Annotated in this window: 112 protein-coding genes, 3 tRNA genes and 4 pseudogenes (2 of these 119 running past the window's edge); 54 read left to right on the top strand and 65 right to left on the bottom strand. The window is 57.3% G+C overall.

Going from position 1 to position 113,397, the window contains the following annotated elements; all coding sequences use genetic code 11:
- From RZS32_RS02000 to RZS32_RS02010, 3 genes are all read right to left on the bottom strand, one after another.
- A protein-coding gene (locus tag RZS32_RS02000) for a pyridoxamine 5'-phosphate oxidase family protein (protein ID WP_317055367.1) crosses the window boundary here: on the bottom strand, window positions 1-1,105 show its 5' portion. 533 nt of this gene lie to the left of the window's left edge; the window shows 1,105 of its 1,638 coding nt (coding positions 1-1,105); its start codon is at window positions 1,103-1,105; its stop codon lies beyond the left edge, outside the window.
- Window positions 1,106-1,228: 123 nt separating this feature from the next.
- Window positions 1,229-1,789 carry a glutathione S-transferase family protein gene (locus RZS32_RS02005; protein ID WP_317055368.1) on the bottom strand — a complete coding sequence of 187 codons (561 nt, stop codon included), beginning with the start codon at window positions 1,787-1,789 and terminating at the stop codon, window positions 1,229-1,231.
- Window positions 1,790-1,818: 29 nt separating this feature from the next.
- A complete protein-coding gene (locus RZS32_RS02010) occupies window positions 1,819-2,295 on the bottom strand; it encodes a nuclear transport factor 2 family protein (RefSeq protein ID WP_317055369.1) in 477 nt (158 codons plus the stop codon).
- Window positions 2,296-2,429: 134 nt separating this feature from the next.
- Between RZS32_RS02010 and RZS32_RS02015 the strand changes: the two genes are divergently transcribed.
- Window positions 2,430-3,326: a LysR family transcriptional regulator gene (locus RZS32_RS02015; protein ID WP_317055370.1), complete on the top strand. Its 897-nt coding sequence runs from the start codon at window positions 2,430-2,432 to the stop codon at window positions 3,324-3,326.
- 69 nt (window positions 3,327-3,395) lie between these two features.
- On the opposite strand, the gene RZS32_RS02020 is transcribed toward RZS32_RS02015, so the two are convergent.
- Window positions 3,396-3,485: transfer RNA gene (locus tag RZS32_RS02020), tRNA-Ser, on the bottom strand.
- 162 nt (window positions 3,486-3,647) lie between these two features.
- On the opposite strand from RZS32_RS02020, the gene RZS32_RS02025 reads away from it, so the two are divergent.
- The 4 genes from RZS32_RS02025 to RZS32_RS02040 are packed head-to-tail and all read left to right on the top strand — an operon-like array spanning window position 3,648 to window position 6,808.
- A complete protein-coding gene (locus tag RZS32_RS02025) occupies window positions 3,648-4,355 on the top strand; it encodes an ABC transporter permease (RefSeq protein WP_317055371.1) in 708 nt (235 codons plus the stop codon).
- Window positions 4,348-5,076, top strand: a complete 729-nt coding sequence (locus tag RZS32_RS02030) for an ATP-binding cassette domain-containing protein (RefSeq protein ID WP_317055372.1) — start codon at window positions 4,348-4,350, stop codon at window positions 5,074-5,076. Before RZS32_RS02025 ends, RZS32_RS02030 begins: the two co-directional genes overlap by 8 nt.
- 22 nt (window positions 5,077-5,098) lie before the next feature.
- Window positions 5,099-5,911: a substrate-binding domain-containing protein gene (locus RZS32_RS02035; RefSeq protein WP_317055373.1), complete on the top strand. Its 813-nt coding sequence runs from the start codon at window positions 5,099-5,101 to the stop codon at window positions 5,909-5,911.
- Between the two features lie 3 nt (window positions 5,912-5,914).
- Window positions 5,915-6,808, top strand: a complete 894-nt coding sequence (locus RZS32_RS02040) for a helix-turn-helix transcriptional regulator (RefSeq protein ID WP_317055374.1) — start codon at window positions 5,915-5,917, stop codon at window positions 6,806-6,808.
- Here RZS32_RS02040 and betC read toward each other — a convergent pair.
- From betC to ychF, 5 genes are all read right to left on the bottom strand, one after another.
- Window positions 6,805-8,322 (bottom strand): choline-sulfatase, encoded by a 1,518-nt coding sequence (gene betC / locus RZS32_RS02045; protein ID WP_317055375.1) that lies wholly within the window; start codon window positions 8,320-8,322, stop codon window positions 6,805-6,807. The genes RZS32_RS02040 and betC overlap by 4 nt on opposite strands.
- Before the next feature lie 81 nt (window positions 8,323-8,403).
- Complete coding sequence (locus RZS32_RS02050; protein ID WP_317055376.1) at window positions 8,404-9,600, bottom strand: HlyD family secretion protein; 1,197 nt, start codon at window positions 9,598-9,600, stop codon at window positions 8,404-8,406.
- Complete coding sequence (locus RZS32_RS02055; protein ID WP_317055377.1) at window positions 9,593-9,982, bottom strand: hypothetical protein; 390 nt, start codon at window positions 9,980-9,982, stop codon at window positions 9,593-9,595. The genes RZS32_RS02050 and RZS32_RS02055 overlap by 8 nt, the downstream gene beginning before the upstream one ends.
- A gap of 111 nt (window positions 9,983-10,093) precedes the next feature.
- A complete protein-coding gene (locus tag RZS32_RS02060; RefSeq protein WP_317055378.1) occupies window positions 10,094-10,909 on the bottom strand; it encodes a zinc-dependent peptidase in 816 nt (271 codons plus the stop codon).
- A gap of 80 nt (window positions 10,910-10,989) precedes the next feature.
- A complete protein-coding gene (ychF, locus tag RZS32_RS02065) occupies window positions 10,990-12,087 on the bottom strand; it encodes a redox-regulated ATPase YchF (RefSeq protein WP_317057834.1) in 1,098 nt (365 codons plus the stop codon).
- A gap of 172 nt (window positions 12,088-12,259) precedes the next feature.
- Here ychF and RZS32_RS02070 point away from each other — a divergent pair, with 172 nt between their 5' ends.
- The 5 genes from RZS32_RS02070 to RZS32_RS02090 all read left to right on the top strand — a co-directional run bounded on the left by RZS32_RS02070 (window position 12,260) and on the right by RZS32_RS02090 (window position 17,100).
- Window positions 12,260-13,228: a flavin monoamine oxidase family protein gene (locus RZS32_RS02070; RefSeq protein ID WP_339106780.1), complete on the top strand. Its 969-nt coding sequence runs from the start codon at window positions 12,260-12,262 to the stop codon at window positions 13,226-13,228.
- Between the two features lie 194 nt (window positions 13,229-13,422).
- Window positions 13,423-14,214 (top strand): tryptophan synthase subunit alpha, encoded by a 792-nt coding sequence (trpA, locus tag RZS32_RS02075; protein ID WP_317055380.1) that lies wholly within the window; start codon window positions 13,423-13,425, stop codon window positions 14,212-14,214.
- 3 nt (window positions 14,215-14,217) lie between these two features.
- A complete protein-coding gene (locus RZS32_RS02080) occupies window positions 14,218-14,961 on the top strand; it encodes a hypothetical protein (RefSeq protein ID WP_317055381.1) in 744 nt (247 codons plus the stop codon).
- A gap of 108 nt (window positions 14,962-15,069) precedes the next feature.
- Entirely contained in the window at window positions 15,070-16,236 is a 1,167-nt protein-coding gene (locus RZS32_RS02085; protein WP_317055382.1) for an alpha-hydroxy acid oxidase, read from the top strand.
- A 201-nt stretch (window positions 16,237-16,437) separates the two neighbouring features.
- Window positions 16,438-17,100: a 50S ribosomal protein L25/general stress protein Ctc gene (locus RZS32_RS02090; protein ID WP_317055383.1), complete on the top strand. Its 663-nt coding sequence runs from the start codon at window positions 16,438-16,440 to the stop codon at window positions 17,098-17,100.
- Window positions 17,101-17,162: 62 nt separating this feature from the next.
- Here RZS32_RS02090 and RZS32_RS02095 read toward each other — a convergent pair whose 3' ends face one another.
- Window positions 17,163-17,843 carry an FkbM family methyltransferase gene (locus tag RZS32_RS02095; RefSeq protein WP_317055384.1) on the bottom strand — a complete coding sequence of 227 codons (681 nt, stop codon included), beginning with the start codon at window positions 17,841-17,843 and terminating at the stop codon, window positions 17,163-17,165.
- Window positions 17,844-17,940: 97 nt separating this feature from the next.
- On the opposite strand from RZS32_RS02095, the gene pth reads away from it, so the two are divergent.
- From pth to RZS32_RS02120, 5 genes are all read left to right on the top strand, one after another.
- Entirely contained in the window at window positions 17,941-18,633 is a 693-nt protein-coding gene (gene pth, locus RZS32_RS02100; protein ID WP_317055385.1) for an aminoacyl-tRNA hydrolase, read from the top strand.
- A gap of 94 nt (window positions 18,634-18,727) precedes the next feature.
- Window positions 18,728-19,858, top strand: coding sequence for a serine hydrolase domain-containing protein (locus RZS32_RS02105; RefSeq protein ID WP_317055386.1), 1,131 nt, complete (start codon window positions 18,728-18,730; stop codon window positions 19,856-19,858).
- Window positions 19,859-19,930: 72 nt separating this feature from the next.
- Window positions 19,931-20,251: an antibiotic biosynthesis monooxygenase family protein gene (locus RZS32_RS02110; RefSeq protein WP_317055387.1), complete on the top strand. Its 321-nt coding sequence runs from the start codon at window positions 19,931-19,933 to the stop codon at window positions 20,249-20,251.
- A gap of 54 nt (window positions 20,252-20,305) precedes the next feature.
- Window positions 20,306-20,641, top strand: coding sequence for a DUF2237 family protein (locus RZS32_RS02115; protein ID WP_422395931.1), 336 nt, complete (start codon window positions 20,306-20,308; stop codon window positions 20,639-20,641).
- 2 nt (window positions 20,642-20,643) lie between these two features.
- On the top strand, window positions 20,644-21,039 hold the full coding sequence (locus RZS32_RS02120) for a carboxymuconolactone decarboxylase family protein (protein WP_317055388.1): 396 nt from the start codon (window positions 20,644-20,646) through the stop codon (window positions 21,037-21,039).
- A 119-nt stretch (window positions 21,040-21,158) separates the two neighbouring features.
- Here the strand turns inward: RZS32_RS02120 and RZS32_RS02125 are convergent, their stop codons facing one another.
- Complete coding sequence (locus RZS32_RS02125) at window positions 21,159-21,779, bottom strand: TetR/AcrR family transcriptional regulator C-terminal domain-containing protein (RefSeq protein ID WP_317055389.1); 621 nt, start codon at window positions 21,777-21,779, stop codon at window positions 21,159-21,161.
- Between the two features lie 84 nt (window positions 21,780-21,863).
- Between RZS32_RS02125 and RZS32_RS02130 the strand changes: the two genes are divergently transcribed.
- Window positions 21,864-23,216: a flavin monoamine oxidase family protein gene (locus RZS32_RS02130; protein WP_317055390.1), complete on the top strand. Its 1,353-nt coding sequence runs from the start codon at window positions 21,864-21,866 to the stop codon at window positions 23,214-23,216.
- A gap of 69 nt (window positions 23,217-23,285) precedes the next feature.
- On the opposite strand, the gene RZS32_RS02135 is transcribed toward RZS32_RS02130, so the two are convergent.
- The 4 genes from RZS32_RS02135 to trpB form a co-directional block, all read right to left on the bottom strand.
- Complete coding sequence (locus tag RZS32_RS02135; RefSeq protein ID WP_317055391.1) at window positions 23,286-23,861, bottom strand: VPLPA-CTERM sorting domain-containing protein; 576 nt, start codon at window positions 23,859-23,861, stop codon at window positions 23,286-23,288.
- 231 nt (window positions 23,862-24,092) lie between these two features.
- Entirely contained in the window at window positions 24,093-25,241 is a 1,149-nt protein-coding gene (locus tag RZS32_RS02140) for a slipin family protein (RefSeq protein ID WP_317055392.1), read from the bottom strand.
- A gap of 417 nt (window positions 25,242-25,658) precedes the next feature.
- Window positions 25,659-25,730 (bottom strand) — tRNA-Thr (locus tag RZS32_RS02145).
- Between the two features lie 381 nt (window positions 25,731-26,111).
- Complete coding sequence (gene trpB, locus RZS32_RS02150) at window positions 26,112-27,341, bottom strand: tryptophan synthase subunit beta (RefSeq protein ID WP_317055393.1); 1,230 nt, start codon at window positions 27,339-27,341, stop codon at window positions 26,112-26,114.
- 77 nt (window positions 27,342-27,418) lie between these two features.
- Here trpB and RZS32_RS02155 point away from each other — a divergent pair, with 77 nt between their 5' ends.
- Window positions 27,419-28,030: a DUF4453 domain-containing protein gene (locus tag RZS32_RS02155; protein WP_339106781.1), complete on the top strand. Its 612-nt coding sequence runs from the start codon at window positions 27,419-27,421 to the stop codon at window positions 28,028-28,030.
- Here RZS32_RS02155 and RZS32_RS02160 read toward each other — a convergent pair.
- From RZS32_RS02160 to cmk, 8 genes are all read right to left on the bottom strand, one after another.
- Entirely contained in the window at window positions 28,027-28,476 is a 450-nt protein-coding gene (locus RZS32_RS02160; protein WP_317055395.1) for a GNAT family N-acetyltransferase, read from the bottom strand. The genes RZS32_RS02155 and RZS32_RS02160 overlap by 4 nt on opposite strands.
- On the bottom strand, window positions 28,473-29,117 hold the full coding sequence (locus tag RZS32_RS02165; RefSeq protein WP_317055396.1) for a phosphoribosylanthranilate isomerase: 645 nt from the start codon (window positions 29,115-29,117) through the stop codon (window positions 28,473-28,475). Before RZS32_RS02165 ends, RZS32_RS02160 begins: the two co-directional genes overlap by 4 nt.
- A gap of 9 nt (window positions 29,118-29,126) precedes the next feature.
- Window positions 29,127-29,477 (bottom strand): DUF1049 domain-containing protein, encoded by a 351-nt coding sequence (locus tag RZS32_RS02170; RefSeq protein WP_317055397.1) that lies wholly within the window; start codon window positions 29,475-29,477, stop codon window positions 29,127-29,129.
- A complete protein-coding gene (gene ihfB / locus RZS32_RS02175) occupies window positions 29,477-29,761 on the bottom strand; it encodes an integration host factor subunit beta (protein WP_317055398.1) in 285 nt (94 codons plus the stop codon). Before ihfB ends, RZS32_RS02170 begins: the two co-directional genes overlap by 1 nt.
- A 17-nt stretch (window positions 29,762-29,778) precedes the next feature.
- The gene (locus RZS32_RS02180; RefSeq protein WP_317055399.1) at window positions 29,779-30,054 is read right to left on the bottom strand and encodes a hypothetical protein; all 276 of its coding nucleotides are present in this window, start codon (window positions 30,052-30,054) and stop codon (window positions 29,779-29,781) included.
- 68 nt (window positions 30,055-30,122) lie between these two features.
- Entirely contained in the window at window positions 30,123-31,808 is a 1,686-nt protein-coding gene (rpsA, locus tag RZS32_RS02185) for a 30S ribosomal protein S1 (protein ID WP_317055400.1), read from the bottom strand.
- Between the two features lie 299 nt (window positions 31,809-32,107).
- On the bottom strand, window positions 32,108-32,413 hold the full coding sequence (locus RZS32_RS02190) for a hypothetical protein (RefSeq protein WP_317055401.1): 306 nt from the start codon (window positions 32,411-32,413) through the stop codon (window positions 32,108-32,110).
- On the bottom strand, window positions 32,413-33,024 hold the full coding sequence (cmk, locus tag RZS32_RS02195; protein ID WP_317055402.1) for a (d)CMP kinase: 612 nt from the start codon (window positions 33,022-33,024) through the stop codon (window positions 32,413-32,415). The genes RZS32_RS02190 and cmk overlap by 1 nt, the downstream gene beginning before the upstream one ends.
- A gap of 475 nt (window positions 33,025-33,499) precedes the next feature.
- Here cmk and RZS32_RS02200 point away from each other — a divergent pair, with 475 nt between their 5' ends.
- The 4 genes from RZS32_RS02200 (at window position 33,500) to RZS32_RS02215 (ending at window position 35,777) form a co-directional block, all read left to right on the top strand.
- Complete coding sequence (locus tag RZS32_RS02200; protein WP_339106782.1) at window positions 33,500-33,700, top strand: hypothetical protein; 201 nt, start codon at window positions 33,500-33,502, stop codon at window positions 33,698-33,700.
- A gap of 259 nt (window positions 33,701-33,959) precedes the next feature.
- Window positions 33,960-34,313, top strand: coding sequence for a hypothetical protein (locus RZS32_RS02205; RefSeq protein ID WP_317055404.1), 354 nt, complete (start codon window positions 33,960-33,962; stop codon window positions 34,311-34,313).
- A 154-nt stretch (window positions 34,314-34,467) separates the two neighbouring features.
- On the top strand, window positions 34,468-34,827 hold the full coding sequence (locus tag RZS32_RS02210; RefSeq protein WP_317055405.1) for an SLOG family protein: 360 nt from the start codon (window positions 34,468-34,470) through the stop codon (window positions 34,825-34,827).
- Window positions 34,828-35,444: 617 nt separating this feature from the next.
- A complete protein-coding gene (locus RZS32_RS02215) occupies window positions 35,445-35,777 on the top strand; it encodes a hypothetical protein (protein WP_339106783.1) in 333 nt (110 codons plus the stop codon).
- On the opposite strand, the gene RZS32_RS02220 is transcribed toward RZS32_RS02215, so the two are convergent.
- Complete coding sequence (locus RZS32_RS02220) at window positions 35,774-39,550, bottom strand: OmpA family protein (protein WP_317055407.1); 3,777 nt, start codon at window positions 39,548-39,550, stop codon at window positions 35,774-35,776. The two genes, RZS32_RS02215 and RZS32_RS02220, sit on opposite strands and share 4 nt — an antisense overlap.
- A 549-nt stretch (window positions 39,551-40,099) precedes the next feature.
- Between RZS32_RS02220 and RZS32_RS02225 the strand changes: the two genes are divergently transcribed.
- Genes RZS32_RS02225 through RZS32_RS02240 form a run of 4 tightly spaced genes read left to right on the top strand, consistent with a single transcriptional unit; the run spans window position 40,100 to window position 45,437 of the window.
- Window positions 40,100-41,746, top strand: a complete 1,647-nt coding sequence (locus RZS32_RS02225) for a gamma-glutamyltransferase family protein (protein ID WP_317055408.1) — start codon at window positions 40,100-40,102, stop codon at window positions 41,744-41,746.
- The gene (locus tag RZS32_RS02230) at window positions 41,743-42,915 is read left to right on the top strand and encodes a GNAT family N-acetyltransferase (protein WP_317055409.1); all 1,173 of its coding nucleotides are present in this window, start codon (window positions 41,743-41,745) and stop codon (window positions 42,913-42,915) included. Before RZS32_RS02225 ends, RZS32_RS02230 begins: the two co-directional genes overlap by 4 nt.
- Window positions 42,912-43,709, top strand: a complete 798-nt coding sequence (locus tag RZS32_RS02235; protein ID WP_317055410.1) for a thioesterase domain-containing protein — start codon at window positions 42,912-42,914, stop codon at window positions 43,707-43,709. Before RZS32_RS02230 ends, RZS32_RS02235 begins: the two co-directional genes overlap by 4 nt.
- A gap of 45 nt (window positions 43,710-43,754) precedes the next feature.
- Window positions 43,755-45,437 (top strand): AMP-binding protein, encoded by a 1,683-nt coding sequence (locus RZS32_RS02240; protein ID WP_317055411.1) that lies wholly within the window; start codon window positions 43,755-43,757, stop codon window positions 45,435-45,437.
- 642 nt (window positions 45,438-46,079) lie between these two features.
- Here RZS32_RS02240 and RZS32_RS02245 read toward each other — a convergent pair.
- From RZS32_RS02245 to RZS32_RS02255, 4 genes and pseudogenes are all read right to left on the bottom strand, one after another.
- Window positions 46,080-47,063 carry an aminomethyltransferase family protein gene (locus RZS32_RS02245; RefSeq protein WP_317055412.1) on the bottom strand — a complete coding sequence of 328 codons (984 nt, stop codon included), beginning with the start codon at window positions 47,061-47,063 and terminating at the stop codon, window positions 46,080-46,082.
- Between the two features lie 104 nt (window positions 47,064-47,167).
- Window positions 47,168-47,560, bottom strand: coding sequence for a phage integrase central domain-containing protein (locus RZS32_RS02250; protein ID WP_317057835.1), 393 nt, complete (start codon window positions 47,558-47,560; stop codon window positions 47,168-47,170).
- A pseudogene (locus RZS32_RS18960) lies at window positions 47,544-47,684 on the bottom strand (Arm DNA-binding domain-containing protein); the annotation flags it as partial. The gene RZS32_RS02250 and the pseudogene RZS32_RS18960, both read right to left, overlap by 17 nt.
- Window positions 47,685-47,837: 153 nt before the next feature.
- A tRNA-Gly gene (locus tag RZS32_RS02255) sits at window positions 47,838-47,911 on the bottom strand.
- Window positions 47,912-48,105: 194 nt separating this feature from the next.
- On the opposite strand from RZS32_RS02255, the gene RZS32_RS02260 reads away from it, so the two are divergent.
- Window positions 48,106-49,008 carry a LysR family transcriptional regulator gene (locus RZS32_RS02260; RefSeq protein WP_317055413.1) on the top strand — a complete coding sequence of 301 codons (903 nt, stop codon included), beginning with the start codon at window positions 48,106-48,108 and terminating at the stop codon, window positions 49,006-49,008.
- Window positions 49,005-49,748, top strand: a complete 744-nt coding sequence (locus tag RZS32_RS02265) for a sulfite exporter TauE/SafE family protein (RefSeq protein ID WP_317055414.1) — start codon at window positions 49,005-49,007, stop codon at window positions 49,746-49,748. The genes RZS32_RS02260 and RZS32_RS02265 overlap by 4 nt, the downstream gene beginning before the upstream one ends.
- Before the next feature lie 3 nt (window positions 49,749-49,751).
- Here RZS32_RS02265 and RZS32_RS02270 read toward each other — a convergent pair whose 3' ends face one another.
- The 7 genes and pseudogenes from RZS32_RS02270 to RZS32_RS02300 all read right to left on the bottom strand — a co-directional run bounded on the left by RZS32_RS02270 (window position 49,752) and on the right by RZS32_RS02300 (window position 55,701).
- The gene (locus RZS32_RS02270) at window positions 49,752-50,417 is read right to left on the bottom strand and encodes a fumarate hydratase C-terminal domain-containing protein (protein ID WP_317055415.1); all 666 of its coding nucleotides are present in this window, start codon (window positions 50,415-50,417) and stop codon (window positions 49,752-49,754) included.
- Window positions 50,414-50,938 carry an NADAR family protein gene (locus RZS32_RS02275; RefSeq protein ID WP_317055416.1) on the bottom strand — a complete coding sequence of 175 codons (525 nt, stop codon included), beginning with the start codon at window positions 50,936-50,938 and terminating at the stop codon, window positions 50,414-50,416. The genes RZS32_RS02270 and RZS32_RS02275 overlap by 4 nt, the downstream gene beginning before the upstream one ends.
- Window positions 50,939-51,482: 544 nt before the next feature.
- The gene (locus tag RZS32_RS02280; protein ID WP_317055417.1) at window positions 51,483-52,439 is read right to left on the bottom strand and encodes a fumarate hydratase; all 957 of its coding nucleotides are present in this window, start codon (window positions 52,437-52,439) and stop codon (window positions 51,483-51,485) included.
- Between the two features lie 108 nt (window positions 52,440-52,547).
- Window positions 52,548-54,304: pseudogene (locus RZS32_RS02285) on the bottom strand (L-aspartate oxidase).
- Window position 54,305: 1 nt separating this feature from the next.
- Entirely contained in the window at window positions 54,306-54,659 is a 354-nt protein-coding gene (gene sdhC / locus RZS32_RS02290) for a succinate dehydrogenase, cytochrome b556 subunit (RefSeq protein ID WP_317055418.1), read from the bottom strand.
- A complete protein-coding gene (locus tag RZS32_RS02295) occupies window positions 54,656-54,988 on the bottom strand; it encodes a succinate dehydrogenase (RefSeq protein ID WP_317055419.1) in 333 nt (110 codons plus the stop codon). The genes sdhC and RZS32_RS02295 overlap by 4 nt, the downstream gene beginning before the upstream one ends.
- Window positions 54,988-55,701, bottom strand: coding sequence for a succinate dehydrogenase/fumarate reductase iron-sulfur subunit (locus RZS32_RS02300; RefSeq protein ID WP_317055420.1), 714 nt, complete (start codon window positions 55,699-55,701; stop codon window positions 54,988-54,990). The genes RZS32_RS02295 and RZS32_RS02300 overlap by 1 nt, the downstream gene beginning before the upstream one ends.
- A gap of 133 nt (window positions 55,702-55,834) precedes the next feature.
- On the opposite strand from RZS32_RS02300, the gene RZS32_RS02305 reads away from it, so the two are divergent.
- Window positions 55,835-56,677: a nitroreductase family protein gene (locus RZS32_RS02305; RefSeq protein WP_317055421.1), complete on the top strand. Its 843-nt coding sequence runs from the start codon at window positions 55,835-55,837 to the stop codon at window positions 56,675-56,677.
- On the opposite strand, the gene RZS32_RS02310 is transcribed toward RZS32_RS02305, so the two are convergent.
- From RZS32_RS02310 to RZS32_RS02320, 3 genes and pseudogenes are all read right to left on the bottom strand, one after another.
- Complete coding sequence (locus tag RZS32_RS02310; RefSeq protein ID WP_317055422.1) at window positions 56,674-57,708, bottom strand: zinc-dependent alcohol dehydrogenase family protein; 1,035 nt, start codon at window positions 57,706-57,708, stop codon at window positions 56,674-56,676. The genes RZS32_RS02305 and RZS32_RS02310 overlap by 4 nt on opposite strands.
- Window positions 57,709-57,780: 72 nt before the next feature.
- Window positions 57,781-58,198, bottom strand: a pseudogene (fosX, locus tag RZS32_RS02315) (FosX/FosE/FosI family fosfomycin resistance hydrolase).
- A 63-nt stretch (window positions 58,199-58,261) separates the two neighbouring features.
- Entirely contained in the window at window positions 58,262-59,113 is an 852-nt protein-coding gene (locus RZS32_RS02320) for an EamA family transporter (protein ID WP_317055424.1), read from the bottom strand.
- 151 nt (window positions 59,114-59,264) lie between these two features.
- On the opposite strand from RZS32_RS02320, the gene phnF reads away from it, so the two are divergent.
- The 7 genes from phnF (at window position 59,265) to RZS32_RS02355 (ending at window position 68,156) form a co-directional block, all read left to right on the top strand.
- Window positions 59,265-59,996, top strand: a complete 732-nt coding sequence (gene phnF, locus RZS32_RS02325) for a phosphonate metabolism transcriptional regulator PhnF (RefSeq protein WP_317055425.1) — start codon at window positions 59,265-59,267, stop codon at window positions 59,994-59,996.
- A gap of 176 nt (window positions 59,997-60,172) precedes the next feature.
- Complete coding sequence (locus RZS32_RS02330; protein WP_317055426.1) at window positions 60,173-61,750, top strand: ABC transporter substrate-binding protein; 1,578 nt, start codon at window positions 60,173-60,175, stop codon at window positions 61,748-61,750.
- Between the two features lie 89 nt (window positions 61,751-61,839).
- On the top strand, window positions 61,840-62,823 hold the full coding sequence (locus tag RZS32_RS02335) for an ABC transporter permease (protein WP_317055427.1): 984 nt from the start codon (window positions 61,840-61,842) through the stop codon (window positions 62,821-62,823).
- The gene (locus RZS32_RS02340; RefSeq protein ID WP_317055428.1) at window positions 62,823-63,782 is read left to right on the top strand and encodes an ABC transporter permease; all 960 of its coding nucleotides are present in this window, start codon (window positions 62,823-62,825) and stop codon (window positions 63,780-63,782) included. Before RZS32_RS02335 ends, RZS32_RS02340 begins: the two co-directional genes overlap by 1 nt.
- Window positions 63,779-64,765, top strand: a complete 987-nt coding sequence (locus RZS32_RS02345; protein ID WP_317055429.1) for an ABC transporter ATP-binding protein — start codon at window positions 63,779-63,781, stop codon at window positions 64,763-64,765. Before RZS32_RS02340 ends, RZS32_RS02345 begins: the two co-directional genes overlap by 4 nt.
- Window positions 64,762-65,727: an ABC transporter ATP-binding protein gene (locus RZS32_RS02350; RefSeq protein WP_317055430.1), complete on the top strand. Its 966-nt coding sequence runs from the start codon at window positions 64,762-64,764 to the stop codon at window positions 65,725-65,727. Before RZS32_RS02345 ends, RZS32_RS02350 begins: the two co-directional genes overlap by 4 nt.
- 104 nt (window positions 65,728-65,831) lie before the next feature.
- A complete protein-coding gene (locus tag RZS32_RS02355; protein ID WP_317055431.1) occupies window positions 65,832-68,156 on the top strand; it encodes a DUF1989 domain-containing protein in 2,325 nt (774 codons plus the stop codon).
- Window positions 68,157-68,299: 143 nt separating this feature from the next.
- Here RZS32_RS02355 and RZS32_RS02360 read toward each other — a convergent pair whose 3' ends face one another.
- The 8 genes and pseudogenes from RZS32_RS02360 to RZS32_RS02395 all read right to left on the bottom strand — a co-directional run bounded on the left by RZS32_RS02360 (window position 68,300) and on the right by RZS32_RS02395 (window position 76,705).
- The gene (locus RZS32_RS02360) at window positions 68,300-68,686 is read right to left on the bottom strand and encodes a Na+/H+ antiporter subunit G (protein ID WP_317055432.1); all 387 of its coding nucleotides are present in this window, start codon (window positions 68,684-68,686) and stop codon (window positions 68,300-68,302) included.
- On the bottom strand, window positions 68,683-68,970 hold the full coding sequence (locus tag RZS32_RS02365; protein WP_317055433.1) for a K+/H+ antiporter subunit F: 288 nt from the start codon (window positions 68,968-68,970) through the stop codon (window positions 68,683-68,685). The genes RZS32_RS02360 and RZS32_RS02365 overlap by 4 nt, the downstream gene beginning before the upstream one ends.
- Window positions 68,967-69,467, bottom strand: coding sequence for a Na+/H+ antiporter subunit E (locus tag RZS32_RS02370; protein WP_317055434.1), 501 nt, complete (start codon window positions 69,465-69,467; stop codon window positions 68,967-68,969). Before RZS32_RS02370 ends, RZS32_RS02365 begins: the two co-directional genes overlap by 4 nt.
- Before the next feature lies 1 nt (window position 69,468).
- Window positions 69,469-71,039 (bottom strand): annotated as a pseudogene (locus RZS32_RS02375) (monovalent cation/H+ antiporter subunit D).
- On the bottom strand, window positions 71,036-71,398 hold the full coding sequence (locus tag RZS32_RS02380) for a Na+/H+ antiporter subunit C (protein WP_317055436.1): 363 nt from the start codon (window positions 71,396-71,398) through the stop codon (window positions 71,036-71,038). The pseudogene RZS32_RS02375 and the gene RZS32_RS02380 overlap by 4 nt, the downstream one beginning before the upstream one ends.
- A 1-nt stretch (window position 71,399) precedes the next feature.
- On the bottom strand, window positions 71,400-74,282 hold the full coding sequence (locus RZS32_RS02385; protein WP_339106785.1) for a monovalent cation/H+ antiporter subunit A: 2,883 nt from the start codon (window positions 74,280-74,282) through the stop codon (window positions 71,400-71,402).
- Window positions 74,283-74,449: 167 nt separating this feature from the next.
- Window positions 74,450-75,715, bottom strand: coding sequence for an NAD(P)/FAD-dependent oxidoreductase (locus RZS32_RS02390; protein ID WP_317055437.1), 1,266 nt, complete (start codon window positions 75,713-75,715; stop codon window positions 74,450-74,452).
- Between the two features lie 33 nt (window positions 75,716-75,748).
- On the bottom strand, window positions 75,749-76,705 hold the full coding sequence (locus tag RZS32_RS02395; protein WP_339106786.1) for a GlxA family transcriptional regulator: 957 nt from the start codon (window positions 76,703-76,705) through the stop codon (window positions 75,749-75,751).
- Window positions 76,706-76,770: 65 nt separating this feature from the next.
- Here RZS32_RS02395 and RZS32_RS02400 point away from each other — a divergent pair, with 65 nt between their 5' ends.
- Together RZS32_RS02400 and RZS32_RS02405 are read left to right on the top strand one after the other, a co-directional pair.
- Window positions 76,771-77,679, top strand: a complete 909-nt coding sequence (locus RZS32_RS02400) for a 3-keto-5-aminohexanoate cleavage protein (protein WP_317055439.1) — start codon at window positions 76,771-76,773, stop codon at window positions 77,677-77,679.
- Window positions 77,680-77,759: 80 nt separating this feature from the next.
- The gene (locus RZS32_RS02405; protein ID WP_317055440.1) at window positions 77,760-78,521 is read left to right on the top strand and encodes an SDR family oxidoreductase; all 762 of its coding nucleotides are present in this window, start codon (window positions 77,760-77,762) and stop codon (window positions 78,519-78,521) included.
- 9 nt (window positions 78,522-78,530) lie between these two features.
- Here the strand turns inward: RZS32_RS02405 and RZS32_RS02410 are convergent, their stop codons facing one another.
- On the bottom strand, window positions 78,531-78,998 hold the full coding sequence (locus RZS32_RS02410) for a DUF1203 domain-containing protein (RefSeq protein ID WP_317055441.1): 468 nt from the start codon (window positions 78,996-78,998) through the stop codon (window positions 78,531-78,533).
- Window positions 78,999-79,077: 79 nt separating this feature from the next.
- On the opposite strand from RZS32_RS02410, the gene RZS32_RS02415 reads away from it, so the two are divergent.
- The 8 genes from RZS32_RS02415 (at window position 79,078) to pcaG (ending at window position 86,913) form a co-directional block, all read left to right on the top strand.
- A complete protein-coding gene (locus RZS32_RS02415; RefSeq protein WP_317055442.1) occupies window positions 79,078-79,611 on the top strand; it encodes a lipocalin family protein in 534 nt (177 codons plus the stop codon).
- A gap of 14 nt (window positions 79,612-79,625) precedes the next feature.
- Entirely contained in the window at window positions 79,626-81,035 is a 1,410-nt protein-coding gene (locus RZS32_RS02420; RefSeq protein ID WP_317055443.1) for a carnitine 3-dehydrogenase, read from the top strand.
- Between the two features lie 4 nt (window positions 81,036-81,039).
- Window positions 81,040-82,200, top strand: coding sequence for an acyl-CoA dehydrogenase family protein (locus RZS32_RS02425; protein WP_317055444.1), 1,161 nt, complete (start codon window positions 81,040-81,042; stop codon window positions 82,198-82,200).
- 222 nt (window positions 82,201-82,422) lie between these two features.
- A complete protein-coding gene (locus tag RZS32_RS02430) occupies window positions 82,423-84,456 on the top strand; it encodes an acetate--CoA ligase family protein (protein WP_317055445.1) in 2,034 nt (677 codons plus the stop codon).
- Window positions 84,453-85,238, top strand: coding sequence for a carnitinyl-CoA dehydratase (locus RZS32_RS02435; protein ID WP_317055446.1), 786 nt, complete (start codon window positions 84,453-84,455; stop codon window positions 85,236-85,238). The genes RZS32_RS02430 and RZS32_RS02435 overlap by 4 nt, the downstream gene beginning before the upstream one ends.
- The gene (gene pcaC, locus RZS32_RS02440; RefSeq protein WP_317055447.1) at window positions 85,239-85,619 is read left to right on the top strand and encodes a 4-carboxymuconolactone decarboxylase; all 381 of its coding nucleotides are present in this window, start codon (window positions 85,239-85,241) and stop codon (window positions 85,617-85,619) included.
- A complete protein-coding gene (gene pcaH, locus RZS32_RS02445; protein ID WP_317055448.1) occupies window positions 85,616-86,332 on the top strand; it encodes a protocatechuate 3,4-dioxygenase subunit beta in 717 nt (238 codons plus the stop codon). The genes pcaC and pcaH overlap by 4 nt, the downstream gene beginning before the upstream one ends.
- Before the next feature lie 2 nt (window positions 86,333-86,334).
- A complete protein-coding gene (gene pcaG / locus RZS32_RS02450) occupies window positions 86,335-86,913 on the top strand; it encodes a protocatechuate 3,4-dioxygenase subunit alpha (RefSeq protein WP_317055449.1) in 579 nt (192 codons plus the stop codon).
- Window positions 86,914-87,291: 378 nt separating this feature from the next.
- Here the strand turns inward: pcaG and RZS32_RS02455 are convergent, their stop codons facing one another.
- Together RZS32_RS02455 and RZS32_RS02460 are read right to left on the bottom strand one after the other, a co-directional pair.
- Window positions 87,292-89,337 carry an ASKHA domain-containing protein gene (locus tag RZS32_RS02455; RefSeq protein ID WP_317055450.1) on the bottom strand — a complete coding sequence of 682 codons (2,046 nt, stop codon included), beginning with the start codon at window positions 89,335-89,337 and terminating at the stop codon, window positions 87,292-87,294.
- A 139-nt stretch (window positions 89,338-89,476) separates the two neighbouring features.
- Entirely contained in the window at window positions 89,477-90,685 is a 1,209-nt protein-coding gene (locus RZS32_RS02460; protein WP_317055451.1) for a TolB family protein, read from the bottom strand.
- Window positions 90,686-90,861: 176 nt separating this feature from the next.
- Here RZS32_RS02460 and RZS32_RS02465 point away from each other — a divergent pair, with 176 nt between their 5' ends.
- On the top strand, window positions 90,862-91,491 hold the full coding sequence (locus tag RZS32_RS02465; RefSeq protein ID WP_317055452.1) for a cysteine hydrolase family protein: 630 nt from the start codon (window positions 90,862-90,864) through the stop codon (window positions 91,489-91,491).
- Here the strand turns inward: RZS32_RS02465 and aroA are convergent.
- The 10 genes from aroA to RZS32_RS02515 form a co-directional block, all read right to left on the bottom strand.
- Entirely contained in the window at window positions 91,488-92,834 is a 1,347-nt protein-coding gene (gene aroA / locus RZS32_RS02470; RefSeq protein ID WP_317057836.1) for a 3-phosphoshikimate 1-carboxyvinyltransferase, read from the bottom strand. The genes RZS32_RS02465 and aroA overlap by 4 nt on opposite strands.
- A 109-nt stretch (window positions 92,835-92,943) precedes the next feature.
- On the bottom strand, window positions 92,944-93,294 hold the full coding sequence (locus RZS32_RS02475; protein ID WP_317055453.1) for a RidA family protein: 351 nt from the start codon (window positions 93,292-93,294) through the stop codon (window positions 92,944-92,946).
- A gap of 25 nt (window positions 93,295-93,319) precedes the next feature.
- A complete protein-coding gene (locus RZS32_RS02480) occupies window positions 93,320-93,778 on the bottom strand; it encodes a hypothetical protein (RefSeq protein ID WP_317055454.1) in 459 nt (152 codons plus the stop codon).
- A gap of 77 nt (window positions 93,779-93,855) precedes the next feature.
- Window positions 93,856-94,977 carry a beta-ketoacyl-ACP synthase III gene (locus RZS32_RS02485; RefSeq protein WP_317055455.1) on the bottom strand — a complete coding sequence of 374 codons (1,122 nt, stop codon included), beginning with the start codon at window positions 94,975-94,977 and terminating at the stop codon, window positions 93,856-93,858.
- A gap of 242 nt (window positions 94,978-95,219) precedes the next feature.
- Window positions 95,220-96,176, bottom strand: a complete 957-nt coding sequence (locus RZS32_RS02490) for a 2-hydroxyacid dehydrogenase (protein ID WP_317055456.1) — start codon at window positions 96,174-96,176, stop codon at window positions 95,220-95,222.
- Complete coding sequence (locus RZS32_RS02495; protein WP_317055457.1) at window positions 96,173-96,514, bottom strand: tRNA-binding protein; 342 nt, start codon at window positions 96,512-96,514, stop codon at window positions 96,173-96,175. Before RZS32_RS02495 ends, RZS32_RS02490 begins: the two co-directional genes overlap by 4 nt.
- Entirely contained in the window at window positions 96,504-97,322 is an 819-nt protein-coding gene (gene proC, locus RZS32_RS02500; RefSeq protein ID WP_317055458.1) for a pyrroline-5-carboxylate reductase, read from the bottom strand. The genes RZS32_RS02495 and proC overlap by 11 nt, the downstream gene beginning before the upstream one ends.
- 240 nt (window positions 97,323-97,562) lie before the next feature.
- Complete coding sequence (locus RZS32_RS02505) at window positions 97,563-97,895, bottom strand: GFA family protein (protein WP_317055459.1); 333 nt, start codon at window positions 97,893-97,895, stop codon at window positions 97,563-97,565.
- 43 nt (window positions 97,896-97,938) lie between these two features.
- Complete coding sequence (locus RZS32_RS02510; RefSeq protein WP_317055460.1) at window positions 97,939-98,517, bottom strand: GNAT family N-acetyltransferase; 579 nt, start codon at window positions 98,515-98,517, stop codon at window positions 97,939-97,941.
- A complete protein-coding gene (locus tag RZS32_RS02515; RefSeq protein ID WP_317055461.1) occupies window positions 98,507-99,058 on the bottom strand; it encodes a pyridoxamine 5'-phosphate oxidase family protein in 552 nt (183 codons plus the stop codon). The genes RZS32_RS02510 and RZS32_RS02515 overlap by 11 nt, the downstream gene beginning before the upstream one ends.
- Window positions 99,059-99,169: 111 nt before the next feature.
- Here RZS32_RS02515 and RZS32_RS02520 point away from each other — a divergent pair, with 111 nt between their 5' ends.
- Window positions 99,170-99,829 (top strand): helix-turn-helix transcriptional regulator, encoded by a 660-nt coding sequence (locus RZS32_RS02520; RefSeq protein ID WP_317055462.1) that lies wholly within the window; start codon window positions 99,170-99,172, stop codon window positions 99,827-99,829.
- Window positions 99,830-100,009: 180 nt separating this feature from the next.
- On the opposite strand, the gene RZS32_RS02525 is transcribed toward RZS32_RS02520, so the two are convergent.
- The 3 genes from RZS32_RS02525 to RZS32_RS02535 all read right to left on the bottom strand — a co-directional run bounded on the left by RZS32_RS02525 (window position 100,010) and on the right by RZS32_RS02535 (window position 102,973).
- Complete coding sequence (locus RZS32_RS02525; protein WP_317055463.1) at window positions 100,010-100,510, bottom strand: YbjN domain-containing protein; 501 nt, start codon at window positions 100,508-100,510, stop codon at window positions 100,010-100,012.
- Between the two features lie 218 nt (window positions 100,511-100,728).
- Complete coding sequence (locus RZS32_RS02530) at window positions 100,729-102,612, bottom strand: SLC13 family permease (protein ID WP_339106789.1); 1,884 nt, start codon at window positions 102,610-102,612, stop codon at window positions 100,729-100,731.
- 118 nt (window positions 102,613-102,730) lie between these two features.
- A complete protein-coding gene (locus RZS32_RS02535; RefSeq protein WP_317055464.1) occupies window positions 102,731-102,973 on the bottom strand; it encodes an accessory factor UbiK family protein in 243 nt (80 codons plus the stop codon).
- 98 nt (window positions 102,974-103,071) lie between these two features.
- Between RZS32_RS02535 and lgt the strand changes: the two genes are divergently transcribed.
- The 4 genes from lgt to RZS32_RS02555 all read left to right on the top strand — a co-directional run bounded on the left by lgt (window position 103,072) and on the right by RZS32_RS02555 (window position 107,314).
- Window positions 103,072-103,977: a prolipoprotein diacylglyceryl transferase gene (gene lgt, locus RZS32_RS02540; RefSeq protein ID WP_317055465.1), complete on the top strand. Its 906-nt coding sequence runs from the start codon at window positions 103,072-103,074 to the stop codon at window positions 103,975-103,977.
- Window positions 103,974-105,044: a class I SAM-dependent methyltransferase gene (locus RZS32_RS02545; RefSeq protein WP_317055466.1), complete on the top strand. Its 1,071-nt coding sequence runs from the start codon at window positions 103,974-103,976 to the stop codon at window positions 105,042-105,044. The genes lgt and RZS32_RS02545 overlap by 4 nt, the downstream gene beginning before the upstream one ends.
- Window positions 105,041-105,796, top strand: coding sequence for a peptidoglycan editing factor PgeF (gene pgeF / locus RZS32_RS02550; protein ID WP_317055467.1), 756 nt, complete (start codon window positions 105,041-105,043; stop codon window positions 105,794-105,796). The genes RZS32_RS02545 and pgeF overlap by 4 nt, the downstream gene beginning before the upstream one ends.
- Before the next feature lie 741 nt (window positions 105,797-106,537).
- Window positions 106,538-107,314, top strand: a complete 777-nt coding sequence (locus RZS32_RS02555) for a Hint domain-containing protein (protein ID WP_317055468.1) — start codon at window positions 106,538-106,540, stop codon at window positions 107,312-107,314.
- A 38-nt stretch (window positions 107,315-107,352) separates the two neighbouring features.
- On the opposite strand, the gene RZS32_RS02560 is transcribed toward RZS32_RS02555, so the two are convergent.
- Window positions 107,353-107,853 (bottom strand): Lrp/AsnC family transcriptional regulator, encoded by a 501-nt coding sequence (locus tag RZS32_RS02560; RefSeq protein ID WP_317055469.1) that lies wholly within the window; start codon window positions 107,851-107,853, stop codon window positions 107,353-107,355.
- Between the two features lie 214 nt (window positions 107,854-108,067).
- Between RZS32_RS02560 and trxB the strand changes: the two genes are divergently transcribed.
- The 3 genes from trxB to RZS32_RS02575 all read left to right on the top strand — a co-directional run bounded on the left by trxB (window position 108,068) and on the right by RZS32_RS02575 (window position 111,341).
- The gene (gene trxB / locus RZS32_RS02565; protein WP_317055470.1) at window positions 108,068-109,012 is read left to right on the top strand and encodes a thioredoxin-disulfide reductase; all 945 of its coding nucleotides are present in this window, start codon (window positions 108,068-108,070) and stop codon (window positions 109,010-109,012) included.
- Window positions 109,013-109,944: 932 nt separating this feature from the next.
- Complete coding sequence (locus RZS32_RS02570; protein ID WP_317055471.1) at window positions 109,945-110,562, top strand: RNA polymerase sigma factor; 618 nt, start codon at window positions 109,945-109,947, stop codon at window positions 110,560-110,562.
- Window positions 110,559-111,341 (top strand): anti-sigma factor family protein, encoded by a 783-nt coding sequence (locus RZS32_RS02575; protein WP_317055472.1) that lies wholly within the window; start codon window positions 110,559-110,561, stop codon window positions 111,339-111,341. Before RZS32_RS02570 ends, RZS32_RS02575 begins: the two co-directional genes overlap by 4 nt.
- A 35-nt stretch (window positions 111,342-111,376) precedes the next feature.
- Here RZS32_RS02575 and RZS32_RS02580 read toward each other — a convergent pair whose 3' ends face one another.
- Together RZS32_RS02580 and RZS32_RS02585 are read right to left on the bottom strand one after the other, a co-directional pair.
- Window positions 111,377-112,522 carry an iron-containing alcohol dehydrogenase gene (locus RZS32_RS02580; RefSeq protein ID WP_317055473.1) on the bottom strand — a complete coding sequence of 382 codons (1,146 nt, stop codon included), beginning with the start codon at window positions 112,520-112,522 and terminating at the stop codon, window positions 111,377-111,379.
- Window positions 112,523-112,584: 62 nt separating this feature from the next.
- Window positions 112,585-113,397, bottom strand: the 3' portion of a protein-coding gene (locus tag RZS32_RS02585) for a TRAP transporter substrate-binding protein (RefSeq protein WP_317055474.1). Its footprint extends 219 nt past the window's final position; only the last 813 of its 1,032 coding nucleotides appear in the window; the start codon falls outside the window, past its right edge — the gene reads right to left on this strand; its stop codon occupies window positions 112,585-112,587.

Genomic DNA, 113,397 nt, shown 5'->3' on the forward strand with positions numbered 1-113,397 from the left:
ATTTTGCACCATCAAACACACTGCCCGAAAGAGAATAGCTGCGCTCGGTCAGGCTTTTCTGCCCTGGAATCTGGACTGAAATGGGCAGGTGCTGCCCTGGGACAAATGGTTCAAGGGGGCGATCATCAACCGGCGCCAGATAGAATGACGTGATGCTTTCTGTCTCTGCCGCCTTGCGTTCCACACGCAGCTTTCGCACCTGGTCATCGAGCGTCTCCCACCGCAAAGAAATGGCCTCGACGCGGGCAACTACTTTGTCAATCTCAACGGTGATAACACGCCACGCGTCAGGGTCTTGTGCATCACGTGGCGCCCAATCGATTTCCGCGCGTCCGGTGATGTGAAGCAAACCGCCTGTTTCAAAATCAACAAAAAGCAGTCCCACGCGCGGGTCTGATAGAAGGTTGCCAATCGTGTTGAAAAAGTTGTTCCCCGCGTAGTCCGGGATGTGCAGGCGCGTTGGGCTTTCAACATGCACGAAGCCACGCGGCCCACCGCGGTGAGATGCATCAAATCCGTTTGATGCCGCGCCATCCCGACCATGGTGGCCAGATCCAATGAACATCGTATCCGCTTGTGCGATTTGATCAATTTGAGCTGTGTTCAGATGATCCGTCGTTGTTGCAACAGGTTCAGACACGCGCGGTACACGCGTCCATGTCCGGGCGTGAATGTACTGGGGACAGTTGCCAAAGGTCTGTCGCATATCAATCGCGAGACCGTCCGAACCTGGCATGATCTGACCACTAAAACGGTTGCGTCGCCGCGTCGCAAGTTCAATGCCCAAGCCCCCGATATCACCGCCCTCCGCAAAACGTCCAGCCAATGGATCGGTTGGGTCGACCGCAGCGTCCAGAGTTAAACGTTTTGGATCTGGTGACTGGATAAAACCCGCCTCACCATCGACAAGTGTGGTCCAGACCTGACCCTCTGTATCCGCTCCTGACAGCACCACAAACGGCAGCGATGTGTGAAATGCTCGATGCTGCTCAGGCAGGTGGTCTCGTATGAAACCACCCGCCCATTGCGAGACATCGCCCACGCCAGCGCGTTGCTGTGCGGCTTGTTCGCCTGCGTGGAATGGATTTAATGCGGCATGTTTCATGGAAGGCACTTTTTTCTGAGCGCGTCAGAGTCATAGGGGCTCGACCGCAGGAGTATCCTCAAACCAAATCCGGAATTGGAGAACTGGCCATAGGCACAAAGCCAGGTTGGTCTTCAATACGGTTCAGCCATGCGCGAATATTGTCATATGGGGCAAGGTCCACACCCCCTCTGGCGCATGCGCGATGTAGCTATAGCCTGCCACATCCGCGATGGTGATCTGATCCGTGGCAAGCCATGTGCGGCCTTCAAGATGGGCGTTCATGATCTTGAACAGCTCATGCGCCTTCTGCACCGATGCAGTATGGTCAAGCGGTACTCCGAAGAGTTTCACCAGCCGCGCGGCACAGGGTCCGGAGTAGATGTTATCAGCGGCAATCGTCAGCCATCTTTGCACTTCTGCGGCATTCTTTGGATCAGTTGGCAGCCAGTGCGTGTCTTTCGCATAGGTCTGCACCAGATAGATAAGGATCGCGTTGCTGTCGGCCAGGGTATAACCGTTGTCGTCGATGGCAGGCACCAAGCCAAAGGGACTGATTCTGAGATAGTCAGGGGCCTTGTGCGCACCATTTGCCATATCAAGGTCAATGGTCTCATATGCCAGACCAAGCAAAGCCAGCATGAGTTCGACCCGGTGGCAATGGCCGGATTTGGGATTGCGGTACAGCTTGATTGGGGTCGTCATAGAACGTTCCTGTTTGACAAAGAGAAAGGCTAAAGGTCCAGATCCGAGAGACCTGGGTGATCATCCGGGCGACGCCCTAGAGGCCAGCGAAACTTGCGGTCTTCTTCGCGGATGGGCAGTTCGTTGATGCTTGCATAGCGATGAGCCATGTAGCCATTTCCATCGAATTCCCAATTCTCATTGCCATAAGCACGGAACCAGTTGCCGCTGTCGTCATGATATTCGTAGGCGTAGCGCACAGCGATGCGATTGCCTTTGAAGGCCCATAACTCCTTGACCAGACGATAGTCCAACTCCTTGTTCCACTTGCGTGTCAGGAACTCGGCGATCTCTTTGCGGCCTTGCGGAAATTCAGCGCGATTGCGCCACTTGCTGTTGGGCGTGTAGGCCAGCGCCACCTTATCGGGGTCACGACCGTTCCAGCCATCTTCGGCCAGTCTTACTTTTTCGCGTGCGGTCTCTTCCGTAAATGGGGGAAGCGGGGGGCGCGGGGCATCATTTTGCATTGCTGTAGTCCTTCCGACAAACGAACCATCTAGGTTGGTGTGTTTCCCGAAACCTTAATTTGCTTTAAAATTCGAATTAATATACTGAAATCAAAATATACTATTTTGTATTTTGATAATAATAGGGTCCCCTTGTGGATAGACTGCAAAGTCTTGAGGTATTCATTGCTGTTGCCGAAGCAGAGAGCTTTGCCGAGGGCGCGCGCCGCATGGGTCTTAGCGCCCCGTCGGCCACGCGTGGCGTGAACGCGCTTGAAGACCGTCTCGGCGCCAGGTTATTCACCCGGACAACGCGTCGCGTGCGGCTCACAGATGTGGGCCAGACATATCTTGAAGATGCACGTCACATCGTGGCGCAGATTCAGGCCGCCGATGACGCTGCTAAAGGGGCCGCCGTCAACCCGGTTGGTCAATTGCGGATCACCTGCTCCAACGAATTTGGGCGCATCTACGTCACGCCGATCCTGACCGAATATCTGGACACATACCCGGACGTTTCTGTGGACGTCGTCATGGTCGACCGTGTGGTGAACATGGTCGAGGAAGGGTTCGACATAGCTGTGCGGATCGGGTCCCTGCCGTCATCCGGCCTGACGGCTGTCCGGGTCGGCACTGTGCGGCGAATTGTATGTGGAGCGCCGGCCTATTTTGAACGCTACGGCCGGCCAGAATTACCTGCGGACCTGGCGGATCATAGAATCGTTGCCGCCACTCCTGTAAGTCCGGCATTGGAATGGCGCTTTGGGCACGATCTCTCTGACGTCGTCCGCCTCAAACCCCGGATGCGACTCAGTAGCATCGCTGCCGTAAGGAGCGTTGCAAAGGACGGTTGGGGCTTAGCGCGGGTGCTGTCATACCAAGTTGGGCCCGAGCTACAGGAGGGAAGTTTGCAATGTGTTCTGGAAGCCTTTGAACCAGCGCCATTGCCGATACATTTGGTTCATATCGAAGGTCGCCGCGCACCGGCCAAGATCCGTTCCTTCATTAACTTTGCAAGCAGCCGCTTACGCGCACAGCGTGTTTTAATGTAGCGGAACGGTTCGGACAAAGTTCGAACCCAGAGCGCGCTCAAGTAGCCGGAAGATGTCGCGCACTTGAAGTGGCGGAGACGAAGGGATTCGAACCCTCGAGACGGTTTCCCGCCTACTCCCTTAGCAGGGGAGCGCCTTCGACCACTCGGCCACGTCTCCGTTGGCGTGTCTATGGTCCAGATCGCTAGAAAACAAGTGGAAATTTCAGGGCACCACCCTGTGGCGCCAGGACGCCGTCAGGTCCGGAGAGGTTTCGGTTGATTAACTGCAGAATTTCCGGTTAAATCCAACATGATGAAAATTTTGCAGTAATTGGAGTCAATGCAGGATTTCGGAGCAGCTTTTAGCCTGGCCTTTGAGCTTGTAATGCGTGCGGACCGCGATCTGGTTGAGATCGTCTTGCTGTCTTTGCGTGTCAGTCTCAGCGCGGCTTTGCTGGCTTGTCTGATCGGATTGCCGTTGGGGGCGTTCCTTGCCGCGGCGCGGTTTCGCGGACGTGGGGCCGTGATTGTGACGCTCAACGCCTTGATGGGCTTGCCGCCGGTTGTGGTTGGTTTGCTGGTGTATCTTCACCTGTCACGCGCCGGACCTCTGGGCTTTCTTGGATTGCTCTACACGCCCACGGCCATGATCATTGCGCAGACCATCCTGATCACGCCCATCGTTGCCGCATTGTCGCGGCAGGTTCTGGAAGATCTGAACGCCGAATATGCCGAACAGTTTCGGGCCTTTGGCCTGAGCCGTTGGCAGTCGATGCAGGCACTGTTGTGGGATGCGCGCTATGCGCTTGTGACTGTGTCGCTGGCGGGTTTTGGACGGGCCATCGCCGAGGTGGGCGCGGTTATGATTGTAGGTGGCAATATCGATCACGTGACGCGTGTAATGACCACGGCTATCGCGCTTGAGACGTCACGGGGAGAGTTGGCGCTGGCTTTGGCGCTTGGCCTTGTTCTCATGGTGCTGGCGCTTAGCATCAATGCGGCGGTTCAGGGCGTGCGCATGAGCGCGGAGAGACGAGCCTATGCGTGACACTGTCGTACAAAGCTCGGTGCCTGCGCTTCACACCGAAGGCCTTCGCCTTGAGGACGGCAATCATTGCCTTCTCGATGACATAACCCTGCGTTTGTGCGAAGACGGTATCACCGTCATCATGGGCCATAACGGAGCAGGCAAAAGCGTCTTGCTACGTGTTCTTCACGGGTTGATCCCGCCCAGCGCAGGACGCATCACCTGGCGAGGAGATGCTCTGACGCCAGAGATCACGCGGCGGCAGTCGCTTGTGTTCCAAAAGCCGGTTTTGCTTCGGCGGTCTGTTGCGGCCAATATCGACTTTATCTTGCGGGCGCGCGGTCTGCGTGATGAGGCTCTGCGCTGGGATGCGTTGCGGCGTGTGGGTCTTCTGGACATGCGTGATCACCCGGCGCGCCGTCTTTCCGGCGGCGAACAACAACGGCTCGCCCTTGCCCGCGCGCTGGTCACATCCCCAGAGCTTTTGATGCTGGACGAACCGACGGCCAATCTCGACCCCGGCGCGACACAGATGATTGAGCGTATTGTTGCGGAGACGGCCGTCCAGAACACCAAGGTGATCTTTGTCACCCACGACATCGGTCAGGCACGCAGATTGGCAGATGACGTGGTCTTTCTGAACAAAGGTCGGTTGGCCGAACACAGTCCGGCTGCGGCTTTCTTTGATGCTCCAAGGAGCGCGGCAGCGCAGGCCTATCTGTCGGGCGACATTCTCACATGACATCCCGAAAGGAGACTTCTTCATGACCTTACTGCGCCTGACGGCCACAGCGTTTGCATTGTGTCTGGCCAATAGTGCAGCCGCGCAAGACACGATCATTGTTCAGTCGACCACATCGACCGCCAATTCCGGGCTCTATGACCACCTTCTGCCGATTTTCGAAGGTGAAACCAGCATTTCCGTAAATGTGGTCGCTGTGGGCACCGGGCAGGCCATCAAAAATGCCGCAAACTGTGATGGCGATGTCCTTTTGGTGCATGCCAAAGCTGCAGAAGAGGCGTTTGTGGCCGCAGGGCATGGGCTGGCGCGGTTTGATCTGATGTATAATGATTTCGTTCTGGTCGGGCCTGCGACAGACCCCGCTGCGGTGCGTGGTATGGCGGACGTGCAAGAGGCGCTGAAGACAATTGCCAAGACCGATGCGCCTTTTGCGTCGCGCGGGGATGACAGCGGAACCCATAAAAAGGAAATGCAGCTTTGGGCAGAGAGCGGCGTGGATCCCCGTGCGTCATCGGGCACGTGGTATCGTGAAACGGGGTCCGGTATGGGCGCCACGCTTAACGTTGGCGTGGGCATGGCGGCCTATGTGATGACGGACCGCGCCACCTGGCTCAGCTTTGGCAACAAGGGCGATTTTGAGGTTCTTGTTGAGGGCGATCCGGATTTGTTCAACCAATATGGTGTGATTGTCGTGAACCCGGAACACTGCCCGAATGTCCAATTGGAGTCTGCGCAGACCTTCGTCGACTGGCTTTTGTCCGATGAGGGGCAAGATGCGATTGGGGCGTATGAACAGAACGGTGCGCAGCTTTTCTTTCCGAATGCAAGCGAATGAACCATGGCTGAAACGGCACAGACAGGCGATCCCGAGTACCTGACCGTCAAGGAGTTGGCCGAGCTTTTGCGCCTCAAGGAGCGCAAGGTCTATGATCTGGCCGCGTCTGGCGAGGTGCCGTGTTCACGTGTCACCGGCAAGTTGTTGTTTCCTCGCAAGGATATTCATGCGTGGATTGATGGTGGGCAGTCGGGCGGCACGCCGCCTCTTGGACGTCGACCAAATGTCTTTCTGGGAAGCCATGATCCGCTTTTGGAATGGGCGTTGCAGCATTCACGATGTGGATTGGCGACGTTTTTCGACGGGAGCCTCGATGGGGTAGCACGTCTGCGCGCCGGAGAGGGTGTGGCGGCCGGGTTGCATGTTTATGACAGCGTGGTGGACGAGTGGAACATTCCCGCCGTCGAGGCCGCGTTTTCTGGGCAAAACATGGTGCTTCTGAGCTTTGCCGCCCGTCGTCGCGGGTTGGTCATGCAGCATGATCTTATGCGGCGCGTGCAGGGTGTGGCTGACCTTAGCGGGCGCCGCATCGTTGAAAGACAACCGGAGTCAGGCACTGCAAGGTTGTTTCAGGATTTACTGTCTCAAGCCGGGGTGAGCACAACGGAGTTCCAAACCGTCGATGTGGCGCGCAACGAGCTGGAGGCAGTCCTGACGGTGTCGCAGGGCGGTGCGGATGTTGCCTTTGGCCTTCAACCTCTGGCGCGTCAGTTCGGATTGGGCTTTGTTCCGGTCATTGAGGAACGGTTTGACCTTTTGGTGGATCGCAAGGCGTGGTTCGACCCCGCCATGCAGAGTTTTGCAGAGTTCTGTGCGAGCAAAGACTTTCAAAGCCGCGCCAAAGATATGGCAGGCTATGACGTGAGCGCATTTGGTAAGGTCCGGTGGAATGGTTAGGTCCGTTTGCTCTCTGAAACAGGCAGGTATTTGAACGCCCAGTCGTTGTAGCTGCCTTCGCCGCGATACCAGGTCACGTCTGATCCGGGCGCTTCCCCATGGTTCCAGCGCGGGCGCGTGGTTTGCAGATCGCCTTTCAGCACAAGCCGCCGTCTTTGCTGACTGCGCATGATGTCCTGACGCAGCGCCTCACTATCCCAGCGTTGCAGGACATAGGCCTGCAACTGCGCCCCTGTCTCGGCGTGGGCGGCCTCCCCGGCCAGATTGGTGCGCTCGTGTGGATCGGCCTCGATGTCAAACAGCAAGGGCGGATCGTCAGCTGAATAAACGTATTTATACGCGCCGCGCCGCACCATGAAGATCGGCGCAGTCGTGGCCTCGGCCAGGTATTCGGCCAGGATGGGGCGATCCGGGTTTGGGTTCTGCAGAAGTGTCGACAGATCCTGACCGTCCAATGGCTCAATGGGGCTGGTCCACCCCTGCCCTTCGGCGATCCCCATGAAGGTGGGCAGCAGGTCCACAAGAGAGGCCGGTGTCGCAACGCGGGATGGTCCGAACGCACCGCCGCTGATGATCAGAGGGATGCGCAAGGCGTGTTCAAAGAAGTGTTTCTTGAACCACATGCCGCGCTCTCCCAGCATCTCGCCGTGGTCAGAGGTAAAGAGGATCACGGTATTCTCGCGCTGACCCGTGGCGTCGAGCGTGGCCAGAACACGGCCAATCATCTCATCGAGGTAACTGATCGAGCCGTAATAGGCGCGGCGGGCGCGGCGGATGTCTTCATCAGAAAAGCGCAGATCGAGCATGCCAAAATCATTCAGAAGCCGCGCGGAATGTGCATCATGATCGTCGGCTTGCATGGCGGGAACCGCAGGAAGAGCGATATCGGCGTCTTCATAGAGGTCCCAGTGTTTCTTTTGGCAAAGATACGGCTCATGCGGATGGGTGTAGGAGACCTGAAGGAAAAACGGACGTGTGTCGTCAGAGCGTGCGAGATCATAAAGGTGCTGGATGGCGTGGAAGGTCACCAGATCATCGAAGTCCATCTGCACAGAACGCTCACAGATGCCCGCGACAGTCACCGCGCGCGCATCGTTTGTGTCGCGGTCGCCTTCATCCCCCCAGTTAGGCACCCATGAGAAATCTGCTGGATAGAGATCCGGGGTCAGGCGGGTCTCAAAGCCGTGGTGCTGATCGGGCCCGATAAAGTGCATCTTGCCCGACAGCGCCGTGTGATAGCCGCTGGCGCGCAGGTAGTGCGCGTAGGTGGGCATGGAGGCGGGCAGCTCTGCGGCATTGTCATAAGCCCCGATTTCGGAACAGAGCCTGCCGGTCGCCATCGACGCACGCGACGGCGCGCAAAGCGGGAAGTTGCAATAGGTGGTCTCAAAAACCGTGCCCTCGCTCGCCAGTTTGTCGAGATTGGGCGCGTGACAAACCGGGTCGCCATAGCTGCGCAGAAACTGCGCGGCCAGTTGATCCACCTGGATGAAAAGGATGTTTGGTCGTGACATTTTTCGCCCCCGTCGCATGACAGGGAAACCGTATGGGACAATGTCCGAAGGGTCCAGTTTGCCAACCGGGCTAAGGTTGCTTTAGTGCCCACCGCCTCCGGCAAGCCCGATGCCTGAGAGGATCGCGCCCCAGACCTTGAGCCGCAGTCCCACGGCTTTGACCACGCCAGTGGCCGCAATGATATGCCCGGTCACGCCCCTCAGGTTGTTGGTGTAGGTCTGAACGATGCATCCGCTGCCATCGAGCATCATCGCCTCGTGCTCAGAATGAAGGAGCTCAAAATAAACCAGCATGGAGCCGCGCGCATTCAGATTTCCGGGTTCCAGAAGGCGCCCGCCGGGCACGACCTGGCCAGTGGCCACGGCAGGTTGGATCGCGACGATCTGGGCGGGCATCACGGCGTTCCGGAAGGACAGGCTTGCGTTGCTGTCACAGGCCACTTCCGCCGGCATGCCCTCATAGAGCGTGGCGCGCGCCACCTGCGAAAAGCCCGCCGTGATGCGCAATGGTGCGTCGGCGTCCCGGTCCGGGATGATGACCATTGCAGGGCTGATAATCAGCGTGGAGGCAGGGCTTCCGACGCTCAGCGCAAGTTGCGTGACCACCCCATCATTGAATGCATGCACTTCGGTTTGGTCCACCGACACCTGTGCCCGCTCTACGGCGGTTTCCGCCGCCGCGCGTTGGGCCGGAATGGCTTGGGAAATGTCGTTTTGCGCCAAATCCACCTGCGCGTCTGCCGCGGCCAGTTCCGCCTCGGCAACAGCGACAGACGCCTCAAGTTCGCGCACGGCGTCGCCACTGCCGACATTGCGTTCGAAAAGCGATTGTGCGTTTGAAAGATCGACCTTGAGCTTGTCCAGATTGGCCTGTGCCTGTGCCACACCAGCTTGCGCGACGATCAGGGAATCCTGCGCTTTGACCTCTGCGGCGGCCAGAGTGTCCAGCTCTGCCTTGGCCTGAGACAAAGCCGCCTTTTGCGCACTGTCTTCAATACGGAAAAGCACATCGCCCGCCGCGACCCTCTGACCGTTGTGCACGGCGACTTCTGTTACCGGGCCGCTGGTCTGCGCGACCACCGACACCGTGCGGAAGGGCAACAGGCCGGTGTAGGATTTCGGGTGGAAGTAGAAGATCACCATGAAGAGGAAAAACGCCATTATAGCCCAAAGGAACACGGCGGTGCGCATGTTCCAGACGGTGATGGCCTCTCCTCGGCGCTTGAGCTGAAAATACCTGATGATGGCCGGGAAGGATGTCAGAAGAAGTTCAAACACGTTCGGCCTCTTCTGCTTGGGGTTCCGGCACCGGCTCAGGTTCGACCATCGGCTCCGGCACATCGCGCCGGCCCAGGTTGAATCGTGACCAGTCCGCCATGAGGGCAATCAGAATTGCGCTCAACGGCAGCAGGATGTTAAAATGAGACAGCGGGAAAAGCTCGTAGAGCAACGCGATCGTCAGCATCGTCGGAATGGTCTTGGCCAGTGGCGTGCCTTTGGACTGATGCTCAGCCCAGCGATCAAAGGCCGCATAGAGCGTCACGATCCCGTAGATTGCCAGCAAGATGAGCGCGATGGAAAACCACGCAAATGTATCGGATTCTCCGGGGGCTACAAACCATGATGGATGTGCATGCCCGTGACTTGACTCAGCTGCCATATGTCCCTCTTTCGGCGCGACTCTTTGGCTGAGCTTGACCCAGATAGCGCCACAAGGAAAGGACGTAAATCGGAACCGCTCTTCTTCCAGAGCTAGAAAGCAGACAAGGCGTCACTGCCACGTCGCCGGGTCGAGTTGCAAAAGCTCTGACAGCTGCGCATAGACCTCAGGCTCTTCGCTTTGCAATTGGGTCGCCTTTTCAAAAAAGACTTCCACGGCAACGGCAAAGAACTCTTCATGGTTGGTGGCGGCATATGGGCTTAGGACCGTGTTTCGGCCTGCCTCTGTCTTTTTGACATGACGCGCATAGGCTGTGGTGAAAACCTGTTCCCAGTCAGCAAAGCTTTGACCATTGGCCAAGAGCGGCGCGCCATCGGTATGACCGGACAGGCCGTCAAGCTGATGGGCAAATTCATGCAGCACAACATTGTGGCCATCCTCGGTATTGAGCGCGCCTTGTTTGGAGTGGGCCCAGGACAGGATCACCGGCCCATATTGCCAGCTTTCCCCGGACCGCACGACCTCAGATTCGCGCACGACATAACCGTCATGTTCTTTGGTTTTGGATTTGAACGCGCCGGGATAAATCAGAATGGTGCGCAGATGGTCGTACCAGGCGTCTGTGTTGAGCACCAAGAGACAGGCTTGCGCGGCAATGGACAATTCCATCTCTTCGGTGACATCAAGCCCGTTGCAGCCGATGAACTCAACCTGATCCAGGAACAGGTTCATCTTGCCTTCCAGGCGGGTTTGCATGTCAGGCGGCAGGTTGCGCAGCAGCGGCACGCTATCCGCCACAATCTCGCGTTCTGTATCTGACAGCCCAGCCTGCAAAAGCTGTTCACGATACTCGGCCCTTTTGCGCCTGCGATAGAGCAACACGCCCAGAGCGATGCAGATCAGACCGAAGATAAAAAGGAGGGACATAAAAGACCTGTACCTGTGTGCCGAAATCTTGAAAAGAAACCGGTTCGGAAACTTTTCAAGTTTTCGGTACGCGGGATCGCTCAGGTATTAAACAGGAAATGCAGCACGTCGCCGTCCTTGACGATATACCCCTTACCTTCGGCGCGCATTTTGCCAGCTTCCTTGGCCGGTTGTTCACCGCCCAGTTCGACATAGTCGTCATAGGCAATGGTTTCGGCCCGGATGAAGCCCTTTTCGAAATCACCGTGAATGACACCTGCAGCCTGCGGGGCTGCTGTGCCGCGCCGGATCGTCCAGGCGCGGGCCTCTTTGGGGCCGGCGGTAAAGTAGGTCTCTAGCTGCAAGAGGTCGTAACCTGCGCGAATGAGCCGGTCGAGACCGGCCTCCGTCAGCCCCATTTCCTCCAGGAACATGACAGCTTCGTCTTCGTCCAGCTGACTGATCTCTTCTTCGATCTGAGCCGAGATCACCACATGCGCCGCCCCCTGATCCTCGGCCATCTTGGCCACAGCGGCCGAGTGGTCATTGCCCGAGGCGGCACTCCCCTCATCCACATTGCAGACGTAGAGAATAGGTTTAGTTGTCAAAAGCTGCAGGTTTTTCCACGCCTTGGCATCTTCGGCATCCACCTCCACCCTGCGGGCCGGTTTGCCGTCTTCGATCATCGCCTGCGCGGCGGCCAAAAGCCGGTCCTGCTGCACCGCTTCCTTATCATTGCCTTTGAGCTTGCGCACCAGACCCGCGCGACGTTTCTCAATGCTTTCCAGATCGGCGAGCATCAGTTCGGTCTCGATGACGTCTGCGTCCTCAACCGGGTTCACACGCCCCTCAACATGGGTCACGTCGCCATCCTCAAAACAGCGCAGCACATGAGCGATGGCATCGACTTCGCGGATATTGGCCAGGAACTGATTGCCCAAACCTTCACCTTTGCTCGCCCCTTTCACAAGACCGGCGATGTCCACAAAGGTCATACGCGTCGGGATCACTTGTTTAGACTGGGCAATCTCGGCCAGCTTATCGAGCCGCGCATCGGGTACAGCGACCTCACCCACATTGGGCTCGATCGTGCAAAACGGAAAATTCGCCGCCTGCGCCGCAGCCGTTTTGGTCAGCGCGTTAAAAAGCGTCGACTTGCCCACATTGGGCAGCCCCACGATTCCCATTTTGAAGCCCATGATCCGATCCTTGATGCCTGCCAAAACTTGCCGCCTTCTAGGGTGTCCGACGGGGTGTCGCAAGCCCGCTGTCAAAGCGGCATGCTTGACCTGCACGCAAAAGATGTCATGTGTTTGTCTGCCGCCCTTTTCTATCTATCAGTAGATACATTCAAAGAGGATCCCCACCGCTATGTCTCACTTTGACGCCATTGTCATAGGAGGGGGTCTGTCAGGGCTCGCGGCCTGCGTCTTGCTAGAGGAGCGTAATCTCTCGGCCTGTCTCATCGAAGCCCGGGGTGATCTGGGTGGGCGCGTCCGGTCTTTTACCGACCCAGACGGCGGCTTTGCCGGAGATGCCGGACCAAGCTGGGTCTGGCCAGGGTATCAACCCACCGTGGCACGCTGGCTCAAGCGGCTCGATTTGCCCATTTTTGAGCAATACGCCCAAGGGGCGGGCCTTCTGGATTACGGACCCCAACGCGAAGTCGAGGCCCGGATGCTGCCACATCAGGCAGGGTCCTATCGGCTGGAGGGCGGCACGGCGCGGCTGGTCTCGGCAATGGCCGACCAACTGTCGCGCACGCAGCTGAACTTGAACACGCCCGTGACGTCGATCGCAGTGGACGGCAACGGCGTCACCGTCACCACATCCGACGGCACGCATGACGCACCCCGGGTGCTGTTGGCCCTGCCGCCCAGGCTTGCCGCCAGGCTTCGCTGGACCCCCGCACTGCCTGCCGCGCTCAAGCAGGATCTGACATCTGTACCGACCTGGATGGCCTCGCAGGCCAAGGTCGTCCTGCGCTATGACAGACCGTTCTGGCGCGACAAGGGCCTCTCGGGGCGCGTGCTTAGTCAGGCTGGCCCCTGTGGCGAAATCCATGACCTGTGTGATCCCGGAAGCACGCAGGGGATTTTGTTTGGGTTCTTGAACTGGCCAGTGGAGATGCGACAGCTCAGGGCAGACGCGCTCAAACATGCCGTTCTGGATCAGCTTACGCGATGTTTTGGACCCGAGGCGGAGGCAGTTCGCGGGCTTGAGATCTTTGACTGGGCGCAAGAGCCCTTTACCACAGATGCACTCGACCTTGAGGGCCCGTTTCGGCACCCTGATCCCCCCCGCGCCGGCTTCAGAATGTGCAATGCGACGGGCGCGTGATGTTTGCTTGCGCTGAATGCTCAAGTCAGTCACCGGGATTGATCGATGGGGCACTGGATGCGGCCGAGCAGGCCGTGACGCATCTTATGGCACGCCAACTCTGAGCCGATAGGTCCCAAGCCCGTCTGCATTATGGGCATTGATTTTATGGCCTCTATTTGGCAAGGGCGGTGGGATTAGCAAGGAAACGCCATATGACCCGCATCGACGCCAAATTCGCAGAGCTCACCGCCGCCGGAAAGAAAGCCTTTGTGGCCTATGTCATGGCGGGTGATCCGGATTATGAGACATCGCTGGAGGTGGTCAAAGGTCTGCCGGAGGCTGGCGTAGACATTATTGAGCTGGGCCTGCCCTTTACCGACCCGATGGCCGATGGGCCCACCATCCAACTTGCCGGGCAGCGCGCGCTTGAGGCGGGCATGACGCTGGAGCGGACGCTGCAGATGGCGCGTGAGTTTCGCAAAACGGATGACAGCACGCCAATTGTAATGATGGGGTATTACAACCCGATCTTTAACCGGGGCGTTGAGCAGTTCCTGAGTGATGCCAAAGCGGCAGGCATTGACGGGCTGATTGTGGTGGATTTGCCGCCTGAGGAAGACGACGAGCTGTGTATTCCCGCGCAGAAGGCGGGGCTGAATTTCATTCGCCTGGCCACACCCACAACAGATGACAAGCGCCTGCCGAAGGTGCTTCAGAACACGTCCGGCTTTGTCTATTACGTGTCGATCACCGGCATCACAGGCGCTGCGGCAGCGGAGGCTGCGGATGTGGCCCCAGAGGTGGCGCGCATCAAGGCGGCGACAGACCTGCCTATCGTTGTGGGCTTTGGGATCCGCACGCCAGAGACCAGCCGAGAGATCGCAAGCGTGGCGGATGGGTGCGTTGTGGGATCGGCCATTGTGGCCAAGCTGGGCGATGGAAATAGCCCCGCAGATGTCCTGAACTTTGTGCGTGGCCTCGCGGATGGCGCGCATACTGCTTGATTGATGCGTGCGGAACCAACACCCATTTGGGCCGGTGCCTGGGAGCTGTTTCGTAGAAATATCTCGCTTTTGCTTGCAATTTCCGTAATCGAGCTTTTGATCGAGATCGCCTTTGGATGGTCCTATGACGGCTTTCTGACTCTCATCAGTATCGTTGCCTTCGTTACTACGACGATGATCTCCGCCTACGTTGTTCATATCTCGGCGCTGACAGGCCAAAGGTTTTCAGCGCGTGACCTGATGCGCGGCACTGTGGTTCCAAACACAGCTTTCACAGTCGTTTTTGTTGCCGTGGGCGTGGCTCTTGCTCTGTCTTTGATTGGGGTTGAGCGTTTGTTCTCTCAACACGGCGACCTGATTGCGCCCCTCATCGCCCTGGTCGCGGTTTTCGCAATTTATTTTGCTTTTCTCTGTCGCTTTGGCACGATTTTCCCAGCGGCTGCATATGACGGAGACTGGAGCTTTACTCAGGCTTTCGCGCGGGGGCGCGGCACCGCCTGGACACTATGCAAGGCTTTGTTAGCAGGCGCTGTTGTTGGCAATCTGGCCATGGTCTTCCTCGCCGCCAAGCTGGAGTCTTTTGACGTTTCTATCTATGTTTGGCTCGAAAACGACACCTTTAGCCTTGTAGGCATGTTCACCGCATTTCTGATCTATCTCGGCTATAAATTTGTGACCGTTCTCGGGGTGATCGCCTTTTGCAATGCCTATCGAAGCTCAGGGATGAATTCGACTGAAGCCCGATAAAGCTGCTACGTTCATGCCCGCCCACAAGCCCGAGGCAGGACGCCGCATAGACAAAAAACATTTATTTCGATATTGGTAAAAAAACTTTACCAATACTGGAACATGGCCATGCCCGTCATCACCTCAATCGCCGACCTCAAACGCATCTATGAACGCCGGGTCCCACGGATGTTCTACGACTATGCCGAAAGCGGCAGCTGGACCGAGCAGACATTCCGCGAGAACACATCGGATTTTCAGGACATCTACCTGCGGCAGCGGATTGCGGTCGACATGTCTAACCGTTCAACCGCCACGCAGATGATTGGACAGGATGTGTCCATGCCCGTGGCGCTGGCACCTGTCGGGCTGACAGGGATGCAAAATGCGGATGGCGAAATCAAAGCGGCACGGGCGGCTGAAAACTTTGGTGTGCCGTTTACACTGTCCACCATGTCGATCTGTTCGATCGAGGATGTGGCCGAGAACACCACAAAGCCGTTCTGGATGCAGGTCTACACGCTCAAGGATGATGATTTCATGCAGCGGCTGTTTGACCGCGCCAAGGATGCTCAATGTTCCGCAGCTGTCATCACAGTCGACCTTCAGGTGCTGGGCCAGCGCCACAAGGACCTCAAGAACGGGCTGAGCGCGCCGCCCAAGCTTACGATGAAGTCCATCGCCAACATGATGACAAAGGTGCAATGGGGCCTGGGCATGCTAGGCACGAAACGGCGGTTCTTTGGCAATATCGTGGGGCATGCCAGCGGTGTGACCGACCCGTCCTCGCTCAGTTCGTGGACAGCGGAAGCATTTGACGAAGCACTCAATTGGGACCGCATCCGACAGTTTCGCAAGATGTGGGACGGACCGCTCATTATCAAAGGCATTATTGATGCGCGCGATGCCAAAGAGGCGCTCAATGTCGGGGCCGATGCGATCATCGTTTCCAACCATGGCGGACGGCAGTTGGACGGCGCGCTTTCGGCCATTCGCGCCCTGCCCGAGATCATGGATGCGGTGGGCGACAAGATCGAAGTGCATCTCGACAGTGGGATCCGCACTGGCCAGGACGTATTGAAGGCCATCGCCCTGGGCGCCAAGGGCACCTATATCGGGCGCGCCTATGTTTACGGTCTGGGGGCTATGGGTGAGGCGGGCGTGACCAAGGCGCTTGAGGTCATTCACAAAGAGCTTGATATCTCCATGGCGTTTTGTGGGCATACCGACATCACCAAGGTTGATCGGGATATCTTGATGATTCCAAAGGGTTTCACAGGTGACTGGATGGCGTGATTTGAGTATTTTTGGAACAGTGAAGGCCAAAGCATCTGCAGCTTCATCATTCCTCAAATACTCGTAGTCCAGCGCTGAACAGGGGCGCTGTGCCATATTGTGTAGATTCCGCTTCCCAACCTGCCCAATCCGGTCTATATGCGCGACTTCACGCGGGGCTACAGCCTTGGAGGAGCCCCGCCCTAGATATGGAGAATACATATGGCTGGAGAAATTCCTGATCTTCACGCCCAGGAACGCACGGGGACGGGCAAGGGCGCCGCTCGTGCAGCACGCCGCGAGGGCATGGTTCCGGGGATCGTTTTTGGGGGCGACACTGACCCGCTTCCGATCAACATTCCGTTCAATGAGCTTCTGAAAAAGCTCAAGGCCGGACGGTTTAAGTCGACATTGTTCAACCTCAAAGTGGATGGCCATGACGATGTGCGCGTGATCTGCCGCGATGTGCAGCGCGATGTGGTCAAGGACCTGCCGACGCATCTTGATCTGATGCGGTTGCGCCGGACCACCAAGATCAACCTCTTCATCACAGTTGATTTTGTCGGCGAAGACGATTGTCCCGGCATCCGCAAAGGCGGTGTTCTGACCGTTGTTCGTAACGAGATCGAGCTGATGGTGACGGCCGGTGATATCCCGGAAAGCGTGACCGTGAGCCTTGAAGGTCTGAATGTTGGTGACAACGTGACCATCAGCCAGATTGAGTTGCCAGAAGGCGCCAAGCCGACGATTGATCGGGACTTCGTGATCTGCAACATCTCTGCCCCATCGGCGCTGAAATCTGATGAAAACGCAGAGGATGAAGACGGCGAAGCGACTGAGGCCACCGAAGCGCCGGCCGAAGAAGAGGCCGCCGCGGAAGAGTAAACGTCTGTTCGTATCCTTGTATGTTTTTCAGAAACGCGGAGCGCTTAGGCCTCCGCGTTTTTTTATGTGCCGCGCACTCGGCGGAAGCAGAGGATACGCCCGCGCGACGGGCCGGTGTCATACGTGAGGCCAGAGGCTGACATGCAATCCACGATCTGTTTGATCACTGCGTCAGGATATTGCTTGGGGTGCAGCTCCATGATCACGGTGAGCACGTGATCAGGCCAGGGATCATCAAACAGAAACCTTTCGGCCCCTTCGACATCCATGATGATAACCTGCGATTTGAACTCCGCCAAAAGCGCTGGCAACGGCAGAGCAGGCACTGAAACCACGTCGGCAGCATCACTTGTTTCATCAGCAATGCGTCCGGCCCAGAAAGCTTTCTTGGGATCAAAGCCCAGATCGCCCGTCTCATCAGTTCCCCCAATGATGGCTCCGTGCATGAGTCGCAGCTTGTGAAACCCGTTGGTTTTCAGATTGCGCTTGATCACTGGCAAAAGCGCCGGGTTGGCTTCGACTGAAACAACCTGTTCCGGTCCCGCCGCACGTGCCGCGACAGAGCTGACATAGCCAAGGCCAGCCCCCAGTTCGAGCACGCGCTGCCCTGGTTTCACACGCATTTGCACAGCGCGGGCCTCATGTGCCTCATACCCGCCTGAGGCAAGTTTGCCTGCAATGCGGTCGTTGAGAATCTGACCCGGCACATGCAGGGTTATCCCGTCAATTTCATATTCCGCCATGTGCTGCCCCTGCCCTGTTTTGGCCGCGCCGACCTGGTTTGTTGATTCACACGCGCTCGCGGCGTAGACCATCCATACCAAATTCAGGACAACGGCAATGCTGCTTTTTGTAGGTCTGGGCAATCCGGGCGACAAGTATTCCAAGAACAGGCACAATATCGGGTACATGGCCGTGGACCGGATTGCCGAGGATCATGGGTTTGGTCCATGGAAATCCAAGTTTCAGGGCATGCTGTCGGAAGGGCGTCTTGGCTCTGAAAAGGTTCTGCTTTTAAAGCCGGAAACATTCATGAACCTGTCTGGCCAATCCGTGGGTGAAGCCATGCGGTTCTACAAACTGGATGCAGAGGACGTGACCGTTTTTCATGACGAACTGGACCTGGCGCCCGGAAAGTGCCGGGTCAAACGGGCCGGCGGGCACGCAGGGCATAACGGATTGCGGTCGATCCATCAGCATATCGGGGAACACTATCAGCGCGTGCGGCTGGGCATCGGGCATCCGGGGCAAAAGGATCTCGTGGCCCGTTATGTTCTGCAGGATTTTGCCAAGGCCGATCAGGAATGGCTAGATCCGCTTTTGTCCGGCCTTTCAAACGGGGCGGCCGAGTTGGCCAAAGGACATAATGACAGGTTCCTGAATGCGGTTGCGCAACAGGTTGCACCGCCTCGGTCTTCGACGTCCAAAGCACCGCGCTCTGCCAAACCGCGACACGAAGAACACACACCCATATCAAATCCTGGAGAGGACACACGTTCGTCCTTGCAGAAATTACTAGACAAGTTCAGATAGATACGCGTGTATCAGATGCTCGTTTTGGGCGAGTAAGTTTGTTTGGTAAGGGAGCCCAGTTGTGCGAAACACTGTGAAATGGGCAAGAAGAACAATGGTCTTCGCCGTGCTGGCAGCCTTGTTCGTCGGCGTGCTCATGCGAGAAGAGATCTACCGCCTTGTCGCCGTGAACACGCTCTTCGAAAAAGACAAAATCGTTGAAAACTTTTCCTCTCTGGACAAGGCGTTTCGCTCACAGCCGATCTCACGCGGCGATTTGCCAGTTTCCGAGCTGCCACAGGGCACCAAAATTGCACTGACCGACGACATCATTGCGTGGATCAATGAGCGCACTGTCACATCGTTTCTTGTTCTACACAAAGGTCAGATTGTTCATGAAAGCTATCATCTGGATACGAAAGCCGACGACCTTCGGATCGGGTGGGCGCTGTCCAAACCTTATATATCGGCCCTTATTGGCATCCTTCTGAGTGAAGGCACGATCAAGGCGCTGGAAGATGAGGTTGTTGAGTATGTCCCGACGCTCAAGGGCACGGCCTATGACGGCGCTAGGGTTGTCGACCTTTTGCAGATGACAAGCGGCGTTGCGTTCAACGAAGATTATCTTGATTACGACGCTGACATCAATCGCATGGGACGTGAGCTTGCTCTAGGCGGCACGATGGATGAGTTCGCGACCAGCCTTTTGGAGAAACGCGGAGAGCCGGGTGAAGACTGGCTTTACGTGTCCATAGATGCGCATGTTCTCGCCATGGTGCTGCGCTCCGCGACAGGCAAACCCATGACCGAACTGCTGGCAGAAAAGCTCATAAAACCCATGGGGTTGGAGGTTGGACCCTATATTCTGGCCGATAGCAATGAGGTCGCCTTTGCCCCCGGTGGGATCAACAAGACAACCCGCGACTTCGCCCGCTTTGGACTGATGTATGAACAGAATGGCAAGCTTTCAGGTAGACAGATCGTACCCAAGAATTGGGTCGAGGTGTCGACCATGCCTACGGCGCCAACCGCACCGGGCGAGTTGGGATACGGGTATCATTGGTGGGTGCCCGCGGATGCCGAACCGGGGCAGTTCATGGCGCATGGGATCTACGGGCAATACATCTATGTTGATCAGACACGTGATCTGGTGATCGTAACCACTGCGGCAGACCACAGGTTCAACGAGCCGGGAACTCACGAAAGCAATCTCAAGCTGTTTCGACAGATCGCAGACACGCTTTAACGCCTCACGACTTGCCGCGCTGTCGCGCATTGTGCAGGATGCCTGTACAGATGCATGATGCGGGATTTTGACATGAGCTACATCGCAATGAACCGGTTTCAGGTGAAAACCGGCGCTGAGGCGCAATTCGAAGAGATGTGGCGCTCGCGCGAAAGCCGGCTCAAAGAAACGCCGGGATTTCAAGAGTTTCGTCTTCTCAAAGGGCCTGAGGGAGATGGCTTTTGCCTGTATTCCAGCCACGTGGTGTGGGCCAGCCGCGCTGATTTCGAGGCCTGGACCAAGTCGCAGAATTTCCGCGATGCGCATAAAGATGCGGGGCGGTCCAAAACGCAGGATGCATTGATGGGACCGCCGCAATTTGAGGGCTTTGAAACAGTGCTGCACGAGGTCTGAAACCATGGCGATGAAAATGGACACATCCGTCAACGTGCTGGGGGGCGGCTGGAGTTGTGCAGCAATGACCCAAAGACCGGCTTTTTCCGCGACGGGCATTGCAACACCTGTGCGGAGGATCACGGCAGTCACACGGTCTGCGCCTTGATGACGGCCGAGTTCCTGGCGTTCTCCAAATATGTCGGCAACGACCTCAGCACGCCACGGCCAGAGTTTGGATTTGCCGGTTTGAACCCCGGAGATCAGTGGTGCCTGTGTGCCTCACGCTTTCTGCAAGCCCACGACGAAGGATGCGCCCCGAAGGTACGGCTTGAAGCGACGCATGCGCGGGCGTTGGACATTATTCCCTTAGAAGTTCTCAAACAACATGCGGCGGAGGCTCAGGGATAAGAATGGCCACGGTCACACTGATTTCCGATGAAGAGGCCACTCCAGAAGTGCGCGCTGTATATGACGATATTCGCACCACACGCGGCGGTGATTTCATCAACAATTTCTGGCGCGCTTTGGCGCATGATCCGGCTTTGCTCAAGGCGACGTGGGAGAGGCTCAAGGCCGTGATGGGGCCGGGCGAGATTGATCCGCTGACCAAGGAGATGATCTATATCGCGGTGTCTGTTGCGAACTCATGTGAATATTGCGCGCATTCCCATACCGCTGCGGCCAAGGCCAAAGGCATGACAGAGGCGCAGCATGGCGAGCTGCTTTCTGTGATCGGGATGGCCAGTCAGACAAACGCGTTGGCCACCGCACTTCAAGTGCCGGTGGATGACGCCTTCAAGGTCTGACGTCATTAAAGCGTTTCGCGATTAACCTGACCAACAGATGGTCGCGAAACGCAGCGCGACACTCAATCGTTGCACGCGCCTCACCTTTTGCTGACGTCTCAGGTTAAAGACGAAACGCTTTAGTCCAACTGCGCCTGCAAACCATTCAGTAAAACGTTTAGTCCGAATATGAAATCCGCGTCTGTGTCGGGCGCGGTTATCTCATCGACCAGGCTGTTGACCATGTCGTAATCACCGCCTTCCAGGCTTTTGATCAACGCATTGCGATCTTCCGGCTCCAGCCAGCCGCTGATCTCGTCCACGGCAAAGGCCTCGGTATACATCAAAAGCAGGTTGGCAGATTGTACGGTGGCTTTGCGCCCGAACCCCGCCTCTGACAAAGTTCTGTAGAACGCCTCGTGCAGGTTATGTTCGGCGGGCACCCATTTTTCGTAGGTTTCGTAAATCCGAAAGGCCCCGGGATGCCTGTTGGCCAAGGCCCGCAAGCTTGAACACAGGTTACGCAGATCCTGTTGCCAGTTCCCTGTCGCCTGAGGGATGTCGCACTCTTCCATGAGCGCCTGCATCACCGCGTGGATCAAGGCGTCTTTATTGGCATGGTGGTGGTAAATGGCCATCGGGTCCACGCCCAGTTCAGCGGCCAACTTGCGCATGCTGAATCCTTTTTCACCATGTTTATCAATCATCTGCATGGCTGCAGCGGCGATACTGGGACCAGACAGTTTTTCGCGCTTGTTCATACCGGACCCTCGGTTCGTTTGACTTACTCTACGGTGTAGAGTAATTTTCCTCTACACCGTAGAAAATGATAGAGGAAACTTGCCATGCCGTCACGCCATCACTCTACTGCTCGGTCCGATTTCGACCGACGTCGCTTTCTGAAACTCAGCTCGGCAAGCGTGCTTCTTCCCGGTTTTGCCTATGGCCAGTCCTCTTTTCCCAGCAACCCGGATGTCGTGACCGTCGGCGCAGGGGCGGCAGGCATCGCTGCGGCGCACAAGCTGCGTGAACGCGGTGTGAGCTATGTGCATGTCGAAGCCGCCGCTCAAGTGGGCGGGCGCGTGATCACCGAAACGGGTACGTTCGGTATGCCCTATGACGTTGGGGCGCATTGGGTGCAGAATGAAACGCGTAACCCGTATTTCGAGCGGGCCAAATCCTCGGGCGGGCGGTTCTATCGCGCCCCGGAAGAATACGGAATTTACAACGAAAGCGGCCCTGCCTCTGAGGATGAAATCGCAAGCATGTGGGAGGCATGGGAAGCGGTCGAGGGGGCCATTTCCAAAGCCGGGAAATCCCGTCAGGATGTCGCGCCTGCATCCGTTGCACCAACCGACAACCCCTGGTCTCAAACAGGGTGGTTTGGGATCGGCTCCTGGGAGATGGGCAAGGATATGGACGCGTTTTCCTGCCTCGATTGGTGGGAATCTGCGGGCAGCAACGACTGGTATTACGCCGATGGGTACGGAACGCTGGTGGCAAATCATGCCAAGGGGCTTGATGTGGCGCTCAACACCGCCGTGACGAAAATCACCTGGGGCGGCGATGGGGTTGAAGTGGAAACCACAGGCGGCACCATCCGGGCCAAGGCGGTGATCCTGACCGTTTCAACGGGGGTTCTGGCGGGAGAAGGCATCGCGTTTGATCCGCCTCTTCCGGTTGAGAAACAAGAGTCGTTCAACGCGATTTCGATGGGGTTCTACAACCACATCGCCTTGCATTTCAGCGAGGACATCTTTGGCCTGGGTGAAGATGGCTACGTCCTGCACAAGGTCGATGACAGTTTTGAGGCGTTCGGCGTATTGGTCAATGCAAGCGGAACCGGGCTGGCCTATTGCGATGTTGGCGGGGATTTCGCGCGGGAGCTTGAGCTTGCGGGTGCCGATACGGCCATGGACTTTGTGGTTGGAAAACTACGCAACCTCATTGGCGCTGACGTGGACAAGTACCTCACCAAAGGCACTGTATCCGAGTGGGGCAAAGACCCGTTTGTGCGCGGCTGCTATGCCTCGGCCGCTCCCGGTGGATTTCCCATGCGCGAGGTTCTGCGCCAACCGGTTGGGGACCGCATTTTCTTTGCAGGAGAAGCCTGTCACGAAGACATCTGGGCCACGGTGGGCGGGGCGGATGTCACGGGGACACGAGTGGCAGAAGATTTAGCGGATCTTTTGGTTTAGTCAGGAAACCATTGCCAATAAGAAAAGCCGCCGGAAGTGGCGGCTTTTCCTGTCTTATTAATTAGATGTTCAGGCGCTCTTTTTGCGAAACACCACAAGACTTCCAAGTGCTGCGAGCAACATCCAAGCTGCTGCTGGAAGTGGTACGTTCGATGGTGGCGGAGGAGGCGGCGGTGTGCCGTCGCCCTTGTACCAAGCGTTGATGTGCGAGAAGCCATTTACCTGCTGGCCTTGGCCATTTGAGCCCAAGGTGCCCCACGTTCCAGAGAGATCTTTGGACAGATCAAGCACATAGAACGCAAAGGACCGCGCTTGTTTAAGGGCCAGCGCTAGATGTGTGTAACCGCCCGTATTGGTGATCGACCAACTCTGACCACTCAGCATCAAGTCGATATTTCCAGTGCCATCGCCGGTGTCGTCATCTCCGAGCGTCCAGCCGTTTAATGTTCCATACCCCATTGCGCCTTCGTCATTTCCGACACCGCACCCTTCAGGCGTCAAGAACATGCCATCCTGCGTCGCTGCATAAGTTACAGATCCACAGACCGCTGCCGATGCCGATGCCGGTGATGCAAAGAAACCAAACGCAGAAATAATCGCCGTTACAGCGAAAAGCTCTGCGAATCTGCGAAAAGTCCCTACCATTACGCCCCCTAGTTTACGAAGTAAATCGTTGAATTTGTTTTGTTTAAGGCGTCGTTCCACGACCTCACGACGACGTTACCACAATTTCGCCACATTTCACAATGTCGTGACCTTTCCAAACTGGAACAAATTGTTTCATTTGATGAAACAATTCAGAAGTCCGATTACTTTGACCCGAACGCAAAACCAAAAGAAGCCAGGCCCGGGGTTTCCCCCGGGCCGGGCCTTGGCTTAGTCGCGCAGACGCACGAGATCGGTCATCAGACCTTCGGTTCCGTTGTGGACCGTCAGCCGTTCAACCTTGCCCGCGATGGTTTCCAGCGCCTCAAGTTCTTTGAGCCGCAGCATCACAGGGTTTTCGGCCATCACTTTGGCGGTGTTCAAAAGCGAGCGCGTTGCGTTCGTTTCTTCCCGACGCCGGATGACGTTGGCCTCTGCTTCCTTCTCAGCCGCAACCACGGCTGTCAGGATCTCGCGCATCTCACCGGGCAGGATCACGTCTTTCAGCGCGATCTCACCCACCTCGATCCCGATACGGGCCATTTCGGCACGCACCGTTTTCGCGGCCTCGGCGTCGACCGTCACTTTTTCGGCCAGAAGCCGGTCAAGTGTCAGCGCACCAAGGGTTTTCCGAAACGCCAGTTGCAGCGCACGGTGCAGGGCTTCCTCAAAATCCTTGACCGCACCAACCGCACGTTCAGGGTCCGTCACGCGGTAATCCGCAGTCAGGTTCACCCGGATCGTAACCCGGTCCTTGGTCAGGATCTCCTGACCAGTGACCTCATGGGTCCGTGTCCGCAGATCGACCTGCTTGACCGCCACGTGCCGGCCCACTTTCCAGAAGGCGTGCGTGCCGGGCGCGAGCCGGCCCATCAGCACACCATCTACGGTGAGCATGCCCACATGCCCCTCGGCCACCTCGGTGGCGTTGAAGGCCGTGGTCAGACCCGTGCGCGTCAGACGTCGCGCAAGTGCCGTGGGCAGGTCCAGCGTGTCGGTCAGCGCGTGGCGCTCAACCGTCCAGGGGCCAGCCACCGTCCACAGAACCAGCCGCGTGTCCGGCAGGAGCACCTCGTAAGGCACGCCTTCGCGCAGGATCACGGCCACTTCGCCTTCACCGGCACGCACCTCAGTCAGATGTGCTTCGGCCAGATCGGCACGTTCCCGAAACAGCACACGCGTGTAGGGCGAGGTGAAACGGAGACGCTCGATATTGTGGACCTCGCGCACGGTATCGCGCGCCTTCAGGCGATGCTCGCCCGGTCCAAGAATGGCAGTGATCCGGCCTTTGGTCAGCACGAGCATCCGCTCGGTTTCCATTAGCGTGACACGTTCGTGACCGGTCAGCCGGTCCAGTGTTCGGGTCAGTACATGAGTCATCTTTCGTCTCCTTTTCGTCTCGTCCTATCGTCGTCGCAAAGCGATAACTCCTTTTGATTTTCAATATGTTGGACCGGAATGGTCACAGGTGTTTATGCCTGCATCTCAGCAAGCGGAATGAGAGGCCCGAGGCCGCCCCGCGCCATGATCCCGCGCGGGAGTTGGGCGAGCGGGCGCATGGTGCGACCAGCGCGTAGGCCGGGGTTAGCCCCGACTTACGGGAAGGTGCACGATGCCACCATCATCCCCGCTCCGGCACAAAACCAGAGCAGCGGCGATCCTTCAGTATCCCCTCGTCCGAAGACAAAGAGATCCCTCCGGGCCACCTCTGCTGAGGCAACCCCGGACCAAATTTGGAGCCGTTGTTCTACGGCGTGAGGGGAGTCGAACCCCAAGATCTCTCGATCTTTTCCCAGGTGCAAATGGCAGGATTCGAACCTGCTACCCATCGATTACAATTCGATTGCTCTACCCAAAGAGCTACATTCGAAATTGGCGTGAAAGGCCAACCCCTGATCGTGCGTCGCGGCCCTGGCATACGGGGTTCGGCAAAGCCGCCCGCACCGGGTGAGGATCAAAACCTCAGCCCGCTAGGGTCCGATCCGTGTGATCGGGAGGCAGGTGATAGCGCCAACACAGTGAGTCGCCATATGGGTTCATTTACCCGCCCAAAACAGTCGTGATCTTTGCGCAACAATATTGCGAGGTTGGGTAATATTTGGAAAGACTGAATGAATGAAGCTTGTTTGGGAGCTGCATTCTCCGCGCCTTCACGCAACAAATTTTGGCCGCAGTCCCGGCCTTTGCGCCGGGACCTCTTGGCGCGTATGAACGAAGAGGTCCCGGATCACGTCCGGGACTGCGCCTCCCCTACTCCCGTTCGTCCATCTCAAAGCCCAGATGCCGCGCGACGGTGAAGATGTCTTTGTCGCCGCGCCCGCACATGTTCATGCAGATGATGTGATCGGCGGGCAGATCGGGCGCGATCTTCATCACATGGGCCAGCGCATGGCAGGGTTCCAATGCGGGGATGATGCCTTCGGTCTCGCAGGAGAACTTGAACGCCTCCAGCGCCTCTTTGTCGGTGATCGAGACATATTCGGCACGGCCAATGTCGTGCAGCCAGCTGTGCTCGGGGCCGATACCGGGGTAATCGAGTCCGGCCGAAATCGAGTAGCCTTCCAAAATCTGGCCATCGTCATCCTGCAAGAGATAAGTGCGGTTACCATGCAGCACACCGGGGCGACCACCGGTCAGAGAGGCGCAATGTTCCATCTTCTGGTTCACGCCTTTGCCACCAGCCTCGACGCCGATGATCTGCACGTCTTTGTCGTCGAGAAACGGGTAGAAAAGCCCCATGGCGTTCGACCCACCGCCGATGGCCGCAATGATCGTGTCCGGCAGACGGCCCTCGGCCTCCTGCATCTGGGCCTTGGCCTCTTTGCCGATGATCTGCTGAAAATCACGCACCATCGCGGGGTATGGGTGCGGCCCTGCGACCGTGCCAATGCAGTAAAACGTGTCGCGCACATTGGTGACCCAGTCACGCAGCGCGTCGTTCATGGCGTCCTTCAAAGTGCCACGACCAGAGGTCACAGGGATCACCTCGGCCCCCAAAAGGCGCATGCGGAAGACGTTGGGCTTTTGGCGCTCCACATCATGCGCGCCCATATAGACGATGCATTTCAGCCCAAACTTGGCGCAGACCGTAGCGGTGGCCACGCCATGCTGCCCGGCGCCGGTTTCGGCAATGATCCGGGTTTTGCCCATACGGCGCGCCAGCAAAATCTGACCCAGAACATTGTTGATCTTATGCGCACCAGTGTGGTTGAGTTCATCGCGCTTGAGATAAATCTTGGCCCCACCCAGCCGCTCGGTCATGCCTTCGGCAAAGTAAAGCGGGCTGGGACGGCCCACGTAGTGTTTCCACAGATGATCCATCTCGTCCCAGAAGGACTGATCCGTCTTGGCAAACTCATACTGTTTTTCCAGCTCAAGGATGAGTGGCATCAGTGTTTCTGAAACAAACCGCCCGCCAAACTGGCCAAAGCGACCTTTCTCGTCCGGTCCGGTCATGAAAGAATTGAACAGATCATTCATCGCGCGTGTCCCTTGTCTCACCCGCAACTGAATATGGGACGGTTTGGGGATTTTCCAGCGAAAAGGCACCCGTGACTTTGCAGTTATCCCTTGGCGCAGGGCCAAGGGCGCGGCAGAATGAGGTCATGCGCATTGTCCTGCTTCTCCTCGCTTTTGTTGCCAGCAGTGCTTCTGCCAATGAGGCCTGTGAGGATGTCTGGTTTACTCGAAATCTGATCTTTGACCGGGCAGGGTACTGTTTTGGCTCGACCCTGGGCCAGGCAGTTTTCGACAACAGCAATTGCATCGGAACGTCAGTGAGCATTCCGCCGGATCAAAAGCGCATCGTTGATGAGATCCGCGCGCTTGAGGCGCAGCATGGCTGCCAGGTCGACACCGGGAGGACAGGCCTTCGCCTGATTGACGCTGCGATCCGGCGGCAGTTGCGCGATTTGCCTATCCGGGATGAGTTTGAATCAGGGTGTCTTGGCTGGCTGGGACCGGTCGTTCCGTTACATGCGGGTCATGACAACAGCTCGGCGGTGATCGGGCGGGTCGAGCCGGGCGATTACATCCTCTATTCGCATCTCGGCCGAGGCGGATGGAGCTATGTCACCACGCACACCGCCAATTGGACCTCTCTGAAAAGTGGCGGCTGGATGCGACAGACCGGCGTGTCGGACGCGTCTTGCGCACAGTGGGCAGGTTAGCCGAGCGCCAGTTTGAAGCCGGTATGTGACGCAACAAAGCCCATACGTTCATAAAAGCGGTGGGTGTTGGTGCGGGTGGTATTCATCGTCAGTTGTACGAGGCTGCATTCGGCAGCACGCGCGCGAGCGATCATGTCCCTCACCATCTCTTCGCCAATCCCCTGCCCGCGCAAGTCGCTGGCCACACGGACGCTTTCGATCTGGGCGCGGCGTGCGGCGCGTAGAGACAAGCCACTGATGAAGGTGATCTGGTAGGTGGCGATGACGCGAGCGTTCGGGCCTTCTCCAACGATGAGGTGGTTGTTGCCTTCGTCCTGCATCCTGGCAAATGCCGCCTGGTAGTGATCCAGATCGGCGCCCTCGCGCGCTTGCCCCAGCATGTCGTCCTGCAGCAAGGCCAACACCGCGGGAACGTCAGCCTCTGTCGCTTTGCGAAAGGTGATCATGCGAGTGCGGCTTTGACGAAGGCGCGCATCTTTGCGTGATCTTTCACACCCGGCGCACTTTCCAAAGCCGAAGACAAATCAAGCTGGTTCGCGCCCGTGCGCTGGATGGCCTCGGCGACGTTGTCGACGGTCAACCCACCGGCGAGCATCCACGGCACGCTCCACCGCCGCCCGGCGATCAAGTTCCAATCAAACGCCACTGCATTGCCACCGGGCCGGGTCGCATCTTTGGGCGGTTTCGTGTCCAGGAGAATCTGATCCGCCACCTCACTATAGGTGTCAATCGCAGCCAGGTCGGTTTCATCCGCCACACCCACGGCCTTCATCACAGGCAATCCGTAGCGTTTTTTCACTTCGAGCACGCGGTCGGGGCTTTCATGGCCGTGAAGCTGCAACATGTCCAGCGGCACCTGATCGGTCAGAGAGTCGAGGGTTGCGTTGTCGGCGTTGACCACAAGGGCGACTTTGGCAAGTCCAATCGGTGCAGACAGCGCCATATCACGTGCATGGGGCAACGACACATAGCGTGGTGATTTTGGGAAAAACACAAAGCCCACATAGGCCGCACCGGCCTCAGCGGCCACGGCAACGTCTTCGGGCCGGGTCAACCCGCACAGCTTAACTTTGATGTCCTTTGGCATGGCCGGGGATTAGCTGGCCTGATCGAGCAGCGCAAGCACCTCGTCTTTGCCCTCGTGTTTTTCGCCTTTGAGACGTGCGACTTCGGCACGCAGGCTTGCCATCTCGCGGGCCTGACGCGCGGCCGCCGCCCGTTCCCCGGCTTCGCGGATCCATTCCCAGATAAAGCCAACAATAAGCCCCGCCAGAATGCCGCCGAAGATAACGACAAAGAGTGGCACCTGATAGGTCGGGTTCAACGCGGCCAGCCCGGCCAGTTCATTGGGAAGAACTTGAAGTTCAACCATCTGGCGATTGGCCAAAGCGATCAAAACCAGCGCCAGCCCAAAGGTGGCGATGGACGCATACCGAATGTAACGCATTACGCTTTCCCGTTCAGCCGTTCGCGCAGCAGCTTGCCGGCCTTAAAGAAGGGGACGTGTTTTTCCTCGACCGGGACGGATTCGCCAGTGCGGGGATTGCGGCCTGTGCGGGCATCGCGCTTTTTCACCGAGAAGGCACCGAAACCGCGAAGCTCAACCCGATTGCCATTGGCCATGGCGCTGGTGATTTCATTGAAGACGGTGTTTACGATCCGCTCGACATCGCGTTGATAAAGATGTGGGTTTTCGTCTGCGATCTTTTGAATAAGTTCGGATCGGATCATCGGGTCCCCCAATTATGTCAGTCACAGCAGCAGCGCAGAACATCGCTGGTGAAAGTATAGATTGAAAATGGCTTCGCTGGAAATGGAAAGCCGAGTGCTTTGACGCGTTTAAGCGGCAGTTTTTTCGCAATCACGCAAAAAATTGCCCCCATTTGCGCGAAAACTGAGACGTGGCGGGTTGTCGCACCCCTGTTTTGCAGCGCAGCAAAGCCATTGATTCGGATGAGAAATGCTAAGTTTTGGGGTGCGTGGGTTGATAAATTGCGTTCCGAGCCGCCTGTTTTGTGCAGCATAAACATTTGTCGAAAACAAAAAGGCCCCACCGAATGGCGGGGCCTTGCTGTGTTTTAAAACTGCCGGTTTACTTTTCTTCGTCGCCCTTCAGAGCAGCGCCGAGAATGTCGCCCAGCGACGCGCCTGAGTCCGAGCTGCCATACTGCTGTACGGCTTCTTTTTCTTCGGCGATTTCGCGCGCTTTGATCGACAGCCCCAGACGGCGGGTCTTGCTGTCAACATTTGTGACACGCACGTCGACCTTGTCGCCAACCGAGAACCGATCAGGGCGTTGTTCGGCACGGTCACGCGAAAGGTCGGAGCGGCGGATGAAGGATTTCATGCCCTCATATTCCACTTCAACGCCACCATCTTCGATGGCTGTCACCTCTACGGTCACGATCGAGCCACGTTTTACGCCACCCACGGCATCAGCGAATTTGTCACCGCCCAGCGCTTTGATCGAGAGAGAGATGCGTTCTTTCTCGACATCCACTTCCGAGACAACCGCCTGAACGATATCGCCCTTCTTGTAGCTCTGGATGGCCTCTTCGCCGCGCTCGTCCCAGCTTAGATCGCTGAGGTGAACCATGCCGTCGATGTCGCCTTCGAGGCCGATGAACAGACCGAATTCGGTGATGTTCTTGACTTCGCCTTCGACCTCTTTGCCCTCAGGATGTGTTTCTGCAAACACTTCCCATGGGTTGCGCATGGTCTGTTTGAGGCCCAGAGACACGCGGCGCTTGGTGCCGTCGATTTCCAGAACCATGACTTCGACTTCCTGAGAGGTCGACACGATCTTGCCAGGATGCACGTTCTTCTTGGTCCATGACATCTCAGAGACGTGCACAAGACCCTCGACGCCCGGCTCCAGCTCAACAAAGGCACCGTAATCGGTGATGTTGGTCACGCGACCCGTATGGGTGCTTTCCAGCGGATATTTCGCAGCGACAAGATCCCATGGATCATCTTGCAGCTGTTTCATGCCCAAGGAGATGCGGTGCGTTTCCTTGTTGATCTTGATGACCTGCACATTGACGGTCTCGCCAATGTTGAGGATCTCGCTCGGATGGTTCACCCGACGCCACGCCATGTCGGTGACGTGCAACAGACCGTCAACTCCGCCCAGATCCACGAAGGCACCGTATTCGGTGATGTTCTTGACCACACCCTCTACGGCCTGACCCTCGGTCAGGTTGCCAATGACTTCGGCGCGCTGTTCGGCACGGCTTTCTTCAAGGATTGCGCGGCGTGAGACAACAATGTTGCCACGACGGCGATCCATTTTGAGAACCTGGAATGGCTGCTTGAGGCCCATAAGCGGGCCGGCGTCGCGCACGGGGCGCACATCAACCTGAGAGCCCGGCAAGAACGCAACAGCGCCGCCAAGGTCCACGGTAAAGCCACCTTTGACACGGCCAAAGATCGCGCCTTCTACACGTTCTTCATCGGCATAGGCTTTTTCAAGACGATCCCAGGCTTCCTCGCGGCGAGCCATCTCACGGCTGATAACCGCCTCACCACGCGCATTCTCAGCCGCGCGCAGGAACACCTCTACCTCATCGCCAACCGCGATTTCAGGGGCTTCTCCGGGATTTGCGAATTCTTTGAGATCAACGCGGCCTTCCATTTTGTAGCCGACGTCGATGATGGCTTGTCCCGCTTCAACTGCGATGACCTTGCCTTTGACAACTGTGCCCTCTTCGGGCGTGTCCATTTCGAGACTTTCGTTCAGAAGGGCCTCGAACTCCTCCATAGATGCATTTTGAGCCATGTGGCGTTTCAATCCTAACGTTTTCAGTGTTTCTGGCCGTGCGGTTGTCTCCGCCGGTCTGGGTTGGCTGCCCTGCCCTTTTGATACTTGAGGGCAAAGCGGTTTCATTGGTCAGACGGGCCGCGTTTCGCAAAACAAAGAGGGCCGGAGAACCCGACCCTGCTCGATCTCATATGCTTCGCGGCGGTTTCCGCCTTGTCGACGGGGGCGCTATAGCCCGGTCGCGCAAGTTAATCAAGGGCCATCGCGCAGTTTCATCGGCGCCTCATTGCCGGGTGAACCGTGGACTGGCCCGGTGCTCAATCGCGCAGTGTGAGCCGTAAGTACTCGTTCGGCGTTTCGACAGTCACTCTGGACAGCGACCACGCGCTGTGTGGGTTTTCGACGTCGACATCTATCTGGCCACCTTTACTCAAATCAACAACCAGGACAGGGCTGGAACACCAATCGACCTGTGCCTGCAAAACATGCTCTTGGGCCGTGACATCGATGGTGACAGATTGATTGCGCTTGAGCTTTGCGACGTCAACACCATCCACCAAAATCCGGTATGCCCGCCAACGGTCGACCCAGCCACTGGCACGGTGGAAGACAATGCTGGCCACTATAATGCTTGTTTGCGGACCACTTCCGCACAGGCAGCAGCGACAGCCTCTTCAATACTCATACGCGTGGTGTCGAGCATCACCGCATCTTCCGCAGATTTGAGCGGCGCTGTGGCGCGGGCACTGTCGCGGGCGTCACGGGTTTGCAGATCGCAAAGCACGGTTTCAAAATCCGTCTCATGGCCCTTGCCCAAGAGTTCATCCAAACGGCGCTTTGCCCGAACCTCGTCACTGGCCGTGACAAAGAGCTTCACCTCAGCGTCTGGGCAGATGACGGTCCCGATGTCACGCCCATCGAGAACAGCCCCACCGTTGCGGCGGGCAAAGGCGCGTTGAAAATCGACGAGGGCGGCGCGCACCTCTGGAATGGCTGCCACACGGCTGGCGGCCTGGGCGACGTCTGGCGTGCGCAGGCCATCCGCCTGCAGGTCCTCGGGTGTCAGCAATCTTGCGGCTTCCATTGGGTCGGTACCGTCCAGTGTACGACGTCCGGTGGCGCGGTAGAGCAGACCAGTGTCGAGGTGAGCAAATCCAAACTTGTCTGCCACAGCCCGTGAAATCGTGCCCTTTCCCGCGGCGGCGGGGCCATCAATGGCAACCGTGAAAGCCATGCGTTGTGATCCTTTCGTACCGTCTTACAACCGGTCGCCATCATGCAATGGCATCGCCTGCAGATGAAACAATTTGTTTCCAACATTCAGACCCGCGATATATGGCGAATTTGCCTTAGTTGTTAAGCCCCCTATTGGATGCTTTTGCGAAACAGTTGATCCGTAATTCATGGGGTGGAGGTATTTCCAACCATTGATTGTCCCGGCTTGGAAAACGGCGTGGCAAATCTCTTCCATATGCTCTTAACAATCTGGTAACTGTTTTGCCCAGATGATGGCGGAGCGTCCGCATTTTGGCCCAAGTCCTGGTCGAAACCATGCTGGACCAATCATGTAACCGTACCTGAGTGATCCGTTAAATGAACTGTTCGACCCCGCAATCCAACCTTGATGTTCTTCTAGCCCCAGTGCCGCGCCCATCGCGCTGTCGCGCAATGACGCACATGTCACGCTGGTGGGACAAAGGCATGCTGTCGTGCTTGCCCTTTATGGAACTGACCATGTCTTTGGGCTTGATGACCGCCCTATGTGTGTGGATGGCGTTGAACTGATCCGCTGGCGTTTGGTCTGGCGTGGAGCGGGTAGCGGGATTCTAATGTCTTTATATAACAATTATTTAATTAAGTTATTAACTTTTGACCAACAAATGACCAACAACACGCAAGTTGTAAGTTAACGAGGTTAGTTACCAACTAAATCCTCGGTAGTTTGAATCTGGCTGACACCTATCGGCACACGCATTCATCTAACCTGACCGTAGCGGATCGGTATCCACTGTGCGGTTTTGCTGGCAGATTCGTGACGTCGAGCATTTCGAAACCCGACGTGAGCGAGCTGATATCCTGTTTTTTGTATACTCCTATAACGTGGTTTCCGTCAGATGGCTCTGGGATCGCAAAGGTTAACTCCGCAACGTCTTCCCGATCATCGGTCGTTTGTCCTTCGACGAATACAATGCCGTCTCGCGCACCCTCGGCTCACTGCTCTTTGACGACGAAACAGAGTCCATGCATGCAGTGGATGACGTCTCCTATCGCTTCGCCCAGTTGATGTTCCTGCCGACGGCTTCCAAGAACCAAACGCTGGAGCAGTTCCACAACAAGGGCACGATCCTCAACCCGAAGAAGCTTCTGAAACAGTGGTCCAAGAAGCATGGCCTGGATTGGCGCAACCATGCGCACCTCCCGTTCAACCCTGATCGCGGCAACAAGGCCCCCACCGCGCCGGGGACAACGGTCGAGGACCCTTTCGAGAAGGAAGGGATTATCGGAGCGTTCTGTCGTGCCTAACCGGGTGGCAGAAGGTGGGGGATCACGCAGTTCGTCGGGTTGTCGGCGGTCAGGCTATACGATCTCGGTTCTACCAACGAGACCTGAAATGCGACGACGAATGGATTCCGGTGTCCCCTGAGATAGAGGACCCGGAGATCGACGAACTTCTAGGATGAAGGTTCTCGTCACAGGCGGACGAGAGTTCGACCAGTGGGCGCTCGTCTATCCAATCCTCGACCACTTCCTTGAAGTCGCCGATCTTCTCGGTGAACCGTTGGTGATTGTCGAAGGGGGTGCGACCGGCGCTGACTTCCTGGCTCGCGTTTGGGCGATCTGGCGCGGCGTCGATTTCAAAGAGATGAAAGCAGACTGGGACGCGCACGGGAATTCCGCCGGGGCGATCCGTAATCGAAAAATGCTCCAGCGACACACGCCCGACCTCGTTGTCGCTTTTACCGGCGACCGGGGGACTCGGGATATGGTCGGCGTGGCGAGATATGCCGGATTTCACGTTGTGCGCGTTAAAGCGTGATCGGTTTTCACATTCAGTGCGAGAACCGGTTTTCACATCAGGGTAGAAAACGGCTGTCTAGCAGGGATTCACGGGAAAATTGGGATTTCAGGCTCGTGGCACAGTAAATGGCACACCTGATGTGTGCCGGATTTTATGTAACAGGGTCAATGCCTTACGAGGTTCCGGCACACTTGGCACAGAAGAAGCTCCTATAGAGGGCCTGCTAGAGGAGGTTTGTAAGATTCATATCGGGTTTTATCGTCGTCATTCCGGGTAAACCGATTTTATTTTCTTCGGGTTAGTATTTCTAGTGTGCCATGTGTGCCAAATACCTTCAAAATACTGATTAATAAAGATAAATCCTGGCACACTACCCCGCCATTTCTAGTGTGCCAGTAGTGTGCCATGCGTGTCACCCCTAATTTGAGTTGTCAAATAATAGGCAACAATAGCTGACCTATACTGGTTTTCCAGAATCGGCGAAGATCGGGCTCCGCGCCCCCGCGACAACCCGGAATCCGCAGGAAGGACCCCAAGCCAGATGTGAAAACCCTCTGTTGGAGAATTTAGTTTCTAGTTCAATATGGGCGGATTCCGGACCTTCTCTGCGGTCGCGAACTAATCGGGCTGCTGGAGTGGAAGCTGACATTAAGTTCGCGTGGATTTCGAGATCAGCTCTGCATCGCCGCATGACGGCTTTGAGCCCAATCTTTCCAGATGTTGCACCAACCTTAAATTGCTGCGAAGAGTTCAAAGTTGACATTGCTGGCGGACAGGACAGCACTAAAAAGATCTTAAAGAGCCATTCTTCGTTGCGCGGCAGCTTCCGCAAAGCAGGCGCTTCGGCAATTCCAGGATTGCTGGTTAGTCTGCTGCGTGCCACCCCGTGTTATCCTAAAAGCAATTTGCAAATAGAGCACTCTTGGAAAAGCTGGCCTTTTCTTCGACCGGTGATCCTGCCACCTTAGAAGTCAAGGTTGTACCCGAACCTGGCTGCAATGCTTCCACTTGTGCCAAGCCCTGCATTTCCACTCAGCACGCCTCTGCCGACTGCCCGCTCTACGCCCATGGTCAGCGATCCTGTCGCAAAATCATCGCCAATTTCAGCGTCAAGTTCGACTGAATAGCTCAAACGATTGTTTTCGTTGACGCTTTCGGCTCCGATAGACCCGCCGAAACCGCACGCACCGTCCAGGCCGCCAAGCGACTCGTAACAGGAAATGCGAGGGGTCAGCCAAACGTTGACAGTGCCATCCTCGATCAAACGTTCTGTTCTAAGTTCAGCAAATGCGCGGCCCCCGGAAATGGCAGCCAGATCCAAGTCACCTGCTTCTGACAAGGCTCCGGATTGAGCGAGAACATCGACGTCAGAGCTTGGTGCGAAGACATAGTCGAAACCGGCACGTGGCGTGACCGTGGTCCGGCCGAGATCCCATTCGCCGGACAGGGCCGCACCAGCAAACCCTGCAACATATCTGTAGTCGCCAGATGCGGAAATGACGCCAATCGGGCGCTGGAAATCAAGGTCAAACTCATGACGGCCGGTTGCCGCACCAAGGTAGTAATCCACAAACAGGTTATTTTGGATCCGGTTGGCTCCGTAAATCCCGGCATTCACACCGAGGCCATCAATGTCGCCTGTGGCCCGGCTCGAGACATCGGTTTGCGATGCGTAAAGGCCAATAAAATACCCGAACACGCTTTGCGTGCCACGGTATTGCTCACGGCGATAAGAGAGGTTGACCGAGTACTGGGTCTGCCCTTCGTCCGTGTCGGTATAATTGAGCGACCCCTCAAAGATTTCGCGACGATCCGCAAGACAGTTGTGTTGGTCGTTCACGAACTGTCCATCTGCTGTAAAGAACCCGTCACTGCCATCCGCGTTAAAGCTGCGAACCAAGTTTGTGTCGTCGTTACAGGGGGCGATGTAGGCCTCTGCGTCCTCAAGCGCTCTGAACTCAACCCGGCGATTTTGTTCTCTGCCCACAGCCGTTGCGTTGGTCGCAATGGGCTGCGCTTCGCCATAGCCGCGCGCTACAAAACCTGCCGTGTCTATGCCGCGCTCTGTCAGGGCACGCAGCACAGCGGTCACGCGACGCTGGCTCAGATCCTGATTATACTCTGCCGAGGCATTGCTGTCGGTATGCCCTGCCAGTTCAAAGGCGCTTCCCGAACAGCTGCGCAGGATCGTTGCGATCTCATCCAGCAACTGACTGCTTTGTGGTTTGATGATCGCTTTGTCGGTATCAAATAGGATTTTTTCCTGGGCCAGGCGCGAATTCACACCCGCCAGACAAGCATCCCGCGCGCGGCGCTGCAAGCGGTCCACGGCGTCGCCGGAAAACCGGCTCATTTGACGGGATTGCGTCGCCAGCGTATTGGCCAGGTCTTCTTCCAGGATATCTTTGAGATCTTCTTCGATTTCGTCGATAAGGCCACCCGTTCCAACCAGAACAGTTACAACTGCGGTGTCACAGTTGGTCGGGTTGCCGACCTCGCAAATCTCATATGTCAGGGCATAAATCCCGGCTGTCGTTCCAGCCAGAACCGTCACAACACCCGTGCCGGGATCAAGTGTGATCCCACCGGCAGGTGGCGTGACATTCAGGCCCAGCGCCGTGGTGCCATCCTGCGCTGTGCCAGTGGTATTGATTGTCACGTCAGTGCCAATGGCAGGGTTCGCAACGCCGCCCAGCGTGTCATTGGTGACAACGTTGGGAATTGTGCCGCCCGTTGTCTCGTCAATGGTTGGCGGTGTGTCATCGTTGGCGATGATTTCCGTCTGGTCGACCACAATCGTTACTTCTGCGGTGTCACAGTTGATCGGGTTGCCGACCTCACAGATCTCGTAGGTATAGACAAATGTCCCGGGTGTCGTGCCGGGAGCTACGGTCACTTCACCATTAGCCGGGTTCAGAGTGATGCCGCCCGTGGCAGGGGTGACATCCAGACCAAGTGCGGTTGTGCCGTCCTGCGCGGTGCCCGCTTCATTCACGGTCACATCCGTGCCGATTGTCGGGTTGGCCACACCGCCGAGCGTGTCATTGGCCACGACATTCGGAATGGTGGCCCCAACGCCGCCCTGCGCAGCAGGTGGCGTATCATCATTGGCCACGATGGATGTCGGATCGACCAGAATTGTCACTTCGGCTGTGTCACAGTTGGTCGGATTGCCAACCTCGCAAATCTCGTAAGTGTAGACATAGTTGCCGGGTGTGGTGCCCGGAGCAACGGTTACAACACCATTGGCCGGGTTCAGAGTGATGCCGCCCGCGGCAGGGGTGACATCCAGACCAAGTGCGGTTGTGCCGTCCTGCGCGGTGCCGGTTTCATTCACGGTCACATCCGTGCCGATTGTCGGGTTGGCCACACCGCCGAGCGTGTCATTGGCCACGACATTCGGGATGCTGGCCCCTGTGGTGCCATCGACATCGACAGGACCATCGTCATTGGCCACAATCGAGGTTGCATCAACCACAATGGTCACTTCCGCCGTGTCACAGTTAGTTGGGTTGCCAACTTCGCAAATCTCGTAGGTGTAGACATAGGTGCCGGGCGTCGTGCCGGGGTCTACTGTCACTTCACCATTGGCTGGATTGAGCGTGATGCCCCCCGCAGCAGGGATGACATCAAGACCAAGCGCTGTCGTGCCATCTTGGGCCGTGCCGGCCTCATTGACGGTGACGTCTGTGCCGATGGCCGGGTTCAGCACGCCACCAAGCGTGTCATTGGTGACGACGTTGGGAATAGTGGCGCCTGCCGATCCGTCTACCGACGCCGGAGTGTCATCATTGGCGACAATCGCTGTGGCGAGAACTTCAATGGTGACTGTCGCCGTGTCACAGTTGGTTGGGTTCCCGACCTCACAGATCTCGTAAGTGTATACGTATGTTCCGGGCGTTGTGCCGGGGTCCACGGTGATTTCACCATTGGCAGGATTCAGGGTGATGCCACCCGCAGCAGGGGTAACATCAAGACCAAGTACAGTCGTGCCATCCTGTGCCGTGCCTGTCTCATTGACAGTGACATCCGTGCCGATGGTCGGGTTCAGCACGCCACCAAGCGTGTCATTGGCGACCACGTTCGGTATGGTCGCACCTGTCGTGCTGTCTACATCAGCAGGGGTATCATCAATGGCGTCGATAGCCCGTGAAAGTTCTGAAAAATCGTCAATTCCGTGAAAGTCGGTGGCTGTTGCGGTGCTGCCAGCAGCTTGGTTGTAATCATAGGCTATTCCAAGCGATGAAACTGTGCCCGCATTGTTGACAACACCGATGAAAGTGGAAGTTGCCTGACCTTGTGTGATAGTTGTTATCAACGTTCCATCTATCGCCCGGATATCAACAGAACCCGTCGCACTTGCGGCGATGGCGTTGCCGTCGCTCATTGTGAAAAGGGGTGTGCCGTTGGCCGAGATTGTAATCACATCCTCAAAATCGCCCACACCACCATGGTCAAACACATCGATGATGTTGAACGACAAGCCAAATGATGGCGACGCATCCGTGATTGAAACCGTTCCGTCAGTTATTCCTGAGGGAGGGTCGACGCGTGTCCCGCTTCCGCTGACAACGAATGCGGCTCCTGCCGTTAGGCTCAGAGGGTAACTGGACGAAACCGAAACTCCATTTGCATAAGTTGTCCCTGCCCCATTTGTCGGATCCGGGGCAGCGGTCACATCGCCAAGTGCGTTAAAGCCGGCTTGATCATTGATGTAGACGTCCAAACTTCCGACTGACACTGTCTGAGCCTTGACTGTGGACGGCAGCACGACAGAGATGAGAATTAAAAAAACGAGGGTAGTAACCCACCTTGTTAACCAGAAGTACGATTTCATGACGTTACACACACGACCGTAATGACAACCTAACACAATACTGCTTCCCCGTTTTTAGTCTTACTCGCTAGTCAACTGCCGCTTTTCTTTGCACGGCTTTTGTCGCAAACGACTATTTCCCAAAATCAAAACTCAAAAAGGGGAAAAATTTCTGAACGTGCCTTTTTTTCGACATAATGTTTCGAAGTTACAAAAAAGACACAGGTTAATTGCCGTTTTAGTATAGTCCGACAAAACACAACTCTTTTTGCGGGTTTTCAGCGCGAAACCGCGCGTCGGTTTTTGGGAATTTTTTGTGCGCGCTGCCGCAAAAAGGCTGCCCTTTATGCCGAATTTGTGATGTCCCATGCGGTGCTTGAGATATGCCTTTTGAACTCTATCGTTGAAACGGATTCACCAAAAGAATAGAGCTTTTGGGCAAAACGTTTTCACGAGAAAGAGGCCGAGTAATCTTTGCCAGTTGAGCACCACAGCATCGGCGCAGGCTCTTGTCCGGCAGCTGTATCCGCCGGGCACCCAATCGCAGCGGACATCGCTTGGAAAGTTCTGTGTCAGGGCGGAAATATGGTGGATGCCGGAGTTGCCGCTGTTTTGGCTTTGACGGTTGTTCATTCTGAACAAGTGCAATTGGGTGGCATTCTGCCTGCTTTGGTGAAGCCTGCCGATTCCGGGTATGTTTTTGCGATCGAAGGCGTTGGTCGCTGGCCCAAGGCAACGGCCCCCGAAGTGTTGCACCGCGATCATCGTGGCCGCATCCCGCGTGGCATCCTGAGGACTGTGACACCAGCATTGCCAGACGCGTGTTTTACAGCACTGGACCGGTTTGGCACGATGCCATTTGGGGATCTTGCCAAACCAGCTCAAGCGCTTGCATCGGATGGATTTGAGGCGCATGAGGATCTGGTCGCGGCCACCGCGACATATGAACGGCATTACCGAACCTACCCGGAAAACACCTCGATCTGGTTGCCAAATGACCGACCGGTGCAACCAGCCGAGAGATTTCGACAACCCAAACTTGGCGCAACATTGCAGCGTTTGATCGACGCCGAAGAACGAGGCGGTGCGCAAGCCGCACGGACTTTGTTCTACGAAGGTAGCTTGGCGCAAGAAATGTTGGCACATGTGCATATAGAAGGTGGTTGGCTGTCTGCGGATGATATGGCAGGCCACACAACGCCCATTGTCTCGGCGGTGTCGGGTAAGGCTTTTGGGGCTACGATTTATACACCTGACACATGGTGCCAGGGTCCAACCTTGATCCAATGTCTGCAAATTGCAGAGGCTTTGGGCATTCAGGATCAAGCGCCCGAAGACTGGTGGCACTTGATCCTTGAAACGATCAAGCTTGGGTTTGCGGATCGGGACAAATATTTTGGCGATCCCTATTTTGTTGACGTCCCACTGGAGCGACTTTTGTCCGAGACCCACGCGAAAGAGCTTGCAAACACCGTCGGCCCTACGGCGCGGTCGCGTGGAGACGATATTCGTACTGGTGCGCCACCACTGGATACGTCCGTTGTCAGCATTGTTGACTTTGACGGCGGGGTGTTTGTGGCAACCCCAAGCGATATGTCTCACGACTCGCCGGCCGTGCCGGGGCTAGGGTTCGTGATGTCCACGCGGGGAGGGCAAAGCCAGGTGTCGTCCGAGCACCCCGCGTGTCTTGCCCCCGGCAAACGTCCCCGCGCCAGTGCTAGCCCATTCCTTTTGATAGATGATGATGGCCGGACGGTTGCGGGCGGTGGTCCCGGCGCCGATCTGGCCATTCAGGCCAGTGTCGCAATACTGACGCAGCATCTGGGCCAGAACATACCCTTAGACCAAGCTCTTTCAGCGCCACGTGCCTATACGCTTGAACCACCTGGCTCTTCGGCTCCGCATTTGACATTTCCCGGCAAGGTCCGCGCCGAACCTGACCTGCCAAACGACATCTGCGACGGCCTTTCGAAGCGTGGGCACCTTGTGTCAAAGAGTGACTCCGGTCGTGCAGTGACCCCGTCCATTTGCGCGATTGAGCTCGACGCGCAAAATGGAGTTGTCCGAGCACATGGCGATCCACGCCGCTTGAGCGGTCAGAAAACTGGACCAAAACCATGATCGAGCTGGGCAATATCGGCCCCTACATTGCGTCGGCCGTGCCAAGCATAGATGCCCTGGACAAAATCCGGTGGCAGGCGTTCATTGGACCCGATCAACCTTATCTCGATCCGCGCCATCTTGGTATCTTGGAAAAAACCGGTCTGATCGGTGAAGCAGTCGGGATTATACCCTATTACGTGACCCTGACGGATCAAGCGGGCGTTTTGAAAGGGGCGGCCCCTGCATTTCTCAAAGACAATTCCAACGGTGAGCTTGGTATAGATTGGGGCCTGCCGTTGGCGCATGAACGCGCAGTGGGGCCGTATTACCCCAAGTTGGTTGTTGAAGTGCCATTGACACCGTGGCCAGGCCAACGGCTTTTGGTCGATCATGCGGAGGACTGCATTGCGATCAGGGAGTCGCTCTTGATCGCACTCAATCAACTGGCCCAAAAAACCGGCGTGCGCTCTGTTCAAATCGCCTATGGCACGCGTGAGGATCAAGTTGCGGCTCAAGCACAGGGATACGTCCCTGCTGATACGCTGACATTCACATGGCGAAGCCGCGCGGAGACAGACTTTGACGCGTTTCGGTCTTCTCTGACAAAAGGCGGTCGGTGGAGGCTGAAAACGGAATACGAAAAGCGCGTGGCCGAAGGGGTTGTGATACGGCGTGTCCAGGGATCCGAAATAACGCCTGATTTAATGTCAAAAATCCACGAACTGTACTGCGATGTCTTTGAGCAGCACGCGCATGCCGAATGGCTAAACCGCGCGTATTTCGATGCGTTGCTACAGACGATGCCCGATGCCATAGAATTCCTGGCCGCGTGGGAAGATGACGTCCCAATTGCCGGACTTCTTTGTTTTTGCGGGGAAAAAACAATTTCTGCACAGCATTGGGTCACAAAATCGGCCCGGATAGGCCTTTTATTCTCTCTGATGTATCATTCCTACAAAGAGGCAATAGAGAGAGGATATTCGGCCGTGGACTATGGAACGATTGGCGCGCACAAGGCGCTCCGGGCCGCGGCGCCCGAGCCTTTGTTTCATGCCTTCAAATTCGTGGATGACGCTTTTCAGAATTTGGCGACAACCGTTCTTGCCAAACGCCAAAAAGTGCACGAGGCCGCCTATCTCGATTTTGCGCGTCAGGTTCCCTACAAGGATAAAAGGCTACCGGAATGAATGCGCAAACAGGTCTTGAAGGTATGAAACTTTTGACGCTGCAGCCCAAGGCGACGGGTGTTCCATTTGTCTTCACGCCTGATCTTGGAGGCAATCTATTGTATTCCCGCGATCTGGTGCCGCGTCTGCCCTCCGGGTTGGCCCCCTATGGGCTAAGCCTGACTGAAAATGCGCTTGGCGCGCTGGACAGCCTTAAAATTGAATCCTTGGCCGCAGACTTCGCAGAGTATTTGCGCAACCGATGGCCAGATGGGGCGTTACACTTGGCGGGATTTTCCTTTGCGGGTGTTCTTGCTTTTGAAACAGCCCGAATGCTGACAAACAGAAACCGACCTGTGTCGCATATCTGGCTTTTTGACACACGTGTGCATCGCTTGCACATGCCAAGCGCGATCTTCAGATCCCCGGTGCTTGAGATGAAATGTCTTCTGGTTCATGCCGCAAAGAGCATATTTAAGCGCCCAAGCGATCCTGACACAATGCTGCGCAGTTACAGACTGCTTGAGATAGACCTCAAGCAACGCCCCAAAGCGTATTGGCCAACTATCCGCGCCCTTCACAAAGCGCTGGAAAACTATCGTCCTGATCCCTTCGACAAAACACCCGTCACTCTGTTTCGAACGAAAGAACCAAATCCGCTACTCGCCAGACCTCGTCACCTTGGGTGGGACAGACTCACGCCTGATAAATTGCGTGTTGTCGATGTCGATGCTGAGCATCTGACGATCATGCATACTGCAGCGAGCCTGGAGACAATCACCGACTGCTTGTCGCAGGCCGTCAACTCCGGGTAAGAGGCGGCTTATGAACAACACCTCCCGAAACAATGAGCTTATGTGATGTTGGCAGAAAAGATCGACCAGTGTTTGCAAGGTGACCGACAGATTGCCATTTTGCCAGACGGTCCCCTGTCAACCACCGAATTGCGCAAGCGCATGTCCGGGCTTGAACAAGCTATTTCTGCAAAATCAGCGACAAATGCGGTGGTCGCAATTTGCTGCAAGTCAGACAGGTTTGTCATTGCAGCACTGTCCTCCTGTCTACGGCTTGGACGTCCGGCTTTGATCTGCGATCCAAACGGCACGCTGGATGAAACTATCGCGCTGCTCAAACATAGCAGGGCGGCGGCATTTGTAACAGACGGCGATCCCAACTGGCTTGCGGATCATATGCCCGATTTGCTCGTTTTGGATGCTTCAGTTACCGGTGAAAACACACAGCATCCTGTGCCAACACACCCATCCTCAACGGCTTTGCTTGTGGCCACCTCGGGGACAACGGACCGGCCAAAGATTGTCGCTCTGAGCCACGACAACTTGAGGGCCCAGTTCTCTATTTTTCAAGACGTGTACGGTTTTGATGCCGAAACTCGTGCGCTCAATCTTCTGCCGCTTCACCATGTTGACGGTATCATCCGCGGCCCGTTGCTGGCACTCTGGTTTGGTGCGACATTGCTCCGGCCACGCCCCTTCTCGGCGCAGGCAAGTCAGGTCGTTCTTGATGATCTTGCCGCCCATGACGCGACGCACATGATCACTGTGCCTGCCATGTTGCGCATTATGCTCCGGGCGCATGACCCCGCACGGTTCAGCATGCCACACTCCATGCAGTACATCCTTTGCAGCGCGGATTACCTAGATGCAGATCTATGGCATGCTGCGGAAGGCGCATTCAACATTCCAGTGGTCAATGCCTATGGTTTGAGCGAGGTCGTGTGCGACGCGCTTATTGCGGGCCCTGATGACGCCACGCGCGTTGTGGGATCCATTGGTGTTGCCCGGGGGCTTACAGCCAGGGTTCTGCGCGAAGACGGACGAGACTGTGCGGTCGGCGAAATTGGCGAATTGACCATCGAAGGCGGCACCGTGATGCAGGGGTATCTCTATGATGCGCCAGCCACAGAAGCGGTTCTGAAAGAGGGTGTGTTCCGTACTGGAGATCTCGTTCATCTCGATCAGAACGGTGTCTTTGTGTTTGAAGGGCGCAAGAAAAATGTTGTCGTCGTCGGCGGTGTCACGATCCATCCCGAAGCCGTAACAGAGGTGCTCTCTGCCCTGCCGGGCGTGGCCGAGGCCTATGCCTTTGGCCACCGAACCGAGACCGGCGAAGAACTGTTGGCAGCGGTGTGCCCCTTGCCCGATGCGTCACTCGATCTGGACCGCGTTTATGCCGAGTGCAGGACCAGACTTTCACCCGAAAAACAACCTTCGCGCTTGATACTTCTTCCGGCTTTGCCGCGACGCGCATCAGGCAAGGTCGACAAGGCGGCAATCCTGGATGCCATGCCCAAAACCAAGGGCACGTCAGTTGAGCAGATCGCCGCAAACTGTTTTGGTGTGAATGTCGATGACATATCTGAGGACTCCTCGCCCTTTAACACCGCTGGATGGGATTCCCTTGCGCATATGAACTTCATCGAAATGCTCGAAGAAACCTTTGATTTCACGGTGTCGCCTGAGGATGTTGCAGGTCTGTTTTCAATTTCTGATGCGCTTGAGATCGTAAATCAGCGAAAAGGATAACTAGCGTCCATAAGCCATCTAATGATACAAATGCTCGGGGCTTTTCAGCCAGCGACAGATACCGGCTGTTCCACTGCACATTTCGTGCAATTTCTTTCGTTGGTAAAAACCGAATGACCATGTGTGACGTTTTTTAAAAAGTGAAGAACATAGAATATGATCAAGTTATCGAGATCGGGCGGATGGTTGATGTGGAGAGAGTAACTCATCTTGAGCAGTAGACCTGAGAATGGCCTCAATAAGTACGGTTTATCTGAAGCCGCCACTCGTTTTTACAGGGGCTGCGAAGGTCGGTTTCCTGCCATTGGTGCTTGTCGCTGCTGTCGCGAAGCGCACAAAGGCGACGCTCAAATCGAGAACGTCAACGCCCGCTCTGTCCCGCGGATCGCCGGTTCGCCCGACCCCTGATTTTGCGCTCGCAGCGAACAGCCGGTTTGACGGGCCGCGGCGCAGCGACGGAAGAGTGCAATGAATGTCTCTTATGGGCCGTCCATGGTTTAATGGACATTCCAAATCATGCCGACGCTGCGCCGGCCTCGATGGCGGCAACGAGCCCACTTTGCCCGATGCTGCGTCATGCTTGAATGGCGGGTTAGCGCATCTGTGTTCTGCCAAAGTCAATTGCAGTTATGCGAAGGGCGATCAGAGTTTCGCCCTTCGCCGGAATGTATCGGCTGTGTCAACTATGCGTCCGCGACTTTTCAGGATCATAGACGGGGTTTGAAGTGGATCATAGACGGGGTTTGAAGTGATTGTGGCCGTTGTTTCCAGACCGTCGCCCGACACCATGAGCGTGGCACCAACCGAAAGGCTAGGCTCTACATGCGCTAGCGCCAGCGATTTGTTCATCCGGTGCGAATAGCAGGGGCTGTTGATGGTGCCGACGTTCTGACCGTCCAACATCAAGGCTTCACCGCCTTCAACCATGTCTGGATGGTCGATGTCGAGGCAAACGTTGTTGACCTTCTCAGCACCTTTCGCCGCCATGACCGCCGATTTGCCGCGGAAATCACCCTTGGTGCTGCTAACCGTGAAGCCCAGACCAACCTCCCACGGGGTGTTGTCCTCAGTCATGTCGTAGCCGTAGAACAGCAGGCCCGCTTCGATGCGCACCTTGTCGAGCGCCGTGAAGGAACAGGGCATGACGCCTGCCTCGACCAGTTTGTCCCAGATGTCAGTGATTACCGAGCCATCGGCAAATACCTCGTAGCCGCGTTCGCCAGAGTATCCGGTGCGTGAAATCCGGCAAGAATGACCAAAAAGCACCGCAGGCGCATGCTCGAAATAGGCCAGAGTGCTCAGGTCGATATCCGTATGCGCGTTGAGAATAGCCAGCGACGCAGGGCCTTGCACCGACAAATCATGCAAGTCATCCGTAAACTCAACTTGGGCATCGTGCCCCTCCGCCGAAGCTTGCAAGAGCGCCATCGTGTCGCCCGAGCCGTGAACGATCATCCACTCTTCGCCACCGTTGTTCGACACGACAGCATCATCGGCGATCCCGCCTTGATCGGTGAGAACGCATAGATAGGCCGCCTTTCCCGGCGTGACCTTGGAAAGATCGCGTGTGGTCAGGTGATCGAGAACCGCCTGAGCGTCAGGACCGCGCACGAACACCTTTTTCAATGGCGACCGGCGTGGTGTTTCGGGCGTGGCGAGATAAGCGCACCCTTAAGGTCGCGAGTCGGATCACTCTCAGCGCGTGCAGTGGCAATGGCATATCGGAAAACTTACCCCATGAACACGCGAAGGCCTGAGGCCGTTTCATACTGCGCTTTTTCCTCTTCGCGTCGGAGAAGCGGGAGAAGATCAAGAGGCCGTAAATCTCGAATGCTGGAGTTACCTATTTCCCCGAATGTTCGTTCGGCGAAGCTCGTTTTCTTTTTGATCGTAAGTTGGGCTGCACCTTGTTTCGTGATTTTCTCCAAATACTCTAAAGCGACCTCACGCCAAGTATCTCTAGGTTGCTGTCGTAAATTGGTGTGTTTCTTTCGAAACTCTTGAGGATCTTCCCCATTGATCAACTGCACTTTCACTCGGTCGCGCACTGATCTGGCCATGCTGAGGGTGATCTTCGGGTACGGCCCAATAATAAAGATTTTTTTGCCTACCGTTGAAGCGATAGGCCAGTTTCCAGATTTTCGAACCTGCTGGGGTCACCTCTAGGAACAAACCCCCTCCATCAGATTTCCGGACCCTGCGTGCCGCAGGTTTCAATGCTCTCAGTTCTTTATCTGTTATTGGCAAGAAGACTAGTCCTTTACCTTAATTCAACCGCCTGACCAACAAATGACCAACAATGCGCCTGGACATAATGACCCATCGAGTCACGGTATATCATCAGTATTCTCATGTTTTTAAGGGCAATGACACATCATGACACAGAATGTCGCGTGAATGTGGAGCGGGTAGCGGGAATCGAACCCGCAATAACAGCTTGGGAAGCTGCTGTGATACCTTTTCACCATACCCGCGCGCTCGTGCTACAGTAGTGGGATGATCCCATGAGGGTCAATAAAGGGTTATTTTCGCAGGGCGCGCCGCGTATTCACCCCACTGAGTGGAATTCCGGAGATAGTTTCACTTGTTCTCAGTAAGATCACCTGTAGAAAACAGTGGATGAATGGAGGCTTTCGAAAGTTCTCCTTTCTACTAAGGTGGAGCGCTCATGACAATACGACTGCTGCGCACATTGGTTGCCATTTCTGACGCCAAGACGTTCAGCGCCGCGGCGGATGTCGTGCATGTCACACATGCCGCCGTCAGCCAACAAATGCAGACCCTTGAGGCCGATCTTGGCGTGGCCTTGTTTGACCGCAGCACACGCACCCCGGAGCTTACACCCGTTGCGCATCAGATCGTGGCCAAGGCGCGCAAACTGATTGCAGATTATGACAATCTAGTGCCGTCGGTTCTGGGCGATGGCGGGTTGAGCGGCGTCATCCGCCTGGGCACATTGCGCACCACGCTGACCGGGCTGACCCCTCGTGCCATGGCCATTCTCAAAGCCCGGTTTCCCGAAATCGGGTTGCGCATCCGCCCCGGTCTGACAAGCACGCTTCTGGCTGATATTGAGCGCGGCAATCTTGATGCGGCGATCATCACGAAACCACATCTGATGCCCGTCGGCATGCAGTTTCGTGAGCTCGCAAAAGAGACGATGCACCTCATTACGGCCATCGAAGAGACCGATGACGACCCGCTAACCCTTTTGCAAGAGCGACCCTTCATCCGGTTTGACCGCACCGCCGTCCTGGGCACGCTGATCGACAACTGGATCTTGTCAAAACGCCTTCGCGTCAACGAGACGATGGAGCTTGACAGCCCAGAGGCGATTGCGAGCATGGTTTATTCCAATCTTGGCGTCTCGATTGTGCCCAGCCTGACGGTGCAGCCTCATGACGCCGTGCCGGTCAAACGCCTCGCCTTGGGGGATGATGCGCCAACGCGAACACTCGGCCTTGTCCATGCAAAGAACCAAATCAAGACAAAGGCCATCGACGCGATTTTCGACGCCCTGCTGCAGGTCATCACCGCAGAGCGCTCTGGCCCGGCGATATCCACGCTATGACCACAGAAGCCATCCTGTTTCTTATCATCGGAGCCGCTGCTGGCGGCTTTATCAATGGGTTGGCCGGGACGGGCACGGCCCTTTTCGCACTGGGGTTCTATCTTGTGGTGCTGCAGCCTGTCACGGCGGTGGCGATTGTGGCGTTTATGTCCGTTTTGGTCGGATTGCAGGGACTTTGGATTGTCCGCAAAGAGATTTTCACCTACCCGCGCAGGCTTTTTCGGTTTGTGCTGCCGGGGCTTTTGGGTGTTCCCTTTGGCCTGATGCTGCTTGATGTCATTGACGCCAGCACGCTGCGAACAGCGATTGCAGTGTTTCTGATCCTATACGGGGCTTACTTCGGGTTTCGCGCCGCCCTGCCTGCCTTTACGCCCACCCTGCCCTGGCTGGAGGCGTTCATCGGGCTCATTGGCGGCGTTCTGGGCGGCGCGGCGTCGGTGTCCGGCGCGGTGCCGTCCATGTGGCTTTCCTTGCGGCCATGGACCAAGACCGAGACCCGCGCGGTTTTGCAGCCCTATAACGTGGCCATCCTGAGCACGACCGTCTGCCTTCTGGCCTTCAAGGGTGCCTATGATCGCACAGCCCTGAACGCGCTTTTGATCACCATCCCCAGCGGCCTTATTGCTGCACAGATCGGCATCATGGTGTTCCGCAGGCTGAGCGATACCGGATTCCGGCGGCTTCTTATTCTGCTGACCTTGCTGATGGGCGTAGGGATTTTGGTGGCCGAACTGACCTGACCCTCAGATCACCTCGTCGGTGCGATCATCGCTCTCGCCATAGCGTTTGAGAACCGCTGGCTTGGTGCCCTCATAGACCCGCGCCACATTTTCCGCGATCTTGGCGTTCTCGCGCTCAAAGAGGCAGTCGCCATTGAGATCCGAGGCGACAATAAAGGGCCCCATCTTGTTGCACTTGATCACCCACATAGCCTGCGCGAGGCCCAGCTCTTCGTTCCAGTGCACGGCCTCCACGCTCTCAACCCCGCGCCCCAAAAGCGCGCCGGTGCCATAGCCCACGGTCGAGAGATACACCGCCCCATTGGGCACAAAGTACTCTTTGTAGTCCTTGGAGGTCATGCCCCCCTTGCCGACAATGAGCTTGGCCCCCGTCTTGGCCATCCACTCGGGCAGCCACTTGGCAAAGCGGAACGAGGCCGTGGCCGTCACAGCGCCCATATCAAAGCTGCCATCGGGGTTGATCCGTGCCGCAGGCGAGCAGTGAAAATTCGCCGCCGACTGGCTGGGCAATTCCATCGGGATGTTGGCCTTATCCTCTAACGCGCGCATATAGACGCCCTCGCGTGCGGTGTACATGAGGCCGTCGAGATAGACGACATCCCCCAAGCGGAGCTGTGCGATGTCTTCATCGGTCGGGGTGGTGGAGAGGCGGATTTCACGGGGTTTCATCTAAGGGTTTCCTTCTGCACAGAAGCCGCTTCGTCAGGGTAGCGCGTTTCCAGTATGTCTCGCACTTCGGTGAGAACTTTTCCCAAGAGGTTCTGACCAGGCCAAAGGTCGCGGGGTGTTACGCGTGCTACTTCCGCGGCAAGGCCGATCCCCCAGATTATGTCTACTGGGCTGGCTTCCACCAAATCTTTGCCCAAAGTCTGAAAAAGTTTGCGGCGAAGACCTTTGTTTTGATCGAACTTAGCCAAGTTTACACGGTGGACGATTTCAACCCGGTTTGCTTCCCAAACTCCTTCATCAAAGCCGCGCACCTGTCGTCCAAGCGCTTTTTGAGTTCCTGGGTCATCTGCTTGTAAGATCTTTTGGGCGATATCAAGATCACCAAAAAGGACAGCTTTTAGATACATCATAGCCTGCTCGGCTGTTTTGAATGTTTTTCCATCAAGCTCGAACAAAGAGCGTTGCCATTGGCTGAACGGCCCCGACCAGTAAAAAACAACATCTTCGTTTATTTCATCCACCTTTACTACGTCGCCCCCTGTGGACACAGCCGCGCAATGTCTTCACCGCGGGGAGTGGTGGACAGGCGGATTTCACGGGGTTTCATGATTGATCTCCTAGTGGCCCGGCAACTTGCCCCTCGGGCAACCTGTAGCTGCAGTTGGCACAGAACTTTGCGCGCGGTGTTCGAAACGGTTTTAAACAGCTAGGACACAGGGAGCCATATTCAGATAGCTTTACGCCATATAGCTGGTTAGGGTGCTCTAGCTCTACGCCGGTCATTTCAAAGTAGACTTGAAGAGCTTCCATGCCTGAAGGATCCTTCAAGCTGGCTTCATCGCTCGAAACTGCCGTCTCTTCTTGATACCTAACAATACTTTCCACACGCCGACGCACGTCCATCAAGGGCTCTATCTGCTTCCACTCCTCATCATTCAACAAGGCCGCGTCGTGTCCTACTCGATATGCAAAGGTATAAACTGGCATCGGTTGCTCAAACTCTGGTTCTGGCGGGACGCGGAGTCTTGAAAAGACTCCGGACAGAAATCTTTTCAAGATTTCGCCTCACTCCGCCGCCTCCCGTGCCGGTTCCCATTCTACCGTTTCGCGACGTTGATAGTCGGTGAACCAATCGGGGTCTGTGCGGTGCTCGACCCGGCCATCGGCATGGATGCGCGCCACGGCGCGGCGGGACGACAGGCAAAAGGCGTGCACCGACATGGGCATGCCGCCTGTGTGGCAGTAGCCCACCTCGATATTGCAATCGATCACCATGTTTTTGCCGACAAAACCCATAGCCCCCATGCCGATGGAATTACCAAGTTCCTTGAACTCGTCCTCCATCTCGGCAATCCGGGGGTCAGAATTGCGGCTGCCCACAATGCGCAGAACAGAGGCGCGTTTGCCAAGCGTCATGCAGATATCTTTGGAGCCGCCCAGCCCAATGCCGATGATCGCGGGCTGACAGGCCAGACCGCGTTTGCCAAAGGCCATGAGGCTGTCGAGATAGAACCGCTTGATCCCCTGTATCCCATCGGAAGGGAAAAGCATGCGGTAATCCGTGCCAAAGAGCCCGCCTTTGTGCACGGTAATGAGATCAATCCATTCTCCGTCGGGTTCAAAACCGTACTCGATCTCCGGCGCGCCGATGCCGACATTGTTGTCATGATCCGTGCGCCAGAGCGGGTGCACGCGGTTGGGGCGCAGGGGCACACCGTTGGTGGCGTTGGCCGTCGCCCGTCTGAGAGCGGCTTCCAGGGCCACCATCCCCCCTTCAACCCGTGCTTCATTGCCCAGCTTCACAAACCAGCGGGGCACACCGGTGTCGCCGCACATCGCGCGGCGATCTTCCTTGGCGGCCTCGTAATTCTCCAGCATGGCCTTGAGGACAAAGGACGACAGATCGCCGTCTTCGGTCTTGGCGGCCTTTTGCAGACCATCAAGATAGTCCTGCGGGATCTCGATGGCGGCCTTGTCCATGAGGGTTTCGGCGGTTTTTTGGATGAGGGTAATGGGGATCATGGTGTTCACCCTTTGACTAATTCGCAGTCCCGGACTTGATCCGGGACCTCAATGTGACAACAAGGTCCCGGATCAAGTCCGGGACTGCGGCTTTTGCTTGGCGACGTCTCACTGCGCCGCCACCAATGTCTCTGGCTCACCTTCCGGCAGCACCGTCTCTCCCGGCCGCACGATAGTGAATGCGACCGGCTCGCGGGTGACCTCGACGCCGTCCGCGCCTTGCGTCGCCACCGTGTATTCACTCTCCTCCATCGCGCCCGGATCAGGAAAATCCTCACGGTAATGCGCGCCACGGGAATTCTCTCGCGCGATCCCGGCCTTGGCAATGACCTCAGAGATATCACAAAGCGAGCGTAGGTTCAGCCAGTCGTGCCAGGTGAGGTTAAAGGCCAGGTTGCTGCCTTCTACGCCAACACCCATCAGAGCATCCGACACCTGCGCAATCCCCTCCAGCCCGCGTTTCATGCCCGCCTCGGTGCGCATCACACCGACCTCTTCCCACATCAGATCCTGCAGCTCTTTGCGCAGGGGCAGAACGAGATCCGGCTTGCGGCTCAGCGGGTAGATCGCGCGCTCAAACTCAGCCTCCAGGACGGCCTCATCGGGATCGCGCAGGCTCATGCCAGCGATATCCGCGCCCATTGTATCGCCCGCTATCCCGCCATAGACGGTGGAGTTGGCCACACCGTTGCCGCCGAGCCGGTTGGAGCCATGCGCGCCGCCGGCATCTTCGCCCGCCACATAAAGCCCTTCCAAGCCCGTGCGCGTGTCCACATCGACCACCACGCCGCCCATGAAGTAATGCGCCGTGGGCACCACCTCGACCTTGCCACCGGCCAGATCAAAGCCGCAGTCGGCACAACGTTTGACCATGCCTTTGAATTTCTCGGCCACCCACTCAGGGCCCAGATGCGACATGGAGATGAAGACGCCTTCCTGATCCGGATTGTTGTTCTTGCGCATCTCGGCATAGATGCCGCGACTAACCACATCCCGCGTGGCGCGCTCGCCCTTGCCGTCATAATCGAACATGAACCGCTGACCGGCATGGTTGATGAGCTGACCACCTGCCCCGCGCAGGCCTTCCTCCAGTACGGTGCCGGTCATGCGGGTGTGGTCACCGGCCAGAAGCCCCGTGGGGTGGAATTGCACCATCTCCATGTCGCGCAGCTTCAGCCCTGCCCGCAGGGCCATGGCAAGACCATCCATCGTCTTGTCGCCGGAGGGCGTGTGGTACTTGTACATCGTCGGCCCGCCGCCCGTGGCCATCAGAACCGTCTTGGCGCGCACAAACCGGAAGCGCCCCGTGCGCATATCGATCATCAGAACACCGGCCAACGCGCTGCCGTCCTTCGTCGGGATCAACCCGATGGCACGATGCTCCTGCAGTTTCTCAACGCCGCTGGCGAGCACCTTCTCCATCAAACGGTTGATGATCTCGATGCCGGTGAGGTCCCCCTTATGCACGGTGCGATCCGCCGTCTGCCCGGCAAACGCCTTTTGATGCAGGGATCCGTCCGGATTGCGGTCAAAGAAGCATCCAACCTCGTTTTCCAGCTCGCGAATGCGCACCACCGCCTGCTCGCAGAGCCGCCAGGCCATATCCTGATTGGGGAGCCACTTGCCTCCGTTGATCGTGTCCATGAAGTGCCGCTCAACCGTATCGCCGCCGCCCAGCGCCACGTTATAGCCGCCCTGCACCATCCGGGTGCAGCCGCATTTGCCGATAAGGCCTTTGACCGCAATGGTGATGTTGGTTCCCTCGGGCGCGGATTGCTGAGCATGGAGCGCCGCAAAAAGCCCCGCCCCCCAGTGCCGAGGATCAGAATATCCGTGTCGTGTCTTTCGATGTCTGACAAACGCATCTCAAATCGCCTTCAGCAGAAACAGTGTGGCAATCAGGAACGACAGGGCTGCCGCCCCGGCGGCCAGCGTCTTTTGCGACGGCGTCCAGGGCAGAAACTCCAGCGCCATCAAACGCAGACCACCGAACATGTGCACCGCCAACAAAAAGACTAGCCCGAATTCGGCGAATTTCACGGCTCCTGCCTCTGTCAAGGCGAGAAACCCATCGAGCCTTGCAGGATCAGTCGTCGCAAGCGCCAGCACCCAGAAATGAAAGGGCAGGAACAGCGCAAGGCCAAGGCCTGACAGACGGTGCAAAATATAGGCCAGCCACAGCGGGTGCGCACGCGAGGTTATGCCCGCCGCCGCCTTCATGCAAATGTCACGGCCCAGACGGCGCGTGCTCCCGTTGCAAAAAGACCCAAGCCCACAGCCCACATGAAAAGCTCAAGTGCGGTGCCTTTCAGCCCACCCCATTCATGCACAACCGTGCGCAGGCCGATGGCCCCGTGAACGGCAACCGCAACGACGAACGTGCCGTAAAACAGGAACCACGCGAGTGAACCTTGCGTGCGACCAAGAATCTCCTCGGCGCTCAAACCACCCTGAATGGCATAGATCATCACCGCCAGATGCCCGACAACCAAAGGCGCCATCAAAAGCGCGGTGATCCTTTGAGCCATGTATAGACGCAAGCTCAGCATCAGCGCCCCCGCTTGAAAAAGGATTTGGCCGTTTCCCGCTTCAACCCGGCAATGGCCGACATCGGGTCAAGATCATTGGGGCAATAGGCGGTGCACGACCCCATGGAATGGCAGTTGTGGCAGCCCCCACGCCCCGACACCGCCTCAAGGATGGCAGCGCGACCTTCGTCCTTGGCGTCGTTGAGCAAAGTCCAGGCGCGTTGCAAGGCAGCCGGCCCAAGGTAATCGGGATTGCCTGCGACCGTATCGCAAGCGGCATAGCAGACCGAACAGTTGATGCACTCAATCCCGGCATTGGCCGTCACTCGCTCTTCGCTGGTCTCATCAACTGAGGCAATCGGATCATCGCGCGTCAAAGCCCCGTGATGCACCGCCTCAGCCGCAACCCATTTGTCAAAGAACGGATCCATGTCCACCGCCAGATCCTTGATCACCGGCAGATTGCGCAGCGGACCAATTGTGACTGCGTCACCATTGAGAACCTTTGAGATATGCGTGCGACATGTCCACCGCGGCACGCCGTTAACCATCATTGCACAAGACCCGCACATCCCCACGCGACAGGCAAAGCGATAGCTCAGCGTCGGATCGGCGTTCTGCTGAATCCAGGACACGACATCCAGAACGGTCTGGCTTTCGTAGGCCGGCACATCGAATTCGGTCTGCCCACCGGCATTGCGTTCGAGTGTGACTTTCAGGATATTCGATGTCATTTTCCGGGTCTTGTCTTCCACAGGGCGTCAGCTTTGTGCAACAGTATAGCGTATAGGAAAACTTAATGAATGCGATAAATTCTTACGGTATTTGTTAGTTTTTCTTTCATAAACCTGCAAACGCTGGAAACACATGACACACGCCTCCGACTCCAATCTGCAAGACCTTTTGAGCGCGCGCTATGATGATGCGCCAGAGGTGCAAGTCGCCGACGCACCGATTGAGCTGCTGCACTCAATGATATCCCGAGGATCCTGTCGTGCGTTTCAGGACAAACCCGTGCCACAAGGCATTCTGAATTTATTGTGCGCTGCCGCGATGGCTTCGCCTACGAAAAGCGATCTGCAACAACGTGATATCATCCTGCTGCAATCCCCGGTCCTGCGTGCCGAGCTTGCAAGCCTTGTTTCAGGTCAGTCCTGGGTCGCAGATGCACCGATGATCGCAGTTTTTTGCGGCAACAACCGGCGGCAGAGGTTGCTGCATGACTGGCACAATGTGCCCTTTGCCAATGACCATATTGATGCGTTTTTCAACGCCGTCGGGGACGCCGCCATTGCCTTGGGCGCGTTTGTCACGGCAGCTGAGGCCGTTGGACTAGGCTGTTGCCCGATCAGTGCGGTGCGCAATGAAGCACGCGCCCTATCAGAGTTTTTGAACTTGCCCAAACATGTGTTCCCCTTCGCGGGGCTGGCGATCGGGTATCCAAAGGAACCAGCCAAGATCGCCAAGCGCCTGCCGTTGTCGGCCACATGCCATGTGGACCGGTATCGCGAAGACGGGTTGCAGGAAGCGGTTGAAACCTATGATACCGCGCGCCGAGAGGCGCAGCCGTATTCGACGCAGCGCCTTGCGGAAAAGTTTGGGCATAAGGACGACTATGGATGGTCAGACGATAAAGTGCGCCAATACAGCCAGCAAGAGCGCGCAGACTTCGGGGCGTATATCCGCGCGCAGGGTTTCAAACTGGACTAGCTCTTAAGGTCCGTAATCACCGCCGTACCTGGCGACGTTGGTCCGTGCATGGCACGAAGCTCGGCGCTGGCGCCAGAGAGCGGCACTTCGCGGGCGACCATGGGGCTGATGTCCACCTCACCGCGTTCGATCATTCCAAGGAGTGACGGGTATTTCCAGGACGGCATGCCTCGTGTGCCGAAGAAGGACAGTTGTTTGGCATAGATCGCGCGCAGGTTAATTTCCATGCGGCCATCTCCGGCGGGCATGCCCACATGCACGTGACGGCCAAGTATTGCCAGACATTCCACTGAGGCGTTGGTGGTTGGCTCAATGCCCAAGGCCTCAATGGAAACCTGAGCTCCGCCGCCTGTGATGTCCCGGATGGCTTCAGCGGCGTCTTCCTTTGCGGCATTCACAAGAGCATCGGCACCGTGTTGCTTTGCGTGTTCGAGTTTTTCGTCGACGATATCAACAACCACGACCTGTGCCCCCAGCCATTTTGCCAAGAGCAAAGTGGCCAGCCCAATGCCGCCCGTGCCATGGACAGCAACCCATTCCCCGGCTTTGACAGCGGCCCTGTCCGTCAGGGCATGCCACGCCGTTGTGACACGGCATCCCAAGCCGGCAGCAAGCGCAGGCGTCATGGTTTCGGGCAGATGCACCAGGTTATGGTCATAGGGCACGGCGACATATTCGGCATAAGCCCCGGGCGCGCTGAACCCCGGCACGATCTGGTGTGCGCAGGTGTTGGACACGCCTGTGTGGCACGCCGGGCAACTGCCACATCCCAGGATGAACGGCGCGATCAGGCGGTCGCCGATTTTGTGTTGAGCTTGAGGTCCGGCTTCGACGACGGTGCCACAATACTCATGGCCTAGAAGCGACCCGCTTTTGATCAGAGGATGCTCGCCGGTCCAGCCGTGATAGTCAGACCTGCACACCCCACAGGCCGCGACTTCGAGCACCACGCCGTCGTCGGGACAGGCCGGATCGGCCATTGTTTCGATGGACAGGTCTTCGTTGAATTCTCTGACGATGGCCGCGCGCATCACTTTGCCTTTTGGTTTGTACTCGAACCTGAAGCCTCAGAATGATCTACAGGATCACCACTGCCGTCAATGTCAAAGCAAAGCCGTGTCTTTCTGCGCATATCTTTCGAGGCGTTCTTCGAGTGTGCCGGTGTGCAATTCAAAAAGGTGATTGTCCTCGTCATAGAAATAGAGCGACCGGCCTTCGCCCGGAACCCGGGGACGGGGTGCGCGAATGTCCAGCCCGAGTCTTTCGGCCTTTTGGGTTGCCTCCTCCAAAACAGCCTCGGAGACTTTGAAGGCCACATGATTGTAGCTGCGCTCTGAAAGGGATGGGCCTTCCATCACCGCAATCCAAAGACCGCCTGCGCTTAGAAACTTTTCGCGAGAGAGAGAAAGTCTTCTCATCAGAGGCATAGATTTGCTCGGCGCCGATCATCTCGCTCAGGATCAAGGCCATACGGTCGATATCCTGACAGACAAAGGTGATGTGAGACAGACCTTCAATCATCGCAGTTCACCGCCATTGCCCCCTTGATCCCGTGCGCTTTGCGGCAATCGAAGGCAGGTGTTTTCATGATGATTTCCCCAGCCGAAGAGCGATAGCACCGAGCAACGTCAGGAAGACGGCGACAAGTCGGCGGAGATTAACCTTTTCGCCCATGAGGCCCACGCCGATGGCCAGGGCGAAGAGGATTGATGTCTCTCGCAGCGCCGAGACCGTTGCGATGGGCGCTTGCGTGAAAGCCCAGACCACTAGGGCGTAAGCCGCGAAGGACGCACCACCTCCGATCACCACGACAGGCCATGCGCCGGGCAGCGCACGTAGGGCATCAGGCCGCCAAAACGGAAGGATTGAGGTGAATACCAATCCATTGATTAGCGCCAGCCACCCAAAGAACGCAACAGGGGAACCGGAAAGGCGCGCGCCGAATCCATCATTGAGAGAATATGCCGCTATAAAGACGCTCGTACCAAGTGCCATCAAAGTCCCCCGGGCCGGCAGCTGAAAGCGTCCATTGCTTCGGACAATCACCAGACTTGCCAGACCACAGGAAATCAGGATCACACCTATCCACTCAAACGGACCAAGCGTTATGCCCAGGATCGTGACGGATGTTATGGCAACCAAAAGCGGCGCCGTCCCTCGCGCCAATGGGTAGACTTCGCTCAACTCACCAGTGCGATAGGCTGCGGACAAAAAGAACTGGTAACCGATATGCAGGATCACACCGCTTGCGATCCAAGGCCAGCTTTCGGGCGCAGGCAGCGGCAGCACTGCGGCAAGACATCCGCCGAACAAGGCCTGACCCGCCACAACCGCCGCCATGGATGTGGTCTTGTCACGCCCACCCCTGACCAACGCATTCCAGCCTGCATGCAAAAGCGCGGCGAAAATCACCGCGCTGAAAACCGTGAGGGTCATGCTGCCACCGCTTTGCTCTGCGCGCCGGGCCAAGCCGGGCGGTGTGCATTGTGACGTGTGTATGCGGTCATGTAGACAACTTGCCAAATTAATATACAACTAGACATATCATATCAAACCATCCACGTTTGAACAGAGGAGATGTTGACCTTTGCATGACGCCCCCATCTCTGGCCGCGCCCGCACTCCAATCTGGCTGGCGATTGCAACGGCGCTCCGGGACAATATCTCCGAAGGTCTTTATGCGCCCGGTGACAAGCTCCCGACAGAAGCGGCACTGGCCAAAAAGTTTGGCGTTAATCGCCACACGGTACGCCATGCCGTATCCAAACTTGTCGATGAAGGTCTGCTGCGTACGCGGCGCGGATCAGGCACTTTTGTAACGGCCCGTCCCACGGAGTATCCAATTGGCAAACGCGTCAGGTTTCACGAAAACCTGCTCGCCGCAGGCCGTACCCCGCAAAAGCGCCTTCTTCATATCGAGACCCGCGCAGTATCTGCGGAAGAGGCACAAGTGCTTGATATAGCTGAGGGAGACCCGGTGTGCGCTTTTCACGGTTTGTCCCTGTCAGATGGCCTACCGATCGCTGTTTTCGAGAGCCTGTTTCCAATCACGCGTCTGCCGGGAATTGAGAGGGCTTTGCTGGAGAGCCGAGGTGTGACCGAGGCCTTGGGTGTTGCGGGCGTGACAGATTACACACGCAAGTCCACACGTCTAACGGCCGTGCTGGCCAATGCAACTCAGGCGCTCCACCTGCAGATGCGCGAAGGTGATCCGTTGCTGCGGTCTACCGGGGTGAATGTCGATCTGGAAGGACAGCCGGTAGAATACGGGCGAACGTTTTTTGCAGGAGATCGTGTGACATTGACGCTCGACACATAGCCTCTCCGCCACTGGCAGGCGAATTCTGTCAACACGCGCGGGCAACTTCCGCAGCAACTCGCTTCTTTCCCTCGCGCAACCCAGAGTCGAAGTTTCTTGCAGCGCGTGACGCTTTGGATATTGTCGTGGGATAGCTCCGGACACGCCTGGGCCGGGGCACAATCAGGGAGACAATTATGAAAAAGAAAACCATTCTTGCTGCGCTGTTGCTGTCGACAGTGGCAGCAGGCGCTTCGGCAGAGACATTGCGCTGGGCACGCGCGGGCGACTCGCTGACACTGGACCCGCATGCGCAGAACGAGGGGCCCACCCACACGCTGGCGCACCAGATTTATGAGCCGCTGATCATTCGCGACCATTCCGGCGCATTTCAGGCCGCATTGGCCACCGATTGGGCACCGAAAGAGGGTGATCCGAATGTGTGGGTGTTCAACCTGCGCCAGGGTGTGACCTATCATGACGGATCGGACTTCACCGCAGAGGATGTGGTGTTCTCGATCAATCGTGCGCAATCCGAAAACTCGGCCATGAAAGAGCTGTTGACCTCGATCACCGAGGTGCGCGCCGTTGATGATCACACGGTTGAGTTTGTCACCAACGGGCCAAACCCCATTCTGCCAGCAAACCTCACCAACCTCTTCATGATGGACAAAACCTGGACCGAGGCGAACAATGCCACAGCGGTGCAGGACATCGCGGGCGGTGAAACGACATTTGCCTCGACCAACACAAACGGCACCGGGCCTTTCCAGGTCGTCAGCCGTGAGCCGGATGTGAAAACGGTCCTGTCGGCCAATGAAAGCTACTGGGGCAAAGACGAGTTCCAGCTTGATGTGACCGAGATCGTCTACACCCCGATTCAGAACGCTGCGACACGCGTGGCCGCTCTGCTCTCGGGCGAAGTTGACTTCATTCAGGACGTGCCGGTTCAGGACCTTGACCGCGTGGCGGACACCGCCGGTCTGGTGGTGAAAACAGCGCCGCAAAACCGGGTGATCTTCTTCGGCATGAACATGGGTGACGAAGACATCCGCAACGACAATGTCGAGGGCAAGAACCCTCTGGCTGATGCGCGCGTGCGCAAGGCGATGTCCATGGCGATCAACCGCGATGCGATCAAGAAGGTTGTGATGCGTGAGCAGTCGCAGCCTGCGGGCATGATCGCACCGCCCTTCGTCAATGGCTGGGATGCAGACATGGACGCAAGCTCGACAACAGATGTCGAAGGGGCCAAGGCACTGATGGCGGATGCCGGATATGGTGATGGATTCTCAATCCAGCTCGACTGTCCGAACGACCGCTATGTCAATGATGAGGGCATCTGTCAGGCAGCCGTGGGCATGCTGGCGCAAATCGGCGTGACCGTGAACCTCAATGCTCAGCCAAAAGCGCAGCATTTCCCGCTTATCCAGAATGATGAAACGGATTTCTATATGCTGGGCTGGGGTGTTCCGACCTACGACTCGGAATACATCTTCAACTTCCTCGTCCACACCCGTGGCGAAGAGCGCGGCAGCTGGAACGGGACAGGCTATTCCAACCCGGATCTTGATGCCAAGATTGTCAGTCTTGCCTCAGAGACAGACCTTGAGGCGCGCAACGCGACAATCAACGATATCTGGACTGTGGTGCAGGAAGAGGCGCTTTACGTGCCGATCCACCACCAGGTGCTCAACTGGGGCATGACCGACAAGGTCGGCACCGAAGTGAGCCCGGAAGATGATCCGAAGTTCAAATTCTTCAAAATGAACTAAGACAGCGCGGGGCGGCCTTAGCGGGCCGCCCTGCCCTTTGCATGCCAGAGAACAACAACACGTGCATGCAGCTTTGATTGGGGACGATCATGCTTGCCTATATCATCCGGCGTGTGGCGCAATCCGCACTCGTGCTTTTGGTCGTGGGTCTTGTGGCCTTCGCGATGTTCCGATTTGTCGGCGATCCGATCGAAAACATGCTTGGGCAAGAACGGACGATGGAAGATGTCGAACGGTTGCGTGAAAACCTTGGCCTCGATCAGCCCTTCGTGGTGCAATACTACAAATTCCTGGAAAATGCCGTGCAGGGCAATTTCGGCCTGAGCTACCGGCAGGGACGACCTGTCGCCGATATCTTGCTGGAACGCCTGCCTGCCACGCTTGAATTGGCTTTTGTCTCTGGACTTCTGGCGCTTTTGGGCGGGATCGCCCTTGGGATATTCACGGCCATCCGAAAACGAGGGGTAACCGCGAACATCATCATGACAGCTTCGCTGATCGGGGTGTCTTTGCCGACCTTCCTGATCGGTATTTTGCTCATATACGTGTTCTCCGTCGAGCTTGGATGGCTGCCCAGCTTTGGTCGCGGACAAACCGTGCAGATTGGCGGGTGGTCCACTGGCTTTCTCACCCAAAGTGGTCTGCAAGCGCTGGTGCTGCCAGCGATTACGTTGGGGCTTTACCAGATGACGCTCATTATGCGGCTGGTGCGCACCGAGATGCTTGAGGTGCTGCGCATGGATTACATCCGCTTCGCCCGCGCCCGCGGGATCAAGGACCGCGCCATCAACTTCCGCCATGCGCTCAAGAATACGCTGGTGCCGGTCATCACCATCACCGGCCTGCAGCTTGGCAGCATTATCGCCTTTGCCATCATCACCGAGACGGTGTTTCAGTGGCCGGGCGTGGGCTTGCTCTTTATCAACGCGGTGCAGTTCGTCGATATTCCGGTTATGGCCGCCTACCTCATGATGATTTCGGTGATGTTTGTGAGCATCAACCTGATTGTCGACATGCTTTACTTTGCCATTGATCCGCGCCTGCGCGTGGATCGCACAGCAGGAGGCCACTGATGACAGACGCGCCGCTTTCTGAGACCCAAGTCTCTGCCCCTGCCCCGTCGCGCATGAAACGCATCTGGGAAAGCGACTTCATGTGGTCGTTCCGCCATGCGCCGGTGGCCATTGTTTCGGCCGTCGTTGTTCTGGTTCTGGTTCTGGCAGCGGTCTTTGCGCCGCTTATTGCGCCATTTGATCCCTTTAACCCGGCCACTCTGAACCTGATGAACGGGTTCACGCCACCGGGAGAGGCCAATGCCTTTACCGGCGATACGTTCTTTTTGGGCACGGATGATCAGGGGCGCGACGTGTTCTCGACGATCCTGTATGGCATGCGCATCTCGCTATTCGTCGGGTTCTCGGCGGTACTGCTGGCCATGCTCATTGGCGTCACACTGGGTCTTATTGCGGGCTATCTGGGTGGCTGGACCGAGAGCATCATCATGCGCATCGCGGATGTGCAGCTCACCTTCCCATCGATCCTTGTGGCGATGCTGATCTTCGGGATTGCCAAGGGCATTACGCCGGCTGAGTACCGCGATCAGATGGCGATCTGGGTGCTGATCCTGGCCATTGGTCTGAGCGACTGGGTGCAGTTCGCGCGGGTGGTGCGCGGCACGACGCTGGTGGAGAAGAACAAGGAATATGTGCAGGCCGCCAAGCTGATTGGCCGTTCGCGGTTTTCCATCATGCTGCGGCATATCCTGCCGAATGTGCTGAACCCAGTGCTGGTGATCGCCACGATTTCGCTGGCTCTGGCCATTATCGCCGAGGCCACGCTCAGCTTCCTTGGCGTCGGCGCACCGCCCACCAAGCCATCCCTCGGCACCCTGATCCGCATCGGGCAAGAGTTCATGTTCTCGGGTGAATGGTGGATCCTGCTGTTCCCCGCGGCAACGCTTCTGGCGCTGGCGCTGTCGATTAACCTGCTTGGCGATTGGCTCAGAGACGCGTTGAACCCGAGGTTGCGATGACAAATACCCCCATCCTTTCCGTTCGCGATCTGGTCGTGGAAATCCCCACCCGCCACGGCATTCTGCGGCCTGTGGATCAGGTCAGTTATAACATTCATGCCGGGGAGATCCTGGGCGTGGTGGGCGAGTCCGGGGCGGGCAAGTCCATGACGGGCAATGCTGTGATTGGCTTGCTCGACCCTCCGGCGCGGATCACATCCGGGGAGGTGTTGCTAAAGGGGGAGCCCATTCACAACATCTCGCGAAACAAGCTACGTCGGCTCAGGGGGCGGCATATGGGGATGATTTTTCAGGACCCGTTGACCTCTCTCAATCCGCTTTTGACCGTGGGCGATCAACTCACCGAGACCATTCAGGAACATCTCAGTGTTGGTCAGGCCGAGGCGCAGAAACGGGCCATTGCAGCGCTCGAAGAAGTGGGCATCCCCGCCGCCGCGCAACGGATCGACAGCTATCCGCATGAGTTCTCTGGCGGGATGCGGCAACGGGTTGTGATTGCACTGGCCTTGTGTGCCGAGCCGGAGTTGGTCATCGCGGATGAGCCGACCACGGCGCTTGATGTGTCGGTGCAAGCCCAGATTGTTGCGCTCTTGAAGCGGCTCTGCCGTGAGCGCGGCGTGGCGGTGATGCTGGTCACCCACGACATGGGCGTGATTGCCGAGGCCGCAGACCGCGTGGCCGTGATGTATGCCGGGCGGCTGGCCGAGCTTGGTCCGGTACGCGAGGTGATCACCGAAGCCCAGCATCCCTATACCTCGGGTCTCATGGCCTCGACCCCGCTGGCCAGCCAGGGCCAGAAGCGCCTGCGCCAAATCCCGGGCTCTATGCCGCGCCTGGGCGCGCTGCCCACGGGCTGCGCCTTCAACCCACGGTGCGACTTTGCGCAGGACCGGTGTCGGCAAGACCCCTCGCCCCGCCTTGATACATGCGACGGGCGCGCGGCCTGCTGGTTTCCCCTCGCGGCAAAGGAGTCTGTCGCATGAGCGCTTTGATCTCGGTGCGTAACCTGACGCGTGTTTTTGACGTCTCAAAGCCCTGGCTCAACCGTGTGATTGAACGTCTGCCCGTGGCGCTTCTGACTGCCGTCTCGGATGTGAGTTTCGACATCGAGGAAAAGACGGTTTACGCGCTGGTTGGCGAAAGCGGGTCGGGCAAATCGACCATTGGTAAGATTGTGGTCGGTCTTGTGCCGCCTTCCGAGGGCGCGGTTGAGATCAGCGGTGTTGATCTGGCCACAGAGCGCGATGACGCCAAGGTCGATGCGGTGCGCTCTGACATTCAGATGATTTTTCAGGACCCTTATGCGTCGCTCAATCCGCGCTGGCGGGTGCGCGACGTCATTGCCGAGCCGGTGGCGGCGCGGGGTGGCGACACGACGGGTCTGGCTGAGCGTTTGCTGGAACAGGTGGGGCTGTCGGCGGCAGATGCCTCAAAATATCCGCATGAATTCTCTGGCGGTCAGCGACAGCGGATTTGCATCGCGCGCGCGCTGGCCTCTGGCCCCAAGATCATTGTCTGCGATGAACCGACGTCGGCTTTGGATGTGTCGGTGCAAAGTCAGGTTCTCAACCTGATGTCGGACCTGCGCGAAGACCTGGGCCTGACTTATCTCTTCATCAGTCATGACCTCACGGTGGTCCAGCATATGGCCGACCGGATCGGCGTGCTCTACCTCGGCCGTCTGGTTGAGGAGGCGCCGCGCGATGCCCTTTTCGAAAGCCCTAAACACCCCTACACCCGGATGCTTTTTGATGCCGCCCCCCGCATGGATGCCTTTGGGCGTGAGGTTGATCCGCCCAAAGGTGAAATTCCCGATGCCATAAACCCGCCAACAGGTTGCGCGTTTCATCCGCGTTGTCCGCTGGCCGTGGACCGCTGCAGTCAGGAGCGCCCGGAGATGCGGGTGATCGGCGAGACGCGTGTTGCGTGCCATCTGGCAGAATAGCGATTTCCTTATCATTCGCCTCTTGACAGCGCGTAGCGACTTGCGCTCTTTGACCTTTGTCGAATTTTGGATCGGCATGGTTTTAAACCGGAGTCCGGGCGGTGGTGTCTACACCAGTCCATCATGAGTTCAGCAATATCGGCTATGCAAAGCATGGTCGCAATTTTGCAGGGTTTCCCGACAAATCTGAGCGGTTTCGCAAACTTTTAGGCCCGCGCCAAGCGGTTCGGTTTGATCTCTCTTCGGGTGATTTGCTGTCGATCACGCCCAGGGGTGAAACGCGGCCGCTCAGCCTGCTGGTTATCGACAAAAAGGGCACGACGGCACCGGGTCTTTTGGGCTTGGAGAAAACGACTGCGCTTGTTTTGAGCGCATTTGACAGTGCCGAGCTTGCCGGTTGGTTTGTGTCACATGGCGGAGCGGCAGGCCCCTCTTTGTCAGTGGTGGATGTGCCAACACACGAGCTCTTGGCCTTGTCTGCAAAAGAGGCCTGCACCGTATGGGCCATCAACCCAACTCTGCCAGCAGATCTTGTTGGTGACGCTGCACCGGGTCCGATTGAAGTCACACATAAACCCGCCAAACCGTCTCCTGCCCTGTTCCTGCCGCCACCGCTCGGAGACGTGCGCGATGAGTTCACCGTGTCACGCGGCACGGCACACGCCTATGAGGTGCACCCCGGTGAGATCGTACAGATCATCGACGTCGAGGGACAGCAATGTTCTGATTTCATGGCGCTGCGAAGTGAGGGGCTGGACCGCGGCGAAGAGCTGATGATCGACAGCACCGCGACGCGGTCCATGGTGCGCGGGGCTTATCCGACACCAGGGCTTTTCGATAAGTTCTTTGATCGCGACATGCGGCCCATCATGAATGTCGTGCAGGATACCTGTGGGCGGCATGACACGTTTGGATTGGCCTGCACCGCGCGCGGATACGAAGAGCGTGGTTTTCCGGGGCATGTAAACTGTTCTGATAATATATCCGGCGCGCTATCGCCGTGTGGGGTCGAACGGCGCGCAGCCTGGCCTGCGATCAACTTTTTCTGGAACACCTGGATTGATCCAAACCATCACGGGCTGATGACCGAGGAAAGCTATTCCCGGCCCGGGGATTATGTGGCGCTCAAAGCGATGGATGAATTGGTCTGTGTCTCAACAGCATGTCCTGATGATATTGACCCGATCAATGGCTGGAACCCCACAGATGTGCATGTGCGCATCTACAAGCCTGAGGCCCCGATCCGGCGCGCCGTGGCCTATCGCGAAAAGGAAGATGCGCCCATGTCGATCAGCCAGGAAAGCGCGTTTCACCCCTGCACCTCCAAGTTTACCTCACATTTCGCACCTGCGCGCGATCTCTGGGCACCGGTCAGCTTTCCCGGTGTCGGCACGATTGGTGAGTACTGGGCCTGTCGCGAACGGGTCACGCTGCAGGATATGAGCGGGTTACGCAAATACGACATCGTGGGTCCAGATGCCGAAAAGCTTCTGCAAAGGGCCCTGACACGGGATGTTTCGCGCCTGGCCGTCTGGCGTGGGACCTATGCGCTGATGTGCGATGATGCCGGTGCGGTGATCGACGATGGCACGCTCTTTCGGCTTGCCCCGCACTTGTTCCGGTGGTGCTGCGGCACAGAAGAAAGTGCGCGGGTGCTGTCAGATCTGGCACAGACCGAAGGGTTGCAGGTGCGCGTTCACGGCATGGGCGGCGCCCTTCCCAATCTGGCTCTGCAAGGGCCAAGATCTCGTGACCTGTTGCAGAAGATTGTCTTCACCCAACCGCAAGTTCCGGCACTGGAGCATGTGAAATGGTTCGGCGCGACGGTTGCGCGGCTCAATAATCGTGAGGGCGTGCCGTTTATGCTGGCGCGCTCTGGCTACACAGGTGAGCTGGGGTACGAGCTTTTCTGCGCACAGGATGATGCCACGGCACTTTGGGATGCTGTGATGGCTGCCGGAGAGGAATTCGGGATCGCCCCGATGGGATCCGCCGCACTTGAGATGTTGCGCATCGAGGCCGGGCTTGCCGCAGCAGGTGCTGAATTCGCCCCGGGTGTCGATGCTTACGAGTCAGGGCTTGGGTTTGCCGTTGACCTCAAGAAGCCTGATTTCGTGGGACGTGCCGCTTTGGAACGCAATGCACGCGACCCGCGCAAAATGCTCAAAGGCTTGAGCTTTGAAAGTGACGATGTGCCCGCCCATGGCGCGCATGTCTTTGCCGGAGAGCGCGCGATTGGGGTAATCACCTCGGCCACACGCTCGCCCATCATGGACAAAACCATCGCCATGGCGCGGCTGGCCGTGGAACATGCCGAAAACGGAACGGTTCTGGAAGTGGGTCAAATGGACGGTCGCATGAAGCGGTTGACGGCAACAGTGTGCAACACGCCCTTTTATGATCCCAAACGCGAGCGCGCCCGCGCATAGGTCAGGCCAGAAAACGGTAGGCCAGAAAACGGTAGGGCGGGGTTTCACCCCGCCGCGCCGACCGTTTGCAAGACTGCAAAACCTAACAAGACCTTAAAGCGTTTCGCGCGCGAAACATTTTTGGAGTGTCTTCCTGCGAGACCTTACGCTTCTGCTTCAACCGCTTTGGGCCTTTCCTCGGGCACATCAAGCGTGGACCACGTTTTGTCCTTCAGCGGCTCAGGTGGTGTTTCGCATGTACGCCGGTGGATATGCACCTTGGCGATGAAGTTGGCAGAAATCGGTGCGGTGACAAACAGGAACGACATGATCAACAACTCGTGGATCGACCCGTCGCCGGTCACAAAAGCATGGATCATCCCGGCAAGCAGCAGCGCGCCGATGCCAACCGTGCCCACCTTGGTCGGGGCATGCAGACGGGTCATGGGGTCGGTGAATCGCAAAAGACCAATGGACCCCACCAAAGCAAAGATCGCCCCAATCAAAAGCCAGATCCCGGCAATGTAGATCAATACAGCATCAAGGGTCATTCGATGATATCTCCCCTGAGTTTGAAGCGCGCATAAGCCACGGTCGAAACAAATCCAAGCATGGCGATGATCATCGACACTTCGAAGTAGATTTGCGTGCCTTGCCAGATGCCCAAGAGCACGATGATCCCGATGGCGTTCACCACCATCGTATCCAGAGCAAGGATGCGGTCGCCGGTGTCTGGTCCGATCACCAGACGGATCATGCACAGAACCTGCGAGATCGCCACCGCGCAAAAGGCGATGACCAAGGCGATATTCATGAACTCCAGTGCGGCGGTCATAGGAAAATCTCCTTCAGGCGGGCTTCATACCGGGTCTTGATTTCATCGCGCACACCATCCGGGTCGTCCGTGTCCAGCGTGTGCACCAGAAGGCTGTGTCCTTCACTGGAGAGATCTGCAGAAACCGTGCCCGGCGTCAGGGTGATGGTCCCCGCCAGAACCGTGATGGCTTCGGGCTGTTTGAGGTCAAGCGGCACGATAACCCAGGCCGGGCGCAGCTTGGAATTGGGTCGTGTTAGAACAATCCATGCGACCTGAACATTGGCCACAAGGATGTCCCAGAGCACAATGATCATGTAGTTGAACAGCTTCAAAAGCCGTATGCCGTGCGGACGGTCCGGCCACCATACGGCGGTTATGCGCGGTATGATAATTCCAAGGATCAAGCCAAAAACCACCATTCCTGCAGAGATGTTGTTCTGCAGAAGCGTCCAAACCACCGTCAGCAAGAGCGTCAGGAAGGGGTGTGGAAAGAGCCAGTTGAAAACTTTGCTCATCTCAGTGCGCCTCCTCTTGCTTGGGTTTACTCAGTTTGCCGGGCGTGTCCAGAACAGTCGAGAAATAGCGCTGCGGCGCGAAAAGCTGCGCCGAAGTGGCGCTCATATAGGCGTGGACTGGTCCGGAGAAGACCGTGTAGCTGATCAGCAAAGCCAAGAGACCGCCAACAGCCACATAAGACAGGGTTGCAGGGGCTTCTGCCTGAGGCGCGATTTCTTCGTCTTCGTTGTCTTCCAAGGGTTCAGGCGCGACACTTTTTGCTTTCCAGAACACCATGCTTCCGGCGCGGGCAAACCCAACAATGCTGATAAGACTACCTGTCAGGACGACAACCCAAACCCATACACCACTTGCAGACGTGTAAGAGGCGTCGAGGATCAAGAGTTTGCCCAAGAACCCTGACAATGGCGGCAACCCGGCCATCGCGATCGCTGCCACAAAAAAGAGACCTGAGATCAAGGCCGCACCGGCCACGGGGGCAAAAGCGTCAGGTTCAGGTGCTCACGGCTGCTGCGCACAAGGTCTACGATCAGGAACAAAGCCGCACCCGCCAGCGTGGAATGCACAATGTAGTAAAGTGCCGCTGCGATGCTTTCGGCCGTGAAAAGCGATATGGCGACCATGACCATACCCATGGAGCCGATAACCGAGAACGTGACCAGCCGGTCCAGTTTTTTGGCCGCCAGGACGCCAGCCATGCCAATGGCCAGCGAAATGAGCGCTGCCGGCAAAAGCCAATCACTGTGAAGCCCGGCTGTCACCTCAAGATCAGGTGGGAAGATGATCGTGTAGACGCGGATAATCGCGTAAGCGCCCACTTTGGTCATGATCGCAAAGAGCGCCGCCACCGGCGCAGGCGCTTCGGCATAGCTTGAGGGTAGCCAGAAGTGAAGCGGGACAAGTGCCGCTTTGATGGCAAAGACGAGCAAAAGCAGAACCGCCGCAACGCGGATACCAACGGTTTCCTCGGCGTCGATCAAGGTCACCCTCTGGGCCAAATCGGCCATGTTGAGGGTTCCGGTCTCAGCATAGATGGACCCAAGTGCGAAGAGAAAGAGCGTCGAGCCGAGCAGGTTGAAGAGCACGTATTGCACGCCCGCGCGCAGCCTTTCCCGCCCTCCGGCATGGATCATCAGGCCATAGGATGCGATCAGCAGAACCTCAAAAAACACAAAGAGGTTGAAAAGGTCTCCGGTCAGAAACGCGCCCATTATGCCCATCAACTGAAATTGAAAGAGCGCGTGGAAATGGCGTCCACGTTCGTCCCAACCAGATGCCATCGAATAGAGCAGCACAAAGAAGGCCAACACCGCCGTCAGCAGGACCATCAGCGTTGAAAGCCGGTCACCCACAACCACAATACCAAAAGGCGCGGCCCAATCGCCAAGCTGATAGAGGGTCACCGTGCCATCAGACGCCTGCCAGGCAAGCCCTGCTGCAATGGCGATCAGGGCTACGACACCGGCCATGGAGAACACGCGTTGAATCTGAATGTGATAGCGTGCGGCCAGAACGATGAAAGGCGCGAGAATGGCCGGAAGGATGATTGGCGCGAGGATCCAGTGTGTCATGCCACGTCCTCCTCGGCTTCAGCCTGAGCCTCGGGATCGGTAGGATCATTCACCTTGTCATCTGCCGAGCTGAGATACGCACCGAGTGCGATCATCACGACCACGGCGGTCATGCCAAATGAAATCACGATCGCGGTCAGAACCAGCGCCTGCGGCAGCGGATCCGTATAGGTCTCGACCCCGTCAACAAGGATGGGCGGCGCTCCAATAACCAATCGGCCAGACGCGAACAAAAAGACATTCACTGCATATGTCAGAAGCGACATGCCCAGGATCACCGGGAATGTCCGCAAACGCAGCACCAGATAGATGCCAGCCGCGGTGAGAATGCCAATGGCGGAGGCGACAAGAAACTCCATGTCAGGTGGCCTCCGTCGCTTGCGTCGTCGTGTCGGTGTCTGGTGGATCGTCACGCGACGGGTCGATATCCATCGGATGCGCATCATCCACCGCATCCTGACGGCGCGCGAGGCGTGAGAAACTTTCCAGAGACAGCATCACGGCCCCGACCACGGCAAGAAACACGCCAAGGTCAAAGAGCGCCGCTGTGGCCAATTCAAACTCCTGGAAAGGTGGGATGCGAACGTAGGTGAAGTCCGATGTCAGGAATGGTTTGCTGACGAACCATGATCCAATTCCCGTCAGCCCGGCGATCAGAACACCTGCTCCGATGATGCCATGGTACGGGTAGCGCATACGCGCCGCGGTCCAGGAAAAGCCGCTGGCCATATACTGCATGACCACGCCAATTGACACGATCAGGCCCGCAATGAACCCGCCGCCCGGCTCATTGTGCCCGCGCAGGAAGATGTAAAAGCCCACCATCAGGACCACTGGCATCATCACTCGCGTGAGAACAACCATCATGATCGGATGGCGGCTGCCCGATTGCGGCTGATCCGGCACGCGGTTGAGCAAACGCGCGCGCACCGTGCTGGACAGAAGAGTTTCTGTGAGCGCGTAAATCAGCAGGGCCGCGATGCCCAGAACGATGATTTCACCATAGGTGTCAAAGCCCCGGAAATCGACAAGGATGACGTTGACCACATTCGTCCCGCCACCGCCTTTGTAGGAGTTGGCCAGGTGAAATTCCGAGATTGGGGTCGTGACCGCATCGCGCAGCAGATAGTGCATCGACAGTCCCATTGTTGCGAGACCACCGGCAATAGCGACTGCAATGTCGCGTGTGCGGCGCAGCGCCGAGCTTTCTACCGGGGTTACGTTGGGCAGGAAATTGAGGGCAAGAAGCAGCAGAATAATCGTCACCACTTCGACAGTGATCTGGGTCATGGCCAGGTCAGGCGCGCTGAAGAATACAAAGCCGACCGACACCATCAGCCCAACAATCCCGATCAGCACCAGGGACAAGAGGCGGTTGCGGTGCAATGTCGCCAGGCCGCAGGTCGCCGCGACAAGCATCACCCATCCTGCCAAAGCCACAGGGCTGACTGGCTGCATGACGCGCGTGGCCTCGCCAACCGTGCCGGTGCGCCAAGCATAATACCCGGCGACCACAATGGCGAGCGACGCAAACGCCGCGTAGCGCGAGAATGATCCATTGTGCAGACGCAGGATGATCGCCTGTGCAAAGCCTACGATGGCTTCCACGAGCCCTTCGAAAATCACCTTCGCCTCGGGACGCGGCGCTGCGTCCCAGGCGCGCATCAAGGGTTTGAACATGGCCAGGACAATCAGACCCCCCACAACTGCGGCAACCGACATGAAAAGCGCAGGCACAAGGCCGTGCCAGATCTTGATGTATTTAATCGGTATTTCGGCCGTGCCGCCCAGCACGGCCTCGGTAACAAAGAACACCGCAGGCTGCGCCAGGAAGGGGGCAACACCGATGACAACCACCAGAACCACGAGGATTGCCGGAGGTAGCCACATACCAGGGCCCGGATCATGCGGGTGTGCGGGATAATCGTCGCGCACCGGGCCCAGGAACGTGTGCCCGATGAAGCGGAAGCAGTAGGCGGCTGAGAAGAGTGAGCCGATGGTGGCCAGAACAGGCACCAACCACGGAATCCCAAAGAGCGTTGTGTGCGTTGCCTCTTCGAGCATCATCTCCTTTGACAAAAAGCCGTTGAGGAAGGGAATACCCGCCATGGACAGGGCAGCAATGGTTGCAATGACAAATGTCACAGGCATGAGCTTGGCCAACCCACCCAGCCTTGGAATATCGCGGGTCTTTGCCTCGTGGTCGACAATACCCGCAGACATAAAGAGCGCGGCCTTGAACGTCGCGTGGTTGAGAATGTGGAACACCGCCGCCAAAGCGCCAAAGGCCGTACCTGTGCCCAAAAGCATGGTGATGAGGCCCAGATGGCTTACCGTTGAGAACGCCAATAGCGCCTTGAGATCATGTTTGAAGAGCGCAATGACCGCGCCCAATACCATCGTGATCAAACCGGCGGTGGTGACAATCATCACCCATTCCGGCGTGCCTGACAAAGCAGGCCACATACGGGCCATCAGGAAGATCCCTGCCTTCACCATCGTGGCCGAATGCAGATAGGCCGAGACAGGTGTTGGCGCGGCCATCGCGTGCGGCAGCCAGAAGTGGAACGGGAACTGCGCCGACTTGGTGAAACAGCCCAGCAGGATCAGGATCAGAGCCGGAACATAGTGCGGCGAGGCCTGGATCAACTCGCGGTTTTGCAGGATCACACTGAAGTCATAGCTGCCCACAATATTGCCCAGAATGAGCATGCCCGCGATCATCGCCAAACCGCCCATACCGGTCACGGCCAGCGCCATGCGCGCGCCTTGCCGGCCCTCGGGCAGATGTTTCCAATACCCGATCAACAGGAAGGAAGAGAGGGATGTCAGTTCCCAGAAAACCAGCAAAAGCAGGATGTTGTCAGAGAGCGTGATCCCCACCATCGCGCCCTGAAAAAGCAGCAAATAGGTGAAAAACTCACCCATATTGTCGTCGCGCGACAGGTAGTAGCGCGCATATGTGATGATAAGAAGGCCGATGCCAAGGATCAAAAAGGCAAAGAAAAAGCCCAGGCCATCAAGCATCAGGTTGAAATTCAAACCCAAAGCCGGAAGCCAGTCGACCCTCGCCTGCACAACCTCGCCTGCCATGATGGCCGGTAAATTGGTCAGAAGCCCGATAAAGGCCGCCAAAGAGACAATGAATGTCACGCCTGCACAGGCCTGACGTCCGGCGCTGTTCATCAGCCCCGGAAGGAGCGCGCCTAAAAAGGGTAGTGCAACAACGAGGAAGAGAGACACGGACGTTCCTGATCTGAGTTTTAATGTATGTAACCGCCAAGCAGCGCCTTGTATATGGCCCAATAATTCCCGAAGAAAAGACTCGGGATCGGGCAAAAAGACACAGGTGAAACGGTTTTGCATCACCTTCATCAATCTTTTAAGGCTTCTGGCCGTTCAGGTGCGTTCTAACGTCGCAAACCGGGCGTGAACCGTTCGGGGGCGTAGGGCGCCAAGTCTATGTTTGGCGATTTTCCGGAAATGAGCTGAGATAAGATTTGCCCTGTTTTGGGACCTCCCGTCAGGCCGACATGGTCGTGACCGAACCCAGCGTAGGCCCCCTGAACACCCGGAATCGCGCCAATGAAAGGAATCGAGTCTCGCATGGCCGGGCGGTGCCCCATCCATTCTGTGGTGTCTTGCCATGTCAGCTCGGGAATTGCGCGCCGCAGGTATTCAAGAAACAACCGGTATGGCGCCCGGGATGGCACCGCATCAAAGCCGCCATATCCAACCATGCCCGCCAGTCGCAAGCGACCGTCCATAGGGGTAATCACGAATTTGCCTGCCGCCAGCATGACCGGCGAACGCGGCACCAGCGACGGCTCCCAAAGCTCCATGTGAAAACCGCTCTCTGGATGCAATGGGACCTTGAGACCAAGCTGTTCTACGAGGGTTTTGGACCAGGCGCCAGCCGCCAGAACCACTGTGTCGCATCGCAGTGTCTCGCCTCCGGCTCGCACACCAGTGACACGTCCGTTGTCGCGCACCACATCCGTGACATCCGCCTTCAGGATGCGCGTCCCTTGGGTTTCTGCAAATCGCGCCAGAGCTTTGACATACGCGCCCGGATCGGTGATCCGCCCATGGTTTTTCAAAATGGCAGCATAGCCCACCAGATCGGAATAAATCGGATCATAGGCGCGAAACTGATCCCCGGTCAGTTCATCCCACTCAAACCCTTGCTCACTGCGCACGGACCAAGCCAGCTGATCGGCCATGTATCCAGATTTCGTTTGATATCCAAAGACATAGTCAGTGGGAACAATAAACTCTTCAGCGCCTGTTCCGTTCGACATTGCCTGATGATCCGCCAGACTGTCGCCAATGATGGGTTGAATATCCTGAGCGCGCTGACGTGCGGCGGGCTCGTTGGCGTAGCGCAAATAGGGCAAGATCCATGGCAGCAGTTTGGGCAGGTGCGCCCAACGCAGGAACAGCGGCTCGTTCCGTTTGAACAGCATGCGTGGCACTTTCCCCAGCAGCCCGGGCATGGGCACCGGAAGCGTCGCGGCCGAGGCCAGAAGCCCGGCATTGCCAAAGCTCGTTCCTTCGCCGGGACCGTTCTTGTCGATCAGAACAACGTCATGCCCTTCCCGCAAAAGCCAGATGGCCGTGGACACGCCCACGATACCTGCGCCAATGATTGCGACACTCTTTTTGTCATTCTCCATGACGGCGAACACTGTGTGGCGGCGTGACCTGTGTCAACCACGTCGTAGCGCGCGTGGTGTCGCGCCGTAATGCTGTCTGATGGCGCGCGTGAGCGCCGATGGGGAATCATAGCCACAGCGCACGGCAATCTCGGCGATGCTGATCGGGCTGTCTTCGATCAGTTTGCGCGCCGCGGCCAGCCGTAAGTGACGATAGACCTTGCCCGGAGGTGCGCCCAGGCGTGCACGAAACCGGCGGTCCAGAGTACGCGACTGGCAGGACAGTATCTGAGCCAATTGCGTCAGCGACAGCGGCTTTTCCACGCTGTCCCGCATCAGTTGCAGGGCACGCTGCACAAGCGGGTCAGATAGCTTTGAGGATTTCGACTGATCCACCGGTGGATCGCCGTGCATAAACAAAGCCTCAACCTCGAGCCGCGCAGCCATGCCAAGGTGATCCGAAATCAAATCCAGCGTCAGATCCAATGCAGACATTGCGCCTGCGCACGTCACCACTGGACCATCGCGCACCAGGCGCGCCTGTTCGACATCTACTGCCAAAAACCGTTCGGTGAAGGAATCCAGCAGGTCCCAGTGCACTGTTGCGCGTCGCCCATCCAGAAGCCCTGCAGCCGCCAGAAGCCATGGACCCGCATCAAGGCCCACAACCACTTTCGCCCGCCGTGCCATCTCGCGTATCAGGCGGCGTATTTGTGGTGTGTCATGGCGACTGTGGCCATAACTGGCCATGACAAAGAGGTAATCGGTTGACTGCAAGGCCGGTAGAGCCGCCTGTGCCAATACGTCCAGACCGCTGGAAGACTGGCAAGCAGAGCCATCAGGGCTGAAGATTGACCAGTCGAACACCTGCCCTGTCCCTTGCATATTGGCCGCGCGCAGTGGTTCGATACAGTTGGCCAGACATAGGTTGGAGAACTGATCAAAGAGCAGCAGGCTGACCTTGATGGGGCGAGAAGATGAATTTGTCCATTCCGGCATGATTTTTGTCATTTAATGCAAATTCTTGACTCAGGCTAGCACGATACGCTTTCGCAACAGATTTGGGAGGATCACAGATGCCGCTTGCCATGAACCGCGAGGTTTTCATCACCTGTGCCGTCACGGGGGGCGGCGGTACACAAGATCGCAGCCCGCATGTGCCGCGCAGCCCCAAGCAGATCGCCGACAGCGCTATCGCCGCGGCCAAAGCCGGGGCGGCGGTGGTGCATTGCCATGTGCGAGACCCCGAGACAGGCGTGGCGGCACGGGGTCTGAAGCTCTATCGCGAAGTGACAGACCGCATCAGGGACGCGGAAGTGGATGTCGTTTTGAACCTCACCGCAGGCATGGGCGGGGACGTGATCTTTGGCAGTCCAGAAAACCCCCTGCCCCTCTCGGACACAACCGACATGGTGGGGGCCACGGAGCGCGTGGCGCATGTGGCGGAATGCCGGCCCGAGATTTGCACGCTGGATTGCGGCACGATGAACTTTGCCGAAGCCGATTACGTGATGACCAACACGCCCGGCATGCTGACCGCGATGGGCAAGATGATGACCGAGCTTGGCGTGAAGCCAGAGATCGAGGCGTTTGACACAGGTCATTTATGGTATGCAAAACAACTTGTTAAGGACGGCATTCTCGACAACCCTGCTTTGGTTCAGCTCTGCATGGGAGTGCCCTGGGGTGCGCCGGATGACCTCAATACCTTCATGGCGATGGTGAATAACGTGCCGGAGGATTGGACCTTTTCGGCCTTCGGTCTGGGGCGCAACCAGATGCCTTATGTCGCCGCCGCTGTTTTGGCAGGAGGCAATGTAAGGGTCGGGTTGGAAGACAACCTGATGCTCGACAAGGGCGTGCTGGCCACCAATGAGCAACTGGTGGGACGCGCGGTGGAGTTAATCGAACGGCTTGGCGCGCGTGTGATCGGGCCTCAAGAGGTGCGGGACAAGCTTGGCCTGACCAAGCGCGCTCCGGTGTAAAGAATGCGCGTCGGTATCACGTCGGTATCACGTCGGTATTGCGTCGGTGTTTTCACTGACGCCGTCACTGGCCGCACCCTATGACCCAGCGCGTGGTGATCACCGGCGGGGCGTCGGGCATCGGCAAGCGGCTGGCGGAACGGTTTGCCGAGACCGGCGCGCATGTTGCGGTCTGTGATGCGGATGCGCAGGCGGTAACTGAGATGGCTGAGGCGCATCCGGACATGATCGTGCGTCAGGCGGATGTGGCGGACGCCGCCCAGATGGAAGCGTTTTTGTCAGAGGTCGAAGCGGCCTTTGGCGGCGCAGATGTGGTCTGTGCCAATGCCGGCACCGGCGGGCCTGCGGGCCTGATCGAAGATTTGGACTATCAGGCCTGGCAGGACTGTATCGCGGTGAACCTGCATGGCGCCTTCCTGACCTGTCGCTGGGCGGCGCGTGTGATGCGGGCGCAAGGTGACGGCTTGATTGTGATCACCACGTCAACCTCCGGGCAATGGGGGCACCCCTATCGCGCGCCCTATTCTTCGGCCAAATGGGCTTTGGTGGGCCTCACAAAGACACTGGCGATGGAGCTTGGCCCCGCCGGGGTGCGCGTCAACGCCATTGCGCCGGGCGCCGTCGAAGGCGCGCGCATGGACCGCGTGGTTGCGATGGAAGCCAAGGCCAGTGGCAAGCCGGAGGCCGAGGTGCGCGCACAATATGTCAAAGGCGTGAGCCTGCGATCCTGGGTGAGTGCCGATGATCTGGCCAACACTGTTCTTTTCCTGGCCTCACCTGCGGCATCCAAGATTTCCGGTCAAGTTCTGAACATCGATGGACATACGGAGACGTTGGTGTGATGGCGGGGTTTACGTACGTTCTATTCGACATTGAAAACAGTAATTCGACGCGCTGCGCACATCGACAAAGGCGATTGTCGGATCGGCCAACAGCTCACGCGCATACGCCGCGATCTTTGAGGTTTGGACAACTTGACCCGTGCCATAAACAATCCGCTCATCCTTGGAATAACCACGCACCAGATAGCTCGGAGACACAAGGATCGTCGGCACTTTGTCTGACGGTGCCATTGCCTTGCAATCAGCCGCACACAGAAAGATCGGTCCGGTCTCAGCATAAGGGTTTGACGTCTCGAAAGGCCGCCATGCGAGGATCAGATAGTCTTCTCCCGCTGGCGTTTCGCCCAGGCAATGCCGACAGGGATACGCCTCGCCGTCCGAGCAATGTGTCTCAATCGGGTTGTCATAGGCATCCAAACCGCTGGTCTTGGTTTGCGCAACCTGATGCAAGGGCAGTCCGACAAACTGAATATTCATGGTGTTGCTCCTTTTCTCAGGCAAGAATGGCCGCATCCCTACCAGCACTCGACCCGGAAGATGCGCAAAGGAAAGGCCGATGAAGCGAACCACTAAACTGGCCTTTGCAATTGCTGCATTGATAAGCCTTTCAGGCTGTTTTGGCAGGACACCGGTCGATGACGGTTTCCGCGATACGTCGGTGCCATTGACCGTGACCACACGCGGCACAGCCGCCGACCTTGCTGGCCCATGGCACATGCGGGCGCATTTTCCGGGGGATCGCAGTCTCGCGCTGGTCACGTTCATCGAAAACCTGAACGGCGCTCCGGCGGTGGAATTTTTGCGCTCTGACTGCCTTCTGAGTGGCAACTGCGAGAACAGCGCAGAGGTCTGGCGGAGCGAGCCGCTTGGACAGAACCGCTATCGGCTGACGAATGGCAGCGGAGAGCGTTTCGAACTTTGGGTGATCTGGGTTGATGAGGGGTTCCGCACGGCCGCCATAGGAACCCCGGATGGCAGCTATGGCTGGGTGCTTGACCGCAAACCAACAGAGGGCGAGGACCGGATCATCGCCGCGCGCGAAATTCTGTCCTTCAATGGCTATGACACGCTTCGGATGATCCAGAAATAGAGGATGACCAACCCATGACAAAGAGTTTCTGTATCGTAGGCGGCGGCGTGATTGGCGGAGGCTGGGCCGCGCGGTTTGCGTTAAACGGATGGGACGTGCGGGTGTTTGACCCCGATCCTGAGGCCGAGCGCAAGATCAGTGAGGTAATGACCAACGCGCGTCGGGCGATGCCGATGGTGGTGGACGTGGCGCTGCCTGAAGAGGGTAACGTGACCTTGTGCGCCACACTGGAAGAAGCCGCTGAAGGAGCTGCTTTGATCGTCGAGGCGGTGCCGGAGCGCGTCGACATCAAGCGCAAGGTTTATGCCCAGATTGAGGCTGTGAACACCGACGGGATCATCGCCTCATCCACCTCAGGCATTATGCCCAGTGACCTGCAAGCCGAGATGGCGCACCCCGGTCGGCTGATCGTCGCACACCCGTTCAACCCTGTGTACCTCTTGCCTTTGGTCGAACTGGTGGCAGGCAAACAGACAGACGCCGCGCATATCGAGACGGCAAAGAAGATTTATCGCGGGTTGGGGATGTACCCGTTGCATTGCCGGGTCGAAATCGAAGGGTTCCTGTCGGACCGGTTGCAAGAGGCGCTCTGGCGCGAGGCGCTTTGGCTCTTGCATGACGATGTGGCCACGGCGGACGAGATTGATGCGGCGATTGCCTATGGTCCGGGTCTGCGCTGGGCGCAGATGGGCACGATGCAGACCTTCCATCTGGCCGGGGGCGAGGGTGGTATGCGTGCCATGCTGGCAATGTTCGGGCCCTGCCTGAAATGGCCCTGGACCAAGTTGATGGATGTGCCGGATTTGACGGAGGATTTCGTCGACAAGGTCGGGGATCAGTGTGATGCCCAGGCCGGGGGGCTGGGGCCGCGCGAGTTGGAAATCATACGCGATGACAATCTGATCGGCATCATCCGGTCGATGAAGCGCGCCAACTGGGGCGCGGGTGCTGTGGCGCGGGCGCATGATGATGTGTTGCGCGAAACGCCTGCCGATGCCGCGCCGATGGTCACTCAGGATCGGGTCGTGCCGATTGATTGGACGGACATCAACGGACACATGAATGAAGGCCGATATGGTCAGATTTTCAGCGACGCGGCCGAGGCGGTGATGGCTGCAGTGGGCGCGGATGAGGATTACATCACCACGCAGAAGCTGAGCTATTTCACGGTGGAGACGACGGTGAAGTATCTGGCCGAAACACATGCCGGAGAGCGCGTGGTCGTGCATACCGCCGTGACCGAGGGGCGTGGCAAGAAGCTGCGCTGTTTTCATGAGATGAAGCGGGCCAGTGATGGTGAGGTGATGGCGACCTGTGATCAGCTGATGCTGCATGTGAGCCTGGAGACGCGGCGGACTTGCGCGCCGCCTGACGATGTTGCGGCCAATGTGGACGCGCTGGCCGCGCTGCATGCAGAGGAGTAACGCGATGCAGTTTGGATTGACCGAAGAGCAGGAGATGATCGTCTCCACCGTGCGCAGTTTTGTGGAGAACGAGATTTATCCGCATGAGGATAGGGTCGAGCGCAGTGGTGAGGTGCCCCATGAGGTGAGCCAAGAGATCAAGCGCAAATGTCAGGAGCTTGGGTTTTACGCCTGTAATTTTCCTGAAAGCGTAGGCGGTGCCGGGCTGAGCCATGTGGATTTCGCTTTGGTCGAGCGCGAGCTGGGACGTGGGTCCATGGCGCTGACGCATTTCTTTGGCCGCCCGCAGAACATCCTGATGGCCTGTGAGGGCGAGCAGGTGGATCGGTATCTTCTGCCCGCCGTGCGCGGTGAGCGGATGGACGCGCTGGCCATGACTGAGCCGGATGCGGGATCGGATGTGCGCGGCATGAAATGCAACGCGCGGCGCGAGGGCGGGGATTGGGTGATCAATGGCTCCAAGCATTTCATCTCTGGCGCGGATCATGCGGATTTCATCATTGTCTTCATCGCCACCGGTGAGGATGACACGCCCAAAGGCCCCAAGAAGCGCATCACCACGTTCCTCGTCGACCGCGGCACGCCGGGCTTTACCATTCGGGAGGGGTATAAATCCGTCAGCCATCGCGGCTACAAGAACATGATCCTGGAATTCGACGACTGCCGCCTGCCGGATGCGCAAGTGCTGGGAGAAGTGGATGGCGGGTTTGAGGTGATGAATGAATGGCTCTACGCCACGCGCATCACCGTCGCCACCATGAGCGTGGGCCGGGCGCGGCGGGTGTTTGACTATGCACTGAGCTATGCCGCAGAGCGCAAGCAATTCGGCCAGCAGATCGGCAAGTTTCAGGGCGTAAGCTTTCAGATCGCTGATATGATCACCGAGATTGATGCGGCCGACTGGCTGACGCTCGCCTCCGCCTGGCGGTTGGATCAGGGTCTGCCGGCCAATCGTGAGATCGCCTCGGCCAAGCTTTATGCGTCAGAAATGCTGGCACGGGTGACAGATGCAACGCTGCAGATCTTTGGCGGTATGGGCCTGATGGATGACTTTCCCATTGAACGGTTCTGGCGCGACGCGCGGGTGGAACGGATCTGGGATGGGACCTCGGAAATCCAGCGCCACATTATCAGCCGCGATCTTTTGCGACCTCTGGGGGCTTAAGAGTTTCAATGCCTTCGGCGAGGATATTTTCAGCAAGAAGAAAGGAGGGGACAACAAAGCCGCCCCTCCTTGAAAAAGGGCTGACCCTTCTCCTTGCACGGCCATCGGCGTCCCCGCCTGTGCCGCTCTGTGAGGCTGAGGGAGTTTGGTTAAGAATGTCTTTCTTCTTGCTCAAAATATCCCCGCCGGAGGCAAAATTCTTTTCTGCGCGAGACCGACAAAATGCGTGATCTCGACCGTCTCTTCCGACCTGAATCCATTGCAGTGATCGGTGGTGGCGCGTGGTGTGCAAGTGTTGTGAACCAGTGTCTCAAGATGGGCTTTGAGGGCGCTCTTTGGCCGGTGCACCCCAAAAAAACGGACGTGGCGGGTGTCAAAGCGTACTCAGACCTCACCGCCCTGCCCGACGTGCCGGATGCGGTGTTTATCGGGGTTAACCGGAACCTGACCATCGAGATGGTGCGCAGCCTGCGTGAGATGGGCGCAGGGGGTGCTGTCTGTTTTGCCTCTGGTTTTCTTGAGGCACAATCCGAAACAGGCGATGGAGCGGATCTTCAGCAGGCCTTGCTGGAGGCCGCGGGTGAAATGCCAATCCTCGGGCCAAATTGCTATGGCGTGATCAACTATCTGGACGGGGCCCTGTTGTGGCCGGACCAACATGGCGGCAGGCGGGTGGAGCGTGGCGTTGCAGTCGTGATGCAAAGCTCAAATATGGCAATCAACGTGACGATGCAGGCGCGCGCCCTGCCGCTGGCTTATGTGGCCACGGTGGGCAATCAGGCGCAAACCGGACTGTCAGATGTTGGACTTGCATTGCTGCGCGATCCGCGTGTGACAACGCTGGGTCTACATATTGAAGGCATTGACGATCTGACGGCGTTTGAGACCTTGGCCAGAGAGGCACGCGGTCTTGGCAAACGCATCGTGGCGCTCAAGGCGGGCAAGTCGGCGCAGGCGCAGGCCGCGGCGATATCCCATACCGCCTCGCTGGCCGGGAGTGATGCGGGCGCGCGCGCGCTTCTGAAGCGGCTCGGGATTGCACAGGTTGAAAGCCTGCCTGCCTGGCTGGAGAGCCTGAAGCTCTTGCATTGCGCCGGACCGCTGGCCTCGAACCGCGTGGTGTCCATGTCATGTTCAGGAGGAGAGGCCAGTCTGATGGCGGACAGCGCCGAAGCGCGCTCGATTTCGTTTCCGGCGCTTTCAGACGCTCAGGTCAAAAGTCTGCGAAAGGCACTTGGCCCGATGGTGGCTTTGTCGAACCCACTGGATTACCACACTTTTATATGGAATGACGTGGCCCGCATGGCCGAGGTTTTCACGGCCATGCTCAAGGGGCGGGTCGATATTGGCTGCATCATTGTCGATTTCCCCCGCGCGGACCTGTGTGATCCCGGAGCATGGGATTGTGTGATTGAGGCCGGGGCAAGTGCGGCACAAGAGGTGCAAAAGCCATTGGCTTTGGTCGCCACCTTACCTGAAGCCATGTCAGAAGACGTGGCACAGCGCATTGTCAATGGCGGGATGGTTCCGATGCACGGTCTGGATGATGCGCTGAGCGCCATTGAGGTGGCCAGCCTGTCGGAGGTACCGGACGCGTCCCCTGTTACGCAGCCCGGTGCGCCGGTTGAGCCACGCGTGCTTTCAGAGGCGCAGGCCAAAGCCACACTGGCGTCATACGGGCTTGTCGTCCCAAACGCCATCACAGCCGACACACCCGCTGAGGCTGCTGCAGCGTGTAAGGCGCTGACCTGTCCCGTCGTTCTCAAAGGCACAGGCGTGGCGCACAAAACCGAAGCGGGGTTCGTCGCACTGAACCTGACGACGCCCAAGGCTGTCGAAGACGCGGCTACAGACATGCGGTGCGATGGGTTTCTCGTCGAAGAAATGGCCACAGGTGCCGTTGCTGAGTTGCTCATCGGCGTGTTGCGTGACCCGGCACATGGCTTTGTCCTGACACTCGGAGCGGGCGGCACGCTGACAGAGATCCTGGCGGACAGTGTCTCTCTGCTTCTGCCTGTTACGGAGCGCGAGATTGTCGACGCCTTGCAAGACCTGCGCGTTGCGCCGATCCTGAACGGGTATCGCGGCAAGGCGGGATGTGATTTGAATAAGGCTGCAAAAGCCGTATTGGCGGTGCAGGACTATGTAACCGACCACGCGGCACAGTTGGAAGAAGTGGAAATCAATCCTCTGATTTGCACGGAAACGGACGCCATTGCGGTGGATGCATTGATCAGAATTGGAGAGGCATCATGACGGACCACCCGGTCAAAACCGAAACACGGGGCCATGTGCTTGAGGTGACGCTGGACCGTCCCAAGGCCAATGCGATTGACTTGAAAACCAGCCGCATCATGGGCGAGGTGTTTCGCGACTTTCGTGACACCCCGGACCTGCGCGTGGCCATCATCACCGGGGCTGGCGAAAAGTTTTTCTGCCCCGGCTGGGATTTGAAGGCAGCCGCAGACGGCGATGCGGTGGACGGCGATTACGGTGTCGGCGGTTTTGGCGGCTTGCAGGAGTTGCGGGCGATGAACAAGCCGGTGATTGCCGCTGTGAACGGGATTTGCTGTGGTGGGGGGCTGGAATGGGCTTTGTCCGCAGACATCATTCTGGCCGCGGATCATGCGCAGTTTGCGTTGCCAGAGATACGGTCTGGCACTGTGGCGGATGCGGCTTCGGTGAAGCTTCCCAAGCGCATTCCCTATCATATCGCGATGGAGATGCTGCTGACCGGGCGCTGGATCGATGCCGAAGAGGCCGCACGCTGGGGCATGATCAACCAAATCCATCCAGGGGCCGATCTTATGGCAAAGGCGCGTGAGATGGCCGATCTTCTGGCCTCGGGCCCGCCGCTTGTCTACGCCGCGATCAAGGAGATTGTGCGCGAGGCCGACGCGATGACGTTTCAGGATGCGATGAACCGGATCACCAAACGGCAATTTGGATCGGTTGATGTGCTCTATGACAGCGAGGATCAGCTGGAAGGCGCCCGCGCCTTTGCCGAAAAGCGCGATCCGGTCTGGACGGGCAAATAGATGGCAGACCCAGAGCAACCTGGCGAGACCGTGCGTCGCAAGGTTCTGGGGGATGCGCATGTGGACCGCGCCAGCACTATGGCATCTGATTTTGACGACCCCTTCCAGGAGCTAATAACCCAAGGGGCTTGGGGCACTGTCTGGGCCAGCGATCAGATCACCCTACGGGAACGCTCGATGCTCACGCTAGCGTTGCTGGCAGCACAGGGCATGGACGACGAGTTTGCCATGCATCTGCGTGCCACGGCCAATACTGGCGCCAGTCCTGAAGATGTGCGCGAGGCTTTGATGCATGTGGCGATCTATGCCGGAGTGCCTCGCGCCAATCATGCGCTGAAGCTGGCCAAATCCGTTTATGCCGACATGGGTGTCGAGATATGAGCGGGTATCGCGCACGTGACTGGGCGGTGCAGCCCCCGGCGCTGACGCCTGCCTACAAAACCACGCGTCTGCGCGCGCCTTCGGCCCCTTTGGTGCGAATGCCAGAGGGGTGCGTCCCGGAGAGCGGGCCTGTTTTTGGGCATGGTGATCTTGGGCCGTTGGATCATGATCTGCTGCAAAACTACGCACGCGACGGCGTACCGATCGGCGAGCGGATCTTGCTGCAAGGACGCGTGATGGATCAGGATGCGCGGCCTGTGCCGGGCACACTGATCGAGATTTGGCAGGCCAATGCAGGTGGCCGGTATCGGCATCGCAATGATGACTACCTCGCGCCGCTTGACCCCAATTTCGGCGGTTGCGGACGCACGCTAAGTGATGATGGCGGACAATACCGGTTTCACACGCTGCGCCCCGGACCCTATCCCTGGCCCAATTCTGAAAACAGTTGGCGGCCTGCGCATATCCACGTTTCGGTCATGGGATCAGGCTTGCCCCAGCGCCTGATTACCCAACTTTACTTTGAAGGCGACCCTTTGGTGGCGCTTTGCCCAATTGTGCAGGCCATTCCCGATAAAGGCGCGATTGACCGGTTGGTGGCGCGGCTAGATCTGGAAGCGGCCACACCGTTTGACTGTCTCGCCTACCGGTTTGATATCGTGTTGAGGGGGCGGCGTGCGACCGTTTTTGAGAACAAGCCGGAGGGGATGTGAGCGTGACCAAGACCCCTTTGCCAGAGACCGCCTCACAGACAGCTGGGCCTTATGTCCATATCGGATTGGCATCCGAGGCCGCGGGGTTGGAGCGGTCATTGAGCGCGTTGGGCGCCTGCATCGCAGGACCGGATGTGCCCGGAGAGCGTATGGTGATTGAAGGGCAGATACTGGATGGGGCGGGCGTGCCAGTCACGGACGCCATGGTCGAACTGTGGCAGGGAGATGCAACAGGGAAGTTAGCCGGATCGGAGGGCTGCGCGTCCGGGTTTCACGGATGGGGAAGAACAGCGGCGGATTTTGAGACCGGGCGATGGCGGTTTGAGACGATCAAGCCGGGTCCGATTGGGAACCAAGCGCCGCATCTGGCGCTTTGGATCGTGGCGCGCGGGATCAATATCGGTCTGCACACACGCGCGTATTTCGACGACGCGGCCGAGGCAAACGCCGTCGACCCCGTGCTTTTGTCACTGCCCGAAGACCGCCGGGCAAGCCTATTGGCGCAAAAGTCGGGTGATCGTGGCTATCGGTTTGACGTTCACCTGCAAGGCAACTTCGAAACGGTGTTCTTTGATCTCTGACGCAAAAGAAAAAGCGCCACCCCGTCTCCAGGGGCAGCGCCGATTAACTCAAATACTGGCACAAAAAAGGGCCAACACTCGCATACAAATATTTGGTGAAAGAAAACTGATTACTTACCGTTGGCCCTGCCTACATGTCTCAAAAGAGCCATAATTGCTCAAGAGGCGCGCGGTCACAGATTGCTGCAGCTTGGTAACATCATATGGGTGTCTGTTGGGGATAACTTACTAAACCTGCCAAATATTGGTGTATTTTCAGCGGACACCCCTAAAATTTTGTGAACACAGCAGACATGCGTTTAGGCCTTAAAATAAAGGCGCAAATGCATGTATGCAATCCAAAGTAGAGTTCACACTCAAAGATATCTTCCAAAGGTTTTACCCGCGCCTGCGGCGGCGACGTCCGCCTTCCCCGCCAGTATCACCGCCGGTATTGAAATTAACATCTGGCAAATCGACGATGGATTTCAGGATCGGAAAGGGTTCAACCGCGTTGGGGATGTTCGAGGCATTCACGAAATGCTCTTGGAAACGCGGCTCGATGGCCGTTTCAATCTTGTGAATCTGGTGCACGGTCTGCTCGATTTCCCGGCGCGCGTGGGTGTTCAGCAGAGCGATACGCGCGCCCGTGCCGGCGGCATTGCCTGCGCTCGTCACCTTGTCCAGCGGCGCGTCAGGGATCATCCCCAAAACCATCGCGTGCTTGGGGCTGATATGTGCGCCAAACGCACCGGCCAGCACAACGCGATCCACCTCGTCCACACCAAACTTGTCCATCAGCAAGCGCGCGCCTGAATACAGCGCCGCCTTGGCCATTTGAATTTCGCGAATGTCACGGTTGGTGACGGTAATCACCGGGCCACCATCGGCACTGCCATCCCAGACCATGTAGGAATAGGTCCGTCCATCAAGAAAACACCGCGAGGTGCCGGTCTGCTCTGGCGACCCTATCAGGCCCGGCCCATCGAGAATGCCGTTGAGACGCATCTCAGCCACCATTTCGATGATGCCCGAGCCACAGATGCCCGTGATCCCTGTGGCCTCTGTTGCCTCAGTGAACCCCTCTTCGTCAGACCACAGGTCGCATCCAATCACCTTGAAGCGCACATCCTTGGTGGCCGGGTCAATCTCGACGCGTTCGATCGCACCCGGTGCGGCCCGTTGTCCGGAACTGATCTGCGCGCCCTCAAAGGCAGGGCCGGTGGGTGACGAGCAGGCCAGAACCTTTTCCGCATTGCCCAGCAGGATCTCGGCATTGGTGCCAACATCAACGACCAGAACAAGGTCCTTGGACTTGTCGGGCGCTTCCGAAAGGGCGACCGCGGCCGCGTCGGCTCCGACATGTCCTGCTATGCAAGGCAGGATGTAAATGTCGGCATTTGGGTGAATGTCGAGGTCAAGATCACGCGCGCGCAGATTCAGCGAAGACGACGTGCCAAGCGCAAACGGCGCCTGTCCCAATTCAAAGGGATCAATCCCGAGGAACAAATGATGCATAACCGGATTACAGACAAACACCGCATCCATGATCAGTGTCTTGTCAATCTCGGCCTCTTGGGAGATCTGATCAAAAAGCGCGTTCATTCCTTTGCGGACGGCTGTAGTCATTTCTGCCGCCCCGCCTGAGTTCATCATGGAATAGCTGACCCGGCTCATCAGGTCTTCGCCAAAACGGATTTGCGGATTCATGATGCCCGATGAAGCCACGACCTCTCCGTCCGTCAGATCACATAAATGCGCCGCAATCGTGGTTGAGCCCAAATCGACCGCCAAACCAAAGATTTTACCCTCGTAAAACCCGGGCCAGACCTGAATAACCTTTGGTGTTTGGCCTTCACTGTGCTGCTGCACTGCAACCGTGACTTTCCACTCGCCTTTACGCAGGGTCGGCTGCAGACCATGCAACACCCCAAGATCAGCCGTTGCGCCCGCGATGTCCCATTGTTCCTCAAGCGCTTTGGCCAGCCGTTCCAAATCACCCGACGGTTCGTGCATGTCGGGCTGTTCTACTTCAACATAGTACATGCGAACCGAGGGGTTCATGACGATATCGCGCGCTTCTGCGCGTTTGCGCACCACCTGTTTATGCACCTGGCTTTCGGGGGGCACATCAATGACAACATCCCCCATGACCTGCGCCTGGCATCCCAAACGCCGCCCGGATATTAGCCCACGTTTTTCGTCATAGCGGGCCTCGACGCTGTTCCACTCCGAGAGCGCATTGTCAGCCACGGTCACGCCGTGTTTGGGGAATTCACCATAACTGGGCGTGATCTGGCATTTGCTGCATATCCCGCGACCGCCGCAAACCGAGTCAAGATCGACCCCTAATTGACGCGCAGCTGTCAGGATCGGCGTTCCCACAGGAAACCGCCCGCGCTTGCCCGAAGGCGTGAACACAACAAGAGGGTCAGATTCGCTCATCTTCTAAAGACCTTTGGCCAAAAGGTTGGTTTCGCAGCAACATAATCTGTTCCAGCTTATGCGAAAGATCGCAACCGGCATAATCTGGTACGCTGGCGTCATCATATTACACCTCTGGCGTAAGACGCTGAGGGCAGACTCAGGCCCCCTCGTCCAGCGTTATTGAAAAAATCTCAGGAAGCAGCACACGGGATCTCCATACTGAGATACGGTGTCTGAAACCTTTCGGCAGTGTGATTTGGCTTACAGAAGCAGCAATGACATCTTTGCCAGCTGCCATGAACTCAAAATTGTATGCGCCGTTTGGCAATTTTATGAATCTTTCTGCGCTTCCCTTGCGCATCCGCCAGATTGAGCGACCAGGATTGCTGTCCGGGCTAAAGAGAAGGAACACGTTCTCACCATCAAACGCGACATACTCAACATGTCGCCGGATAGTCTCAAGCTCCAAATCAAACACATGATGAAAAGGATCGACGCTTTTAGAGCTGGCAATAAAAACGGACCTCAATGTCCGAGCAATTCTATCTCCCTCCTCATAGGACAGGTAAAGTTCCTTTGCTTTGTCGAGTAAATCATGTGTTCGAAAATCGATGTCGTCACTGGGATCAATATCTAGGTCTTTAGCCAGTGCATCGTTGTAGAAGCGTTCATTCATGGCTCTTGCGGAAAAGCTTGCTTTTAAGCGTGCTCTAAAAATCACTTCCGTGTCGGTAGCACCGAATGGAATCAGCGATCCGAACAAAGCTGCACCCAAAAAAGGTATGCCTGTATTTTCGCTAATTGGCACGTTGGGAAGAAACGGTTTTTCTCTGTCCACGGCAGTCTTTTGGAAAATCGATGCTAGTGATGTTGTGTTTGTCAACCACAGAGAATCCCCACGCGGCATAACCGAAAAGTAAACCGTGCCATCAGGTCCTTCGATTGGATACCATCTGAACAGGCGCACATCCTGCGAGGTAACTTGAGTTACCTTTTTGGATGAAAGTTCGACTACGTAGATGTTCCAGCCATCTGCTCCGTCTGCGCAGGTAAATCCGGTAAGACATACACCCGCAAAAAGAAGCCGTGTTCCATCAGGCGAGAAGGAGGGTGTCAAAGCCACTACACCGTGTGGCAATGTGATGCCAGTATATCGATCTGGCGTCTCAATCGACGCAGTCGCCAGGAAACCCTGTTCAATCTTGTTATCTGGCCAGGCTGCTACTGCGATTTCTGAACCATCTGGCGACAGCGCCAGTCCCCGCATATTCAGCTCGCCAATTTCATATTCAACCGCGGTTGCCGCAGTGGGCATCCAAAAGGCGAGCTTGATCAGCAAAGCGAAAACAGAAAGACGTGAAACCATCTGCGATATAAAAGATGTGCGCAGATCAATTGCAAGGTGAAGTGCCGTCGCCTATTGGATAAAACAAAGGTCAAATTATTTGCGGCGCAGTTTCGTGCAAAACAAGCATATTCGGCCCTAGAAAAACCAATAGACCAGATTTGACATCCAGTAAGCGACATTAAAGAACGATTTTCATGTTCTGGTCCGTCGTCCTTTTTCTTTCGTTTTGCATAGCGATTTGGCTTTGGGCCTCAGCGCGTTACATGGTGCGCGCCTCAGAGGGTGTGGTGATCGGCACGCGGCCCGGCGCGGCGCTTTTGCTGGTGGATCTGCAAGAGGCCTGTTGGAGCGATGCGCTATATGATGGCCGGGTTCGCGCACGAGTCGAAGCAGCGGTGGCGCGTGAAGTGGCGCTGGCCCAGCGCGACGACATTCCCGTGATTGCTTTGCGTCATGAATGGTCCGGGATTGGCACACGTCTCGTCGCACATCTGCAGAACCAAGCGAGATTGATCAAGGGAAAGCCCGGTACTGAGTTGGCCGCGCCCTTTGCCAATTTGGCCGATCACACAGTCTTAAAGCGCGTGGAAGACGGATTTGAAACCGGCGAGCTTGATGCACTGTTGCAGGTGCTGGATGTGGGGCACCTTCGGATCATGGGGCGGGATGGGGCTCATGCCGTGGCAAGGACGACGCAAGCCGCGCTGAACCGCGGTTACGACGTCACACTTGTGGCCGATGGGATTGCCACAGCTCAGCCGGGCGGGTTTCAGGATGTGGCCGATGCCCTCATGTCTCAGGGCGCCGAGATCAGACATGGTTAGTCGCGGCGGATATCCGCGCCCAAAGCCCCCATCAAATCCTCAAAGATCGGAAAGGATGTGGCAATCGGGCTGCCATCATCAACGGTCACCGGTTTGGTGGTGGCGAGACCCAGAACCATGAAAGACATGGCAATGCGGTGATCCAAGTGGCTGGCGCAGGTGGCCCCGCCTTGCACACCGCCAATCCCGCCGCCCTCGACGCTCCACCAGTCTTCGCCTTCTTCAACGGTCACACCACAGGCGCGCAGGCCCGTGGCCATGGCATCAATGCGATCCGATTCCTTGACGCGCAATTCTTTGACGCCCCGCATCATGGTTTGCCCTTCGGCAAAGGCGGCGACCACAGAGAGCACCGGGTATTCGTCGATCATGCTGGCGGCACGGTCGGGTGGCACCTCAATGCCCTTCATATCCGGCGAGAACCGTGCACGTAGGTCCGCCACAGGCTCACCGCCCTCTTCACGCTCATTTTCATATGTCAGGTCCGCGCCCATCTCGCGCAGCGTGGTAAAGAGGCCCGCGCGGGTTGGGTTGAGGCCGATGTTGGGCACCAGCACATCAGACCCTTCGGTGATAAGTGCTGCACATACTGGGAAGGCGGCGCTTGAGGGGTCACGTGGCACCGCAATGCTCTGCGGCTTCAACTCAGGGCGGCCTGTGAGGGTGATGATCCGGTGCTCATTGGTTACTTCTGTGCTGATTTCAGCTCCAAACCCGGCAAGCATGCGTTCGCTGTGATCGCGTGTCGCCTCGCGTTCGGTGACAACCGTCTGGCCCGGCGCATTGAGCCCCGCCAGCAATACAGCGGATTTCACCTGCGCCGAGGGCACCGGCACGTCATAGCTTACAGGGATTGGGTCCTGCGCGCCCACAATGGTCATGGGAAGACGCCCACCGGAGCGACCTACCGTTTGCGCCCCGAAGAGCGCCAAAGGGTCCGTGACCCGCGCCATGGGGCGTTTGTTGAGGCTGGCATCACCGGTGAAGGTGGCCGTAATCGGCGACGTGGCCATCGCGCCCATGATCAGGCGAACGCCGGTGCCGGAATTGCCACAATCGATGACCTGATCGGGTTCGGCAAAGCCGCCGACGCCCACGCCATAGACGTGCCATGTCCCATCTTCGTCACGCGTGATCTCGGCGCCCATGGCGCGCATCGCCTTGGCCGTGTCGAGCACGTCTTCACCTTCGAGAAGACCAGTGATCGTCGTTTCCCCCACGCACATCGCCCCGAGGATCAGGCTGCGATGCGAGATCGACTTGTCCCCCGGCACATCAGCCTGCCCTTTCAAACCTTTGGAAGCGTGAGAACTCATGGGAATGGGAGTGCCGTGACCGGACATCGCGAGGCCTTTCATCTGCGATATTTGCCCTGCTGATAGCGCAACCAGCAAGGCAGGTCCATGCGGATCAGCCTGTCGGCGATTTCGCTATTGAACGTGGAGGTTGCGCCTAGCCGCGTGCGGCGGTGACCAGGACTTCGACCTTAAGATCGGGATGCGCCAGCTTGGCCTCGCCACAGGCGCGGGCCGGCGCATGGCCTTTGGCCACCCAGGCATCCCATACGCCGTTCATCTCGGCGAAATCGCCCATATCGTCCAACCAAATGGTGGTTTGCAAAATGCGTGTCTTGTCCGATCCAGCCTCGGCCAGAAGAGCATCGACCTTATCCAGACAGGTCTGGGTTTGCGCGGCAACGCTGTCGCCCTTGTTCCCCACCTGACCCGCCAGATAGATCGTCTCACCATGAATAACGATCTGGCTCATGCGGTCGCCAGTATGGTGGCGTGTGATATCGGACATGGGCAGGATTCCTTTTGTGGGGGACTTAGCCGGATTCTTCCTCAAGATGCAGCTTCATGTCGATCAGAACCTGCTGCAACGCGGTGGTTTCCTTGAGCAAGCGCTTGGCCTCATTCACCGTGATCACGCCATCCTCGATGGATTGCTGATATTCCGCCATCAGCATGGCAAACCGCTGGCTCAGGGCGATGACGTCACTGTTCACGCCACCGGATTCTTCGCTGTTTGGGCGACGCTCGTCAAAATCGAGCTGAATCCCATTCAATTCTGCCAGAGCGGCAGTCACATGCGGATAGGACGCCGCTGTTTCCAACGCAGCCACCGCATCAATGGGCATGAACCGATCGGCATGCTCATCATGATCCGAGTAATACCGCCCGAGCGTGGCCTTGGACTTGCCCGTCAGTTCACAGGCCGGTTCAATGCCAACATCCTTCACCAAGCTCTCGGTGTGTTTTTTCAGATAGCTTGCCGCTTTGTCCATGAGTTCGCGTCTCCCTTGCCTGCGTTTAACCGAAACGCACGGGCATGCGCAATGCTGATACTGGGGCCCGCTTCGTTCTATGCACGCTCAACCAGAACCGAGCCCACGGAATAGCCTGCTCCAAATGAGCAAATCAGCCCGGTATCTCCCGGTTGAAGATCGTCGGAGTATTTGGAGAATGCGATGATCGACCCTGCGGATGAGGTATTGGCGTAGTCCTGCAGGATATTGGGCTGTTCCTCGGCCTCAGGCACGCGGCCCATGACCTTGCGACCGATGAAATCATTCATGGTCTTATTCGCCTGATGCAGCCACAGGCGTTTGAGTTCGCTGGCCGCAACGCCCTCGTCTTCCATATGTCGGGCGATATGGGCTGAAACCAGTGGCAGCACCTCTTTGAAAACCTTTCGCCCCTCTTGCACAAAGAGCATGTCACGGCGGTCTTCCATATGGCCTTCACGCGTGCGGCGCAGATAGCCGTTGTTGTTACGGATATTATTGGAAAACTGCGTGGCGCAGCGGGTCGAATGCACGAGGAAATGCGCGCCCTTGGCATCCTCTGCACGTTCGATCACCACCGCCGTGCAGACATCGCCAAAAATGAAATGACAATCCCGATCACGCCATTCCAGATGCGCCGAGCAAATCTCGGGGCTGACCACGACGGCACAGCGCACTGAACCCGAGCGCACCATATCGGCCGCGGCCTGAATGCCGAACGTGGCCGAAGAGCAGGCAACGTTCATGTCAAAGGCAAAACCAGACGCGCCCAGGAGCTGCTGAATTTCGATAGCAATCGCCGGGTATGCACGCTCGTGGTTGGAGGCTGCACAGATGATCAGGTCAACCTCAGAGGCCTCACGCCCCGCTTGTTTGAGCGCTTTCGAACACGCGTCCAGCGCCATCTCGGCCATCATGCCGGGTTCATCATTGCTGCGTTCGGGCAAATGCGGATGCATCACAGTGGGGTCAAGCACACCGGTTTTGTCCAGCACGTAGCGCTGTTCGATGCCAGATGCGCTGACAATGAACTCCGACGAAGACGCCTCTTTGGCCGCGATCTCTCCCGCCTCGATGGCGTCGGCATGTTCCACATTGAACCGCTCAGCATAGGCGTTGAAGGCGACGACCAGTTCGTCATTGGTGATGGTCTGTTCCGGTGTGAAAACGCCCGTGCCTGTGATCGCTGGCTTGTGCATCGCGCTGCTCCTGTGAGGTGCGCGCCACCTCATCGCAATGGCGCAGCGAGGTCAAGTGTAACGGTGCGGCATGCGGTGTTGGGGGCGCAAAGAAGAGCTAATGCGTGGAGGGATTGGATGGCAGGCTAGAGGCCATCCCATACCTTTGTTCTCCACACCAAAGGCACGGAATCGAGGGCCGCAGGCACGGCTCAACGCAAGGTCCGCTAAGTCCCACATATCCAACAGCCTCATACCCGCTCTCAATTCACCAAATTCGGCGGCGTTTCTCCGTTCAGCGCGGCTCGCAAATTCTCCACCGCGATGCGACCCATCTTTTCGCGCACTTCAAGCGTTGATGTGCCCATATGCGGCAGGAGGACTGCGTTCTCCATCTTCTTCAAAGCATCCGGCACCTTGGGTTCATGCTCATAGACATCCAGCCCAGCCCCTGCAATACGGCGGTCTTTGAGGGCGCGGATCAGGGCCGCTTCATCGATGATGTCACCGCGTGCGATGTTGATGAGATGCGCGGTGGGGGGCATGTGACCCAAAACCTCATCATTGATCAGGTGATGCGTCTCGGCGCTGGCGGGCACGGCGACCACGGCAAAATCTGCACGGGCCATCAGTTCTTCGAGGGTTTTCACCCGCTCTGCGGGATAGGCGAACGTCTTTTCGCTGCGCGACCAGTAGAGCACCTTCATGTCAAACCCGAAATGACAGCGTTGTGCGATGGCTGACCCGATGCGGCCCATACCGATGATGCCCACCGTCTTGCCCGTGACATGCGTGCCCAGAAGCTGCGTTGGGTTCCAACCGGGCCATTCGCCTGCGCGCACCATCCGCTCCCCTTCACCGGCACGCCGGGCGCTCATCATGATAAGCGTCATGCCGATATCGGCGGTGGCGTCTGTCACAGCACCCGGCACATTTGTGACCATGACACCGGCGCTGCACGCGGCCTGCAGGTCGATGTGATTGATGCCCACGCCATAATTGGCCAGCACCTTGCAGCGCGGGTTCTGCGCCTCGCGGAAAACCTCGGCCGAAAAAGTATCGCCAAACATCATCAGCACGCCGTCATAGAGGTTCAGCGCCGCGCGCATCTGACCGATTTTGAGTGGCGTGTTCTCGGTCCGCATTTCCACGTCAAAGTGTTCGCGCGCCATGTCGGCGACGCTTTCGGGCAAAGGGCGTGTGAAATAGACACGTTTCAATGCATCCGGCCTCCGACGGGGACGTCCTTGTCCGGGGCAAGCAAGACGATCTCGCCGTCTGCGTCGCTCAGGCCCAGCACGAGAACCTCGGACATGAACGGGCCGATCTGGCGGGGCGGGAAATTCGTGACCGCCATGACCAGTTTGCCGGGCAGGTCTTCGGGTGTGTAATGCGCGGTGATCTGGGCCGAAGTTTTACGTTCACCAATCTCTGGCCCAAAGTCGATCCACATTTTGATGGCCGGTTTGCGCGCCTCGGGAAAGGGTTCTGCGCGAATGACTCGACCGACACGGATATCAACCTTGAGAAAGTCATCGAATGTGATCTCATCCGCCATCGCGCAATTCCCTTGAACGATCCGTCGCGGCCGCAACGGTCTTCGTCATCAATTCCGGCAAGCCTTGAGTGGCATCCATCAGCACCTCAAGCCCGGCTTGTGTGGTGCCATTGGGGCTGGTGACGTTGACCCGCAACTCAGCAGGCGTTTCTTCCGCCGTCTCGGCCAATGCCCCTGCCCCCGCGACCGTCGCCTTGGCCAGTTGCATCGCCAAGTCAGGCGCCAACCCCTGCGCCTCACCTGCAGCGGCCATGCATTCGATCATGTGAAACACATAGGCCGGGCCCGATCCCGAAAGGCCTGTGACGGCATCCATCTGGTCTTCGCTCTCCAGCCGCACCACCTGCCCCACGGCCTCAAGCAGGTCCTGGGCCATATCAAGCTGATCCGGGCGCACATGGGCATTGCCGATCATGGCGGAGATGCCCTTGCCCACGGCAGCGGGCGTGTTGGGCATCACGCGTATGATCGGGCTTTGATCCCCAAGTTCGGATTCAAAAGACGCAATCTCGGTGCCGGCGGCGACCGAGACAAAGAGCGTGTCCCCATTTCCCATCGCCGCAATCGTCGGCAGGGCGTCTCCCATCATCTGAGGTTTGACGGCAATCAGCACAATGGCCGGATGCGGCGGCAGGTCGATGTTGATGTGAACGCCCGTGGACTGCAGCCAGTCGGACGGTTTGGGATCAATAACCCAAACAGACCCTGCAGGCAAACCGCCTTCGAGCCAGCCCGAGAGCATAGCCGACCCCATTTTGCCACATCCCAAAAGCACAAGGCCATTCTGGGCCACCGTTTCCGTATCCATCTAGCCTATCCCTGCCCTGCCGCGTCAGTTTTCAACCTGTGATAAATCGCAGGCTCGGGTGGTGCAATGCGAGATCGTAAGGCTCGGCCAAGCCTTGCGCAAAGATGCGGGGGAAACGGGGTTTTTGTAATTATTCCAGCCGGGACTTTGCGGTCGCGCTATGACGCTGGTGTAGGACTTTGGCGGATGGCGGGTATGCGGACTTTGCTGACATTCATGGAATGTCCGGTTCCGGGAAAACTACCCTCCGACGAATATTTCGGCGTCTTTAGGCACTGGATAGTAATCGCCTTTGTCGCCAATAAAGATGTGCTTGCCGATCCGTAAGCTGGAGGTGTCCTCCAGACATCCTGCAGCGATGCCAACGCCGTCCTCTCCATTCATGCGGTAAAACAGACTGGAGCCACATCGGTTGCAAAAGCCGCGCGTGGCATCCTCCGATGAGGCATACCATCGCAATCCTTCGTCTTCGATGAACGTCAACGCATCAAACGGCGCATAGGTCGATGCCCAGAGATGCCCGCTGGTGCGGCGGCACTGGCTGCAATGACAGACCGTCACGGTATCCCTCACGTTTTCCACTTCGAAACGGACCGCGCCGCACTCACATCTGCCCCTAACCATCCTTGTCTCGCTCCTCGCCTTGCAGTGTTTTTCGCATGATGGGTCGGGTATCAGATCGCCGCACGACCTCGACAAACCCCGCCTTTCGGAAGGTTTCCACAAAACCCGTCCATGCGTATACGGGTGGATACTTCTTTTTGGGTGTGTCGATTGGATACCCCTCAACCACGTTTGCGCCCTGAGCCTGCGCCCAATCTACTGCTGCGTTCAACAGATTGAGCGACAGACCCCGCCGCCGAAACGTCTTGTCGATGAAAAAGCACGAGACGCTCCAGACCTTCTGGTCATCAACTGGCTTTAGCGTGCGGGACGTTGCTAACCGTGGAAATGCCGTTCTCCGGTCAATTTGAACCCAGCCCACGGCATCATCGCCATGCATCGCCACAAGCCCCGGTACTTGGCCGCCATCAAACAGCGCCTTCATGGCGCGACGGTTGCCCTCGCCCTTTCCGGCTTCCATCTCTTTGGAGGTTCTGCGCCACAGCATGCACCAGCATCCGCCACAGCCGCCTCTCTCGCCCATTACGGTTTCGAAAGTCGCCCAAATTGCCGGTCGGATATCAACTGTCATCAAGGATTCCTGTTGGCTTTCCGTCGATCGTTTGCGTGTTCTTGCGTCGCCAATAGTCCCGCACGCCGTTCTCTCCCATCTTCTCATAGAACGGGACGAGCTCCTTATCTGCGCGGCTCTCCTGAAAATTCATGATCGGAACCCCAGTCCCGCAAGATGTCTGGACCAGTTCTATAGCAAGATCAAAGACCTGACGACTGCCTGCGATTTCAGGAAAGCCAGATATGACCTCCTTCCATTCGCCGTCTTTCGGATGCACGACCTTCGCTGTTCCATAGACGCGCAGTATCATCGCAGGCCCTTCGAAGGCGCAGAACATCAGCGTCATGCGGCCCGTCGCCTGGACATGCGCGGCTGTTTCGTTCCCGCTTCCGCTCAGGTTCAACCATTTTATTCTGCTATCACTCAGCACACGAAGTGTATCCATTCCTTTCGGGGAGACATTAACGCGGCCCGAGATGTCTGCTGTCGCAACGAAGAACATCGGTTGCTCTTCGATGAATCTCCGCAAAGTCGCGTTGAGACCTTGTGCCGTACCCATTTAACTTTCCGCCGGATTATCCATGCCACCTTTCGCGCCTTTGATATCTCATCAATACTGACAACAGGCTGTCAGCATTGTTCTGCTACGGTACGAAAAAGGCTGGGTGCTATGCAAAGAACAGACAGGCTATTCGAATTGATACAGCTGCTTCGACAGCAGGACCAACCGGTGCCATCCACATATTTGGCGCAGCAATTGGAGGTCTCTCAGAGAACGGTCTATCGTGACATCGTGACCCTCCAGTCCATGCGCGTGCCCATCGAAGGGGAGGTCGGTGTCGGCTACATCATGGCAGAAGGCTACGATCTCCCGCCGCTGAACTTTGGTCGTGAAGAGGTGGAGGCGATTGTCGTCGGGCTCAGTATGCTGTCACGAACGGGTGATAAGGTACTGGAAAACGCAGCCAAGCGTGTGCTGTCAAAGATTGATTCCTCCAAGTTGCACCAGGATAGCCTAGGGGTGTCTGACTGGGGCATTGAGGAAGTTGATCCACAAACACTATCAGTGCTGCGTGAGGCGATCGCCGAGGAACAGAAGGTGGACCTCTCGTATCTCGATCTCTCTGAAACTACGACACACCGCACTGTCCTGCCGCTGTCCATCACCTATTACGTCAGGGTCGCAGTGCTGGCGGCATGGTGCGAGTTACGGTCGGACTTCCGCCACTTCCGGATTGATCGGATCACGAATTGCTCTCGGACCGCTGAACGGTTCGTCGGTCGCGGATCGGTACTACGGAACCAACTCCGTGAGGAAACTGAGAGCTAGCTCACCATTTGATAAGCGGACTTTCGCCGCGCGCTGACGAATGAGCGAGTCGGGCTCATTGCGGACCTTTTCTGCACCGCAGGATACGAAAAAGCAAAGCGTCCACGACCTGTCCCCAAAGCCTCCCCCAACTCAAAGGGCGAGCCTAAGCCCGCCCCCATGTCTGGCCGCTACTGAAACCTAGGCCCGTCCGTAGGCCTCGCCGATGGCGATTTGAATGGCGTCTTCGGGTGAGCGTCCGCCCCAGACCGCCAGTTGGAAGGCTGGGTAGTAGCGCTCGGCGCTTAGCACCGCGGCTCCGATCAGGGTGTCGATCTGTTCTGGCGCAACACCTTGACCGCCCGCCATGATCAGCCCGTAGCGGTAGACCATCAGTTTCTGTTCGGCCCAATAGCTGAACGCCCCGGCCCAGCATTGGTCGTTTACACAATTCAGAAGTTCGTAGAGCACCGGCAGCTTGTCCTCGGGTGGCTCCATTTCAAAGGTGCACACCATGCGCAGCGTCTCGTCATAGCTCGACCAGGCCAGTGTCACGGAATAGGTGCGCCATTGGCCTTCGACGGCCATGGCGATCTGATCATCGGCAATGCGGTCGAAATCCCAGTCATGGTGCTCGGCCAGATGCTCGACGATGTCGATGGGGTGAAGGTCTTCGTGAAGGAACTGCTCTGATAATGCCATGGCGCCACCTCTTTTTGTTGTAGCGACGGGCTGGCAGAGCCGCTATCGCTCGGTGTCTGCTCTAGGTTCAGGGGCGATCTCCCGCTGTCCTACCAAATATGGTGGGGCCTATCAGTCAGCCTGTAAAGCTATTTCTTGGGGATAACCGCAATAAGTTGTGGATGACATGAAAGATTCATCAAAATGCGGGGGATAACTGCGTTTCGGCCTTGCTGGCCCTAGAACACCACGTTCATCACCGCCAGAGAGACGATCAAGAACAGGATGGTCATGATCCCGCCCCCCTTGATGAAATCGGTGACCTTGTAGCCAGCAGGCCCCATGATCAGGGCGTTGACCTGATGGGTCGGGATCAGGAAGGAGTTCGACGTCGAGATCGCCACGGTCAAGGCAAAGAGCGCCGGATCGCCTCCGGCGGCCGCTGCGATGGATACGGCCAGCGGCACGAGAAGCACTGTCGCACCGACATTTGACATCACCAGTGTGAAGATCGTGGCCAGTATGGCCAGACCGACCTGCAACGACCATACAGGCCAGCCATTGAGCAAGGTGAGGATCTGGTGCGCGATCCACTCCGCCGTGCCCGTGGATTGTACAGCCTGACCCAGGGGTATGAGGCCGGCCAACAGAAAGATCGTACTCCAACTGACCGCGCGATAGGCTTCATCGATATCAATCACGCGGGTCACAATCATGCCCGCCGCCCCGGTCAAAAGGCACAGCGATAAGAGCACGTCGGTAAACAGGATCATGCTCAGCGACAAAAGGAAAAAGAACACCGCCCAGCCGACCTTGGACGGGCGCAGCTCCTCATGCGGGAATTCGGTCGTAACCACAACGAAGTCGGGGTTTCGCGTCAGCCGCATCAACGCGTCCCACGTGGAGTGGATCACCAGCGTATCTCCAGCGTGAAACGGCACTTCGCCAACAAGCGTCGGTGCGTGGGTCTCGGTTTCCACATAGCTCATGGTTTCTTCATCGCGGTGGATGGCCAAAAGGCTTGCCCCGTAGGTTTTACGAAACACCAGGTCATGTGCGCATTTGCCGATCACCTCCGAGCCTGGGGGGATCACCATCTCGGCCACGCCCGATTTTGTCGGCGCGTAGTCTTCGGCAAAGACGTCCAATTCACTATGCAGTGTAAACCCCTGATCAAGAACCATTTCGCGAATGACCCGAGACCGCCCCAGCACCGCCAGACGACAGGGGGTCTCAATCGGCGTCTGGATCACCGGCGCGAACCAGCGTTTGCCGCGATAAGCGCTGCCAATGATATAGACATGATACTTTTGCATCATCTCATCGAACGTCATGCCTTCGCAGGGATGGCCTGAGGGAATGGAAATCTCGAAGATGTCCGCCTTCAACCCGTAGATATTCTTAAGGTATTCTTTTAATGACTGTGCGCTTGTCGCATCGTCAGCGCTTTTGCCAGTTGGCAAAACCCAGCGCCCAAAAATTGTGAAATAGAGAATGCCTGTCACAATGAGGCTGAGCCCGATGGGCGTAACTGAAAACAAGCCAAAAGGCTCCATCTTTTCGCCTTCGGGCAGCATGTCATTGGCGTTGATCAACAAGTCATTGAGCAGGATAAGCGGCGAAGACCCCACCATCGTCATCGTGCCGCCCAATATGGCGCAGAACCCCATAGGCATCAAAAGGCGCGACAAGGGCAACTCCGTGCGCACAGCGATCCGGCTGACCACAGGCAGGAAGAGCGCCGCAGCCCCTACGTTTTGCATGAACGAGGATATGACGCCCACCGTGCCAGAGACGATGGGGATGATCCGCGCCTCTGTCTTGCCGCCGTATCTGAGAATAACGGCGGCGACTTTGCTCATGATGCCGGTCTTGTCCAAACCGGCCCCAACGATCATCACGGCGATGATCGAAATGACCGCGTTAGAGGCAAATCCGTCAAAGAGCTGCGAGACATCGGCCAGATTGGTCAGTGAGGGGTGTTGGCTCAGCAGGCCAAGGATGACCATCACCAGAATAGCCGCCAGGTCGATGCGCACAATCTCGGACACAAAGAGGAAAATCGTGAATGCGAGCAGTGCAAGCACTACTGACATTTCAAAGGTCAACTCGATACCGGTCATTCTCCCTCCCCTAGGTCATCTAACCGGCTTTTGGGCCGTGAGACAACCTGAGGAAGGTCAGTTCCTGATCAGAGTGTGGCGAGATAGCAAGGACAACGTTCACGCGAACAAGCGTGCGTTACTTGTCTTTTTCAAGCGCTTCTATCCGCGCCTTAAGCGCTTCGTTTTCTTCGCGTGCTTTCTGGGCCATGGCACGCACAGCATCAAATTCTTCGCGGGTGACCAAATCGCGATCCGCAAGCCAACGATCGATCCACGACTTCATCGCGGTGTCCGCTTCCTGCTTGGCACCCTGGGCCACGCCCATTGCGTTTGTCATCAATTGCGATAAATCGTCAAAAACTTTGTTGCGGGTCTGCATTTGGATTGCTCCGGCCTTACATTTGATCCCTATATGGGCGTCAAAGCGGGGACGGGCAAGGTCTGGATCGTCGCAGTCGCAAGCAAACAGAGGCACAGATGCGCGCAGCCATTCCCTTTCCAGAGATTTCGTCCGAGGCATTTTCCTTTACCGTGTTCGGCTATGAGCTGGCGCTGAGGTGGTACGCGCTGTCTTACATTGTCGGCATCATCATCGGCTGGTGGCTTGTGGCACAGACCGTGAAGCGCGCACATTTATGGGCCAATGACACAGCCCCGATGAGCGTCAAACAGGTCGAGGATCTGGCCACCTGGGTGATCCTGGGGGTGATCCTCGGCGGGCGGCTGGGCTTTGTGCTGTTTTATCAACCCGCCTACTACCTCGCGAACCCGTCCGAAATTCTGATGGTCTGGCAAGGGGGGATGTCGTTTCACGGTGGACTTATCGGCGTGATCATTGCCTGCGTGGCGTTTTCCAAGCGCAATGGAATCCCGTGGCTATCGGTTGCTGACGTGCTGTGCATGGTCACACCCGTTGGGCTTTTGCTCGGCCGTTTGGCGAATTTCACCAATGCCGAGCTTTGGGGGCGACCCACCGAGGTGCCGTGGGGCGTCATATTTCCGGGTGCTGCGGCCCAGGACTGCGCAGGCGTGGTCGCGGGGCTTTGTGCGCGCCACCCGTCCCAGCTTTATGAAGCGTTTCTCGAAGGGCTGCTGCTCTTTGCCGTGCTGGTCTATCTCGGTCATCGGCGCGGCGCGCTAAAGAAAGTGGGGGCCATTACAGGGCTCTTCTTTATCGGCTACGGGCTTGGACGGTTCTTGGTGGAATTCGTCCGCCAGCCCGACGCGCAATTCATCAGCCCCGGCAATCCTTTAGGACTGGCCTGGCACATAAATGGCTACGGGCTGACCATGGGACAGATCCTTTGCATCCCTATGATCATTTTTGGAGCTTACATGCTCGCGCGTGCTCAGCGCAGGGCCCGCACCGCCGTGGCGGAATGACGGCACTGGGCGATATTCTAAAGGCGCAAATTGCAGCCACGGGCCCTGTGCGGCTTGATGCGTTTATGGCTGCCTGTCTGATGCATCCAGAGCACGGGTATTACACCACCCGCGATCCTTTTGGCGCGGCAGGAGATTTCACCACTGCGCCTGAGATCAGCCAGATGTTTGGCGAGTTGATCGGATTGTGTCTTGCCCAAACCTGGATGGATCAGGGCGCGCCAAACCCGTTTGCGTTGGCCGAGCTAGGGCCGGGGCGTGGCACGCTGATGGTCGATCTCTTGCGCGCCACCAAGGGCATTCCGGGGTTTCACAACGCGCTTTCTGGCATTCATCTTGTGGAGGCCTCTCCAGCCCTGCGCGCGCGACAGGCTGAAAGGTTGAGCCATGCGGACACTGAATGGCACGACACTGTAGAAACCTTGCCCAACATGCCGCTCTTTGCCGTCGCCAATGAATTCTTCGATGCCCTGCCCATCCGGCAATTTCAACGCAGCGGAGATGGCTGGAGCGAGCGCATGGTCGGCCTGACCGATGATCAATTCACCTTCGGTCTGGGCCCTGTTCATGCAGAGGATGTGCTGGCCCACAGGTTGGAGGATACCAAAGAGGGCGATCTGGTCGAGATTGCTCCGGCCGCGACCGGCATTATCACGGCTCTCAGTCAACGCATTTCGGCACATGGCGGGGCTGCACTGATTATCGACTATGGCGACTGGCGCTCTTTGGGCGATACGCTTCAGGCGGTGCACGGGCATGATACGGCCACGATCTTTGACGCCCCAGGCGAGGCGGACCTGAGCGCGCATGTCGATTTCGAAGCTTTGGCGCATGCGGCCACCGACGGCTGTCGGTACTCTCGCGTCACACCGCAGGGTGTGTTTCTGGAACGGCTCGGCATCACCGCGCGGGCGCAGACACTGGCACAAAGCATGACAGGTGACTCGCTGGACGCGCACATCGCCGCACATCGGCGCTTGACCCACCCCGAGGAAATGGGGACGCTCTTTAAAGTGATGGCGCTTTATCCCAAAGCCGCCGCACCCCCACCGGGGCTGGATGCATGACCCTTGAGATTTTGACCCATGACGCGTTGGCCCCGCTTCGGCACGGGTTCTTCACCCGCAAGGGCGGAGCATCGTCGGGTGTTTTCTCAGGCCTCAATTGCGGGCAAGGCTCATCTGACCAATCCGATGTGGTGGCGATCAACCGTGAGCGTGTGGCCGAAGCGATGGGGGTGGCAACCGACACGCTCCTGACCGTGCACCAGGTGCATTCTGCGGATGTCGAGGTGATCAACGGCCCACGCATGGACCGCCCCAAGGCTGACGCCATGGTCACGGCAACGCCCGGCTTGGCCCTTGGTATTCTGACAGCGGATTGTCAGCCCGTTTTGTTTGCGGATCCCGAAGCAGGGGTTGTCGGCGCGGCACATGCGGGATGGCGTGGCGCGCTGGATGGCGTGTTGGAAGCCACGGTCTCAGCAATGGAAGGGCTTGGCGCTCAACGAGAGACGATCACCGCAGTGATCGGCCCCTCCATCAGCCAGCGCGCTTATGAAGTCGGACCGGAGTTTCTAGAGCGCTTCATGGATGATGACCCCGACAACAGCCGGTTCTTTGCCAATGGTGTTGACGGGAAGTACCAGTTTGATCTTCCAAGCTACGGTTTGCACCGGCTCCGCGAAACAGAGATTGGTCAGGCTCACTGGACACGTCATTGCACCTATAGTGACGCGGACCGGTTTTTCTCATACCGCCGCGCGACGCATCAGGGCGATGTGGACTATGGCCGGCTGATCTCGGTCATTCGTCTTTGAGCGCCCGGCATTCCCCAGATTGCGGCAGCACCACGGCAAGGCAGACCATAAGTTTGCCGCAATTTTGGAAACAGTCCGTAGATTTTTCCGGAATTGACTACGGCACATACCAAAATTCCCCATAAAATCATAATTTTAAGAAAATTAGACACAAATCGCCCCAATCCGCGCGTCGCGCACGCAAAGTTTTTTTCATCTTTTTTTTGCCCGACAAATCTTGGCCGCAAATCGCGGCAATACTGAACCCAACCAAAAAACAATGCCCAAAGCGACGACGCAAATTTTGAGAGGACAGGACATGAAAAAACGTTGGATGGCATCAATCTTGCACACAAGCCGCCAACCTGCGGTGGCACTTCCCTTCCACCGCGCCACACGCAAGGCCGCACAGAACAAAACTCAAGCTGGTAGCACGAAAAAGTCGGCCTGACCCTCCAAATTCTCCCCCAGCGCCAAGGCAGATCACACAGGCACACTCCAAAGACCGCTCCTTCGGGGGCGGTCTTTACGATTCGGAGTGCTTTGGCTCGAATTGTGGCGGCTTGGTTCGGAATGGCCGGACAATGCGCGGCAATCAAAATGGATTGTCCCGCTCAGTTGGACAATTTGCGCTGAAATTTGGTGAAAAGGCGGCATATGGGCTTATTGTTGAGCACGTAACGAAGTGAATGTTTAACCATCTAACTGTCGTTGTCGGTGGGGGCCGGCGCGGTTGTGATGCCAACAGTATGGTGACGCAACATGACTACCCCCTCCATTGCCGCCTCGGTCCCGGCGGTAACCCAGATCAGAGATAAAAACAGTGGTTTCGGTCCGGCTTATGTCCCTCAGCCAGACCGAAACCACCGTCCCATGCGGCGCTTTCAGATCAGCTATTTGCGCAGCGATGGAACCTCAGATTTTCGTGAGCAAATTGGCCCTGCTTTGCCCAAATTCGAAGCGGCATTTTCCGCCTTTACGCGCGGCACCCTGATCAACACGCCTCGTGGTCGTGTCGCAATCGAAGACCTCGAGCCCGGCATGGAAGTGACCACCAAAGACGGTGAACCGCTTCCGATCACGTGGATTGGCTCCATGACGATTATTCCGCACGCACCGGGCATCGACCCGCGCTCATGCCGCATGACACGCGTTATGCCCGAGGCGTTTGGTCTGGGCCGCCCCGAAGCCAATCTGATGGCTGGTCCCGGCGCGCGCATTATGTCCCGCCCCGAAGGCCTGCGTGACAGTATGTCGGGTGATCAGATGCTCACGCCGGCGCGCGATCTGGCCGATGGTCTCAATGTCATAGAGATCGCGCCACAGCACCCAGTGTCCGTCTATCACCTCTGCTTGCCGCGCCATTCGGTCATCACGGCGGCCGGGCTGGAAATGGAAACCTTCCATCCGGGAAATGGATTTGATCGTAACATGGGTCAGAATGCGCTGTCGCTCTTTATGTCGATGTTCCCGCATCTATCGCGTCCCACCGAATTCGGCAGCACGCGGTACATGCGCCTGCCAACCGACCTGTTCTGACGATAGCGCCCCGAGTGTCACACTCGGGGCCTTACATGTCAGGCGGATTTGCTGAGGCGATCCTCAAGCACATCAAAAGGCACGCCCGGTTCATCCTTGGACCCACGGATCACAAGCGAGGTTTTGACCGAAGCGACGTTGTCAGCGGCGGTCAACTCTCCGGTCAGGAAGCTTTGAAATGTCGATAAATCAGGGGCGACACATTTCAGGATGAAATCCACCTCGCCATTGAGCATGTGACACTCGCGCACCAGTGGCCAGCCATTGCAGCGCTCTTCAAAGGCGGACAAATCAGCCTCAGCCTGGCTTTGCAGCCCGACCATCGCAAAGACCTGCACCTCGAAGCCTAACTCACGCGGATCGACATCGGCATGGTAGCCGCGGATATACCCCATCTCTTCCAGCGTCCGCACCCGCCGCAGGCAGGGTGGCGCGGAAATGCCCACGCGACGAGCCAATTCGACATTCGTCATACGACCATCGGCCTGTAGCTCGGCCAGAATTTTGCGGTCGATATCGTCAAGACGTGTTGCTGGCATTGGAATGTCCCCGTTGATTTCGGATTGTTATATCATCGCCGCAAGTGTGCGCAATATTGTTTCGCCATCGCGAAAGATCATTTCACGAAAATTATTTTCTGCCGCTCTGCGCATAGCCGCTTTGCAGGGCTACCACTGCCCGCTTCGCACAGCTATATCTGGCCAGACTCACCGGGCGCTGCGGCGCGCCGGATATACAGGCAAGGGGGACATCATGGGCGAGACCCGTCATACACGTGCACTAATCATCGGCTCTGGTCCGGCTGGCTATACCGCAGGCGTTTATGCGTCGCGGGCGATGCTGTCACCGATCCTCGTACAAGGCATAGAACCGGGCGGTCAGTTGACCACCACAACCGAAGTCGAAAACTGGCCCGGTGATACCGAAGTGCAAGGCCCCGATCTGATGGTGCGTATGGAAGCGCATGCCAAGGCGATGGGCTGTGAGATCATCGGTGATATCATTACAGAACTGGATGTCGAAAGCCGTCCTTTTGTGGCCAAGGGCGACAGTGGCACGACCTATACCGCCGATGCCGTGATCCTGGCCACCGGGGCGCGTGCCAAATGGCTTGGCCTGCCGTCGGAAGAGGCATTCAAGGGCTTTGGCGTCTCGGCCTGTGCGACATGCGACGGGTTTTTCTATCGCGGCGAGGAAATCGTCGTGATTGGCGGCGGCAACACAGCCGTGGAAGAGGCGCTTTTCTTGACCAACTTTGCCTCCAAAGTGACCCTCATCCACCGCCGCGATGAGCTGCGCGCCGAGAAAATCCTTCAGGACCGTTTACTCAAGCACCCCAAGATCGAACCACTTTGGTTCCATGAGCTTGAGGAAGTGCTGGGCGATGACAATCCCAAGGGCGTTACCGGTGTCCGGGTGAAAAACAACAAGACCGGAAAAACCTCCGAGATCGCCTGCAAAGGTGTCTTTATCGCCATCGGCCATGCACCTGCCAATGAACTGGTCAAAGGCAAGGTTGAGATGCATCACGGCGAATACGTCCAGGTTGAGGCTGGAAGCACTCGGACATCTATTCCGGGGCTCTTTGCAGCAGGCGACTTGACGGATCACGTTTATCGTCAGGCGGTTACATCTGCAGGTATGGGCTGTATGGCGGCGCTAGATGCAGAAAAATTTCTGGCCGAGCAAGACGGATAAATCCTTCGCGCGCCCTAAAACGATTGGAAAGAAATCTGGTTTGCGGAGCAGTTCCAACGCATGAGTGCAACATACTTTTCAACATGAAGCGCTGAGACATTTCGTACAGCGTGTGCGCGACTTATGCCCACAAAAAGAAGAAAGGTTTATCGCTCACAGTTGCCGGGGGTCGGCCTCGGCTTTTTGTCTGGCCGATTGAGTTCCACAACCATTTTCACTCCAAGAGCACTGCGATGCTCTGACCTTTCACACGTATGAGCTCAGTGGATCTGCTCCAATCTGATCAGAAACCGGCTCCACGCAAAAAAATCAGAAAATTTTCCAAACCCGAGAATAATCCACCGGGTTCACGCGTTAGTCCTTGCAGAACGACCGAAACTTCAAACGTCCGCATCGGAAAGGACATGCGCCATGCGAGTGAAAGCAATCTCGGCACTGACAGTTTTTACAACAGCAATGATTATGGCCTTCGCCGGCAGTCATCCAGCAGAGCCAGGCCTTAGTTCACCAGGCCCAATGGGGGATGCATACGAATTGGAGGAAAGGAATGCCCGGCTGGCGACCTGATCCTGTCTAAGTGGGCTCTCTACGTCTCAAACCAGTTTTCTTATTTTCTAAAACGCCTTTTCACAAAAACTCTTCATAGCAGGTCTTTTCCCTCTGTTTGGTAACGAGTGACCGGCAGCCGCATTATTTCGCGGCTGCCTTTTTCCTTGGATGGGACAGGCAACGCCATCACATTTGCAAACCTCTTTGTTCTGGCTCTTTGTTCTGGCATCACTCAATTCTCTAGTGTGTCTGATGCTTTTGATCCAAACACGCCTGATCCAGATCGCGCCCCTCGTCTCGCGATTTCCAAAAAGAATTATGCGACCGGAATATTCTTGCCACCTGATGCGTAAACCTGTCGTAACCCGAGTTCGGAGTGTGTAATGTTACATCTGCAAACGCGCCAAAACCAAAGGCACATTCTGTGCCCGGCGCCGTTTGCGGGTGTAACATCTGTGGCCGTGACATGGCCCTTGCAACCGGTTCGGGACGTCTGTTTGGCACAAGATCTGAAAAAAGACCTGATCGCGATGCTGCCTCGGCTGCGGCGGTTTGCCCGGACCATGACCCGTTCTGTGACAGAGGCAGACGATCTGGTGCAGGAAGCTTGTTTGCGGGCTCTGAGCCGGTCGGATCAATGGGACCCAAGCCAGCCTCTGGATCGCTGGGTATTCCGGATCACGCGAAACCTGTGGATCAGTGAGCTGCGCAAACGTCAGGTCCGGTTGGGCCAAGGCCATGTGCCAGCAGACGAAACGACTGAGCTGGTCTCGCGCGATACAGGCGAAGAGTCTGTGGTTGCCAGCCAGCTCAAAGGAAAAATTGCAGCGCTGCCTCAGGACCTGTCTTCGGTGCTGCTTTTGGTATCGGTCGAGGGTTACAGCTATGCCGAGACGGCCGAACTTCTCAGCGTTCCCATTGGCACAGTGATGAGCCGTGTTCATCGCGCGCGCAAGCTTTTGGCCCAAGAGCTTGCCCAAACAGAGGGAGCGGATCAGTGACACGTGACCCCGAAACACTCAGCGCGTTCCTCGATGGTGAATTGTCACCGGCAGAGACACTCGAGATTGAAAAAGCGCTGGAAACGGACGCTGAACTGCGCGCAGAACTGGAAAGTCTGATGGCTGCGGATCAGGCGGCTCAGGACGATTTTGCCGACATCCTGAACGAACCGGTTCCCTTTGAACTGGCCGCTGCCATCGAAAATGCTCCGCTCGCCACAGATGCGCCTGCGGCAAACATGCCCAGCAAGCCAAGCTCGCTCACGTGGCTCACCGCGATTGCCGCCTGCTTGGCGTTGATGATTGGCGGGGCTGGCGGATACCTTGCCGGATCCACCAACACCACCCAACTGGCCGCGGCGCCTGGGTGGCTGGAAGATATTGCGGATTATCACCGCGTCTATGCCGGACAGGAGCGGCATCTTGTTGAAGTGCCCGCAAGCGAGGCAGATCATATCGAGACCTGGCTGACCAAAACCGTTGGGGCGCAAGTCCGTATTCCAGACTTGTCACAGCACGGTCTGACCTTTCAGGGCGCGCGCCTGCTTGTGGCTGCTGGTAAACCTGTGTCGCAACTGATGTTCAAGGATGCCGAGGGGCGCGTTGTGGCCCTGTGCCTCATCCAAACAGACACGCCCGCCGATGGTTTCACCGAGCGCAGCATTGATGGTTTCGACATGGTCAGCTGGGGCGGCCAGAACGCGAATTTTGTCATCGTGGGTGACGAAGGACGTAATGATCTGGAGGCCATCGCACAGACCGCCGCTGTTGAGGCGTAGGCCAACAAGACCTAGGTCATTTTTTCACGAACTACCTACATCAGCGCCTCAAACAAAGCGCGCGTGTTTTCTGCTGTCATCTCAACCGGATTGCCGCCCGTACTTGGATCACGTAGCGCGGCATCGACGAGGCTGTCCATGTCCGGATCCGTTACGCCAAGGTCTGTGAGCGTTTTGGGGATGTTCATTGCGGCGTTCAGCTCATCGACGTAGCTGCAGAACCCGTCAAAGCCGCCGTCAATGCTCAGATATGCAGCCACAGAGCCGAACCGACCCCGAATTTCCGACGCGTTGAACTGGAGCACCGCGGGCATGCACACCGCATTGGTGGTGCCGTGGTGGGTGTGGTGCATGGCCCCAATGGGGTGACTGAGCGCATGGATCGCCCCAAGCCCCTTCTGGAAAGCCGTCGCCCCCATGGCCGCCGCGCTCATCATGTTGGCGCGGGCCTCAATGTCGGTGCCATCCGCATAGGCGCGGGGCAGATACTCCTTCACCAAACGCATCCCTTCCAGGGCAATCCCCTGGCTCATCGGGTGATAATGCGGAGAGCTATAAGCCTCGACGCAATGGGCAAAAGCATCAAGGCCCGTGCCAGCTGTGATGAATTTGGGCATGCCAACCGTAAGTTCTGGGTCGGCAATAACAACAGCGGGCAACATCTTGGGATGAAAGATGATTTTCTTTTCGTGGCTTTCGGAATTGGTGATCACACTGGCGCGGCCCACCTCTGATCCCGTCCCGGCCGTGGTCGGCACGGCCACCACCGGCGCGATGCCATCTGGATCAGCGCGGGTCCACCAATCGCCGATATCCTCAAAATCCCAGATCGGGCGCGTTTGGCCCGCCATGAAGGCGATGACTTTGCCAAGGTCCAGCCCCGAGCCGCCCCCAAAGGCGATTACGCCGTCATAGCCGCCGTCGCGATAGACATGCACCCCGGCTTCGGCGTTCTTGTCCGTTGGGTTGGGGTCCACATCTGCAAAAAGTGCACGGCCCAGCCCAGCCTCTTCCATCAAACTCAAGGTGCGATGCGTGATCTCGTTTTCGGCCAACCCCTTATCCGTCACCAAGAGCGGCTTCTTGATGCCCGCTGCGGCACAGGCATCGGCGATCTCGGCAATGCGGCCTGCGCCAAAACGGATCGGGTTGGGGTAACTCCAGTTTGCAGTCAGGGTCATCTTGTGTTGTCTCGATTAAGCGTGAGGAACTGCGCCCCGGGCAGAACCCGGGGCACGTCGGTTTATCCGTAGCGATACGGCCGTCCGGCCTTTTGCATATCCGCGTTATATTTGCGGAAGATGTCAACAATCTTGGCCTTGGTTTCGGACTCTGCTGCGATCTCGTCCCAGAATTTGACAGCTGCATTCTCGACCTGCGCCCATTCTTCGTCGGGGATCGAGGTCAGCTTCATCTTTGTGCCGTTCACACGCAGATTGGCCTCACCGCCCCAATACCACCACTGACGGTAGTAGTGGCTTTGCTCCATGCAGACTTCCAAAAGCGCCTGCAGGTCTTCGGGGAGCTCATTCCAACGTTCCATATTGGCAAAGAAATGGCCGATCCACGCGCCGGAGATGTTGTTGGTCAGGAAGTAATCAGTCACATCCGCCCATCCGACTGTGTAGTCTTCGGTGATGCCGGACCAGGCGATGCCGTCCAACTCGCCGGTTTGCACCGCGACCTCGATGTCTTCCCAAGGCAAGGTGACCGGCACCACGCCAAACTGTGACAGGAAGCGGCCCGCCGTTGGGAAGGTGAAGACGCGTTTGCCTTTGAGGTCCTCAAGGCTGTTGATCGGGTCTTTGGTCGCGAAATGGCACGGATCCCAGGCGCCAGCCGAGATATGCTTGACCCCGACCTTGGAATATTCGTCATCCCAGATTTCCTTTAACCCATACTGATTGAACAGAACCGGCACATCGAGCGAGTAGCGCGAGCCAAAGGGGAAGTAGCCGCCAAAGACGGTGACTTCGGTGGGGGATGCCATGGAGTCGTCATCCGACTGCACCGCGTCAATCGTACCGCGCTGCATCGCCTGGAACAGCTCTCCTGT

It is taken from the genome of Roseovarius sp. W115, assembly GCF_032842945.2.
GTDB classification, from domain to species: Bacteria; Pseudomonadota; Alphaproteobacteria; order Rhodobacterales; family Rhodobacteraceae; genus Roseovarius; species Roseovarius rhodophyticola.

Excerpts from the sequence above, each read along its gene's own strand:
- RZS32_RS02005 (WP_317055368.1), bottom strand. The coding sequence starts at position 1,789 with ATGACGACCCCAATCAAGCTGTACCGCAATCCCAAATCCGGCCATTGC.
- RZS32_RS02010 (WP_317055369.1), bottom strand. The coding sequence starts at position 2,295 with ATGCAAAATGATGCCCCGCGCCCCCCGCTTCCCCCATTTACGGAAGAG.
- RZS32_RS02025 (WP_317055371.1), top strand. The coding sequence starts at position 3,648 with ATGCAGGATTTCGGAGCAGCTTTTAGCCTGGCCTTTGAGCTTGTAATG.
- RZS32_RS02030 (WP_317055372.1), top strand. The coding sequence starts at position 4,348 with ATGCGTGACACTGTCGTACAAAGCTCGGTGCCTGCGCTTCACACCGAA.
- RZS32_RS02035 (WP_317055373.1), top strand. The coding sequence starts at position 5,099 with ATGACCTTACTGCGCCTGACGGCCACAGCGTTTGCATTGTGTCTGGCC.
- RZS32_RS02040 (WP_317055374.1), top strand. The coding sequence starts at position 5,915 with ATGGCTGAAACGGCACAGACAGGCGATCCCGAGTACCTGACCGTCAAG.
- betC (WP_317055375.1), bottom strand. The coding sequence starts at position 8,322 with ATGTCACGACCAAACATCCTTTTCATCCAGGTGGATCAACTGGCCGCG.
- RZS32_RS02055 (WP_317055377.1), bottom strand. The coding sequence starts at position 9,982 with ATGGCAGCTGAGTCAAGTCACGGGCATGCACATCCATCATGGTTTGTA.
- RZS32_RS02060 (WP_317055378.1), bottom strand. The coding sequence starts at position 10,909 with ATGTCCCTCCTTTTTATCTTCGGTCTGATCTGCATCGCTCTGGGCGTG.
- ychF (WP_317057834.1), bottom strand. The coding sequence starts at position 12,087 with ATGGGCTTCAAAATGGGAATCGTGGGGCTGCCCAATGTGGGCAAGTCG.
- RZS32_RS02070 (WP_339106780.1), top strand. The coding sequence starts at position 12,260 with ATGTCTCACTTTGACGCCATTGTCATAGGAGGGGGTCTGTCAGGGCTC.
- trpA (WP_317055380.1), top strand. The coding sequence starts at position 13,423 with ATGACCCGCATCGACGCCAAATTCGCAGAGCTCACCGCCGCCGGAAAG.
- RZS32_RS02080 (WP_317055381.1), top strand. The coding sequence starts at position 14,218 with ATGCGTGCGGAACCAACACCCATTTGGGCCGGTGCCTGGGAGCTGTTT.
- RZS32_RS02085 (WP_317055382.1), top strand. The coding sequence starts at position 15,070 with ATGCCCGTCATCACCTCAATCGCCGACCTCAAACGCATCTATGAACGC.
- RZS32_RS02090 (WP_317055383.1), top strand. The coding sequence starts at position 16,438 with ATGGCTGGAGAAATTCCTGATCTTCACGCCCAGGAACGCACGGGGACG.
- RZS32_RS02095 (WP_317055384.1), bottom strand. The coding sequence starts at position 17,843 with ATGGCGGAATATGAAATTGACGGGATAACCCTGCATGTGCCGGGTCAG.
- pth (WP_317055385.1), top strand. The coding sequence starts at position 17,941 with ATGCTGCTTTTTGTAGGTCTGGGCAATCCGGGCGACAAGTATTCCAAG.
- RZS32_RS02105 (WP_317055386.1), top strand. The coding sequence starts at position 18,728 with ATGGTCTTCGCCGTGCTGGCAGCCTTGTTCGTCGGCGTGCTCATGCGA.
- RZS32_RS02110 (WP_317055387.1), top strand. The coding sequence starts at position 19,931 with ATGAGCTACATCGCAATGAACCGGTTTCAGGTGAAAACCGGCGCTGAG.
- RZS32_RS02120 (WP_317055388.1), top strand. The coding sequence starts at position 20,644 with ATGGCCACGGTCACACTGATTTCCGATGAAGAGGCCACTCCAGAAGTG.
- RZS32_RS02125 (WP_317055389.1), bottom strand. The coding sequence starts at position 21,779 with ATGAACAAGCGCGAAAAACTGTCTGGTCCCAGTATCGCCGCTGCAGCC.
- RZS32_RS02130 (WP_317055390.1), top strand. The coding sequence starts at position 21,864 with ATGCCGTCACGCCATCACTCTACTGCTCGGTCCGATTTCGACCGACGT.
- RZS32_RS02135 (WP_317055391.1), bottom strand. The coding sequence starts at position 23,861 with ATGGTAGGGACTTTTCGCAGATTCGCAGAGCTTTTCGCTGTAACGGCG.
- RZS32_RS02140 (WP_317055392.1), bottom strand. The coding sequence starts at position 25,241 with ATGACTCATGTACTGACCCGAACACTGGACCGGCTGACCGGTCACGAA.
- trpB (WP_317055393.1), bottom strand. The coding sequence starts at position 27,341 with ATGAATGATCTGTTCAATTCTTTCATGACCGGACCGGACGAGAAAGGT.
- RZS32_RS02160 (WP_317055395.1), bottom strand. The coding sequence starts at position 28,476 with ATGATCACCTTTCGCAAAGCGACAGAGGCTGACGTTCCCGCGGTGTTG.
- RZS32_RS02165 (WP_317055396.1), bottom strand. The coding sequence starts at position 29,117 with ATGCCAAAGGACATCAAAGTTAAGCTGTGCGGGTTGACCCGGCCCGAA.
- RZS32_RS02170 (WP_317055397.1), bottom strand. The coding sequence starts at position 29,477 with ATGCGTTACATTCGGTATGCGTCCATCGCCACCTTTGGGCTGGCGCTG.
- ihfB (WP_317055398.1), bottom strand. The coding sequence starts at position 29,761 with ATGATCCGATCCGAACTTATTCAAAAGATCGCAGACGAAAACCCACAT.
- RZS32_RS02180 (WP_317055399.1), bottom strand. The coding sequence starts at position 30,054 with ATGCTGCACAAAACAGGCGGCTCGGAACGCAATTTATCAACCCACGCA.
- rpsA (WP_317055400.1), bottom strand. The coding sequence starts at position 31,808 with ATGGCTCAAAATGCATCTATGGAGGAGTTCGAGGCCCTTCTGAACGAA.
- cmk (WP_317055402.1), bottom strand. The coding sequence starts at position 33,024 with ATGGCTTTCACGGTTGCCATTGATGGCCCCGCCGCCGCGGGAAAGGGC.
- RZS32_RS02210 (WP_317055405.1), top strand. The coding sequence starts at position 34,468 with ATGAAGGTTCTCGTCACAGGCGGACGAGAGTTCGACCAGTGGGCGCTC.
- RZS32_RS02230 (WP_317055409.1), top strand. The coding sequence starts at position 41,743 with ATGATCGAGCTGGGCAATATCGGCCCCTACATTGCGTCGGCCGTGCCA.
- RZS32_RS02235 (WP_317055410.1), top strand. The coding sequence starts at position 42,912 with ATGAATGCGCAAACAGGTCTTGAAGGTATGAAACTTTTGACGCTGCAG.
- RZS32_RS02240 (WP_317055411.1), top strand. The coding sequence starts at position 43,755 with ATGTTGGCAGAAAAGATCGACCAGTGTTTGCAAGGTGACCGACAGATT.
- RZS32_RS02260 (WP_317055413.1), top strand. The coding sequence starts at position 48,106 with ATGACAATACGACTGCTGCGCACATTGGTTGCCATTTCTGACGCCAAG.
- RZS32_RS02265 (WP_317055414.1), top strand. The coding sequence starts at position 49,005 with ATGACCACAGAAGCCATCCTGTTTCTTATCATCGGAGCCGCTGCTGGC.
- RZS32_RS02270 (WP_317055415.1), bottom strand. The coding sequence starts at position 50,417 with ATGAAACCCCGTGAAATCCGCCTCTCCACCACCCCGACCGATGAAGAC.
- RZS32_RS02280 (WP_317055417.1), bottom strand. The coding sequence starts at position 52,439 with ATGATCCCCATTACCCTCATCCAAAAAACCGCCGAAACCCTCATGGAC.
- sdhC (WP_317055418.1), bottom strand. The coding sequence starts at position 54,659 with ATGAAGGCGGCGGCGGGCATAACCTCGCGTGCGCACCCGCTGTGGCTG.
- RZS32_RS02295 (WP_317055419.1), bottom strand. The coding sequence starts at position 54,988 with ATGCTGAGCTTGCGTCTATACATGGCTCAAAGGATCACCGCGCTTTTG.
- RZS32_RS02300 (WP_317055420.1), bottom strand. The coding sequence starts at position 55,701 with ATGACATCGAATATCCTGAAAGTCACACTCGAACGCAATGCCGGTGGG.
- RZS32_RS02305 (WP_317055421.1), top strand. The coding sequence starts at position 55,835 with ATGACACACGCCTCCGACTCCAATCTGCAAGACCTTTTGAGCGCGCGC.
- RZS32_RS02310 (WP_317055422.1), bottom strand. The coding sequence starts at position 57,708 with ATGCGCGCGGCCATCGTCAGAGAATTCAACGAAGACCTGTCCATCGAA.
- RZS32_RS02320 (WP_317055424.1), bottom strand. The coding sequence starts at position 59,113 with ATGACCCTCACGGTTTTCAGCGCGGTGATTTTCGCCGCGCTTTTGCAT.
- RZS32_RS02330 (WP_317055426.1), top strand. The coding sequence starts at position 60,173 with ATGAAAAAGAAAACCATTCTTGCTGCGCTGTTGCTGTCGACAGTGGCA.
- RZS32_RS02335 (WP_317055427.1), top strand. The coding sequence starts at position 61,840 with ATGCTTGCCTATATCATCCGGCGTGTGGCGCAATCCGCACTCGTGCTT.
- RZS32_RS02340 (WP_317055428.1), top strand. The coding sequence starts at position 62,823 with ATGACAGACGCGCCGCTTTCTGAGACCCAAGTCTCTGCCCCTGCCCCG.
- RZS32_RS02345 (WP_317055429.1), top strand. The coding sequence starts at position 63,779 with ATGACAAATACCCCCATCCTTTCCGTTCGCGATCTGGTCGTGGAAATC.
- RZS32_RS02350 (WP_317055430.1), top strand. The coding sequence starts at position 64,762 with ATGAGCGCTTTGATCTCGGTGCGTAACCTGACGCGTGTTTTTGACGTC.
- RZS32_RS02360 (WP_317055432.1), bottom strand. The coding sequence starts at position 68,686 with ATGACCCTTGATGCTGTATTGATCTACATTGCCGGGATCTGGCTTTTG.
- RZS32_RS02365 (WP_317055433.1), bottom strand. The coding sequence starts at position 68,970 with ATGACCGCCGCACTGGAGTTCATGAATATCGCCTTGGTCATCGCCTTT.
- RZS32_RS02370 (WP_317055434.1), bottom strand. The coding sequence starts at position 69,467 with ATGAGCAAAGTTTTCAACTGGCTCTTTCCACACCCCTTCCTGACGCTC.
- RZS32_RS02380 (WP_317055436.1), bottom strand. The coding sequence starts at position 71,398 with ATGGAGTTTCTTGTCGCCTCCGCCATTGGCATTCTCACCGCGGCTGGC.
- RZS32_RS02390 (WP_317055437.1), bottom strand. The coding sequence starts at position 75,715 with ATGGAGAATGACAAAAAGAGTGTCGCAATCATTGGCGCAGGTATCGTG.
- RZS32_RS02395 (WP_339106786.1), bottom strand. The coding sequence starts at position 76,705 with ATGACAAAAATCATGCCGGAATGGACAAATTCATCTTCTCGCCCCATC.
- RZS32_RS02400 (WP_317055439.1), top strand. The coding sequence starts at position 76,771 with ATGCCGCTTGCCATGAACCGCGAGGTTTTCATCACCTGTGCCGTCACG.
- RZS32_RS02405 (WP_317055440.1), top strand. The coding sequence starts at position 77,760 with ATGACCCAGCGCGTGGTGATCACCGGCGGGGCGTCGGGCATCGGCAAG.
- RZS32_RS02410 (WP_317055441.1), bottom strand. The coding sequence starts at position 78,998 with ATGAATATTCAGTTTGTCGGACTGCCCTTGCATCAGGTTGCGCAAACC.
- RZS32_RS02415 (WP_317055442.1), top strand. The coding sequence starts at position 79,078 with ATGAAGCGAACCACTAAACTGGCCTTTGCAATTGCTGCATTGATAAGC.
- RZS32_RS02420 (WP_317055443.1), top strand. The coding sequence starts at position 79,626 with ATGACAAAGAGTTTCTGTATCGTAGGCGGCGGCGTGATTGGCGGAGGC.
- RZS32_RS02425 (WP_317055444.1), top strand. The coding sequence starts at position 81,040 with ATGCAGTTTGGATTGACCGAAGAGCAGGAGATGATCGTCTCCACCGTG.
- RZS32_RS02430 (WP_317055445.1), top strand. The coding sequence starts at position 82,423 with ATGCGTGATCTCGACCGTCTCTTCCGACCTGAATCCATTGCAGTGATC.
- RZS32_RS02435 (WP_317055446.1), top strand. The coding sequence starts at position 84,453 with ATGACGGACCACCCGGTCAAAACCGAAACACGGGGCCATGTGCTTGAG.
- pcaC (WP_317055447.1), top strand. The coding sequence starts at position 85,239 with ATGGCAGACCCAGAGCAACCTGGCGAGACCGTGCGTCGCAAGGTTCTG.
- pcaH (WP_317055448.1), top strand. The coding sequence starts at position 85,616 with ATGAGCGGGTATCGCGCACGTGACTGGGCGGTGCAGCCCCCGGCGCTG.
- RZS32_RS02455 (WP_317055450.1), bottom strand. The coding sequence starts at position 89,337 with ATGAGCGAATCTGACCCTCTTGTTGTGTTCACGCCTTCGGGCAAGCGC.
- RZS32_RS02460 (WP_317055451.1), bottom strand. The coding sequence starts at position 90,685 with ATGGTTTCACGTCTTTCTGTTTTCGCTTTGCTGATCAAGCTCGCCTTT.
- RZS32_RS02465 (WP_317055452.1), top strand. The coding sequence starts at position 90,862 with ATGTTCTGGTCCGTCGTCCTTTTTCTTTCGTTTTGCATAGCGATTTGG.
- aroA (WP_317057836.1), bottom strand. The coding sequence starts at position 92,834 with ATGTCCGGTCACGGCACTCCCATTCCCATGAGTTCTCACGCTTCCAAA.
- RZS32_RS02475 (WP_317055453.1), bottom strand. The coding sequence starts at position 93,294 with ATGTCCGATATCACACGCCACCATACTGGCGACCGCATGAGCCAGATC.
- RZS32_RS02480 (WP_317055454.1), bottom strand. The coding sequence starts at position 93,778 with ATGGACAAAGCGGCAAGCTATCTGAAAAAACACACCGAGAGCTTGGTG.
- RZS32_RS02485 (WP_317055455.1), bottom strand. The coding sequence starts at position 94,977 with ATGCACAAGCCAGCGATCACAGGCACGGGCGTTTTCACACCGGAACAG.
- RZS32_RS02495 (WP_317055457.1), bottom strand. The coding sequence starts at position 96,514 with ATGGCGGATGAGATCACATTCGATGACTTTCTCAAGGTTGATATCCGT.
- proC (WP_317055458.1), bottom strand. The coding sequence starts at position 97,322 with ATGGATACGGAAACGGTGGCCCAGAATGGCCTTGTGCTTTTGGGATGT.
- RZS32_RS02510 (WP_317055460.1), bottom strand. The coding sequence starts at position 98,517 with ATGACAGTTGATATCCGACCGGCAATTTGGGCGACTTTCGAAACCGTA.
- RZS32_RS02515 (WP_317055461.1), bottom strand. The coding sequence starts at position 99,058 with ATGGGTACGGCACAAGGTCTCAACGCGACTTTGCGGAGATTCATCGAA.
- RZS32_RS02520 (WP_317055462.1), top strand. The coding sequence starts at position 99,170 with ATGCAAAGAACAGACAGGCTATTCGAATTGATACAGCTGCTTCGACAG.
- RZS32_RS02525 (WP_317055463.1), bottom strand. The coding sequence starts at position 100,510 with ATGGCATTATCAGAGCAGTTCCTTCACGAAGACCTTCACCCCATCGAC.
- RZS32_RS02530 (WP_339106789.1), bottom strand. The coding sequence starts at position 102,612 with ATGACCGGTATCGAGTTGACCTTTGAAATGTCAGTAGTGCTTGCACTG.
- RZS32_RS02535 (WP_317055464.1), bottom strand. The coding sequence starts at position 102,973 with ATGCAGACCCGCAACAAAGTTTTTGACGATTTATCGCAATTGATGACA.
- lgt (WP_317055465.1), top strand. The coding sequence starts at position 103,072 with ATGCGCGCAGCCATTCCCTTTCCAGAGATTTCGTCCGAGGCATTTTCC.
- RZS32_RS02545 (WP_317055466.1), top strand. The coding sequence starts at position 103,974 with ATGACGGCACTGGGCGATATTCTAAAGGCGCAAATTGCAGCCACGGGC.
- pgeF (WP_317055467.1), top strand. The coding sequence starts at position 105,041 with ATGACCCTTGAGATTTTGACCCATGACGCGTTGGCCCCGCTTCGGCAC.
- RZS32_RS02555 (WP_317055468.1), top strand. The coding sequence starts at position 106,538 with ATGACTACCCCCTCCATTGCCGCCTCGGTCCCGGCGGTAACCCAGATC.
- RZS32_RS02560 (WP_317055469.1), bottom strand. The coding sequence starts at position 107,853 with ATGCCAGCAACACGTCTTGACGATATCGACCGCAAAATTCTGGCCGAG.
- trxB (WP_317055470.1), top strand. The coding sequence starts at position 108,068 with ATGGGCGAGACCCGTCATACACGTGCACTAATCATCGGCTCTGGTCCG.
- RZS32_RS02570 (WP_317055471.1), top strand. The coding sequence starts at position 109,945 with ATGTTACATCTGCAAACGCGCCAAAACCAAAGGCACATTCTGTGCCCG.
- RZS32_RS02580 (WP_317055473.1), bottom strand. The coding sequence starts at position 112,522 with ATGACCCTGACTGCAAACTGGAGTTACCCCAACCCGATCCGTTTTGGC.